Origin of the sequence: Pedobacter riviphilus, assembly GCF_014692875.1 — a bacterium.
Classification (GTDB): Bacteria; Bacteroidota; Bacteroidia; order Sphingobacteriales; family Sphingobacteriaceae; genus Pedobacter; species Pedobacter riviphilus.
Window position 1 is genome coordinate 3,746,992 of sequence record NZ_CP061171.1, and the last position, 115,343, is coordinate 3,862,334.

Sequence of the window (115,343 nt, forward strand, 5' to 3'; positions counted from 1 at the left end):
CAGTTGTTTTTGCCCTTGGCTTTACGTGCAAAAGTGATGTAATCACCAGGCTCTGCTTCTAAAACTTTGGTATCATCCCAATCTACAGCAACATCTTTAATAAACTGAAAAGCATCCATATACTTGTTATAAGTTTCTGGCAAATCGGCAGCCATTTGTAAAGGACTATACATTGTTACATAAAGTGCCAACTGGCGAGCTAAGGTACTGTGCACAAATGAAGTATTTTCGGGATTATAAACACTCACTTTAGTTTCGAAAATACCTGGGGTATAATCCATCGGCCCGCCAATTAAACGGGTAAATGGTAAAATGGTGGTATGATCTGCATTATTGCCACCAAATGCTTCATATTCAGTTCCCCTAGCCGATTCGTTTCCGATTAAATTTGGATAGGTACGTGCTAAGCCAGTAGGGCGAACAGCCTCATGTGCATTCACCATAATTTTATATTCAGCTGCTTTTTGGATGGCATATAGGTAATGATTGTTTAACCATTGTCCATAGTGATGTTCTCCCCTTGGAATCATGTTGCCTACATAACCACTTTTAACAGCATCGTAACCATTGGCTTTCATAAATTTATACGCTGTATCTAAATGACGCTCATAATTACGTACCGACGAAGAAGTTTCGTGGTGCATAATCATTTTTATGCCCTTACTTGCCGCATATCGGTGCAGTTCTTTTACATCAAAATCAGGGTAAGGCGTTACAAAGTCAAACACATAATCTTTTGTTTTACCAAACCAGTCTTCCCAACCCTCGTTCCAGCCTTCAACCAAAACCGCATCTAAACCATTTTTAGCGGCAAAATCGATGTATTCTTTTACGTGTGCGGTATTTGCAGCGTGTTTTCCGTTCGGTTTTGTTTTGGCATAATCGGTTACACCCAATTGTACACTAGTTAAATCGTTATAGGCCCAGGTACTTTTTCCGGTAATCATTTCCCACCAAACGCCAACGTATTTGGTTGGTTTTATCCACGATACATCTTTAAATTTGGTTGGTTCGTTTAAATTATAGGTTAATTTTGAGGTCAAGATATCAGCAGCTTTATCGCTTACAATAATGGTTCTCCAAGGCGATAAACATGGCGCCTGCATATAACCTTTATCACCAACTGCATCAGGCGTTAACCAAGATTCTAAAACCATGTTTTTATCATCAAGGTTTAACGACATTAAAGAGTAGTTGATGAGTGCTGCTTCATGGATATTAATGTACAAACCATCTTTACTCTTCATCATCAAAGGTGTTTGTAAGCCTGTTGGCGAAAAAGTAGTTTGCGATGCATTTGGCGTTATAGCGGCTTTCATTTTGCCACGAACTTCTGACAAATTTGAAGTCACTGTGCTGTATTCCTGTGTATCATAATCGCCTGGAAGCCAAAATGCTTTATGGTCGCCAGCTAAGGCAAACTGGGTTTTCTCTTCTTTGATTACAAAATAATCTAAGTTTTTCTGCTCCGGAAATTCATACCTAAAGCCCAAACCATCGTTAAATAAACGCAGGCGGACAACAATATAACGGTTCGTTTCTTTTTGGGTTAGGGTTACAGCCAGTTCGTTATAATGGTTTACGACTTCTTTAACCTCGCCCCAAACTGGTTTCCAGGTTTCGTTAAAGGTGCTGGTTTTGGTATCGGTGATGGAGAAACCGTCCATTAAAGATTTGCCGTCTTTAAGTTCCAAACCTAATTTACTCGTTTTAATTACATCTTTGCCCTTATACTTTAAGCTATAAGTTGGCACACCACCATCAGCCAAAGCAAAACTGGCTATCAGATTGCCATCCGGCGATTTCAAATTCTCTTCGGGAACGTTCCCGAAAGCATCCCCAAAAAATAGCAAAGCGCATATTAAAGCAAGGATTTTAGAGCGGTTAAAGGATTGGTTAGGTTTCTTATTCATGTTATCATTTATTTTTTGTTGTTACTATTAAATATATTAGAACTTGCAGGTTTTGGTTAGTTCAGATATTAATCCGGTTAAAAAAATTGTTCAGCCCCGCAGGTTTTGGAAACCTGCGGGGGCTGAACGAAAATAAATTATTCTAAAAGCAAGGTATCATCATCCTCATCGGTTAAGCTCAACTGCACACTATCGCTACCTGCAATACCCTCTATTGAACCACGGATATGCGTGGCGTTTAACAACACTTTCTCCAATTGTTTTTCACGTGCTTTCCATAAACGTTCCATCGCATCACGTTCTCGTTGTATGGATAGTTTCATACTCATAAAACCTTCTCTTATAGCTTTCCATTGCTCAGAAAACTCTGCCCCCATTAAATAATCGTATAACATGTGCATTTTTTCGCCGCGGTTTTCCTGCGATTTTACTGCACCTGCCAAACGCAAAATACCTTCGCGCAGCACGTAGGCTACAGCATTTACTTCTTCGAAAGAACAGATCCAAACCCCATCACGCTGCCCGAAACAATCCATGCCCTTTGGATAACACTGACTTACAATTACTGCTACATCAATGCCCATACTGCGCATATCTTTCTTCAGTTTTTCGATCCAGTCGCCACCAAAATCTTTGGTACGCTTACTTTCGTAAATAATTTTACCGCATTCCTGCCCAAATTGATTACGCACTACCTGTACACAATCTGCCCCACGCACACCTTTGCCAACTTCTTCAATTAAATCGAAAGGATAATTGCTACGGAGCAATTCTTCCAAGATCAACTCCTGCACCTCGCCCTGCAATTGCATACTACCCTGCTCGGCTTTGCGTTTCATCTCTTCGGCCAATTTTTTCTGGTCGTCGAGCTGTTTTTCTAATTCCTTTAAACGTAATTGATGTTCAGTATCTTTAATGCTATTCTTTTCTGCCTCTTGTTTACGGATCTGTTCTACCAGCTCATTACGCTGTTCTTGCATTTTACGTTGAAAAGCAAGTTCCATTTCTTCTTCCTTCACTTTAAGACTTTCTTCACGGCGTAAAAATTCCAGCTCTTTTTCACGGGCTAACTTTAGTTTTTCAGCATTATCTTTCGCATTACCTTCCAGTATTTGCAGTTTAGTTTCAAAATCAGCCGAAATACTTTTACGCAAGTTTTCCTCCAGATTATCTTTAAGCTTGGCTTTCTCTTCGGCAAGTTTAGCCTCAAAAGCTTTCAGCTGCTGCTGTTTTTCAGACTCAAAAACCTGCAGCTTACGTTGATATTCTTCATCTTTCTGCCTTGCATAAGCAGCCGCTTTCTCACGTAACTCTTTCTTATAATCTTCGGCCATGGCTTCTTCCATCGGAAAAACATGGGCACAGTTGGGGCATTTTATTTCGGTAGGCATTGATTATTATTTTGGCCACCAAGGCGCAAAGCACGCCAAGGTTTTTTATTGGTAAAGATATTAAAGCTTTTTATGAATGTACAAACGAGTTTTACACCATTATCATTAAAGTACTTTCGACCTAATTTCGTGACCAGCGGCCAAAATTTTGCTTACCGGGCATTTTGCCGCAATTTCTTCCAGTCTGATTTTTTGTTCTTCGGTCAGTATTCCAGTACATACAATTTCTTCAAAAAATATAGTTTCTCCATTTTCGGTATCAATGTTTACTTCTACCTCAATCTTATCAATAGGCCATGCTTTTCTATCGGCATACATTCTTAGGGTAATGGCTACACACGATGCTAAAGAAGCCATTAATAATCCTTTAGGGGCAAAACCTTTATGTGTTCCGCCTAGTTCTAAAGGTTCGTCTACTATAATATCATGAGAACCGTTGCTTACCGAACACGCATAATGCTCCTTGTTTATTGTTGCTTTTACCATGTAAATTAATTTTAGTATCCCAAATATTGTGCTTTAACTTTAAACTTAGGTAAAAGTCTGGTCTTTTTTTAAAAATGAATGAAGCTACTTTAGCAAAAAACTATTGCCGCTGTTCCCTAAAGCAAAAAACATCAAACATTATTACAGGCGAATTGTTCCATTATAAAATCACATGATCATGAAGTACAAAAAGTTAATTGGAAAATATTTAACGCACAAATCGAAAAATAATGCCCAGGTAGCGCTTGCTTTGGTGGCTGGCCTGGCGGCAGGTGCAGTGATTAGTATTTTATTTGCCCCTGATAGTGGTGCAGGTACCCGTGGAAAAATTGCAGGTGGGGCCAGGAACCTGAGATACGGATTCCAGGATAAATATAACCTTTTAAAAGAAAAGGTATTCGGTGTGGAAGCCATTGAAGAAGATATTACCGCACATGAAGTGCCACACTTTAAACATAAAGTAGCAAAGAAACGTAATTCGGATGTGCAAGAGATTTTAGAAAATGCACACGAAAACGGCCAGGTACAGGAAGGGCAAGGATAAAAAATATAAGAAGATTAATAGGTTATTGGCATGTATTAATTCCGTTAAACAATTTCTTAGTTTTACAGGATAATATCTGTATATGATTTTTATCCTCTCGAAGATTTTGATTTTCGTTATTAAACCCATAGTGTGGATTTTTGTGCTTTTGATTTTTGCAATAGCATCAAAACAAGCTAAACAAAGAAAAAGATATTTAATCTGTGCCTTAATTGTTTTCTTCCTCTTCTCTAATGGCTTTATTGTTGGAAAAATAATAAACAGTTACGAAGCCAGCTATCCAAAAGCAGCAAAATACGACATTGGAATAATTCTTGGAGGTTTTTCGGGTTTAAATAAACGAAATAATGAGATTGCTTTTAATTGGGCAGGTGATAGATTTTTCCAAGCCATAGCACTATACAAAAAAGGCCAGATTAAACAGCTATTGCTTAGCAGTGGAAATTCAAATTTAATAGACCGACAGGTAAAAGAAGCCGATTTAGCCATTAAATACTTAAAATTGATTGGTATTCCTGACTCTGCAATTCTGATTGAAAACCAAAGCAGAAATACCATCGAAAATGCCAGGTACAGTTTGGCCCTCATCGCAAAAAGGAACCCTAAAGCTAAAGTTCTGGTAATTACCAGTGCCTGGCACATCCCAAGAGCAAAATTAATTTTTGATAAACAAACTAAGCAGAAAATTGAATATTACCCAACCAATTTTTCAGGAAATACGGAATTTAAATTAGGAGATTTTATCATCCCAAATGCCAGCGCATTAGGCACATGGGAATTATTATTTAAAGAATGGATGGGCTTAATTGTAGATCGTGTTAGAGGTTAATCGGTTAACTGATTAATCGTGAACCTTGTAACCTGGCTATGGTAAACAAGCCATGGTTAACTAGACCCGACAGGAGCGGGCATCCCGATTTAAGCCCTATGAAATGTTGCCCTTTCATTTCCTAAAGAGAAAAAACATTAATAATTAGGAAATGGTTGGTTCTGCGCTTCTAGCAAATCCTGTCCCGCTTTTGGTACGAGTTCCGATGAAGGATCGGAAACTCTTCCCGACAATCGGGTTTATTTAACCTAGCTAGTGAAATCGGGAGAAATTTTTCATCGGCCAAAATTGACAATTAGCCGATTTAAACAAATTATACAATTAACCAGTATTATTATCCTTCAATCGCTTTCCAAAGCATATCCTTCAGTTCTAAAATATTTTTTTCAGCTACTGACGAAATAAATATAGATGGAATATTTGGCAGGTCCTGCTTCATTTCTTCCATCAGTTCTTCATCAAGCATATCTGATTTGGTAATGGCTAAAACATGGGGTTTTTGCATCAATTCAGGATTGTAAGATTCTAATTCACTTTTAAGAATTTCGTATTCTTCTTTGATAGAGCGACTTGTATCGGCCGGAACCATGAACAATAGCACCGAATTACGCTCGATATGACGCAGGAAACGGTAACCTAAACCTTTACCTTTTGATGCACCTTCGATAATTCCAGGGATATCGGCCATTACAAAAGATTTTCCACCTCTGTAACTTACAATACCCAGATTGGGAACAATAGTAGTAAATGGATAATCGGCAATTTCTGGCTTAGCAGCCGAAACTACTGAAAGTAAAGTAGATTTTCCTGCATTTGGGAAGCCAACCAAACCAACATCAGCTAAAACTTTTAACTCTAAAATGTTCCAAACCTCTTGTCCCTGCTCACCTGGTTGTGCAAAACGTGGTGTTTGTTGAACAGAATTTTTAAAATGTGCATTACCCAAACCACCGCGGCCGCCAGCTGTTAAAATCTTCGTTTCGCCATCTTTGGTAATTTCGAAAAGGATTTCTCCGGTTTCAGCATCTTTGGCAATGGTACCAAGCGGAACTTCTAAAATTTCATCCTTACCTTGCTTACCGAATTTATGGGAACTACCACCCGCACCACCATCTTCTGCAATAATATGCTTACGGTATTTAAGGTGTAATAATGTCCAGATATGAATACTGCCTTTAACGATAATGTGGCCACCGCGACCACCATCACCACCGTCAGGGCCACCCATTGACGTTAAAATATCACGATGCAAATGTGCCGAACCTGCCCCGCCCTTACCAGAACGGCAACAAATTTTTACATAATCTACGAAATTCGAACCCTGTGACATATTTTAATATTGAAATGTTAATACTGGAACGTTGAAACAACAATTCCTTTAAAATTAAAGAGTTATAACGTTTTAACATTATAACTCTTTGTATGTTTTTGAAATATGATCCGGATAATAAAATTAATCCAAATCCAATTTACTAGATACTTATTTGAACTTTACACTTTATATTGATCAATTACAGCGCAAAGATCGTTATATACTGTTTCTATTTCACCAATTCCATTAACTTTATTCAACTTTCCTTGCTCTTCATAATAAGGCAATACGTGGATGGTTTTATCAAAGTATTCTGAAATCCGTTTTTTCAATTTTTCAGCGTCATCATCAGGGCGACCACTGGTTTTATGACGTTCAGCAATACGTTTTGTTAATTCGTCCTGATCTACATCTAAAGCAATAACGCCTGCTATTTTACTGCCTTTACGCTCTAAAAATAAATCAAGCTCAACTGCTTGCGGAACGGTACGCGGAAACCCATCAAACACAAACCCCTTAGCATCAGGATTTTTATCCACCTCTTCTTCAAGCATGGCAATTGTAATGGCATCAGGAACCAATTCCCCATCAGCTAACAATTGACTTACTTTTTTTCCTAATTCGGTTTCTCCTTTAACGTGTGCTCTAAAAAGATCGCCTGTTGAAACGTGTACCAACTGATATTTTGCAATCAGCTTTTCAGATTGGGTGCCTTTACCCGCCCCTGGAGGGCCAAAGAGAACTAAATTAAGCATTCAAGTTGTTTAGGTTGTCTTCAAAAATTAAAAAAGCCTTATTCCTATGGCTCTGTTAAAAGTAATATTCAAATCACTGATTAATAGGATTAGACATTGCTTACTTTCGAGGCTGCAAATATATAATTATTAATTTAGATGCCATTTAAAATTGATAATTTATTTAAAAAAGGACTATTTTAATGACATTTATCTTATTCTAAGAAGAATCTTGTGCCATTTTTATATTTAACAGAATTTTCTTCAAATAATCGTAAACCTGGCCAAACAATTTCTTTTACAAATGTCTCCTCCCACTCAGCAGGCAATAAATCATTCAACCCTTTTTTGGTGACATTTGAAAAACAGCCAGAATATCCAGACCGCCAAATTCGCTAACAGCTGCATCTATAATTTATTCGTGTTAGTAAAAGATAGCTATTTGACACAACCTTTCCTTTAAAACCATTTACCAAAATAGCTTGTTATTTAGGCGACAGCCCATAATCAGGTGAGTTGGCATTTTCGGAGAGATTTACTTTTACAGGAGAACGGGAGGAAATTGTTTCAGCAACCGTTAAGGCCTGTGCAGCGATGCTGATAGATTATCTCGGTTCCATCTAAATTGAATAAGAAAAACCCGCAATTTTACAGCATTAAGATCTGCCATCAAGTAGTCCTTTTACCAACAATTTCCATTGGGGATAGGATAAACCCAGTTTTGCACTAAAACCAACAATAAGATTCCGCGCCCTGTCGATTAACTTTCCGTCATCAATGTTCGCCTGCTCGTTCCTGCCGTGTTCTTCTGCCGATACGGTAATTCTATTCCTGCGTATAATAAAGGTAGAAGTGGCATGATCTTTCAAAAAATGAGCAGTCTGTTTACCCTTGTTAAATGGTGATGAGCACGGACGGACACACATGCTGAGCATTTCGTGATCACCGCCATGCACCCTTTCGATTTCTTCAATCTTTACCCAATCAAACCCACCTCCCGATACCGGTCCAGGCCCAGGAATATCGATACGAATAAAATCTCCCTTTTGGGCTGAACGCATCACTTCCTTCCCATCAGGTGCAAAAATCTTAAAGTCTGAAAGCCCGGAGATTTTGCCCCACTCATTCACTGCAAGTAATCTTTTCGCAGCTGCTGAAAAAAATTCCTGAGCCTGACTGAGACTACTTAACTTACATTCTTCAACCACATCCATCTGGCTTCCGATAATCTGTTGAGGAACCAGATTGTTAAATAATTTTTCCATCGTCTCTTTCTTTATAGAACCATTTTCCTCTGCTTTTAGTTTAATTATTTACTAAAAACATTACGAGATCAGGATGCTTGCAAAAAAAGAGTAATTGATTAAACAACTATTAAATTATTAAGGCTCAATTAGTAAGCCAGGAACAGATAGCTTATGCCATGAATTTGGAGCGTTTTTAAATTTCCTGTATTTTTGTATTGAAAGCATAGTGCTAGGCAAGATCGATAAAAACAATTAAACCAAATGGAAATTCTAAGTTTCGTTATCGTGAAGGCCACACAAGAAAAAGGTTACATTCTTCCAGAAGATTTGGAAGTGGGAAAATCAATGGTTCAACATGACGACAGAACAGCTATCTATGATGATACTGAACTCGACTATGATGACCAGATGAACAATCTCAACGGGTTTATAAAATTGTAAAGATAAAATCGCTAAAAACCCTGCTGTTTGACAGCAGGGTTTTTTATAGTAAAGGCATAAGGGAGTACCACTTTAACTAACTATAGTAGCTACTTTGTGATAATCCTCATTTATAGGTCTATTTTAAATTATTGTTTTTTGAGATAGGTTTTATTACCATTCTTGTTAATGTAATATTTTCCGCCGCGAGGACCTGTTATTACTTGCTCTCCATTCGGACCTGATAGTGTTCTGTCTACCGTTGGTGTATAACTCTTTGTATTGGCAGAATTTTCAGCTTGTACCGCTGGGGCTACTTTTTCTTTGGCTGCACTGTAACGCTTATCTGGCGTACCATCTTTCTTAAGTTTTACACCGTCAGCATTTGGGCTTGGCGCGGCTTTGCTTGTAGCAGGAACTGCTTCTGTTTTGGGAGCATAACGTTTGTCGGGTGTGCCATCTTTTTTTAATCTCACTCCACTTGCATTTGGAGCTGCAGGAGCTGCTTCTGTTTTAGAAGCATAACGTTTATCAGGTGTGCCGTCTTTTTTTAGTCTTACTCCATTCGCATTTGGACTTGGTGAAGCTTTGCTTGTAGCCGGAGCTGCTTCTGTTTTAGAAGCATAGCGTTTATCAGGTGTGCCGTCTTTTTTTAGTCTTACTCCATTCGCATTTGGACTAGGTGCGGCTTTGCTTGTAGCAGGGGCTGCTTCTGTTTTAGAAGCATAACGTTTATCAGGCGTGCCATCTTTTTTTAGTTTAACGCCACTAGCTGATTCCGTTTCTTTTTTAGCATTAGCTTTAGTTCCCTTTTTAGCTTTTGCTGAACCTGACTGCGCAGGTATAGTAGTTTGAGCAAAACTCAGGTTTATATAAAAAACCATAATGACTACCAGTGAAAATAATTTTCTCATAACTTTTTGTTTTATATTAATGGTATGTTAATTTTCATCTCAAGCCCGTATCACGATATCAGTGATACAATTTACCAAATTTTCTTTACTATGGTAATAAAATCAAAAATATATTAATGTAGCTAATCTTTGTATGGTTGACGGCAATATGTGTCTTGTTCTGCTATAGCTTTCCAAACACAATAACATCAGTGTAAAGGAAGTCTATATCCAGTTCGGTACTCCGCCAGAGCCGAAGAACCTACCCTCAAGATCCATAAATAATACATTCGAAAAACGGGAATTTATTGATCTGGTGTTCGATTCAAACCTCTACTACGAAAATGGTATTTATCGAACACCCGGCATGGTGAATATTTCCCCTATTAAATACCTAAAAATGAGATAATTACAGGTTATGACAGTAAACAAAAAAGGGAAGATTTTTCAATCTTCCCTTTAGTGCACTCGTAGGGATTCGAACCCCAAACCTTCTCATCCGTAGTGAGATGCTCTATCCAATTGAGCTACGAATGCGTTTCCGTATCGTTAACGGACTGCAAAGGTATAACTTGATATTTTAATTTCCAATTAAATTTCAAAAAAATCTTAAAATAAATCCTTGCAGGATATGTTTTATGCGTTCAATGCATCATTAATAGCCTTGAAATCAGGCAGATCTTTTGCATTTTCCAAAACTTCAGCATAAGCAATTTTTCCTTCTTCATCGATTACAAAAGCTGCCCTTTTAGAAACACCCTTCAATCCGAAAACAAATTCTTCGTAAAAAGCACCATAAGCTGCAGATACTTCTTTGTTAAAATCAGACAATAACGGGAACTGGTAATTTTGCACTTCTTTAAATTTACCTAAGGAAAAAGGAGAATCTACAGAAATACCGATTACCTGTGCATCTATTCCTTCGTAATAACTGAAATTATCGCGCATGGTACATAACTGTTCTGTACATGTACCGGTAAAAGCCATCGGAAAAAAGTGGATAATAACTTTTTTACCCTTAAAACCAGAAAGAGAAACTTCTGTTAAATCAGAACTGTATAATTTAAAATCAGGGGCGGTATCGCCAATTTGTAATGCCATTATGTTTTTTAGTTAATGTGTATGTTAAATGGTTTAATTGCTTAATTATTTGTGACTCATGACTTAAGACTACCGACTCAAATCTATCTTTTCATCTGCTGATCTAAAATTGCCAAACCCTCTTCGAAACTATGGGATGGTAATCTAAATCTTTAATCGCTTTATCCAAAACGAAACCTGTTCTAATTGGTCGTTTAGCTGCCTGGTTTAAACCTGCAGAACTTATTTCATTAATGAATGATTGTTTAAGCCCCCAATAATCGGCAACTTTTCGCACTAAATCTGCAATACTCATGTAATCTTTACCCGATATGTGGTAAATTCCTTTTGCATTTTTTTCTACAGCTAATAAACAGGCTTCAGCTAAATCTTCGGCCAATGTGGGCATACGCCACTGATCGTTTACTACATTAATAGGTGATGCTTTTTCCAATGCACCTTTAGCCCAAAGTACAATGTTGCTACGGCTCATATCGCTGGTAATCCCATATACTAATATTGTTCTTAAGATCGCCCAGTTTGCTTTTGAATTTTGCAATAGCTCTTCTGCCAATACTTTCGATTCGCCGTAATAACTTACCGGATTAACGGCATCTTCTTCTTTATAAGGCCCGTTGGCGCCATCAAAAACAAAATCGGTACTTAAATGAATAAGCTGAATCTTTTTTTCTTCACATATTGATATTAGGGTTTGAACTGCATCTACATTTAGTTGGCGACAAAGTTCTTTATTGGCTTCGCAAGTATCAACATTGGTCATGGCTGCGGTGTGCACAATGGCATCAGGGCTGTATCTTTCAATAACTTCTCTAACCTGAACAGCATTCAAAATATCCATTTCTACATATTCATAACCATCCTTTACCGGGTAGCGGTTTACCCCTTTTGAAGTGGCCACCAATTTCAGCTTTCTTTCGGCAAGCACTTTTTCAGTTAATTTTTGCCCTAAAAGACCGTTGCTACCTGTTGTTAAAATGGTTTTCATATGCCTTATTTAGGGCACTAAATAAGGCATAAAAACCATGTTGAAAAAATTTATAATATATATTTAAAATTAAGTAAGAATAACTTAACTTTGCCAACCGAATTGGAGCCCCTGTAAACAGCTTTAATTCATTGACTGTAATAAATTTACTCACAACAGATATGCCTAACTTAGGAAAAATAGCACAAATTATCGGCCCAGTGGTTGACGTTAGCTTTGCTAATGATGCCCATCTACCTAAAATTTTTGATGCGTTAGAGATAACGAAAGAAAATGGACAGAAAATTGTTTTAGAAGTTCAACAACACTTAGGTGAAGACCGCGTACGTGCGATCTCGATGGACTCTACAGACGGTTTAGTTCGTGGAATGGACGTAGTTGATACTGGTGCTGCGATTAAAATGCCAGTTGGCGACCAAATTAAAGGTCGTTTATTTAATGTAGTTGGTGAAGCGATTGACGGTATCAACACAGTTGATAAAACAGACGGTCGCCCTATCCATGCAACTCCTCCTAAGTTCGAAGATTTATCTACTGAAACTGAGGTGCTTTTTACAGGTATCAAAGTAATCGATTTATTGGAGCCTTATGCAAAAGGTGGTAAAATTGGTTTATTCGGTGGTGCTGGTGTAGGTAAAACAGTATTAATTATGGAGTTGGTTAACAACATCGCTAAAGCTTATGCTGGTTTATCAGTATTCGCAGGTGTTGGCGAGCGTACTCGTGAGGGTAACGATTTACTTCGTGAGTTTATCGAATCAGGTGTAATCAACTATGGCGACGAATTCTTACACTCAATGGAAAAAGGTGGATGGGATTTGAAAGCTGTTGATACTGAAAAATTAAAAGAATCTAAAGCAACATTGGTTTTCGGACAAATGAACGAGCCTCCTGGTGCACGTGCACGTGTAGCATTATCAGGATTAACTGTTGCAGAATATTTCCGTGATGGTGATGGCGAAGGCGCTGGAAAAGACATCCTTTTCTTCGTTGATAACATCTTCCGTTTTACGCAGGCGGGTTCTGAGGTATCGGCTTTATTAGGTCGTATGCCATCAGCAGTAGGTTACCAACCAACCCTGGCAACTGAGATGGGTTTAATGCAAGAGCGTATTACTTCAACAAAACGCGGATCAATTACATCAGTACAAGCGGTATATGTACCGGCGGATGATTTAACTGACCCGGCTCCGGCAACAACTTTTGCCCACTTAGATGCAACTACGGTACTTTCGCGTAAAATTGCAGAGTTAGGTATTTATCCTGCAGTAGATCCATTAGATTCTACTTCACGTATCCTTTCTCCGGCTGTTTTAGGTGATGAACACTATAATACTGCACAACGTGTTAAAGAAACTTTACAACGTTATAAAGAATTACAGGATATCATCGCAATCTTAGGTATGGACGAATTATCTGAAGAAGATAAATTAGTTGTATCAAGAGCGCGTCGTGTTCAACGTTTCTTATCTCAACCTTTCCACGTAGCTGAGCAATTTACTGGCTTAAAAGGTGTATTGGTTGACATTAAAGATACCATCAAAGGATTTAATATGATCATGGATGGTGAAGTTGATGAGTACCCAGAAGCTGCATTTAACTTGGTTGGTAGCATTGAAGATGCAATCGAAAAAGGTAAAAAATTATTAGCAGAAGCGAACTAGTATCGAAATTTGAATATCAGGTATCAAGACTGAAAATGTAATCTTGATACTTGATATCAGCTACTTGATACTCAAATCTAAAAAAAATGAATTTAGAAATATTAACTCCAGACAAAAAAGTTTTCGAAGGTGAAGTAACAGCAGTTACGGTTCCTGGTACTTTAGGTTCTTTCCAGATTTTAAAAGACCACGCCCCTATCATCTCTACTTTAGAAGATGGAGAAGTTATTATAAAAGCAAATAAAGCCGATGAGCAACGCTTTTTTATTAAAGGCGGTGTGGTTGAAGCTATCCACAACAAAATTGTGGTTTTAGCCGAAGGTATCGCTTAGGTAAAACAATTAACTCATTTAGAAAGCCTTCTGATTTTGAAATCGGGAGGCTTTTTGTTTTATCTTTCTATTTAACAAACGCGCAAACAGCCACAGTAAATTCCCTATTCTTTTCATAATAGAGCATGTGGGAACCATCTATCTGCACTACCTTTTGATTCGAAAATCTGTAATTTTTATAATAATCCGGGCCAACTGCATGATCCTCCTTCCCAGTTATAATTAAAGCCGGAATGTTAATTTTACCGGTTAATAAAGCATAATCTCTAAAGTACTCAGGATAATGTTGAACCTTTGTACTATCTACCAACGGCATAAATAATGTCATTCCAAAATCCGATGTGCGCTTATAAGAACTTTCGATGCTATCCATTTTGATAATCGTATTTACATCATTGGCAATATATTTATAACCAAGGTGTGCTGTACTTAACTTTTTTCTAACCAGCGCCGCTTCATCCATTAATTTTTTAAAATCTGTTTCATTTATAGTAGTATCTTTTTTCAGCAACCGATATCCATATTCAATTTGTTCCTTAACCTGATTTGGGTTCATAAAATGGGCTATTGTATTCGCCATGATGATACCAGATAAATGTTCGGGATACTTCAGGGCGTAATTAATCGCCAGAATGCCACCAAATGAATGACTAAGTAAGTACACTTTTTCTACGCCCAATTTTATCCGCAGTTCTTCTATATCCCTCACAATCCGGTTTAAACTATAATCTTTGGCATTTTGCGAGTGGCCAGATCCTCTTTGATCCAGATAAACCATCGTTAGGCACTTCTCCAGGTTAGCGCCGCCCATTTTTTCAAATGAAAGAAAATCCTGGCCAGGGCCTCCATGCAAATAGATACAAACCGGCCCTTTTCCTGCCACCTTAACAGATAACTTCACAGTATCAGAAGTTAAAATCGTTTGATTGCCCACCTTAAGTCGGAGTGCCGAATCCGATGAAGAACAACTGCTAAATAATCCGGTTAAAAGGATCGAAAAGATATAAATGATTTTCATAGTTATTTTTCTGACAGTAAATTACGCAACTATTTCCAATAAGTAATAAATACATATAATACCAATTGTATACCTAAATTTAAGCAGCAATTTTTCTTTGCTTTTCAACATCAAAATAGCATCAAAATTTTCAATTTTCAGCGCACGCTAAGCCATTTTAGGCAGAAAAATAGAAAATTTATAATGCAAGCATAACAAACAGACCGTATACCGTTTTGATATTTGGTCTAAGGCTATCGGCATTAAATAACTAATACAACACTAATTACGAATAATATTCCGATTAAATATTAATTTAAAGAATAATATTCCGATTTAACTTTTTTATGATTTCTCTTGCATATTAATGAACCAAAAACTAAATTGGTTTTTATAAACAATAAGATAATAATGACCTTTCAGAGCAACACATTTTCTACCTACATTACTGCAAAAGCAGCTGGCAATGTAGTGCTCTTACCTGTCATTTTACTTAACCTTCTACTCCTAAACATTTTATGGGGTAATAAGCGGACGCAGTTTAAATAGATTTAAAAAAACTAAATATACCTAAAGCGTCCCGATACAAACGGGACGCTTTTTTTAAATAACAAAACACAGTATTATGAACTTTCAATGATTAAATAAATCAAAAAACAAATGAAACAATTATTTAATCATGGCAAGCGCCATCTGACTGATGAAAAAACAATAAAATAAACAGATGAAATACTATAATTCTAATACGATTATTTACCTTGATGGACAGTTTGAAAAGGCTGTAAATAGTAGCACTGATCTTTACGGGCAGTCGCTACACTACGGCTATGCTGCTTTCGAGGGTATTAGAGCCTATAAAACACATAACGGCAACCGCATTTTCAAAGCCGCTGCACATTTTGATCGCTTAGAGCGTTCTTGCCAGTTGGCAAATATTCCATTCCCCTGGGATAAACAAGAATTAATTGCTGCAACCTATAAGTTACTTCAGTTAAACAAGCTGAAAGATGCTTATATCCGCCCTTTGGTGTTTTGCCACCCAAACATGAAATTAAACGAACCAAGTGGCGTTTCGATCTTAATCTGTGCCTGGGAATGGGATGCATATTCTGGCAACAAATTGTTAAAATTAACCGTTTCTGACTACGAAAGGCCAAACCCTAAATCGATTCCAATGGAAGCGAAATTGAGTGGAAACTATGTTAATTCAATTTTAGCTACTACAGCAGCAAATATTAAAGGTTACGATGAAGCTTTGCTTTTAGATATGCATGGTTTTGTTGCCGAGGCATCGGGGGCAAATATCTTCCTCGAAAAAGACGGAAAATTATATACCCCATCTTTAGGGAACATTTTACCAGGCATTACACGCGCAACTGTAAAAGAACTTTGCACTGTTCTGGATATTGAATGTATTGAGAAAAAACTAACGATAGAAGATCTTAAGAATGCTGACAGTGCTTTCTTATGTGGAACGGCGACCGAAATAGCAGGTATTGCCTCAATCGACGATATTGTTTATCGTCCATTATGGAGAGAATCTATTGGTTATACCATACAACGTGCCTATAAAAACCTGGTGCTAGAAAAAGTAAATTACGAAGTGATTATATAGTCAGGAGTCCTGAAGTAAAAAAATAAAGAGAAAAGCAAGCAAAACAAATGACTGAAGAAATCAATCAGCACTACCCAAAAGCCTATCAACAAATTAATGGTGCAACAAAAGCATCAGGATTTGATATGGCATCTGATGTGTTGACCTGTTCTTTGCTCAGAACACTTGCTGCTACTAAACCTTCAGGTAAATTTCTGGAGCTTGGAACTGGTACAGGTTTGTCTACGTCGTGGATATTAGATGGCCTGGATGAGGCCAGTACATTAACCTCGATAGATAACGATGCTAAATTTTTGGCGATTGCGAAAGACTTTCTCGGCAGCGACGATCGTTTAACCTTGATTGATACCGATGGCGCCGAGTGGATTGAAAAAAATAAAGAAAAAAAATTCGATTACATATTTGCTGATACCTGGCATGGAAAATATTTGCTTTTGGACGAATCAATTGCCATGCTCAATAAAGGCGGCCTTTATATCATCGATGATATGTTGCCCCAGCAAAATTGGCCTGATGGTCATCAAGATAAAGCAATAAAATTGATCAAAGATTTGGAATCCCGTGATGATCTGCAAATAACCAAACAGGTTTGGGCAACGGGAATTGTAATCGGAGTAAAAAAATAAATAACATTAAAATAGTTCTTTACTTTTTTTAAATAGTTAGTATGTTTGTGATTCAAAGGCATGAATATAAACACAAACATTATTAGCAACTTAATTATTGTCATTTCTCAAAAGAGAGGTGGAAATCGTTGCGTATAATATAAAAAATATACCATATCGAACCGCCTCTTTAAAAAGAGGCGGTTTTTTTTTGCCTCAAAAAGAAATAATTGAAAAACAACAGCATACATACAATTTAAACAATGAGCGAATTAAACAAGTACAGTAAAACATTTACACAAGACCCTACACAACCGGCAGCCCAAGCTATGCTTTATGGAATCGGATTAACTGATGCTGATATGGCTAAAGCACAGGTCGGTATTGCAAGTATGGGTTACGATGGTAACACCTGCAATATGCACCTTAACGATCTTGCTAAAGATGTGAAAAAAGGGGTCTGGAATAATGATTTAGTGGGCTTGGTTTTTAACACTATTGGAGTAAGTGATGGAATGAGCAACGGTACGGATGGTATGCGTTACTCATTGGTAAGCCGCGATGTCATTGCTGATAGCATAGAAACCATTTGTGGCGGGCAATATTATGATGGCGTCATTTCCATCCCGGGCTGTGATAAAAATATGCCAGGTGCTATTATGGCCATGGCACGTCTAAATCGCCCATCAATTATGGTTTATGGCGGTACAATTGCCCCAGGCCATTACAAAGGCGAAGAATTGAATATTGTTTCTGCTTTCGAGGCATTAGGACAAAAAATCTGCGGTAATCTTTCTGATGAAGATTATCAGGGCATTATTAAACACACTTGTCCTGGTGCAGGAGCATGCGGTGGTATGTATACCGCAAATACCATGGCATCGGCAATTGAGGCCTTAGGTATGAGTTTACCATATTCCTCTTCAAATCCAGCTATAAGCCCAGAGAAAAAACAGGAATGTTTAGATGCTGGTAAATATATTAAGGTTTTACTGGAGAAAGATATTAAACCATCAGATATCATGACGCGAAAAGCATTCGAAAATGCCATCCGTTCGATTATCGTATTAGGTGGTAGCACCAATGCTGTTTTACACTTTATCGCCATGGGTAAAGCCATCGGCGTAGAAATTACGCAGGATGATTTCCAGAAAATGAGCGATGTAACTCCGGTACTTGCCGATTTTAAACCTAGCGGAAAATATTTAATGCAGGATTTACACCAATATGGTGGTATCCCTGCTGTACTAAAATATTTATTAAATGAAGGATTATTGCATGGCGATTGCTTAACCGTAACCGGAAAAACTATGGCTGAGAATTTAGCTGATGTGAAATCGATTATGGATTATGATCAGAAAATTGTTCAAAAATTAAGCGAACCCATCAAAGCAACAGGTCACTTGCAGATTCTTTACGGAAACCTTGCAGAAAAGGGTTCTGTAGCAAAAATCAGTGGTAAAGAAGGTGAAAAATTTGAAGGACCTGCTCGTGTTTTTGATGGTGAACATGATTTAATCGCTGGGATTTCGAGCGGCCGTGTTCAACCGGGTGACGTAATCGTAATTAAAAATTCTGGCCCGGTAGGTGCACCAGGTATGCCTGAAATGTTGAAACCAACTTCAGCCATTATTGGTGCTGGTTTAGGTAAATCGGTAGCTTTAATTACCGATGGTCGCTTCTCTGGAGGTACACACGGTTTCGTGGTTGGTCACATCACACCTGAATCTTACAAAGGCGGTTTAATAGGCCTGGTAGAAGACGAAGACCGGATTTTGATCGATGCTGTAAACAATATCATCAGCCTGCAAGTCAGCGAAGAAGTGATTGCTGAGCGTAGAAAAAGATATGTACAACCAGCATTAAAAGTAACAAAAGGTGTTTTATATAAATATGCTAAAACAGTATCGGATGCAGCAAGTGGTTGCGTAACCGACGAATACTAAAATCAAAAAATCATCCCCTCGATTAATTGATTACTAAAAAACAGATTATGCAAATAATTAAAAGTATTCAGAACAGGATTTATGAAATCAGGGGTGAAAGAGTAATGCTCGATTTTGATCTGGCATTGCTCTATGAAGTTGAAACTAAGGTATTAAATCAGGCAGTAAAGCGTAACATCAAGCGTTTTCCTGATGATTTTATGTTCAGGCTTACTCAGGTTGAATGGGAAAGTATCCGGTCACAAATTGTGACCGCATCGTCAGAAACGGTTGATCCATCATCACAAATTGTGATGATAAGTCAAAATAAGAGAAATGTGGGTATAACGCCTTATGCCTTTACAGAACAAGGGGTAGCCATGTTAAGCGGCGTTGTAAATAGCAACAAAGCCATTAATATGAACATTGCCATTATGAGAGCCTTTGTTGATGTTCGGAAAATTTTGCTAAAACAAAGCAACCTTAACGAACAATTGACAGAAATTAAAGAACGGATTGGCGAACATGATGTTCAGCTCAACGAGCTTTATGATGCAATGGAAAATTTAATAGACGAGAAAATTGCTCAATTAAAATGGAACGACAGACAAAGAATTGGGTTTAAAATTAAAGAATAGTAGAACCGCAAAAACATAACTATGGAAACTGCACAAGATACAATACAACAAAACGAGGCAAAAGCAGAAACCTCAAAAACCTTATTCAAAGGAACAGGCTCGCAGGTTTTGTTGAATGGATTAATTGAAGAAGGTGTAACCACCATTTTCGGTTATCCGGGAGGAGCAATCATGCCTATTTATGATGCTCTTTATGATTATGCTGATAAATTAGAACACATACTGGTTCGCCATGAGCAAGGTGGTATCCATGCTGCTCAGGGTTTTGCACGTGCAAGCGGCGAAGTTGGTGTTGTTTTTGCAACCAGCGGACCAGGCGCAACCAATCTGGTTACCGGTTTGGCAGATGCACAAATCGATAGTACGCCATTGGTTTGTATTACCGGGCAGGTTTTCGCTCATTTATTGGGAACGGATGCTTTTCAGGAAACCGATGTGATTAATATTACTACTCCAGTTACAAAATGGAACTATCAGGTTACTGATGCCAAAGAAATTCAAGAAGTATTGGCTAAAGCTTTTTACATCGCTAAAAGCGGCAGACCAGGTCCTGTATTGATCGATATTACCAAAAATGCACAATTGCAATTGGAAGAATTTCCTGAATATGTAAAATGCAATCACATCCGCAGTTATCGCCCAAAACCAAAAGTTAGGGTTGAATATATCGAGCAGGCAGCCGAATTAATCAATTCAGCAAAAAAACCCTTCATTTTATTTGGACAAGGTGTTATTTTGGGTAAAGCTGAAGAAGAATTTAAAGCATTTATTGATAAAACAGGCATTCCAGCCGCATGGACCATTATGGGCGAAGGTGCTATCCCAACTTCACACCCATTAAATGTAGGTATGTTAGGTATGCACGGTAATTACGGACCAAACGTATTAACCAACGAAGCTGATGTAATTATTGCCATCGGTATGCGTTTTGATGATCGTGTAACCGGCCGTTTAGATAAATATGCGAAACAAGCTAAGGTAGTACACTTAGATATAGACCCTGCTGAAATTGATAAAAATGTTAAAGCAGAAGTTGGTGTTTGGGGCGACTGTAAAGAAACTTTACCCCTACTAACCAATTTAGTTAACGAAAATAAACACGAAGACTGGTTAGCCAAGTTTAGAGATTATAACCAACAGGAAATAGATCAGGTCATTACTCCGGAGCTTTATCCAACTGGTGATGAAATGACCATGGGCGAAGTATTGCGCAACATCAACGAAATTTGTGGTGGCGATGCTGTAATCGTTACCGATGTTGGTCAGCACCAAATGGTGGCCTGTCGTTATGCTAAATTCAACAATACCCGCAGCAACATTACTTCTGGTGGTTTAGGTACAATGGGCTTTGGTTTACCAGCTGCCATTGGTGCTAAATATGGTGTTCCTGATAAAACAGTTATTGCCATTATTGGTGATGGTGGTTTCCAGATGACACCCCAGGAATTGGGTACCATTATGCAATTTGGCGCAGCAGTAAAAATTCTGATCCTGAACAACCGCTTTTTAGGCATGGTTCGCCAATGGCAACAACTGTTTCATGATAAACGTTATTCTTTTGTTAATATCACCAGTCCTGATTTTGTGGCTTTAGCAAAATCGTACTATATCGAAGCAAGCAAAGTTGATGAACGTGCAAACTTAAGGCAGGCATTAGAAACCATGATCAACCATGAAGGTTCTTATTTATTAGAAGTAATGGTTGGTAGAGAAAACAATGTTTTCCCAATGGTTCCGCAAGGAATGAGTGTAAGCGAAATCAGGTTGAAGTAAGGTAGAGGTTTAAGGTAAAAAAGAAATTATCATGAGTACTGAAAATACAATAGAACATAAAATAGATAAAGCTGATTTGGAAGGTAAGCAGGAATATACCATTACGGTTTATGCCGAAAACCGCATCGGTTTATTAAATAGAATTGCAATTATTTTCTCTAAAAGGAAAATCAATATCGAAAGCCTTAACACCTCTCCTTCTGAGATTGATGGTATCCACCGTTTCAACATCGTGATTCACGAAAGCTATGAAGTGGTACGGAAACTGGCCCGTCAGATTGAGAAGCAAATCGAAGTATTGAAAGTTTATTTTAATACCAACGACGAGATTATCTGGCAGGAACTGGCACTGTACAAAGTTTCTACAGATGAAATTGCAGAAAAAGTAACGGTAGAGCGTTTATTAAGACAATATGGTGCAAGTGCAGTGGTAATCCGTAAAGACTATACTGTTTTTGCAGTAACTGGTCACCGAGAAGAAACTGATGCTTTGGTAAAAGCCTTAGAACCATACGAACTGATTGAATTTGTGAGATCTGCAAGAGTAGCCATTATTAAAGACAGTGCCGGTTTCCACGAAAAGTTGAAAGAGTTCGAGGCTTTCGAACCAGGTGAAGAATTAGTAGAAAACGAGTTTTTAGATAAAGGACAGAAGATTTTTACGATGTAAGGTAAAAGCTAGAGCGTGTAAGGTTGAAGGTAAAAATATAATGCTCAGCGATCTTTGCGAAAAATCTTTGCGCTCTTTGCGGTTAAAAATCAAAGAAATATGAAATGCAATAAAGCGATACCGATTTTAAGAATGTTCGATTACGATAAGGCAGTTGAATTTTATATAAACTGGCTAGGCTTTAAAATAGACTGGGAGCATACTTTTGAAAAAAATACCCCAGTTTACATGCAGATTTCCTTACATGGTATCGAATTACACTTAAGTGAACACCATGGAGATTGTTCGCCGGGTGCACATATTCATATCGATTGTACAGGTTTAAAAGCATTTCATAAAGAAATTATAGATAAAAAGTACAAGTACAACAGACCAGGTTTGGAGAAAACTTTTTACGGAACCTGGGCGGTAACCGTAAACGATCCCTTCTTTAACAAGATTACATTTAACGAAGAATTAACCGAAGCTGAAAAACAAAACGATAATTAGATAGATACGAAGTATAACATGATAAACCCGATATTTGATTTTATAATAAACTCACGCAAGGCATTTATTAAGTTAGTGGATGGCTTAACAATCGAAGAATTGAATAAAATTCCTGATGGTTATAACAATAACATCATCTGGAACTTTGGCCATATTGTAGTGAGCACACAAACACTTTGTTATGTTCGTACAGGGGTATTACAAGACGCTGCTTCTGTAAAGTTTAACGAGTATTATAAAAAGGATACAAAACCTTCTTATATAGTAACGGAAGAAGAAGTAGCAGAATTGAAGACCATCGCATTAGAGAGCATTGAAAGAATAAAAGAAGATTATGCAAATGGAAAATTTTCGAGCACCACGCCCTTTTTAACAGCAACCTACGGTGTACAGTTGAATAGTATTGAAGAGATACTGATTACTACCATCGGACATGATAATGTGCACTTTGGCTACGCCTCTGCTTTAAAGAAACTGGTATAAGGTAAAAAGAAAGAATCGGTAAAATCACTAAATCAGTGCAATCAAACCGAAGGAAAGAAAATATAAACCCGATAATTAAATAGAAATTAACCAATAAAAAACAATGGCAAATTATTTTAACACATTACCTCTTAGAGAAAAATTAAACCAATTAGGTGTTTGCGACTTCATGGACAGTTCTGAATTTTTAGATGGCGTTAGCGCACTAAAAGGCAAAAAACTGGTAATTGTAGGTTGCGGTGCACAAGGCTTAAACCAAGGTTTAAATCTAAGAGATAGTGGTTTAGATGTAAGCTACACTTTACGTAAGGAAGCAATTGAAGGCAAACGTGATTCGTGGAAAAATGCAACTGAAAACAATTTCGCAGTTGGTACTTACGAAGAATTAATTCCGAATGCAGATGTAGTGATCAACCTTACTCCTGATAAACAACATACCGCTGTTGTAAACGCAATTATGCCTTTAATGAAAGAAGGTGCTACTTTATTATATTCTCACGGTTTCAATATCGTAGAAGAAGGTATGCAGATCCGTAAAGATTTAACCGTGATTATGGTTGCACCTAAATGCCCAGGTAGCGAGGTTAGAGCAGAATATGTGCGTGGTTTTGGTGTTCCTACCTTAATTGCAGTTCACCCTGAAAATGATCCTCAAGGTAAAGGATTGGCGCAAGCAAAAGCATATTGCGCTGGTACAGGCGGTCACAGAGCTGGGGTATTAAAATCATCTTTCGTAGCTGAAGTAAAGTCTGATTTAATGGGCGAGCAAACCATCCTTTGTGGTTTATTGCAAACAGGTTCTATCCTATCTTTCGATAAAATGGTAGAAAAAGGAATCGACGCGGGTTATGCTTCTAAATTGGTTCAATATGGTGTTGAGGTAATTACCGAAGCCCTAAAACAAGGTGGTATTACGGCCATGATGGATAGATTAAGCAATGTAGCTAAAATCAAAGCTTTCGAAATTTCGGAAGAATTGAAAGACATTATGCGTCCGTTGTTCCAAAAACACCAGGATGATATTATGAGTGGCGAATTTAGCCGTATCATGATGGAAGATTGGGCAAATGGTGATAAAAACCTATTGGCTTGGAGAGCTGAAACCGGCGAAACTGCTTTCGAAAAAACACCTGCAGGTGATGTTAAAATCGGTGAGCAAGAATATTTCGACAATTATACTTTAATGGTTGCTTTTGTTCGTGCTGGTGTTGAGCTGGCTTTCGAAACAATGGTACAGGCTGGTATTAAACCAGAATCGGCTTACTACGAATCGCTACACGAAACACCACTTATTGCCAATACCATTGCCCGTAAGAAATTGTTCGAAATGAACCGTGTAATTTCTGATACTGCAGAATATGGTTGCTATTTATTCGATCAGGCCTGTAAACCACTTTTAGGTGATTTCATGAAAAAAGTAGATACTGATTTAGTTGGTAAAAACTTCAACGAAGGTAAAGATGGCGCTGTTGACAACAGACAATTAATTGATGTTAATGAGGCGATCCGCTCTCACCAGGTAGAACAAATTGGAGCAACCTTGCGTAAAGCAATGACAGCAATGAAGGCGATTAAAACAGCATAGAAACAAAAAGAATGTCATCCTGAGCCTGTCGAAGGAATTCTTTTCGTTTTCTATAACGAGAAAGACTTCGACAAGCTCAGACTGACAAACATTAAATAATAACAAAATGTCAAAAACATTAGTAGAAAAAATTTGGGATGCTCACGTTGTAAAAAGTGAAGAAGGATTTCCTGATATTTTATACATTGATACACACTTAATACACGAGGTAACCTCTCCGCAGGCATTTGATGGTTTGCGTAAAAGAGGCTTACCTGTTTTTCGTCCTAAACAGACTGTAGCAACAGCCGATCATAACGTACCTACACTAAATCAATTATTACCAATTAAAGAGGAGCTTTCGCGCTATCAGGTAGATATGTTAACAAAAAACTGTGCAGAATTCGGTATAGAACTGTATGGCTTAGGGCATCCTTTTCAAGGCATTGTACATGTTATCGGCCCTGAGCTGGGTATCACTTTACCTGGTAAAACAATGGTTTGTGGCGATAGTCATACCTCAACCCATGGTGCCTTTGGTGCTATAGCTTTTGGTATCGGTACTTCACAGGTAGAGCAGGTTTTCGCAACCCAATGTTTATTGCAGTCGAAACCTAAAACCATGAAAATCGAGGTAAATGGCGAACTTGGAAAGGGTGTTGGCGCAAAAGATATTATCTTATATATTATTGCCAAAATTTCTGCAGCAGGTGGTACAGGTTATTTTATCGAATATGCAGGTTCGGCAATTGAGGCTTTAAGTATGGAAGCCCGTATGACCATCTGTAATATGAGTATCGAAATGGGCGCACGCGGTGGCTTAATTGCACCAGACCAAACCACTTTCGATTACATTAAAGGAAGAGAATTTGCTCCTGCTGGCGAAGAGTGGGATAAAGCTTTAGCTTATTGGAAAACATTATATAGCGATGCTGACGCGAAATTCGATAGTGTTTTAACTTTCGATGCGGCAGATATCGCACCTATGATTACCTATGGTACCAACCCTGGAATGGGCATGGGTATTCAAGAGCATATTCCGGCAACTGGTGCACAACCAGAAAAAGAAAAACTTTCGTACCAGAAAGCGTTAGATTATATGGGCTTTGATGATGATTCATCTTTGATCGGAAAACCGATTGATTATGTGTTCATTGGAAGCTGCACCAACTCACGCATTGAAGATTTACGCGAAGTTGCCGATTTTGTTAAGGGTAAGCGCAAAGCCGATAATGTTACGGTCTGGATTGTTCCAGGTTCGAAACAGGTTGAGCAACAAGCTAAAAACGAAGGTTTGGATAAAATTTTCGAAGCCGCTGGTTTCCAATTACGCGAACCGGGCTGTAGTGCCTGTTTAGGAATGAACGAAGATAAAATCCCAGCAGGTAAATATTGTGTATCTACATCAAACAGAAACTTTGAAGGTAGACAAGGACAAAATGCACGTACTTTATTAGCCAGTCCACTTACCGCCGCAGCTGCTGCAGTAACCGGAAAAATTACCGATGTAAGGGATTTGCTGGAGAAGGTAGAAGGTTAAAACTAAATGCCAAGCCTAATCGTCATTGCGAGGCACGAAGCAATCTTAATGCGATTGCAAGCTAAGTAGATTACTTCACAATGACGGATAATAAACATATGATACTAGAGGTTGCCGTATTAAATGTAAAAGCTGGATTATCGGCTGATTTTGAAAAAGCTTTTAGCGAAGCCCAAAAAATCATTTCATCGATGGAAGGTTACATTTCGCATCAGCTTCAAAAATGTGTAGAGGTAGAAAATAAATACATACTGCTGGTAAACTGGAAAACTTTGGAGGCACATACCGAAGGTTTCCGGGGATCAGCAGAATACCAGGATTGGAAAAAGTTATTGCATCACTTTTATGATCCTTTCCCAACAGTTGAACACTTTGAGATGGTAGAGGGTTGTAGGGCTTAAGGCGGAGGGTAAAAACTTAAAGCATAAAATTACCCCCATTAAGCAAAAGGCTTAAAAAAATAAGATAAAAAGTGGAATACAAGTCTCGCTACTTGGTACTCCCTACTTGATACTAATTGACATGAAAAAATTCACAAAATTAACATCGGCAGTAGTGCCTTTAAATATAGAAAACATCGATACCGACCAGATTATCCCTGCGCGGTTTCTAAAAGCGACTACGCGCGAGGGCTTTGGCGAAAATTTGTTCCGCGATTGGCGTTATGAGAACGATAACCAGCCTAAAGCCGATTTCGTGATGAATAATCCAACTTACGGTGGTCGGGTATTAGTTGCAGGAAAAAACTTTGGTTGCGGAAGTAGTCGTGAGCATGCAGCTTGGGCCATTCAAGATGCCGGTTTTGATGCAGTAATTAGCAGCTTCTTTGCCGATATTTTTAAAGGAAATGCCTTGAATAACGGTTTATTACCAATCCAGGTAAGTGACGAGTTCTTGGCGCAGATTTTCAAAGCGGTTAACAACAATCCAAAATCGGCCTTAGAAGTTGATTTAGAAAACCAAACGGTTACCATTGTAGAAACTGGTGCTCAAGAATCATTTGAAATCAATCCATACAAAAAATCGTGTCTAATAAATGGTTATGATGATATCGATTTCATCTTGAACCAAAAACAATTAATTGAAGCATTCGAACAAGCAAAATAATGTTTAAACCATTCCTTCACATACAGGATTTAAACTTAAGTTACCACAACAAAGTGGTGCTCAGGGATTTGTATTGGGAAATGAATATTGGCGAAAGCTATGTAATTGGTGGACAAAGCGGAACAGGAAAAACATCGCTGGGCAAAGCTATTGCAGGCCTGATTCCATATCAGGGAAGTATAGAAATTGATTTCGATCAATTGAGCAAGCTTCCAAAAGAGGTCCTTTACGTAGAAAGCTGGTACCAGTTTAAAAACCTAGAAGGAGTTGCCAATTTTTATTACCAACAACGTTATACCAGCCAGCAAGCAAAAGAAACTTTAACGGTTCATGCCGAATTGGTTAGTTATGGCAAAGAAAAAGGCCTTCACTTCGATCAGGTTGAACCTATTTTAGAGGCTTTAGGCTTTGCTACTTTTGCCAGTTCACAACTAATCGAATTATCAAGCGGCGAACATAAAAAGCTGCAACTGGTTAAAGCCCTATGGTTAAAACCTCAGTTGTTGATTATTGATCAGCCTTATACCGGTTTAGATGCAGCTTCGCGCAAGAACCTGAACATTTTGTTGGATCAGATTGCAGAAGAAGGCGTTCAATTGCTCTTAATCTGTAATGATACCGAACTACCAAGTTGCATTGGTTCTTTTGCTGAAATAAAAAATGGACAATTGGTTAAAGTAGATGCATTAGAAACGTCTGCTAGTTCCGAAAGCCATTTGAGAGAAATTCCGGATTTCTTAAAAGAGTCGCCCGTTTACAGTTCTCAGAACATTGTTAAAATGGTTAACGTAAATATTAACTATGGCGAAAAACAGGTGCTGAAGAATATCAACTGGGAAGTAAAGGCTGGAGAAAAATGGCTTTTACAAGGCCCCAACGGATCGGGGAAATCAACATTACTGAGTTTAGTGAATGGCGATCACCCGCAATCTTACGCCAATGAGCTTTATTTATTCGGTAACAGACGTGGAAGTGGCGAAAGCATTTGGGACATTAAACAGCATATCGGTTTAATCTCTCCTGAGTTTCATTGGTATTTCGACCCTACTGCTACCGTTTGGCAAAGCATTGCCTCGGGCTTTTATGATACAGTAGGACTTTTCCAACAGCTGCCTTATACCAAAAGTACGCAGGTAGATAAACTGGTGGAATACTTTGGCCTAACTGAAAATAAAAATGAATTATTAACCGCACTTCCACTCGGTAAACAACGATTGGTATTATTAGCGCGAACAATTATAAAAAATCCTGAACTATTAATTCTGGATGAACCTTGCCAGGGTTTAGACCAACAGCAAACAAAACATTTTAACCAATTGGTTGATGAACTGTGCAGCAATGGGATGACCCTGATTTATGTTGGCCATTTTGAATCGCAGCTGCCAACCTGCATTGAAAAAAGAATATTGTTAGAAAAAGGCGAAGTAAAAGTCGTCGAAACTATACTAGAAAACGTTTAGTACAATGAAGAAGAACATTTTAGTAATACCTGGAGATGGTATTGGACCCGAAGTTACCACTTGGGGAAAAGCAGCATTAGAAAAAATTGGCGAAATTTTCGGACATGAGTTTACATTCGAAGAAGCTTTAATGGGCCATGCAGCTATTGAAGTTACCGGAGAGCCTTTGCCTGATGAAACTTTAGAAAAAGCAAGACAAAGTGATGCTATCCTTTTTGGAGCAATCGGTCACGCCAAATATGACAACGACCCTAGTTTAAAAGTTAGACCAGAACAAGGTCTGCTGAAAATCCGTAAGGAACTGGGTTTATTTGCCAACCTCCGCCCGATATTACTATTTGACGAACTTCTTCAGGCATCGAGTATTAAACCAGAAATTTTAAGGGGAACCGATATTTTGTTCTTCCGCGAATTAACTGGCGATGTTTACTTTGGTGAAAAAACGCGCTCCGAAGACCGTAATACCGCTTCGGATTTAATGATTTATCACCGTTATGAAGTAGAACGTATTGCGCATAAAGCTTACCAGGCCGCACAGCAACGTAACAAAAGATTATGTTCGGTAGATAAAGCAAATGTTTTGGAAAGTTCTCGTTTATGGCGCGAAACCGTTCAGGAAATTGCAAAACAATATCCTGATGTAGAAACAGAGCACATGTTTATCGATAATGCAGCCATGCAGTTGATCAAAAACCCTAAAAAATTCGATGTGGTTTTAACCGCCAATTTATTTGGTGATATTTTGACAGATGAGGCTTCGCAGATTGCAGGTTCAATGGGTATGCTCGCTTCAGCATCTGTTGGCGAAAGCACAGGTTTTTTCGAGCCCATCCACGGTTCTGCACACGATATTGCTGGCAAAGATTTAGCCAATCCATTGGCTTCTATCCTATCGGCAGCATTAATGTTGGAAATTGGATTCGGACTAAAAGAAGAAGCTAAATTATTGGTTGATACTATCGACCAGGTATTGAAAGAAGGTTTTAGAACACACGATATTGCCGACCAAAATACAAACCGGTTTAAAGTTTTAGGCACAGCCGAAATGGGCAAATTGGTTCTTAAATTCTTATCACAAAAATTAATCACTTCCTAAACTTAAGATTATGATTCACGACCCAAACAAAGTTTATATTTTCGACACGACATTACGTGACGGCGAGCAGGTTCCAGGCTGCCAGTTAGATACAAACCAAAAAGTAGAAATCGCTAAATCACTTGAGCTTTTAGGTGTTGATGTGATTGAAGCAGGTTTCCCGGTATCTAGTCCCGGAGATTTTAACAGTGTAATTGAATTATCAAAAGCGGTTACCAACCCGATTATCTGCGCTTTAACCCGTGCAAATAAAAACGATATCGATGTTGCTGCAGATGCTTTACGTTATGCAAAAAGACCTCGTATTCACACAGGAATTGGCTCATCCGATTTTCACATAAAACATAAATTTAACAGTACCCGTGAAGAAATTTTAGAACGTGCTGTTGAAGCCGTAAGGTATTCGAAAAAATTTGTTGAGGATGTGGAGTTTTATGCTGAAGATGCCGGCCGTGCCGACATCGAATTTTTAGCTAAAATGGTTGAGGCGGTAATTGCTGCCGGTGCAACTGTGGTAAATATTCCAGATACCAATGGCTATTGTTTACCAGACCAATACGGTTCGAAAATTCTTTATTTAAAAGAAAACGTAAAAAATATCGATAAAGCCATTATTTCGGTGCATTGCCACAACGATTTAGGCTTGGCTACAGCGAATTCTATCGCAGGCTTACAGAATGGTGCACGCCAGGTAGAATGTACCATTAACGGCATCGGTGAGCGCGCAGGCAATACATCTATGGAAGAGGTCGTCATGATTTTAAAAACGCATAAGGTTTTAGGTTTAAATACCCAGATTGATGCGACACGTTTTTACGAAATGAGCCATATGGTGCGCAACCAGATGAACATGCCGGTACAACCAAATAAAGCAATTGTTGGTGGAAATGCATTTTCTCACAGCTCAGGTATTCATCAGGATGGTTTCTTAAAAAACCGCGAAAACTATGAAATTATTAAGCCAGAAGATGTTGGTTTCCCTGATGCTACAATTGTATTAACAGCAAGAAGTGGCCGCCACGCTTTAAAACACCATTTAGACCGCTTAGGCCATAAATTGGAAAAAGACCATTTAGATATTGTTTACAAACAGTTTTTAGTTTTGGCCGACAGCAAACAAGGCATTAACGACCATGATTTAAATCAATTGGTTGCTTTACATTTAGCTTAATGCGGTTAGGGTTTAGTAAGCGGTTAGCGTTTTAAGACAAATGCACTAACTTATTTTTCTAAACCTGATCCGATAGCTATCGGATGGAATGAGCATGAAGCGCAGCAGAATAAAACGTAAAGCAGGACAGCTGCAACCGATGGAACACCAAACCCTGCTTTACAAAAAACACAAGTGAAATATTAGTCTCGATACTCATATCTCTCTTCTTGATACTAAATTATGGATACTACAACACCAAATACACTAGATTTTCAATCTGCACATCAACGGTTAAAAGGCGTGGTAAAACGCACACCTTTAGAGTTTAACGCCGGACTTTCTGCACATTACAATGCCAATATTTATTTAAAAAGAGAAGACCTGCAGATTGTACGCTCATATAAATTGCGTGGTGCCTATAATAAAATTAGCACGTTACCGCAAGATGCATTGATTAATGGTGTAGTTTGTGCCAGCGCGGGCAACCATGCACAGGGTGTAGCCTATTCATGCAAGAAACTAGGCATTAAAGGTGTTATTTTTATGCCAGAAATTACCCCAAAGCAAAAGGTAAAACAAACCTATATGTTTGGTGGCGACAGTGTAGAGGTAGTTTTGGTTGGTGATACTTTCGACGATTGTTTGAAAGAGGCTTTGGCTTATAGTGCCGAAAAATCGGCTACTTTTATCCCTCCATTTGATGATGAAAAAGTAATTGAAGGACAAGCAACGGTTGGTGTAGAGATTTACGAAGACCTGCCGGATTTAGACATTTTGATAATGCCTGTTGGCGGTGGTGGTTTGGCCTCAGGCGTGAGTGCTTATATGAAAACCGTTAAACCTGATGTAAAACTGGTTGGTGTTGAGCCGCTGGGTGCACCATCTATGGTTACAGCAATGGAACACGGCGGCCCTTACACTTTAGAAGAAATAGACCGCTTTGTGGATGGTGCCGCTGTAAAAAGAATCGGGCATATTACTTATGAGTACTGCAAGGATCTTCTGGATCAGATGCATTTAATCCCAGAAGGAAAAATATGTACCACCATATTAAAATTGTATAACGAAGATGCCATTGTGGTTGAACCTGCAGGAGCACTCTCCGTGGCTGCATTAGATCAGCTTAGAGACCAGATTGTAGGCAAAACGGTAGTTTGTATTGTAAGCGGTGGAAACAACGATATTGAGCGTATGCAGGAGATTAAAGAAAAATCTTTGCTATTCGAAGGTCTGAAACATTATTTCATTGTGCGCTTCCCACAAAGGCCAGGCGCCTTAAAATTATTCGTAAACGAGGTTTTAGGCCCACAGGATGATATTACCCGTTTCGAGTTTATTAAAAAAACGAATAGAGAAAATGGCCCTGCATTGGTTGGTATAGAACTTTCTAATAAAAACGATTATGCAAGTTTATTGCAGCGCATGAAAGATTTTAAATTTGAAATTATTGAACTAAACCAAGACCAAACTTTGTTTGAATATCTGGTTTAAAGATTAACCGCAAAAAACGCAGAATTTAACACGATCGTCATGCTGAATTTATTTCAGCATCTTTCTAATACGGAAAGACCCTGAACGACATTCAGGGTGACGCAAAAATAAAAAAATGAATTTCAAAGACTTAAGCAACCAGGCATTAATTTCAGACGGCGATATCGACTGGGAAAATTTAGGTGCAGGTGTAAAACGCAAAATCATGGCTTACGATAACAACCTGATGTTGGTTAAAGTAGAATTTGAAAAAGACGCCATTGGCACCATTCACAACCACCCACATTTACAGATGAGTTATGTAGCCAAAGGAAGTTTTGAAGTAACGATGGGCGATGACAAAAAGGTGTTAAATGAAGGAGACGTATTTTTTGCACCATCCAATGTATTCCATGGTGTGGTTTGCTTAGAAGCAGGCCTATTAATCGATATTTTTAACCCGCATCGGGAAGATTTTTTGATTACGTCACCCTGAATTTATTTCAGGGTCTTTGTTAAATAAGATGCTGAAATAAATTCAGTATAACGACAATTTAATTACTCAAAGGTAAACTTCACATTCTTGTAGCCCAATCCTTCAATAATTGGCTTAAGCACGGTTGTAGCATTAGTTTTCGTCTGCGTTAAAATGGTCGATTTTTTAACTTCAGCAGTAATTTGCCTTTCGGCTGCTTTATACGCTTCATCTACCAGGTCAGCTTCACGAAAGAAAGCCATTTTCGTGTCGTAAACACGAGAGTTTTTATGGTCTATTTTTACGTAGCAAATTTCAGGCTGTGGCAAATTTACTACAGCAGTGTCCGCATCAATATCAATATCTTCACGCGTAATTTTTGTTAAGTCGATACAACCTACCGCTTCGGCCTTAACAATCAACAAAACACTAGCTTCGGGCAAAAAATCTGTTTTATTTTTGTGTTCTAAAACATCGCTGATCTGATACCTCACCAGCTCTAATTTACCAATAGCCTCAATTTTTTCAACCAAAAGCTGGTGTTTGCTTTCTACAGAGGTATTGATACTAAACTTTTTAGAGATAAATAAATACCCTGCAACGACTAAAATTAACCAGGGTAAGAGGCGAAAAAAGAGCTTCATATTGATAAAAACTTGGCTGTGAACATTTGTGCATTTAATCTGTTGCACAATAATTAATCCATAAATCTTTAATTATATTTTTTTGGCAGCAGATTTGTAATAGCAATATCACACACAAATAAAAACTAATCAACATGAAAAAACTTACCATCTTAATGCTTTGCATTGCCACACTAGGTCTGGCTTCCTGCAAAAAAGAAACTGTTTATCAAGAATTAAGAGCTAAAACTTACAATTTCACTATTAACTCAAATGAATGGGTGCGCAATGCCAATGGGAGTTATTCTGTAAGTAAGCCTTTAGCCGCTATTGATGGCGTAACATTAGATGACGAAGGCGTTCTAGTCTATTTTGAGCACCCAAGTGATCCAAATGGTGATATTCAATTACCTTATACATTCAATTACAATGCTTTTAGTTATAAAGTTTCTAATGGAGGTTTAAGGTTTGATGTTCAAGACACTAATAATTTAACAGCTACAGTTCCACCTAACTATAATACTTTGGTAAAGGTTGTTATTATTCCGTCTGATTATGCTGGAAATTAAATTTTAAAAATCTTTAAAACTCCAAAAAACGACTGATGTTCAATTGAACGTGGTCGTTTTTTTTATGTTCTCCCCTGTTTAGCTGCAAGGCACGGATGTTCACACCATTTCTCTCTAAAAGCAGTTCATCGTAAAAACCTTTGTAGTACACATCCTTTACTTCATAGCGCCTACTGCTCCAACTATTGCTTATTTCGGCCCATTCGGGGTAAAACACAACGAATTCCTTTTCTGTTTTTAAACCGATTTTTTCGGCATCGGCTTTCGATAAAACCACGGCATTACCCAAAATCTGCGCAGTATAAATGTTTTTAGGATGTTGGTAAATTTCGGATGGTTTTCCAGTTTGTAAAAGTTCTCCATTTTTTAGAATAAGTAACTGATCGGCCAGGAATAAACCATCGGCAGGATCGTGCGAAACTAAAATTACAGTAACCCCTGTTTCGGAGGCTACACGTTTGATATCAGCTCGTAGCTGGTTTTTAAGCAAAGCATCAACCTGGCTAAACGGTTCGTCTAAAAGTAAAACCTGCGTATCGGCAACCATTGCTTTTGCTATAGCCACACGCTGCTGCTCCCCCCCGCTCAGTTCAATAATCTTTTTATTTTGAAGCGGTAAAATCCGTAAATGATCCATAATCGCCAAAGTTTTTTCCGCTTTGGTTTTAAGGTCGGTATTCGATAGTTGTGAGGCAATATTATCATAAACCTTAGCATAAATATTTAATGAAAAATCCTGCGTAACCATTTTCATCTGCTTGTGCCCAGGGATGAGTTGTTCGTCCGGTCCTTTAACCCACTGATTTTCGAAAAAGATTTCACCTGAATCGGTTTTCAGCAATCCGTAAATGGATTTAAGTAAAGTCGATTTTCCGCTACCGCTCTCACCAATAATAGCTACCACATCGCCCCTTTTAATGTCGAAACTTACATTTTTAATTCCACCGGCCTGTTCTGCCTGATATTGCTTGGTTAAATTTTTAACGCTGATTAGGATATTGCTCACACGGTAAAGATAAGAAAAAGGTAGAGGGTTTTAAGGAGGAAGGCTTAAGTGCAAACAAAATTACACGTGCATTATATTTTATTTTTGCACGTATACAAGCATCTGTGTATCTTTACATCAATACATCTTGACGTCAGCAATTATAAGGCCATGAACACTAAACTAACCTTAACTATAGATAAGTCTGTTATTAAACAGGCAAAAGCTTATGCAGAACAGCAAGGTAGAAGCCTGTCTGCAGTGGTAGAGAATTATTTAAAAGCTGTTATCAAAAAAGAAGAGATTGTAAAAGATGATGATGAGCTTTCTCCAATCATAAAATCTTTGATGCTCCGCCCAAAAGTAGAACTACCTGATAATTATGATTATAAAAAAGAACTGGAGAAAGTCAGGGATGAGAAATATCAAAAATATTTAAATAATAATGAAAGATAACATTCTCATTGATTCTGATGTTTTACTTGATTTTTTTCTGAAACGAGAACCATTTTTTATTGATTCATCAAAAATTCTGAATTTATGTGTCAACCAAAAAATCAATGGTTTTGTTTCGGGTTTAATAATAGCCAACACGTATTATTTGTTGAGAAAACACTTTAGTCATAAAGATATTTTGGCCGACTTTAAGATATTATTTACTTTTTTAGATATTTTAATAATTGACAAAAACGTTATTTTGAATTCAATCGATTCTGAATTCATAGATTTTGAAGATGCACTCCAAAATTTTTCGGCTGAAAACCATGGATCAATTAATGCTATAATTACGCGAAATATTAAAGACTACAAAAGGAGTAAGTTAAGTGTATTAACGCCTGCAATGTTTCTAAAAACATTATAAAACAAAAAATCCTGTCTCGCCTAACCGAAACAGGATCTGTTTTATTTGTGTGTTGCTGTGTTTTAATTTAATCCGAAGGTAACCCCGAAACTCATATTTTTTAAACCAGCTTGCTGAGAAGTGGTAAACATATCATTAAAGTAATATTTGGTAAACAAGCCTATGCCTCCGTATCCAAATCTAACTGTACCTCCGTAACGAACCGATTGAAAGTGGTAGCTATCGTATTGTTTCTCTTTACCGCGTTCTTCGCTAATCTGTTTAATTTTTCCATTTAACAAAAAGCTAACTTCAGGACCTAAAACCAGGTAAAATCTTTTACCATTTTTGTTTTCATTGGTACGGAATTCAAAATTTAATGGAATATGCACATAACTGCTAGAGAAACGGTTTTTTGAAAAATGTACGGGTGCCTGATCGGTATATACAAATTCATTAGCGTTTTTAGCAATGGTAATATCTTTTCTCAAACGGATTAAAGTCCAATCGAAACCACCAGCCACATACACTTTAAAGTTAGAGTTAAAACGGTAGCCAAGCTGTAACACGTCAAAAGAGAATGTACTGGTTTTGCCACCTTTATAATCCAGAAAATCGTTGTTTGGAGATAGATTAAAGCTGCCATTGTCGATTAACCTGGAGAAACCCCAGTCAATTCTGGTGAAGGTAATTCCACCTACAAAACGGCCTTTTTTTACTGAGTCTGATTTAGTTTTAAGGATAATGCCATGTCCTTCGCTATAATCGATTTTCTTTTTGGTACTATCTTGTTGAGCAAAAGCACCAGGAGCCATAACACCGGCAAGCCCGCTTACCAAAAGTGTTGTATAAATTAGACGTTTCATATGTGTGTATTATTGAGTTATTGAATGAGTGAATTATTGAATGTTATAAAGTTGAATATGTAATATTTAAGGTTCAGATACTAGCAACTGTGAACTGCTAATTGAAAACTGTTTACTTCTTATTTCGTTTACCTATTTTAAATGGACCGATATTGATCGATGCAAGAGAAGAATCATCATCATCCGTACGGAACTGGATCAACTTATCTTTTCTCTTATCCACTTTATTTACAATGAGGTTGATCACATCGCCCATATTACGGACACCTTTATTGCTTTGTTCGTTATCGTTAACAGGTCCTTCAGTTTTAATTTCTGTTGGATTAGCAACTATTACAGTTTCCTCTTTGGGTTGCAGAATCGCCTCTTCAATTTTCGTATTGATATCTTTTTTAGGTTCCTCAACTTTTGCTATAACTATTTCCTGTTTTATCACCTCAGGTGCAGTAATTATGCTTTGTTTTCCCTTTATTGTAACAGGCCTTACGTCCTTTTTAACCTTTGTTTTGGCAATAGTGCTTACCGCTTTAGGTAGAGCTGGCAAAACCGGTGCAATATTTTCAACTACTGTAGCTGGGGTATCTTTGGCAACAGGTTCCTGTACCTCAGGTTTAGTTTTTTCAATGGTATTACTGGCCAATTGTTTATGCTCGCTGGTTGTATTTTGTTGTTGATAAAGCAAAATCCCAATGGTAGCCACCAGTAAAACCGCTGCAGCCGATAACCAATAAATTGGTAAAGCTCTTTTTTTCTTCGGCATTATTTCGCTTTCTATATTGCTCCATAAATCCCTCGATGGCGTTACTTCTGCATCAGCAAAAGCATCCTTAAACAACTGATCAAAATCTTTATCCCGTATAGGTTGCATAACCAAATCCCTCCATTTTTATAATTTCTTCTTTTAATATTGCCCTAGCCCTTGATAACTGCGATTTACTCGCCCCTTCCGAAATCCCAAGTGTTTCTCCAATTTCTTTGTGCGAGTAGCCTTCTATTACATACATGTTAAAAACCATGCGGTAACCATCTGCCAATTTCTGTATCACTTTCATTAAATCCTGCATACCCAAAGTACCAAAATCAAATCCGGTTGATGGCTGCTCGTAAGCTTCGTCTATTTCTACCACATTTAAGCTGCGTAAATTTTTACGGTAACTTTCAATCGCAGTATTCACCATTACTCTTCTAATCCAGCCTTCAAAAGAACCATCGCCTCTATACTCTTTTATTTTCTGAAAAATTTTAATATACCCCATCTGCAGCACATCTTCTGCCTCCATTCTATCTTTGGCATATCGCATACAAACGGCCAACATCTTCGATGCCGTTTGCTTGTAAAGCAGCTCTTGCATCTTCCGGTCGCCAGCTTTGCAGCCTTCCATCAAATCGTTTATTGTATAGCTTCGCGTCAATTTCATTGTGTGTTTGTATATAGAAGATGGCAGATTACAAACAATGGTTGCATGGGGTGAGAAAAAAAGTTAAATAAAGTTAAAATTAGCTCAATACCAACTGATTATCAATAAGATATAGTTTAAATAAATTTCAAGAAAGATATAGATTTTTTATTTGAAAATGAACATGCAGTATTTCATCGGGAGCAGCAGTCCCGTGCCAAAGGCACTCCTTTGGAGCCATTCGCTTTAAAGCCTCGGCTCGTTCCTCACCTTCGTATTTTCGCTGCTATCGGGTTTAGGAACATAGGCCAGTGGCTTAAAAACAATAAACCCCGCAGGTTTTTGAAACCTATGGGGTTTGAAATTTTATGAGTTTAACCAGCCTAAACCTTACATCTTTTACTGCTCACTCTTCTTCACCTTAAATAATTTAAAATCCTGTTTATAGGTCAAGAAAAACGAGTGGTTAAACTGAAGTTGTTTATCGGTATGATCGAGATCGATATGCGGTTCGAAACGTACATCAAGATAAAAGTGTGGAATCAGTTCTTTTTGGTATGCATAACGCAACGAAACAATGTTTCTAGCACTCTGCTTCAAACCTGGACTGTACAGGTTATCTGAAACCGATTCATAAAGCGGCATACCTTTAATCGAAATAAAGTTATTGCCTTTCCAGTAAGAAGCCACCAAACTGCCCCATTTACTTTCTACACCCGCATTTAACCATAAACCAAAGCCACCTTGGTAAGCTCTTCTTTTATCAGGTGAAAAATCTTTATACACCGCAATATAGTTATCGGTATATACCTGTTTAATATTGGTGTTAATTTCCTTATGAAGTTTTAAACCTGTTGCACCGTTAAACATGGTGGTAATCGGAATTTCTTTAAGCACATCAATTTGTCCACCTTGATGGAAAGCCAAAAATTGGGCAGGCAAACTAAATTTCCAGCCATTTCCTTCAGCAATAGTACTTTCAGTAGATAAACCTCCAATAATTTCTTCTTTGGTCGGATCACCCTTGTAAATCATTTTCTGCCAGGCAATCCAGGCATCCAAAGTAAATTTCTTACGTTCCACCAATAACTGCGTACCATACTCAATTGGTGTAGTTATTATTCTTTCGAAATCGTATAAAGGTTCGATATATTTATGCTGGATGTTACCTTCTAAACTACCAAAAATCAAAGTGAGATTCCGCTTATGGTATTTTACGCTGAACAATGGTTTCGCATCAGAAATCCCGTTCCTGCCAAAATCCTTTCTGATAAATGCACCAGCAGTGATGGCCAGATTTGGATGTGCGTAGTAAACGATTTGCGGCTGCAACTGTGTTCCATAATAAGTGTAACCATCATGAAAATCGTTAGTATACTCGTAATTGCGAACGTAGTTTAAATTATAAAAATTAAAGTGAACCTCATTGGTTAAGCTGCTATCTGGCCGGATCCGGTTTTCAAAAGCCAATTGATTAAACTGAGCCGAAGCGAAATAAACACTAAAAAGAAATGGTAGTAAGAGTAAGGCCTTTTTCAGACCTGTATTTGTAGACATGGGCTTGGATTTTATCGCCCAAATTTAGAATAGTTTTTTATTAAATTATCAAGGACAGGGTATCAAGTATCAAGAAGTCGGTGCAAGTTTACGCAAAGGAAACAAAGTGAATATAGGTTGAGCACCACCAAGGCACAAAGAACACAAAGTTTTCTTAAATAACATTCTTGGCCACTTTGTGGCGAAGATTATTCCCCATGTTTTTTACGATAGTTCTTATACAGCTTAACTGCAATCATAATGGCCATCGCCACGCCCATTATACCAATTAAACCGTAAATCCAGTTAATGGCACTTTTAAGGATGACCACGAATACAATGGCAATCATAAAAATGGTAGCCAGCTCTCGCCATAACCTCAACTGAAAGCTTGTTAGCTTGTATTGATTATTTTTAAGCTGTTTAACGATGTTTTGGCAGATGAAATGATAGATAAGCAAACCAATAACAAAACCCAGCTTAACCCACATCCAATCGGCTTGAAGCAAATCCGAGTTTAAAGTTAACATGGATGCACCCGCCAAAACCGAAATGATCATGGCCGGGGTAGCAATAATTTTCCATAAAGTAGCCTCCATTTTAACAAACTGTTTCTGAAGGATACTTTTTTCAGGTTCAGGTTTATCGTTTGCTTCTGTGTGGTAGATAAAAAGACTAAGGATATAAAACAATCCCGCCATCCAGCTAATTACAAATACAATGTGTACTGCAAGAAAATAGTGGTAATATGGCAATAAGGTTTCTATCATACCAGATTATATTGAACAGGGCTCAATGATATTATTTTTAATTAATACTTAACTGCAAGTTACATTTTAACGTTTCAAAATTATACTCAACGTCATGCTGAACTTGTTTCAGCATCTTTTACTCAAAAAGACCCTGAAATGAATTCAGGGTGACGCATCGTTTTAATATTAATTGAATTTAGTTTAATACCTAAATTCTTTAACAACCTCAATTGCGTACTTCACATTATCGAAAGGAATATCTGGCATAATACCATGACCTAAGTTAAAGATAAATCCTTCAGTACCACGCATACGTTCGAATAACTTATGGATCTGTGCTTTAATTACCGCTTTATCGGCATATAAAATATGTGGATCTAAATTCCCTTGCACGGCAATACCCTTTGGTAAAGCATTTTTAATGTTCAATAAATCAGCATTCCAGTCAACCGAAATTACATCTGGTTTGGCCTCTGCCATAATCGGAGCAAAAACCGAACTTCCTTTACAGAAAGAAATCACCGGAATATCTTTTCTGTTTAAGTTAGCAATGATTTCCTGAATATAACGGTGAGAAAACTCCTGGTAATCATTCCATGATAAAGCAAGTGCCCAACTATCAAAAATCTGAACAGCGTTAACACCAGCAGCAATCTGAAGATTCAGGTAGTCAGCTGTTACTTTAGCAATTTTAGCTAAAAGTTTATGCGCTAGCTCTGGTTGGTTGTGTATAAAGAGTTTGGTTAATTTAAAATCTTTAGATGAACCTCCTTCAATTAAATAACTCATTACGGTAAATGGCGCACCTGCGAAACCGATCAATGGGATTCTGCTATCCAATCGTTGTTGAATCACTTTAATCGCATCGGCAACGTATTGCAATTCATCCAAACAATCAACATTTAAGTTTTCAATGTCTTTAGCGGTACGTACCGGATTTGCAAACTTAGGTCCAACACCCTGAGTAAAACTCAAATCGCCACCCATAGCCTCTCCGGTTACCAGAATATCACAGAATAAAATCGCGGCATCAATATCCAGCAAATCAACTGGTAACATGGTCACATCTGCAGCAATTTCTGGGTTTTTACACATCTCTAAAAAAGAGTATTTGTTTTTAATTTCCCAATATTGTGGCATAAAACGACCTGCCTGACGCATCATCCATACTGGTGGGCGTTCAGTTTGTTTTGAAAATGCTGCGTCTAAAAATAAGTTATTCTTCATGATTTGTATTTGCTGTCTCACTACGCGTCATGCTGAATTTATTTCAGCATCTTTCTTTAGTTAGATCCTGATCCCGAACGTTCGGGACAGGATGACGGGCTGCCTAAATTTTTAATTGCGCAAAGGTATAAATAAAAAAAAAACGAAGTACCTTTTTATCAAAAACTGGTGCTTCGTTTGTTCAAAATGACAATATTAATATTATAACTTGCTTATTTCCTTTTCAATTTTAACGATAATGTCTTTCGAGCGTTGCGTTTCGGCAAGTTCTTTGGCCAATTTCGTATAAGCTTCTGCCCTTTCTTTATCTTTCTTACGCAAAGCCAGATTAGCCAAATGGATCAGTACGTACGATTTCTCATTTTTACCTCCCACGGGAAAGCGGCTTGCCAACTGAAAATGATACTCAGCCTTATCATAGTCCTCTTCCTTCAAAGCCATATTGCCCTGCATGAATTCGTAATAACCCCTTCGGCTTTTAGCCAAGCGCTCTGGCTTAACCACCTCAGCCAATAAGGCTTTGGTTTTACCGAATTCGTTATTTTTGAAATGCTTCGATGCCATTAAAACCGAACTGTGCTTAAAATGACTCCAAACAACAAAGGCAAACAATAATCCTGAAACAGCAGCCAACTGGTATTGATTATAAAAAATACAAACCAACGCAGCCAGCACAAAAACGGCCATTAAAGCATACCTGCCTTTATTATTGTACATTAATGACTATCGGTAAATTTATAGCCTACCCCACGGATAGAGTGGAAATAAACTGGATTTTTTTGATCTGGTTCGAAATACTTACGGAACGTTAAAATAAAGTTATCGATTGTTCTGGTTGATGGGTAAACATCATAATTCCAAACCGTTTCTAAAATCTGCTCTCTTGAAACGGCATCGTTTTTACGCTCGATCAACAGTTTTAACAACATCGTTTCTTTTTTCGTTAACGGTGTGATGGTACCATCATCATGTTTCAGTTCGAAAGAGTTAAAATAGATTGTTTTATCACCGATTTTGTAAGAATTCAATTCTTTTAAATCATCAGATTTTAAACTGCGTTTAACCAAAATACCAACACGAAGAATTAATTCTTCTAAGTTGAAAGGTTTAACCAAATAATCGTCAGCTCCTTTTTTCAAACCTAAAACACGGTCTTCTGAAGTGTTTTTAGCTGTTAAAAACATAATCGGAACTTCTGCATTCTCTAAACGGATTGTTTCGCAAACCTGGAAACCATCCATCTCAGGCAACATTACATCTAAAATAATTAGATTAAAGCGTTCTTCTTTAAAAATTTTAAGAGCGGTTTTTCCGTCTTTAACGGCGTGAACTTTATAACCCTCAAGTTCAAGGTTTAATTTGATAGCATCTAACAAGTGATCCTCGTCTTCTACCAATAGAATTCTTAATTTTTGTGACATAATTGAGATTAACTAAATGTTACTTCAAAAATACTTCCTCGAGGCAAATTGTCTTTTACTGTAATATCTGCATCATGGTATTGTAAAACCTCTTTCACAATAAACAAGCCTAAACCTGTTCCTTTCGCTTTTCTGACATTCTCGTTACCAACGCGGTAAAACTTATCAAATATCAACATTTTTTCGGCATCTGAAATACCTGGCCCCTGATCCATCACACTTAATTGAATATGCCCATCAACCTTGTTTAAATGCACATTTATCTCATCACATGGGTTCGAATACTTCACCGCATTCTCAATTAAATTCGTTACTACTGACGATAAGGCAAATTTGTCACCTACTATCTGCAAATTTGGCTGAATTTTAGCATTTATGATCTGCTCGCATCCACAAGAATGAACCTGTAGCCTATCTGTAATTTTATACACTAATTCGGAGAAGTTAAATTCTTCCTTCGGAAAAGTATACGAACGGTTTTCAATCTTGGTGGCCAACAGCATATTTTCAACCAGGTCATCCAAACGCTCAATATCTTTTAGCGAATTGTTAAGCAATGAAGTTTGGCGTGCTTTATCCAAATCACGTTTAACAATGGTTTGGATAGAAAGTTTTATCGCTGCCAAAGGCGATTTCAGCTCGTGGGTAATCGACATCAAAAAGTTCTGCTGTTGTTCCCTTAGCTTATCCTCACGTTTTAACGATTGGTGAAGGAAATACCCACCGATGCAGAGCAAAAACAAAAACACCGAACCTTCGCCCATAATCATCGTCATGCGGCTGGGCTGCAAACGCACTACCAAGGTTCCCCATGAAATGAGTTGAATAAGTGCGTAAAGCAATAATGCGTAAAATATGATTATAGATTTCTTCATTCGTCGATTTTTCCTTCGGGTTGATTACACAGGTTTTTGGATTTCACAGATTGTTTTCCCTCATCCTAGCTTAAAGAAGCCTTATTTCTTAAAAACCAAATCTAATGCTTCAAAAATAGCACGTTTCGCTTTCTCCAATTCTATCTTCGTATGTGCTGAAGATACGAAACCAACTTCATATCCTGATGGGCCTAAATAAATTCCTCTATTCAATAACTCCCTGTGCATAATTTTGAATTTCTCCATGCTATTGGCATCAATATCATCAGCAGATTGGATTTTATCTTTATCGGTAAAAGCAAACCAGAAGATAGAACCAATGGTAAATACTTTAAATTTATAATTACGCGCCGTTGCAAAACGTTGAATGCTGGCCACAAATTCTTGTGCTTTATTATTCAGATCCTTATAAAAACCAGATTTACTCAATTCGGTTAAGGTTGCAATACCTGCTGCCATGGCTACCGGATTTCCAGATAAGGTACCTGCCTGATAAACACCACCATCAGGGATATGTGCGCCATAATTTCAGCGCACGCACCATACATCCCAACAGGCAATCCGCCACCTATGATTTTGCCATAAGTAACAATATCTGGTGTAACGCCATAATGTGCCGCTGCACCTTCAAAACCAACTCTAAATCCGGTAATTACTTCATCAAAAATTAAAAGAGAACCGTTATCGGTACAAATTTTACGCAAGAAATGGATATATTCTTCATCTTGAATAATCAATCCATTATTTGCCGGAATACCTTCTATAATTACCGCAGCAATCTGATCTTTAAACTGCGCAAAAGCCTGCTCTATGGCCGTTTTATCATTTAAAGGAACAACAATGGTTTCTTCGGCAAAAGATTTTGGTACACCCGCAGAAGAAGTTTCGCCAAAAGTAACCAAACCAGAACCTGCTTTAACCAAAAGCGAATCGCTATGGCCGTGGTAACAGCCTTCGAACTTTAAAATTTTATCGCGACCCGTAAAACCTCTTGCCAAACGTATTGCCGACATTACAGCTTCAGTACCAGAACTCGTAAAACGGATTTTCTCCACAAAACGATTGTTTTTGATAATCAGTTCGGCCAATTCATTTTCCAAAGCTGTTGGCGCACCAAAGCTCATTCCATTCTGCATTACCTCGGTAACTTTTTCGCGGATTTTAGGGTTGTTATGCCCCAAAATTAGCGGTCCCCAGCTTCCGCAAAAATCGATAAACTGATTGCCATCGGCATCCCATATATAGCAGCCATCACCTTTTTCGATAAAAAGTGGTGTACCGTAAACAGATTTAAAAGCTCTTACAGGTGAGTTTACGCCACCTGGGAAATACGTTTTTGATTTCTCGTACAGTTCGGCAGATTTTACCCTCGAAATATCAGGCTTACTGCCTGTATTTACCGGAATATCGGCTTCGTTGCCTGAAAACATTTTCTTTAATGAATCTAACATTTTTATTAAGCTTAAAGCTGAAAGACTAAAGCTTAAAGCGAAAAGTAAAGCACTATAAAATGGCTTTGGTCTTTTTGCTTTCAGCTTATCTAAATCCAGTTATTATTTAAAATATCTTTTATATGGTAAGTGGTAATAATACTTGCGCCTGCGCGGGCAAAGGCATGCATGGTTTCCATTACTACTTTTTGTTCGTCTATCCAGCCGCGTTCGGCAGCTGCTTTTACCATGGAGTATTCGCCAGATACGTTGTAAACTGCAATTGGTAAATTGGTATCCTGTTTTAATCTTTGTATAATATCCAAATAGGCTAAACCTGGTTTCACCATTAAAACATCAGCACCTTCTTGCTCATCCAAAGCGGCTTCGCGTAAAGCCTCTAAAGGATTCCTGAAGTCCATCTGATAAGCTTTTCTATCGCCCTTGCTTGGTGCACAGTCTGCAGCCTCTCTAAAAGGGCCATAATAGGCAGAAGCAAATTTTGTGGCATGGCTCATAATGGCCGCATTAACGAAGCCGTTTTCATCTAAGAGATTACGTATGGCTTCAATCCTTCCGTCCATCATATCAGACGGAGCAAACATATCAGCACCAGCTTCAGCATGCGTTAAAGCCATTTTAGCAATTACTTCAACTGTTTTATCGTTTTGAACATAATCGTTCTCTAAAATACCGCAATGGCCATGGGTGGTATAAGAACAAACGCAAACATCGGTAATTACATATAAATCATCTCCGAATTGTTTTTTTAATTCACGAACTGCAGTTGGAACCAAGGAATGAACATGATAAGCAGACTTAGCATCTTCAGATTTTTCATCACCTACACCAAAAAGCATAATTTTGTTGAGCCCTTTTTTCATTCCAGCTTCAACATCTTTCACCAAGGTATCAATCGAAAAATGGTTTACTCCAGGCATGGCATCAATGGCATGGGTAACATTATGGCCTGGTACAATAAAATAAGGGTACACAAACATATCTTTCGATAACCGGGTTTCGGCTACCATCTCTCTCACCAATGGGTTTTTCCTTAATCTACGCGGACGATTTAACATATTAATTATCAAGTATTAGTATCAAGACCATAGTATCGGGTATCAAGACTATAGTATTTTCTTTTTTCTTTACGGATGATTACACAGATTAGGATTACACAGATTTTAGATTTAGTATCAAGATTATAGTATCGGGTATCAAGACTTAATTATCTTAAACCTTAAACTCTAAGCCCTCCACCCTAAACCTTTCTACCCTTATCTCATCTCAATCCCAAACACCGCCTCAGCTAGTCCAATTTCATCAGGCGAATAAGGTAATGCATACTTCACGCCCATTTCATCAAATTTCTTACCAGTAGAGTTTCCAATAGCAATTACCTGTTGGCCTGGCTCCAATAAATTATCAGCGAAATAGGCATCAACATTTGATGGACTGGTAAAAATGAGCACATCGGCATAACTCTGGTCTATATCATCTTCGATTACAGTTTCGTAAATCGGCAGATCGATTATTTTAGCATCAGCTGGTAACGATTTTTGAATCGACTGCAAAGAATCCTGTGCTCTTGGAAACAATACCTGCTGACCACCTACCAATTGTGCAAAATCTTCTGCAACTTCGGTAATATCGCCACTCTCACCAACAAAATCGGCAATATGCCCGAATTTACGCAAGGCATCTTCCGAACCTCTTCCCACTACACCAAATTTAGTTTTCTTAGGCAGTACAGGTTTTAAGTTGAAAAAATACTCGACACTATTGCGGCTACTGAAGAAAACCCAGTCTACATGTCTTAAGATAAACTGATCTAAAACAGTTACTATTGGAAACGTACGGATTAACGAACGTCCTTCTATTTCAATATTATTATTTTCTAATGCCCTTCGGAAATAACTGTGCTCACCAATTTCACGCGAGATGAAAACCTTTGCCGGTTTCTTTCTGTCTTTATTAAACTTGTCAACAATTTTTTCTGCCAAACCTTCGGTACTGTCTGCACGTAAAAACAAACGCTCAGGAAAATCTTCTGCAGTTTCTGCTTTCGAAGTCCATATTTCGAATTTCCCGTTTTCCTTCTTGCAATAACAGCCTAAAGGCATGTGGCACCCCCCTTCGAAAAGGTTTAACACCTTACGTTCTACAGTTACGGTCTCTGCAGTATCCAGATCGTGCAGTTTTTGCAATGCATCAAAAAGCTCGGTATCATTTTCCCTGATCTGAATAGCCAAAGCGCCTTGTGCAGGTGCCGGGATAAACTCAGTGGTTTCCAATTCTTCCACATGTAAATCGCTCACATCAAGATTTAAACGCTTAACACCTGCTTTTGCGATTAAGATGGCATCGTAATCTTCATCACGGAGTTTTTGGATACGGGTGGGTACATTTCCGCGTAAATCTTCAACCTCTAAATCCGGGCGTAAGCCCAGTAACTGCGCTTTACGTCGGTTAGATGAAGTGCCAACCATTGCACCTTTTTTTAGCGATAGCTTCTGCGAAACATCTACACAATCTTTTAAAATCAAAAGATATTCACTTGCTTCCTCCCGCGGTGGTAAAGCAGCGATAATTAATCCCTCGGGATGCGTAGTAGGTAAATCTTTAAGGCAATGTACAGCCAGATCAATTGTTCCACCCAAAAGCTCTTCTTCCAGTTCTTTGGTAAAAAAGCCCTTGCCTTCCAGTTTGTCCAATCTTAAATTCAGGATTTTATCGCCCTGCGTTTTAATGATTTTTATTTCTGCTTCTATTCCAATTGCAGCCAATTCATCTTTTATATGATTTGCTTGCCATAAAGCCAGGTCGCTACCGCGTGTTCCAATGGTTAATTTCTTCACTATAAAGGTTAAATGAGTTGCAAATTTAATTTAATTAGTGGTTTATACCATGAATTGTTTAAAAATGAGACAGTGAGGTTACAGAATAGGGAATTTAAAGGATTTCTGTGACATTTACGACATGAAAGTATAACGTGGTGTAGATGTGTTACCATCTTACACCTGATCCTTTTAGATATACTATAAGTCAGATGATAATACCTGACTTCACTATGATATGTTAGCTGGTGATTGAACCATATAAAGAATGTAAGTCCATTAAGTTGGTTGCATGAAAGATACTGAAACAAGTTCAGCAGGACGACAAGGGAATTGGCTTCGGGATTTATCTAGAAAAACAAAGATTCTTCACGGCGTTCAGTATAACAAGATGGCGATCTTTGCGGTAAAATTAAGATTGATTTACCAGAATTTCTTTTGCCATTACCATCGGAACGCTGATGTATTTTTTCTCCATGTAATTCATTACACGTTCTAAAACTTCGCGTGAGGCTTCATCCATCTGGCTAATTTCATCGGCAAACACGCCATTTATAGCTGTATTTTTGATTTCTTTAATCTTTCTTGGCACTTCTTGCATGGCCAGTTCGATACGGCGTTGTTTTAAAACAGAGAAAAATTCGGTAATGTTGTTGCTGATAATTTCTTCGGCATGCACCAGTTCGTTATAACGTTCCTGGATATTTTTGCGTGCTACCTCTTTTAGCGATTCTACCTCAATATAATGTACAGGATTGTTATGAATTACTGCAGGTATAACATCATTCGGAATGGCCAAATCTACAATTACCTTTTTGCCCTGATCGCCATTTAAAAGTTTAGCGTATAAAGCTTCGTTAATAATTGCCTCGGTTGAGCCAGTACAGGTAATGATTACATCAAATCCTTCATTAAAATCTTCAAGTGCTGCTAAAGGATAAGCCTTGCCACCTAGTTCTTCTGCCAAAGATTCAGCCTTAGAAAACGTACGGTTAAAAATCGAGAAATTGGAGTATTTATGTTTGTTGAGGTACTTTGCAATGTTCTGATTGGTTTCGCCAGCGCCGATAATCAAGATACGTGAATTGCCACACATATTTAACTCTTTTAGCTTGCGGTAGGCCAATGAAACAACAGAAACAGGATTTTTCGAAATATTGGTATGCGTATAAACTTCTTTTGCGGTTTTAACCACACGATCCATAATCATACGCATGTAATCGCCAGTAAAACCTGCATCGCGACAGTTTTCGTAAGCTTTACGGATCTGGGCAAGAATTTCTTTTTCGCCAACCACCAAACTCTCTAAAGAACACGATGTTCTGAGTAAATGGTTAAAAGCTTCTTCGTTTTCGTATACGGTAACATTATCCAGAAAGCGCTCCATAAATTCAGGAGGCAGGCCCATGTCTAAAACGGTAAGAAATCTGGTTACAAATTCCTTGTCGGTTTTCTCTTTAGTAAGGAAAACAAACTCCACACGGTTACAGGTTCCGATATAGAAAATTTCGCTAACGGGAAGCTCTGCTTGAACATTCTTCAACCTGCTATCTAAACTCTGATCACATATAACTAATTTCCCTAAAGATTTCAGGTCGATGTGGTGATGCGTAAAAGCTATTACTTTTAAATATTCCAAGTGCTTCCGTTATTAACTATTATCGGGATACAAAAGTAACATGGTGAATGCATGTGACTGTCATTAACCTGTAATTTACATCAATTTAGAACGGTTTTAAATAAAGGATTTAAAGATTAAATCAAACCTCATCGATTTACGTTAGCAAACCAATCAGCATAATTTTCTTTAGATTATGTTCCTATTTTACGTTCTAGCAGGGTGTAACCACTTTTTTGTCCACTGCAGTATAATACGTAATTATGCCAAAATGGTTGCCTGCACCTGGCTTTTTAATTTATTTTTTGGGGATATTGGAGATTGTTTTTTGGCTTTTTTTTATTGATTTATCCTGATGTTGATCACTTTTCAGTCGTTATTTATTGATTAAATAATATATGTGCTTTTGAAGCGCAGTAACAGTGCTATTGGGAAAGGCTCCGTCTTGCTGTACATTCCAATCCTTTTGGATAACATCCCTAAATAACAATTTAACTATTCCAAAAGGGATTTCCATTTCCATCAGGGCTATTTAATAGGGGTTGTGATTAATATTTCCCTATTCTAAACCTCAAACACCACAACAAAATTAGATTTCGTAGGTTTATATTTTAAACCAATTCCTTTAAATTATGATTACACAAAGCAATTTTAGCCTTAGTGGTGCTGACGGAAAATTAATTATCGGCGACATCACTTTCGATGAGAAAAATCCCAACACACCTATCATACTTTTTGTCCATGGCTTTAAAGGCTTTAAAGATTGGGGGGCGCACAATTTAGTAGCCAGACATTTTGCCAGCAATGGTTACCGTTACATTAAGTTCAATTTATCGCATAGTGGTGTGCCGGTTAATAACCCAATAGATGTGACCGATATGGATGCCTTTGCCAGCAATACTGTATCGAAAGAACTTTTTGATTTAAACGCTGTACTCGATTTTATTGAAAAAGCATACGGTAAAAACACGAAGGTGAACCTGATCGGCCATAGCCGCGGTGGCGGATTATCCATTATAGAAGCCGCAAACGATTTAAGGATTAACAAACTGATTACCTGGAGTGCCATTGGCGATTTTAGCAGCCTTTGGAAAAAAGAACAGGAAGCTGAATGGAAAAAAACCGGCAAAATATTCGTTACCAATGCCCGCACAAAAGAGCAAATGCCTTTAAACGTAACCTTGTTGGAAGATTTTGAAGAAAATACAGCAACATTGAATATTTTAGAAGCAGCAAAACGGGTAAATATTCCGTGGTTGATTATCCATGGCGATGATGATGTAAATGTTCCTTTCGAAACTGCACAAACCCTGGCAGAGGCCAACTCCGGTAGCAGATTGGTTAAAATTGAAGGTGCCAATCATGTTTATGGGGCAACGCAACCTTATACTAGCGAGACTTTACCACCACTTTTATTTAAGGTTTGCGAAAAGGTAATCACTTTTATAAATGAAGTATAAATTAATTATCTTGGGCTATCATAAATTATGGCTCAAGATAAAATCAGCCTCTCAAGCTTCAATCAAACTATATTTAAGAAGATCTTGATTGGATTAATATTATTTTTCTGTTTTATTATTTTTCTTGACAGCAATTTTTCGCCTGTAAAATCAAATGCTGAATTTATTAATGATTCTGAAGGCTATCGCTCCAAAAACGGAAAAGAACGTATTTTTAGTGTTCAAACCTCCAATAAAAAATACAGGATCTCGGCCCAGCTTTTTAATATTATAAACGAGAATGATTCGTTGTTAATCTATAGATCCAAAATAACCGGCATTATCTTATATTATGGCTTGCGGAAACCTCATGTAATTATTGTTGGTAAAACCCGGTTTTTTAAAGATGATTTTTTTGGATTAGTTACCAGTACTTTAGGTGTTTTTCTAGCGATAATTCTTTATTTTAACAGTAAACTAGCACAAAACGTTACCCTCCAAGGAATTTTAGTCTTTTTGATTATCATTTCTTTGGTTTTCCTAAGAAACTACTTTGGTGCACATTATTTATGGGAGTTCTAATTTTTTCAATATTAATCATCCCCTCTCCTTACAAAATTTCGCATATCGCTGCCGCTAGGGCTTTGAAAAATCTCCAGATCGAAATAGGGTACCGCAGCTAACAAATGATCAAAAATATCAGCGGCAACTTCTTCGAAACGCTTTAATCCTTTTTCTTTCGAGAATACATAAATCTCAATCGGCAATCCGTTTTCAGTGGCCTGTAACTGGCGCACCATAAAGGTGAGTTCCTTGTTAATGTGTGGATTGCTTTCGAGGTATTTTTCCGCATAAACCCTAAAAGTTCCGATGTTGGTCATGTGGCGGCCGTTAACCAAATTATTGGGATTCACCGTATTTTCGGCATTATAACGTTCTATAAATTGTTGTGTTTCTTTAAGGTAATCCTTCAAAAAATCGATACTCTGTAGTCTTCCAATCAGCTCTTCATCACAGAATTTAATACTCGAAATCTTGATATTAATATGTCGTTTAATCCTCCTGCCCTCACTTTCTTCCATAGCGCGCCAGTTTTTAAACGATTCGCTCACAATGGCATAACTTGGTACAATGGTTACGGTTTTATCCCAGTTTCGCACTTTAATGGTAGTTAAATTTATTTCAGTTACTTCACCATCGGCACCATATTTCTCTACGGTAATCCAATCTCCTACCCTAACCAGATCAATTGCACTCATTTGTACAGAAGCTACAAAACCTAAAATCGGATCTCTAAAAACCAGAATAAACACAGCAGTAACTGCACCAAAACCACCGAAGACATACAGCGGCGATTCGCCAAGAATAATCGACAGGATGAGCACAAAACCAACAATATAAAAAACAATTTTAGCTACCTGTTTGTAACTTCTAATGGGTTTATCGGCGTATTTCTTTGATGTTTCCATGATGGATACCAAAGCATTCAGAAATGCATTTACAGCAAACATTACTGCTAAAACCATGTAGATTTTAGCAAAAATTAAGGCATAAAATAACCCGTTTTTAAAATCGATAAAAAGGTAAGGAACAGCGTTGTAAATAATATAAGCCCCAAATATTAATGCAAATGCCCTGAAAACACGGAATTCGAACAGCGCTTTCTGCCAGTCGGATTTTGTCTTTGCACTTTTTACCACACCGATAAAAAGCTGTCGCGTTAAAAATATGGTGATGAACAGAAATAAAATAACACCAAGCAGCCCGATAAAAAAGTAAGCATAAACGAGCTCGCCACCAGCAAGACCTTTGCCAGCAAGCCAGTTTCTGAGTTCGTTAAACAGGGATTGAAACTCCGGGATGTTCATTAAGGCAATTTAGGATTTATTGATCAGAAAATTAAATGTCGCTAAATAAAGCAAAATGGTTTGTGAGACACAAACCATTAGCCTAACTCCTTGGTCTGTGTCATCACAGACCGAAAGTAAAAATAAGTTGATTAAAACATTTATACCGATCTGTGAGGACACAGACCAAGGATGAGAGGACACAAACCTACTGCACGCATTTTAAACCTTTTCTACCCAGTTGCCGTCGTCTTTAATGATATCGATCAGTTCGTCTAAGGCATAAGCGGTAGTTACGTTTTTCTTTACTACTTCTTTACCGCGGTATAAAGTAATTTTATCAGGCCCGGTGCCTACATAACCGTAATCGGCATCGGCCATTTCGCCTGGACCGTTAACTATACAGCCCATGATACCGATTTTTATCCCTTTTAAATGGTCGGTACGTGAACGGATTAATTGAGTGGTTTCTTGTAGATCGAAAAGTGTTCTTCCACAACTTGGGCAAGAAATATATTCTGTTTTACTAATACGTGTACGTGTAGCCTGTAAAATCCCAAAACTGGTAGCATTAATCAACGAAAGGTTTTGACCTTGTGCATCAATCCACACACCATCTCCAAAGCCATCGGTAAATAAAGCGCCAATATCGGTTGCAGCGTAAAGCATTAAATGATCGGCATCAACATCCTGGTAAGTTCTTTTTATAATAACCGGAATCTGGATGTTTTCCTCCTGTAGAGCAACAAAAAAGGCTCTTTGTTCGGCCATTCCGTGTGTTGCACTGGTTTCGAGGATTAGAACAACCGTGTTATCCAATTGTGCAATTGTTGCATTGCTAAATTGTTTTGAATTAATCTGTACGAAATTCAAAAATTCGTCTTTAATCTCCGCAGAACCATATTCTGCAAGCGTATATAAAGGGTGACAGTTGTTTTTATCGTTAAGTTTTAGCCATGTTTGGTAGTTGTAAACTTGTTTTAAATTTCCAGGGAAAGAGAACGATGGTAAATTATCACCCAAGAAGGCTAAATCGCAAGCCTGATCGGCCAAATTATATTTATCTAAACCTGCACTGTAATGGTAACCAACTGAACTTAAAAAGTAAGGATCTTTTAAATTTTCTTTAGAAACATCGATCATTACTACTGGGTGGTGATGCCCCCGATATGTTGTACAGGTGTGGTGATACGGCGGTTGTACTCGTAAGGACTATATGTTGAGCGGAGGGCATGGGTTGTGGACCGTAGATTAATCGACTCTTGACTTCCGACTTCGGACTTCGGACTTCTTAAAGCATAACGATCTGCCAGGGCTTTAGCTACAGGTGCTTCAAATTCAGGATCTTCGGTTAACGAAACACGGATGGTATCGCCTAGTCCATCTTCTAATAAAGTTCCAATACCAACGGCTGATTTAATGCGGCCATCTTCTCCATCACCGGCTTCGGTAACGCCTAAATGCAAAGGATAATTCATCCCCTCTTTAGCCATGGTTTCTACCAGCAAGCGATAGGCTTGAACCATTACCTGGGTATTACTGGCTTTCATCGAGATCACCAGATTATAGTAATTCTGGTCTTCGCACATGCGGATAAACTCCATTGCCGATTCAACCATTCCGCGGGGAGTATCGCCATAATGGCTCATAATCCGGTCGGAAAGCGATCCGTGGTTTGTACCAATGCGCATGGCCGTGCCGTACTCTTTACAGATTTTAACTAGAGGGATAAACTTTTTGTAAATCCGGCTTAACTCTGCATTGTAAGCATCCTGTGTATATTCTATATTCTCGAATTTCTTTTTATCTGCATAATTGCCAGGGTTAACCCTTACTTTTTCTACAATACGCGCAGCCATTTCTGCCGCATTAGGTGTAAAATGGATATCGGCAATTAATGGCACATGGTAACCTCGGAAACGTAGTTCTTTTTTAATATTGGCCAGATTTTCGGCTTCTTTAATGCTTGGTGCAGTGATACGAACATATTCGCAGCCAGATTCTACCATGCGGATCGTCTGCGCTACAGTACCCAAAGTATCCATGGTATCGGTGGTTGTCATCGATTGAATCCGGATCGGATTGTGCCCACCTAAAGCAATATCACCTATGTTAACTTCTCGGGTTAAATACCTTGAATAAGCGGTTAAACTGTTACAATATCCGCCAGCCAGATCATGTTTTGCCAATATATTTTCCATCTACCGGCAAAGATAAGGATTGTTGGAATTTTTGATGTTGTAATGTTGTAATTAAATCGGTTGATTATAAAGGAATAATTTGATTTTTTTTGGAAACGGAAGGGCAGCAGTACCTGGGAAATGCAGTCCCGCTTTACGCTTTACTCCGTTGCACTTCGTGTTCGCTTCAATCGGGTTTATTTTTAACGGTGGGTGGGTTTGGCGTCATTGCACCAGCCTAAGTTTCATAAACGGGATGGAAGCGGCATCCTCCGATTTAAGCATTGTTATTTATTATTTGTGGTATGCTTGCTTGTTTCACAGGTTTCATCGGAGATATAGCGAACAGCCGGGCTAACGATAAAAGGCCTGCTGTACCTGCTTTTCTAATCTAAATCAATCTGTCTTTTATCACCAAGGTATTGGCTGCAATATCGTGCCAGCATTGGTTTTTCTTATTGAGGAAACTATATAAATAACCAAAGAAAACAGGAATTACCGATAAGATTTTAGATAAATTGCGGATTAAAGAAATACCAAAAGAAACCCTGCTGCCTTCTAAATCGGTTACTTTAATGTTAAGGAGTTTTTTACCTATAGTGGCCTGACTGGCCGATGCTTCTGCAATACTACCATAAATTAGTTTAATAATAAATATGGACGGGAATGGGATTAGAAAAGCCATAATCCGCTGATCTTTTCCTTGGATAAAAATATAGCTTGTTAAAATAACAATGCTATATATCCCAAAAATAATAAAATGATCAATCACCGATGCCAGCAATCTTTGGTCGAAGGCGGCAAAATATTGTGGAGCTGTTTTTTGATAACTAAAACCCAAAAGCTCACGCAATTCGGGAATTGCGTGAGCTTCTTTGTAATCATCCATCCCAGGTTTACGGATAAATGTATTGGGTTTGATGTCTAAATCTTTAAGTTCGGTTAAGCTATAAGGCCCTTGTGGCTTACCGTTAACTACAACTACGTATTCTTTATCAGGGTTCATTTAAAATCAGGATTGTTTGGTTTTTAGGATTACAGGATCTGTGCTGTATAAAAGTTAGATCGGATAAAGCCTTCGGCCTTTCACCTTAAAACCTTCCGTCTCCTAGTATCTGCTCACCTCAAAGTTACTCAATCCGCCATCTAAATTGATAAAGATTTTTTTGGTTGAGGTTTTATAATTTGAAGTTTCGTAAACACCATCGCTCAATTTTTCAAAACCATCGAAATCTTTAGCTGATAAACCTGTTTTGGTTTTAATTCGGCAGCCTGAAGTGGTAGGCACCTTAATTTTAACATCTGCCACACCAGATTTCACAATTACATCAGTTATTGGCAATAAATCTCCCAATTTAATATCCAAAGCTGCTGCTCCACCATCAAAGCGGAAAGTACGTACTTTGTAATTGGCAAAATCAAAGTTTGCTTCACCAGCGCCGAGTTTCATTAAAATATCCCAGTTGGCTTCTTTGTTCAATTTAAAGTTAACATCGTTACCGCCATCACCAAAATTCCACTTACTCTTTTTATCGTCCATTTGGAAAGTAAGTACCGTAGCACTATCGGTAAGCAATTTCTTTAAAGAGAAGTTACCATGTCTTTTCTTTACGTCGGCATTGATCAATTCCGATGTTTCACCATCAAGATTAAATGAAATGCCACCTCCAGAAATATTTAATATTGTTTTTTTCGTATTATCTGCAGCTACAAATGGTTCAGATAACCTTAAGTGATTATATGATGTGTCGTTATCCTTATCATCTTCGTCGTTATCATCATTGTTGTGTTCGATATTAATGTCGACATCTTTTTTAAATTGACGCCCCCACCAATTGCCATGTGCGGGAACCTGCTGGCCTTTATAAAAAAGGAAACAAAGGGCAACTACTAAAACACCAATAGAAATAATACTGCCTGTTTGCGAATTGTTTTTATTAAACAGGATATTTAAACCTGCTATGATTAAGAATACTGGCCAAAAGCTCCAAACGTTGCGCCAATAAAAATTGATTACGCCAAAGTTTTCGAGTAGAAGTACACCGCCGATAAAAAGCAGGATAATACCCCAAATTAATCTATCTAATTTCATTTTATTTATACTTGAGGGTTAGCAGATGTTGAATTATCGTCTTTATTAACAGGTGCTGTAGGTTCATTTTCTACAATAGCTTCAGAAAAATCAGCTGTTTTTTGTTGTTCAGCCTCCTGTTGATTCTGAAATGCGGCCCAGTCATTTTTTCTTTTTGATTTGGCTATAATGCTTATACCTAAAGCAATAAATATTAACGGCCACATGTACCTGAATAAATTGCGGATACTAAACCAATCAGGTATAAAATCCATTTCTCGCATCAGGAAAAAACATCCTATTACCAGCAATACCAATCCGCCTATGGTGCGGCCGGTATCATTAGATTTATTGAATTTACTGAAATCAGGCTGTGTTTCGAAAGGTGTTTTCTGTGTGCCGTCTACAGGTTGTGTCCAATTCTGATTTCCCTGATTAGCAGGTCCTGCAAAAGGATCGGCAGTTCCAAACGGTTGTGCATTTGGATTTTTATTACCAAAGTAATCGTTAAATTTAGAAAATCTTGCTGTCGGATCGTTGTTCACCGGAACAATAATCCACATTACAATATAGGCAACTAAGCCACCTCCAGCCATAAATATAGCCGATAATGCAAACAATAATCTGATTATGGTAACCTCAACTTGCATATAATCTGCAAGTCCCGAAGCTACACCGGCAATCATCTTATCGTGTTCGTTTCTAAAAAGCTTCTTTTCCATAACGTTGTTCATTTTGTGTTTAAAAATCAAGCGGAGTAATTAAAACCTCATCTACATTTACCCCTTTACTTAAGTTTAAGATGGTAAACAAAGTTTCTGCAATATCTTCAGGCTGCACAAATTTTTCATCTGGAATTGTTGTGCCTTCCCAAGATGAAGTTTTAGTAGAACCTGGCAAAAATGCAGTTACTTTAACATTGTGAGGTGCTAACTCTTGCCGCAATACATGATTTAGACTTAACATCGCTGCTTTTGTTACACTATAACTACCACCATCTTTTACAGGTGCTTTACTGGCCACTGAACAGATATTGAATATATGGCCTCGCTTGGCTGAGCGCATTTTTTTCCCAATAAACTTACTGATATAATAACCGGCATTCGTATTTAAATGCTGTTGTTTTTCGAAAGTTTCGTCATCCTCATCGAGCATACTGCCAGGCAAAAAGATCCCCACATTATTTACCAAAACATCTATTTGATCAAGATTTATAGCTGTCGAATTTAAAAAAGCGTACACCTCTTCTTTAACCGAACAATCTGCTGCCTGGATAAAAACAGCATTCCCATAGGGGGTTAATTCTTGTCGGAGCCTTTCGAGTTCGTCTAAACCTCTTGCTATCAAAACTAAATCGTACCCATTTTGGGCAAATTTAAAGGCAATAGCTCTACCAATTCCTTTAGTTGCACCGGTTATTACAGCTTTCATTATTTATGGTTTAATTTTTGTTAACAAAAAACCATATTTATATTCAAAACCACGAATATTTTTGCAATTAGCTAAGCGCTCCAACTTTTTTATCGTTTCTTTGTAGTATTATAAATGATCATTTAAATTAAGCAAATATATACGGAATGAATTTTACCAATTTCGGCAGATACATCCTGCTACTCAAGTCTGTATTCAGAAGGCCGGAAAAACTGAAAATATACCTGAAAGAAATAGCCAAACAAATGGATTATGTTGGTGTAGGCTCTTTAGGTTTAATTGCTATTATCTCTACTTTTATCGGTGCAGTAATGACTTTACAAATTGCTTTCCAGCTGGTTAGTGATTTTATTCCAAAAACAATTATCGGTTCTGTAAACCGCGATTCGAGTATATTAGAGTTAAGTCCAACTATTAGTGCAATTGTTTTGGCAGGAAAAATCGGGTCGGCCATTTCATCAGAAATTGGTTCGATGCGTGTTACCGAACAGATTGACGCTTTAGAAATTATGGGTATAAATGCCCCAGGCTACCTTATCCTCCCTAAAATTATTTCAGGCATAACCATGGTACCTATGCTGGTTATCATTTCTATGTTTTTAAGTATTACCGGTGGATATATTGGCGGTTCTATTTCAGGTGCTGTTACACCTGCCGAATATATTCAGGGCATCACAACCGATTTTAACCCTTACACCATAACAGTAGCTTTAGTAAAAGCATTTGTGTTTGGTTTTATTATTACTTCAGTTCCGGCTTACGAAGGTTTTTATGTGCGTGGTGGTGCTTTAGAAGTTTCGCAGGCCAGTACAAGGGCTGTTGTTATTAGCTGTATTTCTATTTTAGCTTGCGATTATATCGTGACCCAATTGTTATTGTAATGATCGAAATTAAAGATATTTATAAATCGTTCTCCGGCAATGATGTATTACAAGGCATTTCTGGAAAGTTTGAAGAAGGTGTAACCAATTTAATTATCGGCGGCTCGGGATCAGGAAAGACAACTTTGTTAAAATGTATGGTGGGTTTGCACCAGCCAGATTCAGGTTCAGTGTTGTACGATGGTCGTGATTTTACACCAATGACCTACGAACAACGGATTGAAGTGCGTAAAGAAATCGGTATGTTATTTCAAGGCTCTGCCTTGTTTGATAGTATGACCGTTGAAGAAAACATCATGTTCCCCTTAAACATGTTTACTGATCAAAGCAGAAAAGAAAAACTAGAAAGGGTTGATTTTTGTTTAGAGCGGGTAAACCTTGCAGGTAAGAACAAATTGTTCCCGGCAGAACTATCGGGCGGAATGAAAAAACGTGTAGGTATTGCACGTGCTATTTCCATGAACCCGAAGTATCTGTTCTGTGATGAGCCGAACTCCGGTTTAGATCCGAAAACTTCGATCGTAATTGATGAATTGATTCAGGAAATTACCGAAGAATACAAAACCACCACCATTGTGGTAACGCACGATATGAACTCGGTAATGGGAATTGGTGATTATATTTTATTCTTACACGAAGGAAAAAAATTCTGGGAAGGCAGCAACAAAGAAATCGCACATACCGACATTAAAGAGCTGAACGACTTTGTGTTTGCCAGCCGCTTCATGAAAGCTGCAAAAGATAAGTTTTAAGAAAATTCTTATATTTGTAATATGACTACGGCTACAAAAAATATCATTCACAAGTTGGAAACCTTACCAGAAAGCATGGTAAACGAGGTAGAAGATTTTATTGATTTTTTAAAAGCTAAACATTCAAAGACTTTTCCAAAGTCAAAAAGCGAAGAAAAAAATATTGTTGAAGAACCAAAAGGCCTTTATGGCGCTGCCAAAGGAACAATTCTTTATATTTCTGATGATTTTAACGAGCCATTAGACGAGCTAAAGGATTATATGTAATGCGTTTTTTATTAGACACACACATATTTCTATTTTTTATTAATGGAGATAATGCCATTTCAAAAAAGATTATAGCGGTCATAAACAATCCTGATACCGAAAAACATATAAGTATTGTTAGCATTTGGGAAATTACAATAAAGCTAAATATTGGAAAGCTGAAGTTAAAAGATGATATAAACTCAATTTATCAATTGCTCGATAAGTATCAGGTAAAAATTCTTCAACCTTCTAAATACGATTTTATCACTTATTCTAAATTACCATTAATACATAAAGACCCTTTTGATAGGCTCATTATTTCACAAGCAATAGCTAATGATTTAATGCTGATAACAGATGATCAATATATCAAAAGCTATCCAAATTTAAAGTTATTTTAACACATGATACAATTACTTGCCCCCACCCACTGGAAAGATTATGAACTGATCGATTGCGGGGATTTTGAAAAATTAGAACGTTTTGGAAATGTCATACTGATCCGTCCTGAGCCGCAGGCGGTATGGAAAAAAACATACTCAGAACAGGATTGGAAAAAAACAGCCAACATCACTTTTAGGGGGCGTTCAGCTACTTCTGGCGAATGGGTAAAGAAAAATCTATCCATTCCAGACCGTTGGCATGTAGCATATGAAAATAATGAAGTAGCCATTAAACTCCGTTTAGGTTTAACTTCTTTTAAACATGTTGGCGTATTCCCAGAACAGGCCGTAAATTGGGATTTTATCTCGTCATCGATTAAAAAATTTAAAACACCGCAACCTAAGGTTTTAAATCTTTTCGCTTACACTGGTGCGGCATCGCTAATTGCAAATGCGGCAGGCGCAGAAACTACCCACGTAGATTCGATTAAGCAGGTAGTAACCTGGGCAAATGAAAATCAGGAGCTTTCGGGATTGAAAGACACCCGTTGGATGGTTGAGGATGCGCTAAAGTTTGTAAAGAAAGAATTAAAAAGAGGCAAAAAATACAACGGTATTATTCTAGATCCACCAGCTTATGGCCATGGCCCTAATGGCGAAAAATGGAAACTGGAAGACCATATCCAGGAAATGATGCAGGATGTTGTACAGCTGCTGGATGAAAAAGAACATTTTCTTATCCTAAACACCTACTCACTTGGTTTTTCTTCGGTAATTGTTGAAAATTTAATCCGCACATCATTCCCATCAGTACAAAACCTTGAGACTGGAGAACTGTTTCTACAGGCTACATCAGGCGTCAAATTACCATTGGGTGTATTTGGCAAATTCTGCAATGTGTAAATGTTGATTACTTTATTTTAAACTACCAGATTTCCACCCTACTTTCATCAAAACAGATTCGGAAAACTGTTTAACTTTAATTATCTATAATATATTTATGAAATTCCCTCAATTAGCAGGCACACTAATACTTGGTTTTGCCGCAATCAGCTTATTTGCCAACTGTAACTCAGATGGCAAGAGTAGTGGCGGTATCGGTAAAATCTTTTCTTCTGATTCGACTAAAAAGAAAACGGACTCAACAGTAAACGTAATGAAACCGGTTGATCCAAAGCTTTATGATTCTTTGGTAAAAAAATTGGCAAACGGAGATACTACCGGGAAATGGCCAGTAAAAAAGCAACCATATCCTTTGGCTGGAGCTATTTTACCTTTTAAACGTATAGTTGTTTATTATGGAAACCTGCATTCGAAAAAAATGGGTGCACTTGGTGAATATGCGCCTAAAGAAATGTGGCAACGCTTAAATGCTGAAGTTAAACATTGGGAAAAGGCCGATCCTTCTACCCCGGTACAACCAGGATTACATTATATTGCCGCAGTAGCAAGTGGAACACCTGGGAAAGATGGAAAATACATCAACAGGATGGGCAATAAACAGATCGACTCTGTTCTGAAAATTGCCAAAATGCAACCTAACACGATAGTATTTTTAGATCTTCAGGTAGCTTTAAGTACTATAAAAGCAGAATTACCTCATATCGCAAAATACCTGGAATTGCCATACGTTCATTTAGGTATTGATCCAGAATTTTCAATGAAAGACGGAACATTACCAGGCAAAAAAATTGGCACCTACGATGCTGCAGATGTTAATTATGTAACCGGATATTTAGCAGACATTGTTAAAAAATACAATTTACCTCCAAAAGTATTTGTATTACACCGTTTTACAAAGAAGATGGTAACTAATTCAGCTAACATTAAATTACGTCCTGAGGTGCAGGTAGTGGTGCATATGGATGGATGGGGCGAACCTGAATTGAAAAAAGGAACCTATCGCCATTTCATTCAGGCAGAGCCTGTACAGTTTACAGGCTTCAAGCTGTTTTACAAAAATGACCTAAAGAAAGATCCTAAACGGTTAATGACTCCTGAAGAGCTGTTAAAGCTTACACCAAAACCGATATATGTTCAATACCAATAATTTAAAGAGGATGTATCATGAGTTAAACAAACAGGTTAATGTAGCTACATCTCTATAAAGAATTAAAAGCAATAAAGCGGCAATTTTCGATTTGAAAATTGCCGCTTTTTATTTAAGCAAAAGATAGTCTTCAAGTTTAATTTGGCATCCTAAGGCTAAAAATGACTTATGATGCAACCTCTTTTTTTGTTCCTGGGCCAACAGAATATCTATTTTTCAATACATTTAACCCTAAATTACTGTCTAAAAAGCGCCTACTTAAAACTTATAGGAATAATCGCTATCCGATCAATGTTTAATATCAAAAAAATGTCTTTTTTTGATTTATTTAAAAATTGGAATAAATATATAATGTAGGATATGCAAACAGCAACATTTGGCGGAGGCTGCTTTTGGTGCACTGAAGCCGTTTTTCAGACGTTAAATGGAGTAAGCCAGGTTACAGCGGGCTATATGGGAGGAGATTTAAAGCACCCTACCTATATGGAAATTTGTAATGGCGATACCGGACATGCAGAAGTAATTCAAATCACATTCGATGAAAGCATTATCTCGTTCAGTGACCTTCTATTGGTATTCTTTAAAACCCATAATCCAACAACCTTAAACAGGCAGGGGAATGATGTTGGTACACAATACCGCTCAGTGGTTTTTTACGAAAATGAAGAGCAAAAAAAACTAACAGAGGAAATAATTGAAGATTTAACCCAACAACATATTTTCAACAAGCCAATTGCGACAGAAGTTTCTCCTATAGCCGAATTTTATGAGGCTGAAGACTATCATCAGAACTATTTTAATAACAATCAGGGAAAACCCTATTGCGCTTTTGTGATACAACCAAAGTTGAATAAGTTTGCTACTGATTTTAAAGATAAAATTAAACCAGAGCTTTTGGAATAATTAAATTTCGAAGGTAAGCAGGGCATGCTGACTAGCCGTATGAATATCTCTCCAAACCCTATTAATTTCTGATTCTTTTTTCGCGGCTTCTAAACCACAGTATGGAAATAAAGTAGCTGCCGATTTCCAACAGGTATGAGCCAATTTACGACTGATTAAACTCACCTCGCTTAATTTCTCATCAGCAATTTCCCCATTATCTATTAGCTGATCCCAAGACTCGTCAAACGCATCATAGAATTTTGTACGAAGGCCCAGTACTTCTTCTTCACAACGGTTAAGTTCGCTATTAAAAAACAAAATTTGCGCCTCGCTATACCTGCCCAATCCGGAACGCGAATAAAAAGATTGTTCTACCAGTTTAATGAAATGATTGGTCATTCCTAAACTATTTACGGTTAACGTGGTTTCTGCGAGCTGTAAAAAAGGGTAATCAAAGCCAGCATCTGCTACTTCAATTTGTTGATTAATTTTAAAGGTCCTATTTTCGTCAACGCTTAAATCGCAAACTTCAAAAGCATGGCTCCCTGTAGCTATTAAACCAAAGTAAGACCAACCGGGCAAAATATTTACTTCTTCTTTTTTAAGGATGAACGATTTAATTTCAGGCGCTCCATTTTCATCCAAAATATCATCGCCATTTTCGTTTTTAAGTGTGCAGTTAGCTGTAAATATAGTAGCATGTAATGCACCACTGGCATAACTCCATTTTCCATTGAGCAGATAGCCTCCCTTGGTTTTAATGGCTACGCCACCAACAGCACCACTCCCTGCAAAACAAACCTCACGGTCGGCAAAAATCTCTGCTGCCAATCCAGGATTTAAAAACCCGGCAAACCATCCTGCGCCGGCGCAAAGGGTTATGGTCCAACCTAAACTTCCGTCGGCTTCTGCCAGTTCTTCTTCCAATCTTAAAATTTCAGGAAGTTTTTTGTTTGGCCCACCATAAATTTCGGGTACAAAAAGCTTAAACCAGTTCTCCTGATAGGCCAGTTCTAAAATTTCTGGATGAAGTTTACCCATTTTTTCAGAAAGTGCTGCATAAGCTTTTACTTTCTCCTGCCAGGTGACGGTTAATGTTTCTTGCATAATTATTTTTTGCTTTGCGTACGAAAGTAGTTAAGCCAGTTTGAGCCTGCTTTTGTTAATGATCTTCTTCCAATCGAAAAATCCAAATATGGCAACTGTAAACAAAAATGTAGTTAAACAGGCCATAAGTGGAAGCTTTTTATGAAACAGCAATGGAATGGCAACAATATTCGAAATGTTCAGGAATATCCAGTTTTCTATTTTGCGTCTGGCTAACAGCCACATGCCTGCCCAGGCGGTAGAAGAAACAAATGCATCGAATAAGGGCACATCCGAATCAGTATAATGCCTCAATACAAGATAAAGCGCTCCAAATCCGATCACAGCAATTAAAACAGCAATGATTAATTCTTTATTGCTCGACCATGAAACCTGGTTTTCTCCATCCAACTTTCTTTTTTTCCAGATTATCCATCCGTAAACGCTCATCACCAGATAATAAATATTTAAAAGCACCTCAGCATATAATTTAACACCTAGCAATAAAAACATCCACAATAGAACAGAAATTATTCCTGTTGGATAAAGCCAGATACTATTCTTCTTCGCCAATAAAACTTCAGATACGCCGAAACCAACAGCCAGCCATTCGATTAATGAGGTGTGTATAATCTGCTCCTGAAAAAGCTTAAACCAATCTTGAAAATTCATTTACAATAATTTGCCTGCGACCAGTAAAAATAATTAGACACCGTTTTCGGGGCGAAACAGTTTTGTAAGTTTTAACCTCTTCCTACGGCGGCATTACCCGCATCAGGTTCATTTAAGGTTGAGGGCTGGAGGGTTGTAAGGTCGAGGGGGAAACCCTCTGCCTTCTACCTATCTACCTTTCACCTTAAAATGGGTATAATCTCAGCAAATTGATGGCAACAGAAATTGCAGCATCAACAAGCACCCCTTTGAGCAAGGCAAATATAGGTTTAAAAATGAAATGTTTTGATTGAAATGTGGAGAGTTGTCAACTTTCTTGCCACCAGGCCATTTTAAAGTTGACAACTCTCAGGTCTATTTAAAACAAGCCCAGCTGCCCCTTATCATCAATATCGATATCATCTGGATTGGTGATTTCAAAATCTATCTTTTTGGCAGGTTTTTCTTCTGCTTGGGGTTTATCTTCGGCTTTAACTTCTTCTTTTTTAACCGGCTCGGCTTCTGGCTTTGCTTTTTCTACCACAGGCTTTTCTACCACAGCAGGTTTTTCTTTTACCTCGGGTTCATCAGCCTTAACCACAGGAATTTCTGCCCGTTCGAATTTTGGTTTTGGCTGCGTTACAACAGGTTTGTCTACTGCCTCTTCCGGCACTTCTGCTTCTGTTACTGTTTCCTCATTCGCAATCATCTCTTCGTTTGTAACCGCTTCATCTAGTGTTTCTTCACCATCTTCTCCCTCGTCAATTGCTGCTATCTCCACCTCTTCAATTTCTATTTCAGGCTCTTCTAATACTACTTTTTGAACATCGTGCGGCGACAGTCTATTGCCATTTGCTTTTAGTCCTTTAACATCAATCAGTTCTGCCAAGGTTAAATCCAGTGTTTCCGGAATTTGGGTTTTACCCTTTAAAACATCAACAATAACTTTTGCTGCCGGATTTGAAGTAAGGTGCAACAATCTCGATTTCTGCTCTTCGCTAATGAAAATAGTTTTCCTTCCGTTGGCTTGCAGTTCGAATGCAAAACGTTTGATAAAATAGTTTTGTGCTTTGCCTTCAAAATGGACTGCAGCAAAAATCAGCTCCGGATCAAACTTCTGAATCAAGATTAATCCATCATCAAAGTGATTGCTGAGTTCGAAAGAACTTAATTCGTAATATCCATCTTTGTGTACCTGTAAAATACGATCGTCGCCATCAAATTCACCCAGGTATTTTCCACGGCCATCAACATTTAAGCGCTTTAATAAATCATCGTACCAGATTTTAAGCCCCGATAAGGTAGAAACGCCCTTGCTCTTCAAAATAATTTTCTTAATTGGATATTTTGAAATGATATTTCCCTGCGATCCGCGCCCTTTAATAGCCACTTCTGCAAAATCCTGATCGAACTGAAGCTTGCGCAATTTAGAATGGGGTTTCAGGGCAACATTTACGACCTCAGCCTCACCGTTAGGGTTCGCCGTAAAATATAAAACTTTCGATCCTTTCGATCCCTTGGTTAAATCGTATTCCTTATCGCGTGTTACCCCAACTACGGCAAACCTTTTAATATATGAAGTACCACTTGCACCATCTTTATAAATCATGTTGTAAATGGTACGCTCGTCGTTTTTCTTAAATACCTGGGCGTGAATAATGCCTTTGCCTACAAAGGTTTTATCGGCCACCTTGGTAATGATACATTTACCATCTTCACGGAAAACAATTACCTCATCAATATCCGAACAGTCTGCTACGAATTCATCTTTACGTAAACCCGATCCGATAAATCCATCTTCACGGTTCATATACAGTTTCACGTTCGCCAATGCTACTTTCGACGCCTCTACCCGATCAAACAAACGGATTTCGGTTTTACGTTCTCTTCCTTTTCCGTATTTATCTTTTAGTTTCTGGTACCAGGCAATGGCGTAATCGGTAAGGTGTTTTAAGTGGTTTTTAACTACTTTAATCTCATCTTCCAGGTTTTTCATCTGCTCATCAGCCTTTTTCACATCAAAACGGGTGATGCTACTCATTGGCTTATCAATCAGCTTCTTAAAATCTTCAGGTAATATTTCGCGGTAAAGCGATGGTTTAAACGGATCGAATAAAATGTGTAATACCTCAACTACGGTTTCAAAATTGGATGAGTTTTCATATTCAGGATTTTTGTACATCCCCTCCTGAATAAATATTTTAAGTAACGAACTAAAGAAAATCTTCTCCTGCAACTCGTGCAGGCGGATTTCGAGCTCTTTTTTGAGTAAACCCTTGGTGTGTTTTGTATTTTCGATCAGGATATCGTTCACACTTAAAAAGTGTGGTTTATCTCCCTGGATGATACAGGTGTTTGGTGAGATCGATACTTCGCAGGCCGTAAAGGCATAAAGCGCATCAATGGTAACATCGGGCGAAATCCCTGGTGCTAGGTGCACTACAATTTCTACATTGGCCGCGGTATTATCCTCAATCTTTTTAATCTTGATTTTACCTTTATCATTGGCCGATAAAATGCTATCGATAACAGAACCTGTTGTGGTACTGAACGGGACTTCGCTAATCACCAAAGTTTTTTTATCCTTCTCGGTAATTTTCGCCCGCACACGGATTTTACCTCCACGCTGTCCTTCATTATAATTCGAGAAATCGGCCATACCGCCCGTAAAAAAATCAGGCAATATATTGGGGCGTACGCCTTTCAATGCTTCTATCGATGCATCTAATAATTCGATAAAATTGTGCGGCATTACCTTGGTAGCTAAACCTACAGCAATACCCTCAGCCCCCTGCGCCAATAACAAAGGGAATTTTACAGGTAAAGTTATCGGTTCGTTGTTACGTCCATCATAACTTAACTGCCATTCGGTAGTATCAGGATTAAATACCACCTCGTTGGCAAATTTGGATAAACGTGCCTCAATATAACGGGGTGCCGCAGCGCTATCGCCAGTAACCGGATCGCCCCAGTTACCCTGCATATCAATCAATAAATCTTTTTGTCCAATCTGCACCATCGCATCACCAATAGAGGCGTCACCATGCGGGTGGTACTTCATGGTGTTACCGATTACGTTGGCTGCCTTATTAAAACGCCCATCATCCATCTCCTTAAGCGAGTGCATAATGCGCCGTTGAACAGGCTTTAATCCATCGTTAATGTGCGGAACTGCCCTATCGAGAATTACATAAGACGCATAATCGAGAAACCAGTTTTCGTATAAACCGTTGATTGGGGTTATGGTATGTTTGTGCTCTTCGTTTACGTTTTGATCTAATTCTTCACTCATTTATCTACAAAAATTGGCAGCTGTAAATATAATAAAAATGATTGCATAGAATAAAGAGAGGTTATTCACATTTCGAGATAGGAAATTTATTAAAAAACAAGGGCAAGGTGCGTTTTGCTTAGCTCTTGCCGTCATTCCTGCGAAGGCGGGAATCTTAATGCTTGCATATTATAAAATGATTTCTCATTCTATCGGCTGGTGTTTCACCTGCCCAAATCTAAATTTGTTTGTGTTGATTTGGAAAGCAGGGTTCCGTAGGTTTGATTAATGTTTCCTCCGGCTTTCCGGTACGATCTTTTTTACACTCAACCCTACGCTCAGGCGGCAAAAAAGATCTCCCCTTCAATCCGGTTTAGAAAAATAGTTTTGTGCTGCTATTTAGGGTTGCAGGAGGATACTCATCCCCGAAAAAATATTGCACTATTCTACCCCCAACAACACGCCCGAAACATTCCATGCACTAGAGCTGGAGCCTTCTGGTTTACCCATTGGGATGGTTACTTTTATAGTGTGCGTACCTGCCTTTAAATCTCCTAAGCTGATCCATTCCGGATTGGTAACGGTACCTGGGCACCAGTTAGAACGGCTTAAATCAGATGAAGAAAGACCAGTTTCGAAATTTCCAGAGGCAGGGTTCGATAATCGGTACGAACCGCAATCCTGTCGCCATGGTGTAAAAGCGAATGCTTCTTTTTCGTCCAGCCAGATGGTATTTTTCCGTGGCACAAACTCATCGCCATTTCCCCAGCCGCCGTGACCTGTTGTAATGTAACGCAGTTTCGCATCTTTTAGGTCTTTTGCTAAGGTAAAAGAAACTTCCAAACCTTTATCACTGCTAAACATGGTTGCATATTCTTGTCCAGCCATTTCCATTACATTAGTCGAATTAAATAAGGGCAAAATCACTTCTTTGGCTTCCTTTTGTCTTCCACCGTTGTGCAGTGTAATATTTAAAGAAACTTTATGTCCGCCCTTATCATAGTTTCCAACAAAAACAGCTATCCAAGCCTCTTTGCCATTTACCAGCGGAAACAATTCCGAAATATCCTGTCTATAGTAAACTTTTTCTGCCCAATTTTTATCCTTCAATTTTAAAGTATTGTATTTACCAACGCCGAAAGGGGTAAAAAAACGCATCAACTCTATAACGGGGTTATAATTTGCTGTGGCTACAACACCCTGGTATTGCTTTCCATTGCCATTATCGTAAACAGGTAGGTTTTTAACAGAGTTTTTAAGTGCATCCATTAAACTGATCTGTTTATCAGTCGGAATAATAAATACCGATCCTGTTCTATCGTATGCATCGCCGTTGGATTGCTCGGTTAAATCGACAAAAACATTGGGGTTAGACTGAAACTCGGGAAATTTTACTTTCCTGGCAATCACTGTCCCTCCCGCAAAACGGAATACAGAATCGTTCGATTGTGGTTTATCAATAAAATTAATCGTTTCGTTATTAAAAACACTTAGTGTGGTAAACCTGCTTTTCCAGAGTAAATCTTTATAAGTTAATCCATCAGTTAGTTTAGCACTTATTTTTTGCAGATCGATTGGTTTCGATTTTTTAACTTCTTCAATTTTTGTAGCAGTTACAAAGCTACTGCCATTACGCACCTGTTCTAAAACCAGTCCAAGATTCTGGCCTAAACTGGTTGGCGCGGCTTTTATACCGGCATCGTTAGTATACCATAGGTCTATTCTATTGGAATTAACAACTGTTGTGGCTTTTTTACAGGTATAACCCAAAATCACTTTGGTTTCGTTGCTCAACTCAAAAGTTTGCTTACCAACTGCAACACTATCAGCAGTTGCAATCTGCTTATTTGCACCTAAATCGGCAACCTGAAATAAAATTTGTGCAGGCTTAGCAACAATGCTTTGTTCGTAAGGATATTTCGCCTTATTATCGAGGATGCCAGCATTGCTGATTAAATTTTGACTTGCCGAAGCCAATACCACTATAGCATTCTGGTCTTCTTTCGGTTTTCCATCTGAAGATCGGAAATAAATTATTTTATAAACCGCATTACTTTTAAGTACGGCTTGAGCTTGCAGTTTAAAAGAAAGAAAAATCGAAAAAATAAGGATGCAGAGATGCTTCATATGGTTAAAAAACCAAATATAAGTATAAAAGTCAGAGGTCGGGAGTTGGAAGGAATAATTACATTCTAATAGAAAAGTCGTCTTTGCGAGGAGGAACAACGAAGCAATCTTACAACTATGGGTTATAGCGACCGCATTAAGATTGCTTCGTCAGCTGAAAAAGCCTTCTCGCAATGACGACCCGTCGAGAGGTGCTATTTCGTTACCGCTCCAATCGATCCTCAACAAAAGCAAAAGGCAGTAAACTTTTCACACTTGGCACTTTTAACACTTCTCCGTTTAGGCAATAAAAAATCACTTCAATTGGTGTATTTTGTTTACGTTCAAACTCTGCCATTACCTGTAAACAGCCTCCACAGGAGGTAATAGGTTTTAAAATCTCAAAATTGTCAGTTTGGGCAGTTATGGCCATACTTTCTATAACTGCATTTGGGTAGGTAGCACCAATGGTAAAAAGTGCAACACGCTCTGCACAAAGTCCTGATGGATAGGCTAAATTTTCTTGGTTACTGCCCAATATGGTTTCGCCAGAGGCCAAACGGATTGCCGTACCTACTCTAAACTTGGAATATGGGGAATAAGACGTATTTAAAGCCTGCTTTGCAAGTTCACAAAGCGTTCTATCTGCTGATGTTAATTCTATAATACTTTCGTATTGTTCAAAAGTTATATTTAGATTTATTGAATTCATTTGTAACCGATTATTAAACCGCCAATGTTAAATTTTTATAGCGGGCGAACAATTTAAGTTATTTTTTGTATTATTTAGTAAAAATCGCCGTAAAATTAATTTTAATGGCATGCATTTATCAAACACCAAACACACTTAGCTTTGAATAAATACGTACGCAAAAGTCTAAAAATTTTATTGTGGGTAATTGCTTCCATCATTATTCTGGTTGTTGGTTTAGCCCTATCTTTAAATATCCCGGCGGTTCAGAATTTTGTTAAAGAAAAAGCTATAAACTACCTTAAAAGCAAAACCAAAACTGAAGTAAGTTTAGAAAGCATTAAAATCGCCTTGCCAAAAGATGTGGTTTTAAACAAATTTTACATCGAAGACCGTAAAGGTGATACCTTATTGTATGCGGAAAAACTGGCCGTTGATATCAGTTTATTTAAACTGTTAAAAAACACCATAGAGGTTAACAATATTGAGCTGAAAAACATACGTGCAAATGTTAAGCGTATTAGTCCTGATACAACTTTCAACTTTTCGTTTCTGGTTGATGCTTTTATGAGCGATCAGAAAAAGACTGAAGAAAAAGTAGATAAAGACACTACCTCTACCCTTAAATTCTCTGTTGATAAAGTTTCTTTCGAAGATATAGGCATCAACTATCGTGATGATGTGGCGGGTAATGATGTAAAATTATATCTGGGTGCATTTAAAACCAAAATCAAAGATTTTGATCTGGCCAATCAGCATTATGTAATTAAAGAATTAAGTTTAGTGAACACTTCTTTACGTTATCTACAGCAAAAACCACTGGTACACCTGGTGCAGCATATTACCAATAGTGTTGATAGCAGTGAGAAAAAACAGGGAAAGTTACCATTAATAGAAGTGCAGAACTTCATTTTCAGTAAGGTAAAAGTAAATTACGACGATCAGCTATCCACTACCAAAGCTGTTGCCGACGTAAACGACCTGGGGTTGGTAAACCTGAAAGTAGATTTAACCAACAGTAAATATGCTGTTGATGATGCACATTTAAACAAATCAAATATTCTTTTTGCTTTTAAACCAGCACCAAGTAACGATTTAAAGAAAGTTAAAGATACGGTAGTGCCCGAAAAATCGCCTTTGGGTTTAATTATTAAGAATATCAGCTTAGCGGATAACCATGTACAATTCGATAATCTTGGCGCTAAACCTACCCCAAAAGGCATGGACTTTAACCACCTAAAAATTAACCAGCTCAATTTAGGCGCCAGTGATGTAAGTTACAGCGCTGCAGGTATAAAGGCCAATGTTAAAAATGGATCTTTAAAGGAAAAAAGTGGTTTCGTCTTGGATCAATTAAGAGGTGATGCAGTTTATAATGACAAACAGATCAAACTGAGCAATTTCATTTTAAAAACGCCTAACACTTCGATCGAAAATGCGACTGAATTAAATTTTACTTCGATGGAGGATTTAACCAAACATCCTGAACGCGTAAAATTGAATTTGGCTTTTAAGAACACCACCATCGGATTAAAAGATGCTGGCTTTTTCAGCGATGCCGTTCCAGCAAATTACCGTAACGAAAAAATAAAACTAACAGCAAATGTTAATGGTTATCTGAATAACCTGAATATCCCAAAACTGCAGATCAGTGGTTTGAAAAATACCCAGATTGATATTAGTGGAAGGGCAAAGGGACTGCCAGATATCAAGAAAACTTATCTCGATTTAAACATTAAAAAACTTCATGTTACCAAAGGAGATATCCTGGTGGCTGTACCTAAAAAATCTTTACCCCCAACAATCGAATTGCCAAACGTAATTGATGCTAAAGGTAATTTTAAGGGCTCAATGACCGATTTTAATGCCAACATGAACATTAATACCGATATGGGTGGTGCAGTTGTGGTAGCAGGAATGAAAGGTCCTAAAGGTAAAGAAAGTTATAAGGCAGACATTAGTTTAAATAACTTCAATGTAGGTAGACTCTTAAAAATGCAGCCAAAATTGGGTAGGATTTCGGTTAAAGCAAATGTTGCAGGTACAGGGCTCGATCCTAAAAAAATTAATGCAAAATTTAATGCAAAGGTTATTAGTGCTTACTATAATAAATATACCTATCGCAATTTAAGCCTTGCCGGCAATTACAGCAACCAGAACATCAGCATTAAAAGTAGCATGCCCGATAGCAATGCCAACTTTAATTTAGCTGCTAAAGTGAACATGACAGGTAAATATCCAGCGGTAAAAGCCGATTTAAATTTAAAACAGGTAAACCTACAGGCATTAAACTTTAGTCCAACGGTATTAAGTGCTGCAGGCATAGTTAAAGTAGACCTCGCCACTGCCGATGCCGATTATTTAAACGGATCGGTTGATATTACCAGCTTACAATTGGTAAAAGACAAACAAAAAATCAATGTAGATACGATTTCCATCCGGGCAAAATCGACCGCTACAGAAAATGAGCTGACCTTAAAATCTGAAATACTATCGGCTAAAATTGATGGCAAATACCAGCTCACCAAAGTAGGCGATGCCATTATCAACGAAATTAATAAATACTACGCCTTTGGTACCGTTGCTAAAGTTCCCGATCAGAGGTTAAGGTTTTTCGTACAAGTATATGATTCTAAATTATTAAAAGAATTTGTACCCGAGTTAACAGTATTCAAGCCGTCACAGTTTTATGGATTAATCGATACACAAAAAGATAGCTTACAGATTAAGGGAAATTTCCCGCAGGTGGTATATGGTGATTTTAAGGTAGATACCACCGTGTTAAACATCAATAACGACAACAGCAAATTAGGTTATAGTTTAACCGTTAAGCGTCTTCAAAGCCCATCTATTGCACTCTTCAATACCGAAGTAAGTGGCGAAGCAGCGAACAATAATTTGGGCGTAAATGTTTTCTTACGAGACAGGCAGCGTAAAAACAAATATGTAATTGGTGGTAATTTCCAATCTATTAACAAAGATTTTAAATTCACCCTCGATCCACAGAAACTTCTGCTCGACTACCAGAAATGGGTGGTTTCGCAAGATAATTATATCCAGTTCGGTGCCTCAGGTGTATTGGTTAATCAATTTCAGATCAGCAATAGCGGCCAATCACTTTCCATCAATAGTAATCCTACCGAAGCAAATGCGCCCTTGGCAGTAGAATTTAAAGATTTCCAACTAGAAACCTTAACCAAATTTGCAGAAACCGATACTACTTTGGTTGGTGGCCGTTTAAATGGAACAGCGAATGTTAAAGACCTGGCCAGCACACCAAAATTTGAAGCTAACTTAACCATCGATCAGTTACGTTACCAAAAAGATCAACTGGGTACCTTGCGCCTCGCTGTAAACAATAATACCGAAAATGCCTTCGAGGTAAATGTGGCGCTAACCGGCGTGCATGAGTTAAGGGTTAACGGCTTCTATTATACTGCACCAGAAAGCGCTTTGGATCTTACGGTAAACGTCGATAAGATTGAAATGAAAAACATCGAAAGTTTATCTGCAGGCCAGCTTAAAAACGGCACAGGTACCTTAACCGGGGCACTTACTGTTAAAGGCGCGCTAACAGCTCCGAAAATTCTAGGCGACTTAACCTTCAACAATGCAGGAATCAAAGTGGCTTATGTAAACTCATATTTCCGTATGCCGAATGAAAAAATATCGTTTACAAATGAAGGCATCAGTTTTAATAACTTTACACTAATTGATTCCCTAAATCAAAAAGCAACAGTAAACGGAAAGGTTTACACCACCGATTTTAAAAACTACCGCTTCGGTTTAGATATCCGAACAAACAATTTCAGGGCAATCAATTCTACCGCAGCCGATAACGATATGATTTATGGTACGGTGTTTTTAACCAGCAATGTTAAGGTGCGTGGAGATTTGAACCAACCAGATGTAAACATGAACATCAAGGTAAATAAGGGTACAAAATTTTTCTTTGCTTTACCTTCAAGTGATCCGGCAATTATTGATCAGGAAGGTATAGTGCAATTTATTGATGCCGATGCTCCTCCCTTTAACGGACAAAAAGCTTTAAAGGTTGACAGTATTAGCAAATCACCCATCAAAGGCTTAAACCTTGTGGCGGCAGTAACGGTCGACCCAGAAGCAGAACTAAACGTTGTGGTAGATCCATCTACTGGTGATAATTTAAAAGTTAGAGGTGATGCAGATTTAAATGTAACAATGGATCCTAGTGGTAAAATCAGTATGACCGGTAGGTACGAGATTGTTGATGGTTCATACAATTTAACACTGGCCGTTGTAAAAAAAGAATTTAAACTGGTTAAAGGGAGTACCATTGTGTGGACAGGCGAACCTACTTCTGCTACTGCAAATATTACGGCACTATACGAAGTTAACGCGGCACCTATCGATCTGTTAAATCAACCAGATCTTTACGAAGCCAGAACCAAATTGCCTTTCCAGGTTTATTTGATGATAAAAGGGGAATTGTTGAAACCTACGATTTCCTTTAAGCTCGATCTGCCAGAAAATGAGCGTGGGGCTTTAAGTGGTCAGGTTTATACCAAATTGATTAATGTAAACCGCGATGAGAGCGAATTGAACAAACAGGTTCTTTCTTTACTTGCCTTAAACCGGTTTATTGCAAACAACCCCTTCCAAAGTTTGGCGGGCGGCGGCGGCGGTGTTTCTACGCTTGCCCGTTCGAGTGTAAGTAAACTGTTAACCGAGCAATTGAATAATTTAACCTCCGATCTAATTCAGGGTGTTGATCTAAACTTCGGTGTAAATTCATCTGAAGATTATTCAACCGGCTCAATGCAGCAAAAAACGGATCTGGAAGTTGGCTTATCGAAAAAACTTTTAAACGACAGGCTAACCGTTAGTGTAGGAAGCTCTTTTGCATTAGAAGGGCCACAGGCTCCAGGAGAAAAATCGACCAATATTGCGGGGAATGTAAACGTAGAATATGCGCTTTCTGCTGATGGACGCTACCGTTTAAGGGCCTATCGCCGAAACCAGAACGATATGATTGTACAAGGGCAGATTGTTGAAACAGGCCTGGGCTTTACACTAGTAGTAGATTACAATAAATTTAGAGAGATTTTCCAAAAGAAAAGGATCAGAAGAATAAGAAACATTGAACAGAAAGCACAAGATGAGAAAACTAATTAGACCGCTTTTATTTTTATTGGCCTGTTTAGTTTGGGCAGCTTGCAGCAGTACCAAATCTTTAAAACCAGGCCAGATTTTGTATACCGGTGCTGAGGTAAAAATCAATCCTGATTCATCCGGAAAAATTGATAATGAAAAACAGGTTAAAACCGATCTGGAAGCTAAAACAAGGCCACGTCCCAATAAATCTATTTTGGGTATAAAATTTAAACTGGGCATTTACAATCTTGCTGGCGAACCCAAAAAGCCAAAAGGTTTTAGAAACTGGTTGCGCAGACAAGGAGAAGCCCCAGTGTTATTGAACGATGTAAAACTGAAATACAACAACGATGTATTATCCAGTTACCTCATTAGCGAAGGATATTTACAGGCAAATGTTACCGGCGATACCGTTATTAAAGAAAAAAAGGGTAAGGCCATTTATACTGCGGTTACTGGGCAAAGGTATAAAATCAACAAAATTAATTTCCCGCCAGATACAGGAGTACTCACAAAAATCATTAATGCAAACAAAGACAAAACCTTGCTAAAAGTTGGCGATTATTATGATATCGATACCTATAAAAATGAGCGGATCAGGATTGATAACGATTTAAAAGAAAATGGCTATTTCTATTTCAGTCCAGATTATTTAATTATGCAGGTAGATAGTACCATTGGTAAAAACCTGGTTAATGTTTCGGTTAAGGTAAAAGATATCGCTCCTGATGCGGCATTAAAGCCTTATACCATTAAAAATATTAACATATATCCTAACTATTCTTTAAGGAGAGATAATACATTAAGAAAGTTAAAACCACTTCAGTATAATGATTTCAATATATTCGATGACCGAAACACCTTTAAACCAAGGCTTTTCGACCGCTTGGTGTTCTTCCAAAAAGGCGAACCTTATAACCGTAAAGATCATAACCAATCGTTAAACCGAATGGTAAATGTAGGTGCATTTCAAGATGTGAGGGCCGAATTTTTACCAGTTGATAGTTTCAAAAACAATCAGCTTGATCTGAACATTTATTTAACACCTTTAAAGAAAAATTCACTTACCTTTTCTGTTACCGGAACAAGTAAATCAAACAATTTTGTCGGCTCAGAGGTAAAAGTTACACAAACCACCAGAAACCTATTTAGAAATGCCGAACAGTTAGACATCAGTTTAAGTGGTGGTTTCGAAACACAAACCAAAGGAACTTCATTAGGCAAAAACTCTTTGTCGTTAACCGCCGAAGGAAAACTGACCTTTCCCAGGTTTATTGTGCCATTTTACAAACCGAATAGTACCAATGCCTTTATCCCGAAAACCATTGCCTCGCTTTCTTACCAAATGCTTAACCGTGGTTCTGAATATACCTTACATGCATTTAAGGGGCAATATGGTTACAACTTTAAAGAGAATCAGTACAAAGAGCATAATTTCAACCCAATATCAGTAAGTTATGTTTCTACTTCTTTTCCATCTGACACGACTGAGGAGAGAATATACGAACAAAATCCACTCTTAAGAACTACGTTAGAAAGTCAGTTTATTATTGGTAGCAATTATAATTTCACCTATACCAACCAGATGGAAGATAGCCGGAGAAATAACACCTATTTCTTTGGAGGATTAGAAACCGGAGGTAATGTTTGGGGGTTATTTACCCCAAAGGATGAAAATGGTCAACGATCTATCTTTAACAAACCGTTAACGCAGTTTATCAGAGTAGAAGCCGATTTAAGAGACTATTATAAAATTACCAGAAACTTAATCTGGGCAAACAGGTTAAACTTAGGTTATGGTTATGCTTATGGAAACTCCAGCTCAATGCCATTTGTTAAACAGTTTTTTGCAGGCGGCAGTAACGATATCAGGGCTTTTCCGGCCAGAACACTAGGGCCGGGTACTTATAAAGTTCGAGATGATGCTATTTTTGCCGATCAGGGTGGTGATATTAAGTTAATGCTCAACTCAGAACTGCGTTTTAAGATAGTGAGCGTACTTTATGGAGCACTGTTTGTAGATGCCGGAAATATCTGGCTAAGGAAAGAAGATCTTGGAGAACCTGGCAAACCAGAGACGGCAAGACTTGGATCTGGTTTTAAGCTGAAAAATGCTTTTAATGAACTGGCTGTTGGTACGGGTGCAGGCTTACGGGTAGATGTGAGCATTTTTGTAGTCCGTTTAGATGTGGCTTTTCCTGTACGTAAACCATACTTACCAGAAGGACAAAGATGGGTATTTAATGATATCGCATTCGGGAATAAGGATTGGCGTAAACAGAATTTAATTTTTAACATTGGGATAGGATATCCTTTTTAATTTTTCGATGAAAAGAGTAAGAGTATTACATAAAATCAAATATTTTTTTGTTGCCATTTATCACCTTTTTATAGCCGCAGGAAAAGGTTTTATGGAAGATAGGGTAACTAAATTAAGTGCTTCACTTGCTTATTACACCATTTTTTCGCTTACACCGCTTATTATAATCCTCCTCTCTGCCGCCACTCTATTTTTGGGTGATAAAAAAAATGAGGAAACACGGGGGAAATTTTTTGGTCAGGTTACCGAATTAGTGGGTAAAGATGCGGCGGGCCAGATCCAGGGTTTTGTAGAACATGCCAACAAAACAGGTCAATCAACATTTAGTTTAGTAGTGGGAATTGTTGCACTTATTATCGGATCGACCGCTATTTTTATTGAAATACAGGATAGCATCAATATGATCTGGAAAGTAAAAGCTGTGCCCAAAAAAGGTTGGCTAAAAATGCTTTCTAACAGGTTATTGTCTTTTTCTTTAATCGTGTCGATGGGCTTCCTGTTACTGGTATCATTGGTTGTAAACAGTGTAGTGGTGGGTTTGGGTTCTAAATTGGCCAATCTGCTTTCGCAAAGCAATATAAACGAAGTGATTCCGGTTGCAAATGATACCATGGCATTGTTGATTTATATTTTAAACAATGTAATTACATTAGCTGCCGTAACGGCTGTATTTGCAGTGATATTTAAAGTATTACCAGACGTTATCATCCGATGGAAATCGGCAATAATTGGCGCTTTATTCACGGCTGTTCTGTTCAGTTTAGGTAAATATCTGATCGGGATTTATATTGAAAAAGGTAATCCAGGTTCGGCCTTTGGTGCAGCCAGTTCAATCATCGTTATTTTATTGTGGATTTATTATACTTCTATTATACTCTACTTCGGCGCAGAATTTACACAGGCTTATGCCGAAAAGTACGATAATGGCATTTCACCCAGTAAGTATGCCGTATTTACCAAAATTACTATTGTAGAAAAAAAGGTAGATGTATTGCCCCCACAACACCCGGAAGATACCGTAAAAGTACCTAAAGAATAAGTCGGTCGTCATCCTGAACTTGTTTCAGGATCTTTTCTACGCAACGCATTAATTAAGAAGTCAAGTTTTAAAAACTTGAATCTTTTTTTATGCTACTTCTTCCGTAATCACTTTAGGCTCTTCAGTTACTTCATCCTTCTCTATTCTTAGGTTACGGATAATGTGCTGTTGCCTGTCTGGCGTGTTTTTACCCATGTAATATTCCAGCAAACTTTTAATCGTTTGATCCTTCAAAATAACAGGGTCTAACCTGATATCTTTCCCGATAAATAACCCAAATTCATCAGGAGAAATTTCTCCTAAACCCTTAAATCGGGTAATTTCTGGTTTATTACCCAGTTTTTCGATTGCATTTTTACGTTCTTCGTCACTGTAGCAATAAATGGTTTCCTTTTTATTGCGCACCCTAAAAAGCGGTGTCTGCAAAATATAAACATGGCCTGCTTTTACCAGATCAGGGAAAAATTGAAGAAAGAAAGTCATCATCAGCAAACGGATGTGCATACCATCCACGTCGGCATCTGTAGCAATAACGATATTATTATAGTGTAAGCCATCTAAACCATCTTCGATATTTAAAGCGTGTTGCAGTAGGTTAAACTCTTCATTTTCATACACCACTTTTTTTGTCAGCTCGTAACAATTTAGCGGCTTCCCCTTTAAACTGAACACCGCCTGGGTATCTACATCACGCGATTTTGTGATTGAGCCTGAAGCTGAATCGCCCTCAGTAATAAATAAGGTGGTTTCGTAACGTTTCTCGTGCGTAGTATTAAAATGCACCTTACAATCTCGCAGTTTTTTATTGTGTAACGAAGCTTTTTTGGCCCTGTCATTAGCCAGTTTTTTAATTCCTGCAATATCTTTACGCTCCCGTTCCGATTGAATAATGCGTTTTAAAAGTGCATCAGCAACGTCAGGATGTTTGTGCAGGTAATCATCAAGCTCTTTTTTAACAAAATCGTTAATAAAAGTAGCAACCGATGGACCTTCAGGCCCCATGTTCTGTGAGCCTAGTTTTGTTTTAGTCTGCGATTCGAAAACAGGCTCCTGTACGCGCACAGAAATTGCCGCTATAATAGATGAACGCACATCGGCTGCATCAAACTCTTTTTTGAAAAACTCCCGAACGGTTTTCACTACCGCAGCTCTAAATGCCGCCTGGTGGGTTCCACCCTGTGTAGTGTGTTGTCCATTCACAAAAGAGTGGTAATCTTCGCCATACTGTTGACCATGGGTCATGGCAATTTCGATATCTGGCCCAATCATATGGATAATCGGGTAACGAATTTCTTCCGGCTTATTAAATTTAGAAAGCAAATCGTATAGACCTCTTTCCGAAAAATATTTCTGGTTATTGAAATTTATAGTTAAACCAGTATTTAAGAACACGTAGTTCCAAACCATACTCTCTACAAAATCAGGAATGTAGTGGTAGTTTCTGAAAATGGTTTCATCCGGATAAAAAGTAATGGCTGTACCGTTACGCTGAGTAGTATCAATAACGGGTTGTTCGTTTACAATTTCTCCTTTAGAGAATTCTACCTTTTTTGTTTTTCCATCACGGTACGATTGTACGGTAAAACTGGTGGAAAGCGCGTTAACTGCCTTGGTACCCACACCATTTAAACCTACCGATTTTTGGAAGGCATTACTATCATATTTACCGCCGGTATTTATTTTGCTTACACAATCGATTACCTTACCCAATGGTATACCACGGCCGTAATCGCGTACATTCACTTTTTGCTCCGAAAGCGTAATTTCGATGGTTTTTCCGGTACCCATTACAAACTCATCGATAGAGTTATCTACAATTTCTTTTAGCAAAACATAAATACCATCGTCTTGAGCAGAACCATCGCCAAGTTTACCAATGTACATCCCCGGACGAAGCCTGATGTGCTCTTTCCAATCTAATGAACGAATACTGTCGTCGTTATAAACTACTTCTGCCATACTGTTTTTATCTGTTCTTCAATGAAAACCCCTGCATTTTTGGTTTGCAAAGCGATGAAGAATTTGTAGAAATAACCCTGATGATTGAAATAAAAATATTTTTAAATACGTTCTTCAGAATTATTATACAATAATAGATTTATTCTTTGAGGCTCGCAAAAGAAAATTTCCACATGTAAACAATGGATGGCGAGGTTTCATTTGTTTATCGGTTTAATTACCTTTGAAAACTGCCAATCGGCAATTGTCAACTGATTATGTTCATAGTCTCTTTTCCATCTTACATCATTCTCTCACTCAATCATTCAAATTTCCCTATCTTCAACCCAATATTCATAATTCTATTTAATGCAACAAAAGAAGCAACTTTCGCTATTCGATTTATCCATGATTGTGGTGAGTTTGGTTATTGGAATGGGGGTATTCCGTACGCCTGTAAATGTAGCGGCGAAAGCACAGATTCCGGAGTTATTTTACCTGGCCTGGTTTATTGGTGGCTTTGTGGCTTTTTGCGGTGCATTAACCTATGCCGAAATTGGTTCGCGTTTTCCGGTAACAGGCGGGTATTACAAAATATTTTCAGCGGCTTATCACCCTTCTATTGCTTTCGCCATTAACTGTATCGTTATTATTTCGAGCGCCGCATCTGTAGCGGCAATTTCAATTATTGGTGCAGAATACCTGAGCAAAATTATTTTACCTATCGATAAACAGAATGAAACCTACCGCGTTACCATTGCCATTACCACCATTTTGGTATTTTATTTCATTAATCTGTTAGGCTTAAAAGCGAGTGCTAAAACACAAAATGTGTTAACGGTAATTAAAATTGGAATGATTTTAACACTCATCTGCGCTGTATTTTTCGGCGGAAAAACACAAACCATTACGCCAATTTTTAAAACAGCAAACAGCACTTTACCAACCTGGTCTGATTACGGAAAAGCATTAGGTTTATGTTTAATTGCCGTTTCTTTCTCTTATGCGGGTTATGCGCAGACCATTAATTTTGGTGGCGAGGTTAAAGAAGCCAAGAAAGTAATCCCGCGTTCCATCATTATCGGCTTAACTATTATTGTGATCCTTTATTTGGCTATTAACTACGTATACGTAAAGGTTATCGGCTTCGAAGAATTAAAATCAGCAGAAAGTATAGCGGCGATATTAGCCTCGAAAATATTTGGTCCGGCAGGATTCAACGCCCTTTCTGTAATTATTTTTTTCTCGGTAATGGGTTATGTAAATGTAAACCTATTGAGCAACCCTAGGGCAATGTTTGCCATGGGCGAAGAAGGTGCCCTGCCAAAAATATTCAGCAGAATAAATAAAAAACAGCGGTAATTACCATTAGCTTAACAGTTTTTACATTAATTGCCGTGGTAATTATTTTCTATGCCAAAACCTTCGACAAGATTCTAAACTATACCATTTTCCTGGAAAGCATTAGCATGGCCAGTTCTGCAGCCACGATTTTCATCCTCAGAAAAAGAACAGCACATCTTGATAAAAAAACCATCTATACTGTTCCTTTATATCCTATATTGCCTATCATATTTATTGCCGCTTATACCTTTGTTGCCTTCAGTATTTATGCTGATGATCAAAATGCGGCATTAAATGGTTTATATATTTTTATTGGCTTTCTGGCGGTTTATTTTGTGAGCAAATGGTTTAAGAAAAAATAATTGTTCGCGGATCGTCATTCCCAACTTGATTGGGAATCCTAATGCAATAAGCTTTAAGATTCCCGCCTGCGCGGGAATGACGCCAGATCTTTACAATTTGCTAAAGGCAGACCTAAGTAAAATAAATCTGATTGGAATGAACATGAAGCGCAGCGGAATAAAATGGAAAGCAGGACTGATTTAACCAATTAACACAGAAACCTGCTTTACAAAAAACATAAAAGAACTTAAAATAATTAATGAACAAAACACTCTCCTTAAAACAAGAAATTGCTTACGCTGCAGGTATGATTGGTTGGAGCACGATGACAAATATTATCATCGTAATGCTTCCTTATTTCTATTTGCCGCCAAGCAATGCTGGCCTGCCACCTTTGGTACCACAACTCGTTTTATTGGGTGCATTTAATATTCTTTCTATTATTGCTGCCTCAGGTAGATTGGTAGATGCCATTTACGACCCCTTTATTGCATCTAAAAGCGATGCAAGCACCAATAAAAATGGCCGTAGAATGCCTTTTATGAAATGGGCTATTATCCCAGCAATGCTTTTCTGCGGACTGGTTTTCTATCCGGTCCAAAAAACCGAAAGCCTGCACAATGCCTGGTGGTTAACCATTACGCTTTGTTTGTTTTTTGTATCGGTTACCACTTATATTATCCCCTATAACGCTTTACTGGCAGAAGTAACCAATACGCCAAGACAGAAAGTTAAGCTGTCCAGCTATCAGCAGGTGGGCTTTGTCATCGGCATTATTTTATCGGCTTGCACCAACAATTTTGCTGATCTCGTTGAAGACAATTTCCATGTAGCCAACCGTAGCGAGGCTATCCAGATTGCCATATGGGGTTTATGCATTTTATCGGGCCTGGTGATGTTATTACCGATTTTTTTCATCAACGAAAAAGAATTTTCGACGGCCAAACCTACCCATATACCTTTATGGCCTGCAATAAGGAGTACCTTTAAAAACAGCAATTTTAAATATTACCTGATCTCTGATTTTGCTTTTTATACCGCATTGAGTATTATATCAAGCGGTTTATTGTTTTTCTGCACCGTTTTATTGGGACTGCCAGAATCAGAAGGTGGAAAATTTATGGGTGCCATGGTTTTGGCTTCCTTGCTATTTTACCCGCTGGTTAATTTTGGCTCTGCTAAAATTGGTAAAAAACCTTTTGTATTACTGGCCTTCGGTGTACTTTGCTTAATCTTTGTAACCATTTTCTTTTTGGGCAAATTACCATTAGGTCCGCATACACAGATTTACATCCTGGTACTATCCGCTTCTTTTCCTTTAGCGGCGCTCGGTATTTTACCCACGGCGATCTTAGCCGATATTGCCCAAAGAGATACTTTAGAAACGGGTGAAAACCAAGAAGGTATGTTTTTCGCCGTGAAATACCTTTTTGTAAAACTCGGCCAAACCTTAGGCATAGCTATTTTCGCCATGCTTACCATTTACGGCAAAGATCCAGGAAACGATTTCGGGTTACGATTGAATGGAATTGTAGGTTTCGGACTTTGCTTAATTGCCCTATTGTTTTTTAGTAGGTTTAAGGAGGAGAAATAGTTACGTAGTTGCTCTATTACGCCCAATTTTGATTTTTTATAGGAAAGCAATTTCTGTGCTGCTTCGGTTACAGTCGCCCCGCCCTCTGCTTAATCCCGATAAAAGAACCTATAAATTAAACCATTCCTAAATCGGGATAACGCTGTTGGTCGGGTTTATTTTACTCCCGATAGTAGCAGTATTTCAGCCGCCCTGTCCCGTACCAAAGCCTATCGTGTGGATACATCTCTTGTTAGTTCTATTATTTGTTTTTAATACACATTCCTAAGGCGATCGTCATGCTCCAAACTTTGTATATTCATAGTATAAAATACATTCGCGAAGCAATGTTCATGATCACCGCTCCGCTCATGTACTCGTTTATAACCTAATAACCCGGGCTTTGTTTTAGGGTACCATTACTTCTATCAATCTGATCTTGAGGTAAAGGAAAATAATCATCCCTGGTTTCGATGGTAATGCCTTTTAAGTAGTTAAAGTAGCCACCTTCAAAAGAAAAATAACTCTCGAGGGTTTGTTTGGCTATACCCCAACGCACAAGGTCGAAAAACCGATGGCCTTCCATTGCCAATTCCAATCTGCGTTCGAAACGCACCGCATTTCTGGCGTAGGTATCATTTGGAAATGAGATGTACTGGCTAACTTTGTAGGCCGCCGCCGGCGTTCCATTTATATCACGAGGGGTTATTTTAGCTGCCCTGGCCCTTACTGCGTTTACCAAAGTTAAGGCCCTGGGCAAATCGCCTTTTTCTACCGCACATTCTGCCGCCATCAGATAAACATCAGCTAAGCGGATCAGGTTTACGTTTAATCCGGTTACATTAGAACTCCCCGGGGCTGTTCCGCTCGAAATCTGCGAAGCATCAATGGTATTCTTAACAGCCAGAAAAGGGCCGCCATTGCTGGCATCGCGAATCCAGGTATCGCCAGGCATTAAACCCCAATCGCGATATGGAACGCCACGTCTTCCTATTGTCGATTCGATTCGTGGATCTAAAGCTAAAGTCTTATCTACTGCATAATTTGTTTTATCCGTTCCGGTTAATCCATAATCAGATTTATATGGATTAGTCCGATAGCTGCCATCCAGTAGCGGTAAGCCAAGGGCATCTACCTTAAAGGAGTTGGCCAGATCTATGGTTGGCTGGAAGAAACCACAACAGTTAATCGGCGCATTGCCGTACGGGAAGTTAAGCATATCGCCTACATTCCCATTATCTCCGCCAGTACCATCGGTTCCAACTGAATGTTGAACAGACATAATCGTTTCAGGTCCGTCTTCTTTGGTAATATCAAAATTATCAGTATAAGGCATATCAACCAAGCTCGGCTTTGCCAAAATTACGGCATTCAACAAGTCATAAGCTTCAGTATATTTCTTTTGGTATAAAAATACCTTGCCAAGATAAGCCTGAGCAGCATATTTATCTACCCTACCTTTTTGATTTTTTGGTTTGGTTATACTTAAATTGGCTACGGCAAACTGAAGATCATCTACAATATTAGGATAAATGTCTTTATCATTAGGAACAAAAGTACCGCTATTGGCCTCGGTAACATAAGGTACCATTTTAAATATACGAACCAAAAAGAAATAATAATGTCCGCGTAACAATCTGGCTTCGCCTTGAATTTCTTTTGCACGGGCATCATCAAATTTGGTCGATCCCGAACCTGCCTGTAAGCTAGCAAGGACTTTTAAAGTACGGTTACAGCGTTGAATTCCTTCAAAACATCTGTTCCAGATATTCGATAAATTATCATTTGTGCTGGTTGGCGAATGCTGTTCAATGGCATTCATAGGCGGCTGATCTCCTGTGCTACTCCCTTTATGCGCATTATCAGATGCAACCTCGCCAAATAACCATTGGCTTGGTGCGGCACCATAATTACCCCATGTTCCGTCTAAATTACCATTAAGTAAACTATAGGAGCCTATTAAAAGTCCTTCAACCCCCTCCTGGCTCATTAACTGTTCCTCGGTGAGTTCGCCCTGCGGTTGCAATGCTAAAAAATCCTTCTTGCAGGAAAAAGTACTGCAAATTAATAAGGAAAGAAGAATATATTTTATATGTTTCATTTTGATAACTTTTAATTAAAATCCAATATTAATACCGATTAAAAACTGACGTGGTGAAGGGTAAACACCCTGATCTACTCCTGGAGCAGAAAAGCCATCTACAATTTGACTTATTTCCGGATCCAATCCGGTGTATTTAGTGATGGTAAATACATTGGTTGCACTAACATACACCCTAATTTTACTGATGCCAGAATTTGGCCCAAAAGCTTTAGCGGTTGGGATGGAGTAGCCAATTTGCAAATTTTTCAACCTTAAAAAACTTCCGTTCTGAATGTAATAACTCGAAGAAGCAAACTCCAGATCAGAGGCTCCGGCATAAGCAGAAGGAATCAGACTTGATGTATTGGTAGGACTCCAGGCATCAAGTAATCTAACACTTTTTGCTCCATCAAAAGAAGGAAAATCTGTAAAATAGCGTGTAGCTTCAAATATATCATTTCCTTTTACACCATATAAGAAAGCCGAAATATCAAAATTCTTGTAAGATGCGTTCAAATTTATACCATAAGTGAAATCAGGATGTGGACTCCCAATAATAGTCCGATCTTTTGGATCAATAATACCATCACCATTAATATCCTGATAACGTAATCCACCAACCCTGGCACCTGAATAAGAAGGGTTATTCTGGATATCGGCGGTACTCTGATAAATTCCTGCAGTTTTATATCCAAAAAACGAACCCAGTGGCGCACCTTCCTGTAAAACACTGGTTTGTAAGCTCCTATAATTGCCATAAACCTGATTGAGAATACCTGGTGCCAACCTTACGATTTTATTGTTATTTTTTGAGAAATTTGCACCAATATCAAATTTAAAAGGGCTATCAGCGCTTCTTCCATAATGATAAGCGACATTAAATTCGACCCCTTTATTACTCATATCACCAATATTTACAAAAGGTGAACTTCCCATTCCTACAATGCTTGCTGGTAGCGGTACCGGGTAAAGCATATCAGTCGTTTTCTTGTTATACCAATCTACTGATCCATCAACAGCTCCACCTAACAAAGTAAAATCAAGACCAATATTTAGGGAGTTTACAGCTTCCCATTTTATATCAGGGTTTTGATAGGCATTTTGTCGCACACCAGTTGTAAGACCATTACCGCCACCAAGAGCATAAGCTGAATTAACAATAGAACTTTGAAATCTATTGATATATTGATACCCTGGTATCCGTTGGTTTCCGGTTTGGCCATATCCAACACGAAGTTTCAAATCGCTAATCCATTTGATACTTTTCATAAACTCCTCTTCAGATAACCTCCATGCAGCACTTGCTGCCGGGAAATTACCATACTTATTAGCAGAACCGAAGTTAGATGAACCATCCCTACGGATAGTAAAACTGGCGAGATAACGATCATTAAAGGAATAATCGAGCTTTGCAAACACGGAGAATAGTGACCCTATTGCTCCGCTACTGGCATTGCTGATGTTTGAAGAACCTGTATTCAAATAATAATAATCCGGATTGCCCAAAAGAAAGAAATCATTTCTTCCTCCAGTTAATTGTCTGGTTCTGGATCTGATTGCCTCCGTACCAATTAATGCATTTAAACTGTGTTTTTCAGCAAATTTTTTGTTATAATTTAAAGTATTAGTCCAGGTCCATTCCGTATTATATCCTTGGATTTCGCTTAAATTATTTGAATTATTGCCTTCAGAGAATTCCAAATTTGGATAACGCATAGATAAGCTATTGTAATTCTCGTAACGTATCCCAAAATTGGTTTTTAATACTAAACCCGGAATAATATCACCCTCACCGAAGATATTCCCAAAAAAGAAGTTGTTTTTATTAACATTATCCTTTGCTCTGAATAGAAATGCGAGTGGATTCTCTGCATTTCCCAACTGACTACCGCGGCTACCGGCAAAATTTCCGGCAATGTCGTAAACCGGGATAATTGTTGGAATACGGTATGCCCATCCTAAAGCACTTCCCTGATCCTGATAACCACCAGGAGTATTCGGGTTAACGCCAAACCCAACACCTTCAGAGTAACTATATTGTGCATTTTCTCCGAAACGTACCCTTTTATTAAAAGCAGATATCGCAGTATTCGATCTAAAACTATAACGTTTAAAACCTGTGTATTTTATTGTTCCTTTTTGGTTCAGGTATCCGGCACTAATAGAATAGGTTGCATTGTCTGAACCACCCAGCGCGCTAATATTATAATTCTGAACTGGTGCAGATTCAGTTATCTCATCAAACCAATTGGTACCTTGCTTATTTGCTTTTGTAATCTGATAAAACAGATTTGGATCACGGCTATAGTTGTACTTGGAAGGATCTGCATCTGCGGCAGTAACATTCTGACCGAGTTTTAAACCTGCCACCAAATATTCAGGCAATACCGGTACCGTACCCGAACCATAGTTATCTCCAGCAGCAACAGGCTTTCCGGCATTAGTATACCCATTAAATACATATTGAGCATATTGTTGAGGATTCATCATTTTTGGGAAGCTATTTTTTCTTGGCAACTGTGTGCCATAGTAAGAATCAAGCGTAATTTTTGGTACTCCGGCCAAGCCTTTTTTAGTGGTAATAATTACCACACCATTATTTGCTCTTGAACCATATATAGAAGCCGAAGAAGCATCTTTCAATACCTGCATGCTTTCGATATCATTCTGGTTAAGCCATGATAGTTTTCCCTCAAACGGAACCCCATCAATTACGTAGAGTGGGTCATTATTATTAATGGTACTAAAGCCCCGGATTCTGATTTGTGGCGTTGAACCAGGAGCCCCGTCATTTACAATTTGTACCCCTGTTGCTTTTCCTTGCAATGCTTCTACAGCGCTGGCAGCAGGCTGGGCCTTTAACAGTTCCATGCTTACCACAGCCACAGAACCAGTTAAGTCTTTCTTCCGCTGAGAAGAATAGCCAGTCACTACAACCTCTGTTAGGTTATTATTGTCGGCTTGTAAAGTAACGGAGATATTGGTTTGATTTCCTACAGCAATTTCTTTACTGCCGTAACCTACAAAGGAGATAACCAACACATCGGTAGGTTTTACGCTCAGCGAGAAGGCGCCATTTTCATCAGTAGAGGTACCACCGCTGCCATTTTTAATTTTGATTGTGGCACCAACCACAGGTAATTTGTCATCACTGGCAATAACTTTACCAGTGATTTTTGATTGGGCCATGGCGCCAAGGGCAAATAACATCCCCAAACACAAGAGAAGAAAACTCCTCTTGATACAAGATAGATTTTGTTTCATAGGTTTATATTGATTAGGTGAAATAATGCGTACTCGTACAGCCGATGCGCTTTTAGATTAATAAGCTAACAGCATCAGTTTATCGCCATCAATTACGACGACATATTTAAGTGGCTTAGTTTGCCGGATTGCGGCATACAAGAAGAATGGATTTCTCCTGTCAATAGGTAGATTTTTTCTCATAAGTAGGTGGTTAGATAGGCTTGTAGGTATTATTTTATTTATGATTACATAGTGATATTTTTTAGTAAACAATGCATTAGTGTATAATGTACACTTCAATAAAAATAAATATACATATAAAAAGTAATTATAATACAAAAAATACATTTATAAATAGACTATAAAATACTAACTAAAAGGATTAATGCGTTAGATCAATAACAGCAATAAATAACGATTTGAGGTTACATTTACCAAATAACATATTGTCATACATTTTTTGTATCTTTGCCGCCGAAGCAGGAATAAGGGCTTGCCATTCTGAATGGCATATTCTCTCCGCAAGTTAGTCCTTCAATAAATGATTGTTCTAGCTTCTTCGATAAATATTACACAGAAACATACATGTTATTCAAAGAATTAAACCTCATTGAGCCTATTCTAAAGGCCCTTGAGACAGAAGGTTATACACAACCAACACCAATACAGGAGCAGTCTATTCCAACGATATTAAAAGGTAAAGACTTATTAGGTTGCGCACAAACCGGCACCGGAAAAACAGCAGCCTTTGCCATCCCGATGTTGCAGTTACTGCACGAAAAACACATCAACACCAAAGCAACCAAAAATATAAAGGCACTAGTTTTAACACCCACACGCGAGCTGGCCATCCAGATTGAAGAAAGTTTTAAAGCTTATGGCCGTCATTTAAATCTACGCCATCTGGTAATTTTTGGTGGCGTAAATCAACACTCGCAGGTAGAAGCCTTAAGAAAAGGTGTTGATATTTTAGTGGCAACACCTGGCCGTTTATTAGATTTAATGAACCAGGGTTTCATTAGCTTAAACACCATCGAATTATTCGTATTGGATGAGGCCGATCGTATGCTCGATATGGGCTTTATTCACGACGTAAAAAGAGTGGTGGCTAAATTACCAGCTAAACGCCAGACTTTATTTTTCTCGGCAACCATGCCAGATGAAATCCAGAAGTTGGCCAATACGATTTTATCTAGCCCGACAAAAGTAGAAGTTACCCCTATTTCTTCTACGGCCGAAACGATTGTTCAATCGGTTTATTTTGTAGACAAACCTGATAAAAAGAAATTATTGATCCACCTTCTTGAGGATAAAAAGATCGAAACTGCTTTGGTTTTTACCCGTACCAAACATGGTGCAGATCGTATTGTTAAGGATTTGGCCCATGCAGGCATTAAAGCCGCCGCCATTCACGGTAATAAATCGCAAAATGCCAGACAAAGGGCATTAACTGATTTTAAAGACAGAAAAATCCGCGTTTTGGTCGCTACCGATATTGCTGCTCGTGGTATTGATATTGATCAGTTATCACATGTTTTCAATTTCGAATTGCCGAATATCCCTGAATCTTATGTACACAGAATTGGCCGTACAGGCCGTGCTGGTGCAAATGGTATTGCCATTTCTTTCTGCGATGCGGAAGAAAACGAATACTTATTGGATATCCAGAAGCTAATCAAAATTACACTTCCGGTTGTAGATGATCATCCTTATCCACTAAGCTGGGAAAGTATGCTGGCTAAAAACCAGGTTAAACGTAAACCACAAGCCCAATCTAAAGGTGGTGGCGGTGCTAAAAAAGGTGGTGATGGCAATATGAGCGGCAAACCACGCAACGCCAGCAACAACAGAAGATTTGGTGGCAATAGAAGAAAAAGAGACTAGATCATATCAACCGTCATTCTGAACTTGTTTCAGAATCGTACTTGAAGATAGATGCTGACCACGTAGTAGCTACAAGGCAATTGAAAATACTATGTCTACTTGTAAAATAAATTCAGCATGACGTATTGTAAGCATGATCACAATTTTATTAGACAAAAACCCGGATTACGAAACGTAGTCCGGGTTTTGTTTTTTATCGCTTTAGTCTAACCTGATAATCAATGAATTAAAACGCCGCGTCATTCCCAACTTAACTTGATTGGGAATCGCAATCCGATAGCTTTAAGATTAGCTTCGCTGAGCACTTCGTGGTTCCCGCCTGCGCGGGAACGACGGAACTTTTTATATTTCTAGCTTAGGCAAGCGCAAGGAAACCTTTCCGCTTTAGTCTTTTAGCTTTAGACTCCTTAAACAACTACATTAATAATCTTTCCTTTAACAAAAATGATCTTTTTGGTTGGTTTTCCGTCTAAGAATTTCTGGAATTGCTCATCGGCCAATAAAATGCTTTCAACTTCAGGCTGAGCCAATGTTAAACTCAAATTCAGGTTCATTTTCATTTTGCCATTAATTGAAACCGGATAGGCAAACTCATCTTCAACCAGATATTCAGGTTTAAATGTTGGGAAAGCAGTATAAGATAAAGTTCCGGCTTCATTACCTAACAACAGCCAAAGTTCTTCGCAAATATGTGGCGCATAAGGCGAAAGGATAATCACCATATCTTCCAAAATCTGACGGTTTTTACATTTCAGATCCGTTAATTCATTTACCGCAATCATAAAGCTCGATACAGAGGTATTGAATGAAAAACGCTCAATATCATCCTGCACCTTTTTAATGATTTTATGCAGCGATTTTAACTCCGCTTTTGTAGGTACCGCATCGTTTACGTGGAAAGTCCAGTCTTCATTGTGGAACAAACGCCAGAATTTACGCAAGAATTTAAATACACCTTCAATACCATTGGTGTTCCAAGGTTTGCTTTGCTCTAACGGGCCCAAAAACATTTCATACATCCGTAAAGTATCTGCCCCGTAACGCTCAATCAAATCATCGGGATTAACCACATTGAATTTTGATTTCGACATTTTTTCTACTTCAACACCGCAAATGTATTTTCCACCTTCCAGAATAAATTCTACATTGGCATATTCTTCTCTCCAGGCTTTAAATTTAGCAATATCTAAAGTATCGTTTTCAACAATGTTCACGTCAACGTGCAATGCCGAGGTTTTATATTCTTTTCTTAATCCAGCTGATACGTAGGTATTGGTAGGTTTTCCGTTCTCATCGTTAATGCGGTAAACAAAATTACTTCTACCCTGGATCATGCCCTGGTTAATCAGTTTTTTGAAAGGCTCTTCTTCTTTGGTATAACCTAAATCTTTCAAAAATTTATTCCAGAAACGGCTGTACAGTAAGTGACCCGTTGCGTGTTCAGAACCACCAATATACAAATCGACATCTTTCCAGTACTCAACCGCTTCTTTTGAAGCAAAATCGTTATTGTTATTGGCATCCATATAACGGTACCAGTACCAGCTGCTTCCTGCCCAACCCGGCATGGTGCTTAATTCATAATGTCCGCCATCTTTAGGAACCCAGTCTTCGGCTCTGGCCAAAGGTGGTTCACCTGTTTCGGTTGGTAAATATTTATCTATTTCGGGTAATAACAATGGCAATTCCTCTTCCTGTACCAGATAAGGCAATCCATCTTTAAAATAAACCGGAATTGGCTCTCCCCAATAGCGCTGGCGACCAAAAATCGCATCACGCTGACGGAAATTTACTTTTGCCTTGCCTGCGCCACGTTCTTCTAACCAGTTATTTAAAAAGGCAACAGCCTCTTTATAGTCCATTCCGTTAATGAAACCAGAATTGATATATTTTCCTTCCTTGGTTGGATCTGCCTGCACATCAATATCTTTCTGTGCGTCTAAAATCTGTACAATCGGCAAATTAAAATGTTTAGCAAATAACCAGTCGCGTTGGTCGCCACTCGGAACGCCCATCACCGCACCAGTTCCGTAACCTGCCAATACATAATCGGCAATCCATAACTGAACGCGTTCACCGCTTACCGGATTGATAACATATGTACCTGTAAAAGCGCCAGATACCGTTTTGGTATCGGCCATACGGTCTAACTCTGATTTCTTTTTGGTTAAAGAAATATAATCTTCGATAGCCTGTTTTTGTTCTGGAGTGGTTAATTCTGCCACCCACTCATGCTCTGGGGCCAAAACCAGGTAAGAAACCCCAAAAATGGTATCTACACGGGTGGTAAAAACTTCAATCTGTTTATCGTTTCCTTCTACCTGAAACTTCACTGATGCACCTACGCTTTTACCAATCCAGTTGCGTTGCATTTCTTTAATCGGTTCCGGCCAATCAATGGTATCTAAACCTTGCAAAAGCCTGTCAGAATAAGCGGTAATCCGCATGCTCCATTGCATCATTTTCTTTTGCTCAACAGGGAAACCGCCACGTTCAGAGAAACCATCTTTAACTTCATCGTTCGCCAAAACGGTTCCTAAAGCCGGGCACCAGTTTACAGTACTCTCGCGAAGATAAGTTAAGCGGTATTTTAACAATTCAATCTGTTTCTCTTCATCGGTAAAGGTTGCCCAATCGCTAGGCATAAATTCTTTAGTATCCTCATCACAAACGGCTTTAACATCAGCTGTACCAGAAGCATTGAACTTTTCTATTAAAGTGGTAATATCTTCTGCCCTATCGTTTTCTAGGTTGTACCACGAGTTGAACAACTGCATAAAAATCCATTGCGTCCACTTATAATAAGAAGGCTCGCTGGTACGCACTTCTCTACTCCAATCGAAAGAAAAACCAATCTGATCCAGCTGCCTGCGGTAGGTTGCAATGTTTGCTTCGGTGGTAATGGCTGGATGCTGTCCGGTTTGTATGGCGTATTGCTCTGCTGGTAGTCCGAACGAATCATATCCCATTGGATGCAATACGTTGAAACCTTTAAGGCGTTTATATCTTGAAAAAATATCTGATGCAATGTAACCCAGTGGGTGACCAACGTGCAGGCCTGCTCCTGATGGATAAGGAAACATATCTAACACATAATATTTTGGTTTTTCAGAATTGTTTTCGGCCTTAAACGTTTGATGATCTGCCCAAAATTTCTGCCACTTTTGTTCTATTTCTTTGAATTGGTAATCCATTGCAAGTTTTAAATTTTTAAAGGGGCGAAAATACGGAAATTAAGGGGCTTAAAAAAGCAGATTAATGATAATATTTTGCCAGCAGAAATGCAGAATTAGAAGAGGTTAAGGGTAAAACCTCGGCGCCTTTTGTGTAGTCAGATGTTACCATCTGACTACAGGTTATTTAAAATAAGGAAATACCTAGAATATGTGCTTTTAGTCAGTTGGCAACAACAGACACCACAATTAGGAGCTGACACCACCACTAGCCACCTGTATCACCACAAAAAAATGCGCCATTGATTTTAAAACCAATGGCGCAGCAAATAATCGAGGGATTAAGATCTTATCTTGATAAAGAATATACTTTAGTAACGTTTGTTTTATCAATTTTAGCAGTAAACTCTAATTTGTTTGCAGTAATACTGTTTACTTTACAATAATTCAATCCATCGTTAATGTCCATACTAAATTGATCTGAGTAAATAATTACATACGTTCCAATTGTTCTGTTACCCGATAAACTTAGCTCTACCTGGTCATCGTTATTTGATTTGTAGTCAATATAATCACTTGTTGTACCGTAGGTAACAGTCCCATTAACCTTTTTTGGATCTTTCAATGTTTCTTCAGCAGTATAACCGGAAGTTACAATTTTATTTAAGGTCCAACGCCCCATCATTTGGGCTTTTAAAGAAGTATCATCTTTTTTGCAAGAAACAATTGTAGAGGCGATAAGTAAGAATAGGCTTAGAATAGTAATTTGTCTTTTCATAGTTAAATTTAGTTTTAAGATATCTATAATTAACGCCGTATCAACAAATTTCGTACCGCCTTTCAAAAAAAAGCAAATTTTGTTTAAGAATTTAATTCTCAAACTAAAAGCGAATCGCATACGTTAGTATTCATTTAGCAATCATTAATTGGTGTTTATCAGGTATAATTTATATTTTCGCAGAAACAAAAATGAAATACATGGAAGAATTCGAAGTAAGTGATGCATCCAAGAAAACCAAAACCGTTTATATTTCTACTATAATCAGTATTGCCTTGGTTTTACTAATGCTGGGGCTGCTTGGTTTGGTACTTGTACATGCCAAAAACCTGTCTAACTACGTTAAAGAAAACATCGTTTTAAACATTATTGTTGATGAAGGTGCAAAAGAAGCCGATGTTTTAGCCTTTCAGAAAGAGTTAAATGCAAATCCTGCAGTAAAACAAACTCAATATGTAAACAAAGAGCTTGCCGCAAGAAATTTAACCCAGGATTTAGGTGAAGATTTTGTTAACTTTTTAGGATACAACCCACTAACTTCTACCTTTGATGTGTATTTAAAAGCGGAATATGCGAATAACAAAAGTATTGATGCCTTAAAAGCAAATATTTCTAAAAACCCTGTGGTTAAAGAAGTGGTTTACCAAAGTTCTTTAATTGATATGGTAAATAAAAATATTAATACTATCGGTTTAATTATTTTAGCCTTTGCAGCATTACTACTGATTATCTCTATAGCACTGATTAACAACACAATAAGATTAGCAATCTACTCGCAGCGCTTTTTAATTAAAAGTATGCAGCTGGTTGGTGCAACGAAAAACTTTATTAGACGTCCTTTCTTATTGTATGCTGCTTTGCACGGCCTAATTGCCGCATTTATTGCCATTATTATTTTACTGGCAACTTTAATTTATGCCCGCAAAGAGGTACCAGAGATTATTATTTTAAATAACTACCAGGAATTTGGCTTCGTATTTATAGGCCTTTTAATTGTGGGTATTTTTATAACAGGTATTAGTACATGGTTTGCAGTAAGCAGATATTTACGTTTAAAATCTTATCATCTTTATAGATAATGGCAGAAAAAAAAACAGGTCCGGTTGTAAAGGACGTTAAAAGCGAATTGGTTTTTACCAAGAAAAACTACCAGTTATTGTTAATCAGCATTGCAATTGTTGCAGTTGGCTTTATATTAATGATGGGTACCACTGGCAATATTTATGATTTCAGAAGAACTTTACTGGCACCGATAGTGGTGTTAGCGGGTTTTGCTTTTGGTATTTATGCTATCCTAAAAAAATAATTTTATCCTAAAGGATTATACTTGAAAACGCTTAATTTACTGGTTAAGCGTTTTCTTTATTTCTTATCTTTTCTAAAAATATGAACTCTTTTGAAGCCATTGTCCTTGCCATTGTTGAAGGATTAACTGAATTTTTGCCTGTATCGAGCACCGGACACATGATTATTGCCTCGTCTTTAATGGGCATTGCATCAGAACCATTTGTAAAACTTTTCACCATTGCGATACAATTGGGTGCAATACTTTCGGTTGTTGTACTCTATTTCAAAAGATTTTTCAAATCAATAAATTTCTACATTAAATTAATAGTCGCATTTATTCCGGCGGCAGTATTTGGCCTGCTATTAAGCAAAAAAATCGACGAGTTACTGGAAAGCCCAATGGCTGTTGGTATTTCGCTATTAGTTGGCGGTGTTATCTTATTATTTGTTGATAAATGGTTCAACAAACCAACCATTAATGAAGAGGAGAACGTAACCTATTTAACGGCATTGAAAATCGGTTTCTTCCAATGTATTGCCATGATACCGGGCGTATCGCGCTCGGGAGCCACTATTGTTGGTGGTATGAGTCAGAAATTAAGCAGAAAAGTTGCCGCAGAATTTTCATTCTTCTTAGCAGTACCTACCATGTTTGCTGCAACAGCGAAAAAACTTTACGATTTTTATAAAGAAGGGCACACCATTACCCATGAGCAAACGAACCTCTTAATTATTGGTAATGTAGTTGCTTTTGTAGTGGCACTTTTGGCGATAAAAAGTTTTATCGGGTACTTAAACAAAAATGGTTTCAAGGTTTTTGGATGGTATAGAATTGCTGCTGGTTTAATTATTATCATCTTATTGCTCAGCGGACACAAATTACAGATTATATAATCCCGGAATATTAACTACAGGTCTACACAGATGATTGTTATCTGTGCGCATCCTTTTCATCTGTGGTAAAAAACGACATTGAATCCGTATCTTTGCGCAAAAAAGATTTGTGAGTACCGAAAATTCAAAATTCAAAGACTTCAATTTTGCTGAAGGCGAATTGCTTTTAATTAACAAACCATACAAATGGACTTCATTTGATGTGGTGGGCAAAATCCGTAATTCTTTAAAACCGCTAAAACTAAAGGTTGGTCATGCCGGCACTTTAGATCCACTTGCTACAGGCTTGCTAATTATCTGTACAGGGAAATTAACTAAGCAGATAGATACTTTCCAGGCTGAAGAGAAAGAATATACCGGTACTATGATTTTGGGTGCTACTACCCCATCATTCGATATGGAGACTGAGGTAGATCAAAGTTTTGACATCAGTAATATTACAAAAGACGAAATTTACGCTGCATGTAAACCATTTATTGGCGATATAGAACAATATCCACCCGCACACTCTGCTGTAAAGGTAAATGGCGAACGGTTATATGTAAAAGCAAGATTAGGCGAAGAAGTAGAGCTACGCAAACGTTTTGTAAGTGTTCCTGAATTTGAAATTACCCGGATCGAACTGCCAGAAATCGATTTTAGAATTGTATGTAGTAAAGGCACTTACATCCGTTCATTAATATCCGATTTTGGTAAAACTTTAAATAGCGGGGCTTATCTTTCCAAACTTACCCGTACCCGAAGCGGAAACTTTTTGTTAAAAGATGCGTTTGAGGTATTAGAACTTGTTAATTATATTCGTACGAAGAAAGAAGAAGCTAAAACTGAAGCAGAGGCATGAACCACGTCAAAAACAGGAATACCAGGTTTATAAAAGAAATTCTTTTAATTATTGCAGGTGTAACTTCGGCATGTTTCGGCTTAAAAAGCTTTTTAATGCCCAGCCATTTTATTGATGGCGGTGTTACGGGTATTTCTCTTTTGCTAAGCACCTTAACTGGCTGGAACTTATCGTACCTTATTGCCATAATCAATATTCCATTTGTTATTTTAGGTTACAGGCAGATTGGTAAAGGCTTTGCTCTTAAAACTGCTATTGCCATTGCTGCACTCTCATTGGCGCTAATTATCCTACCCTTTCAGCCCATTACACACGATAAATTGCTTATTGCATTTTTTGGCGGTTTATTTTTAGGTGGGGGGATTGGATTGGCCATGCGTGGTGGCTGCGTAATTGATGGTACAGAGGTTTTAGCACTCTACATTAGTAAAAACAGCATTTTAACTGTTGGAAATATCATCCTGATTTTAAATATCATTATTTTTGCTTTCGCTGCTTATTTCTTAAATATCGAAACGGCGCTGTATGCCATTCTAACGTATTTATCAGCGTCGAGCACTATCGATTTCATCGTAAACGGTATAGAACAATACACGGGTGTGACCATTATTTCAGAACATCAGGAAGCCATAAAGGGGTTCATTATTAACGAAATGAAACGTGGTGTAACCATTTATAAAGGCGAAGGTGGTTACGGAGAAAAGAAAGATATCGACATTATTTTCACCGTTGTTACCAAGTTAGAGATGAGCAAGTTACAAACCGCTATCCGGCAGATTGATTCGGATGCCTTTGTAATACAACAACAGATTGCCGATTTAAAAGGCGGGGTGGTTAAACGCCATGCCTTACATTAATTTCTTATCCCATTGAAGATATACAATAACCTTTCGGATTTTAAAAAATTAGATAATGCCATTGTAACCATTGGCACTTTTGACGGTGTGCACTTCGGACACCAAAAAATCATTAAACAACTGGTACAAAAGGCGAAGGCCGATAATGGAGAAAGTGTAATATTAACTTTTTTCCCCCACCCGAGAATGATTATCGATCCAGAAAACCAGGATCTGAAGATGATCAATACCATTAATGAAAAAGCCGAGATTTTAAAAGGTCTGGGTGTAGATCATTTAATCATCACGCCATTTACAAGAGACTTCTCTAATCAGTTGCCTGAAGATTATATAAAAAACACATTGGTGAATAACATTGGCACCAAGCATATTATTATTGGTTACGACCACCGTTTTGGTAAAGACCGTTCTGGAAATTTAAGCGATTTAAAAGCCGCTGGTTTACATTATGGTTTTAGTGTTGAAGAAATTATGGAGCAGGATATTCATGATGTTGCGGTAAGCTCTACCAAAATCCGTCAGGCATTACTCGCTGGAGATGTAAGTTTAGCCAATGATTATCTGGGTTATCCGTTTTCTATTTTTGGAAGGGTAATTAAAGGTGATAAAATTGGCAGAACAATTGGTTTCCCAACAGCTAATATCTTTGTCGAAGAAACTTATAAACTGATTCCAGGCGATGGCATCTATGCGGTTACTGTTGATATGAGTGCCGAATTTAAAGAAGAAGGTCCAGAATCGACAAACAGATTTCAGACTTCAGACTCTGGACTTCGAACTTATAAAGGAATGGCCTACATTGGGCAGCGACCAACCATTAACGGGATGACCAGAAATATTGAAGTAAATATTTTCGATTTTAACCAGGAAATTTATGGCCAGGATATTAAAATGAACTTTTTGAAATTCCTTCGTCACGACGTAAAATTTACCGGATTAGAAGCCCTAACCATTCAATTACAAAAAGACAAGGAGGCTACTTTAGCTTATTTTGAATCTGTAAGTTAACAGATTTAAATCCAATTTTCCTTTCAAAAAAGCCTCATTTTCGTTATATTAGCGGCAATGAGGCTTTTTTACATCATCTTTTTTCTATCTATCTCCATTAATTTTGCGGCCTTCGCATCGCAGGAAAAAAGAAATGATGTACCATTAAAAAACACCAAAATAAGTTTCATTTCAAGCAAAAAAAATATTAAATCCAATTCCGATTTCAATCAGGACAGTGAAAGTCTGCAAAAAGATTTTATTAACAACCCAATTATAAAAATATCTTCCAGTGCGTTTGTACTAATTACTTTTTTGCTGTTCCTTTTTTTCAAGAACAAAACCATCAATACCAAAGTTATAATCAAGAGATTAAAATATAATTATTGGTGTTTGTTTAAAATGCTCTATCCAAAACATGTTTTTTGGTAAGTAATTTCATTTTTAACCACAATGTGGAGTTTTCAATAAAATGCCAAGTAATAATACTTGGAAATAAATTATTTAATCATCAATACCCATTTTTTATAGATGCATTTACCCGATTTAATTGCCGATTTAGGATTAATCCTTGCTGCTGCAGGGATAACCACCCTCATATTTAAACGAATTAAACAACCCCTGGTTTTAGGTTATATACTGGCTGGCCTGTTGGTTGGCTCACATTTAGATTTTTTTCCTTCAGTTACCGATACAAAAAGCATCAATATTTGGGGTGAAATAGGCGTAATTTTCCTTTTATTCAGTTTAGGTTTAGAATTCAGTTTTAAAAAACTGGTTAAAGTTGGCGGTTCAGCCTCTATTACGGCGATTGTAAAAGTCCTTTTTATCATTCTAGCGGGCTACTTAGTCGGTAAAGCAATGGGTTGGAAAGACATGGATAGTTTATTCTTAGGGGGGATTTTGTCCATCTCATCAACAATGATTACCATTAAGGCCTTTGAAGAACTTGGTTTAAAACATAAAAAGTTTGCTGGCCTGGTTTTCGGGGTTTTAATTGTTGAAGATCTGGTGGCCATCTTGTTACTGGTATTATTCTCTACCCTGGCGGTTAGTCAGCAATCGGCAGGTACAGAAATGCTTTATTCCATCTTAAAACTGGCTTTTTTCCTGGTACTTTGGTTCCTGGGCGGAATATTCCTGGTTCCATCATTTCTCAAAGCAACCAAGAAATTAATGAATGACGAAACCATGTTGGTGGTATCGTTAGCCTTATGTTTGGTAATGGTATTACTGGCCGATAAGGTGGGCTTCTCTCCTGCCCTGGGTGCATTTATTATGGGTTCCATTTTAGCAGAAACCACACAGGCAGAAAGAATCGAACATTTAACTAAATCGGTAAAGGATTTATTCGCAGCAGTGTTTTTTGTTTCAGTTGGTATGCTGATTGATCCTTCCATGCTGGTTAAGTATTGGGTTCCAATTTTAGTAGCTACCGTGGTTATTATCTTCGGGAAAATCATATTTACCATATTAGGTGCATTATTATCTGGCCAGCCGCTAAAAACTTCGGTACAATCAGGTATGAGTTTGGCACAGATTGGCGAGTTTTCATTCATCATTGCCTCATTAGGTTTAACACTTAAAGTAACCAGCAATTTCCTCTATCCTATCGCGGTAGCAGCAGCGGCGATCACGACCTTTACTACACCATATTTAATTAAACTATCTGAGCCTTTTTACCAGTATTTGAACCGTGTTTTACCAAAAAAATGGCTTAATGGTATCGAAAGATATAGCTCCAGTACCGAAGGGATTACCACCTTAAGCGATTGGAAGGTTTTATTGAGGTCTTATATCTTTAATACGATTATCCACTCGGTAATCATCATAGCAATCATATTTCTGGCTTACCGATATGTTCAGCCTTTTATTGTAAGCAATATTTCCGATAGTTTAACTTCTATTATTATCAGTGTAGTGGTTTCGTTTATTTTAATGTCGCCATTTTTATGGGCGTTATCTATCCGAAGGATCCAGCGAACAGCCTATTCCCACCTTTGGCTGAACAAAAAATATACCCGGGGCCCGTTAATTGCCATTGAGTTTTTCAGAATTGCCTTAGGGATTTTCTTTGTAGGTTTTTTAATGTATGAGTTTTTTGATACCTGGATTGCCGCTGTAATTGCATTGGGTTTAATTGTCATCGGTATGATCATTTTCTCGCGAAAATTACAGTCATTTTATGATAAACTGGAAAGGCGTTTCATGTTGAACCTGAACGCCCGTGAAAGCCAAAAACCAAATATTTTACCTTGGGATACCCACTTAACTGAACTCATTGTTTCTCCCGAATCGGAAGTGGTTGGAAAAACACTCGCCGAATTAATGATCAGGGAAAAATATGGCGTTAACATTGCTTTAATAGAACGTGGAAGAAATAACATTCCAACGCCTGGAAGAGACGAGCGGCTTTATCCAAACGATAAACTGCTATTAATTGGTGCTGATGATCAATTGGCTGCTGTTAAAGCACTTTTAGAAGTTGATGCTCCAGAAACAGCTGAAGAAAGTAATTTCCCAAATAAAGAAATGACCTTGCAAAAGGTAGTTGTTCATGCCGAATCGCCGGTTTATGGATTAAGCATTAGAAATGCAGGTATCCGCGAAAAAGCGCAGGCATTAATTGTTGGCATAGAAAGGGGTACTGATCGGATATTGAATCCTTCATCAGACTTTGTATTCGACAATGGCGATGTAATTTGGATTGTAGGCAATAACAAGAAGATCAAGGAGGTTATATAGATAGTACGGAGTCCTTAGTCCGAAGCCGGAAGTCTATTGACTGAGGACTTTTGACTAAGGACTAAAAAACATATCTTCGTACATAACCTAACCTATGAAAGTCGATAGAGAAAAGAGTGAGTTTCTTGATGATATGATTGAGCAATGGCAAAGTGACGGCTTAATTAATAATGAAACAGGCGATAAACTCCGTAAAAGTTATGAAGCAAAAAACTTCGATTGGTTACGCCTGGCACAGTATGCTTTTTGGGTAGCCCTGGCTTGCGGTTTTATTGCACTTGGATCGCTCCTCATTGATAATTCGATCTTAAACTATTTAAAACGGGTTTACAATACACCAAACATCGTAATTGCTATTGTTTCCGGCGGATTGGCAGCATGGCTTTACATTCTAGGTTTTAAGCGAAAAAAGAAATTGGCCCATTTAAAGTTTAGTAATGAGGCCATCGTTTTTTCTGCCATTTTACTTACTGCGAATGCCATTGCCTATTTCGGGAAAGCGCTGGACAATGGATCTGGCAATTTCTCCATCCTGATTTTAATATCTGTCTTCATTTATGGTGCTTTAGGTTATATCTTCAATTCGCGTTTAATCTGGGTTTTTGCTTTGATATCTTTAGGTGCCTGGTTTGGTACTGAAACAGGTTATTTAAGCCGTTGGAATTATTACTTCCTTGGCATGAATTATCCCTTGCGCTTTGTGGTTTTTGGCGCTGCATTAACCGCAGCATCCTTCATTATGAAAATTTTCCCCAAAACACAAAACTTCTTTCAGGTCACCTATATCGCAGGGATGGTGTACTTGTTTGTATCACTTTGGACCTTATCGGTGTTCGGCAATTTTGCCAGTTTAGAAGAATGGTACAAAGTTAGGCAGCTGAGTTTGTTTTATTGGGCGTTAATTTCAGGAGCCATTTGTGTGGCAAGTACTTTATTTGGTTTAAAATACCGTGATGATATCGCCCGCGAATTCGGGATCACTTTTCTCTTTATTAATCTTTACACACGCTATTTCGAATACTTTTGGGACAGCTGGCATAAAGCTTTATTCTTTTCAGTCCTGGCAGCCTCTTTTTGGTTGATTGGAAGAAAAGCAGAGAAAATATGGAATGTGGAGTTTTTGAAGTAATCGTTAATACCAGTTTGAAGTGAAAAAACTATTCTTCAATTTATAAGATTAATACATTTTATTGTGATAAGCATGCAAGTTGAAAGGCAAAATTTATATACTAAGATTATTGAACTGCTTAACCAAGCGAGGCAAAATGTAGCACAAACCATTAATAATACAATGGCTACCACTTACTTCGAAATTGGCAGAATGATTGTTGAAGAAGAGCAGCAAGGAAAAGAAAAAGCAGAATATGGTAAACGAGTTTTAAAAGAACTCTCGGGAAAACTGGTTGTAAAGTTTGGCAAAGGCTTTTCTGAAACAAATTTGAGGCAAATACGCAATTTTTATTTACTCTATTCAATTCAGCAGACAGTGTCTGCTGAATTGGGAAAAGATCAGACAGCCCCCGACGAATTCAAAAATGAAGAAATTGCCGATACAGTATCTCGTAAATCTATAAATCAGCAGACACTGTCTGCGCAATTCAAACTTACATGGTCTCATTACCTTAAGTTAATGAGAATAACCGATGTAAACGAACGTAATTTCTACGAAGTAGAGGCAATCAAAAACAATTGGAGTCTACGGGAGCTACAACGTCAATATGATTCAGCACTATATGCACGTTTAGCGCTAAGTAAAAATAAAGAAGAGGTAATATCACTTGGGCAAAAGGGACAGGTTATCGAAAAAAGTAAGGACTTAATAAAAGACCCTTATGTATTAGAGTTTTTAGGCTTGCCCGAAAAAAGTTTTTATTCAGAAAATGACTTAGAGCAAAGGTTAATAGATAAACTTGAACATTTTTTATTAGAATTAGGCCATGGCTTTACCTTTGTAGCACGTCAAAAAAGAATAACTTTCGAAGAAAAACATTTCAAAATAGATTTAGTTTTCTATAACCGTATCTTAAAGTGTTTCGTACTTATCGATTTAAAAATCGGAGAATTAAAACATCAAGATATAGGCCAGATGCAGATGTATGTGAACTATTTCGATAGAGAAGTAAAACTTGAGGATGAAAACAAAACCATCGGTATTATCCTTTGTCAAGATAAAAGTGAATCCGTAGTAAGATATACACTTCCAGAAAACAACGAACAAATTTTCGCAAGTAAGTATTTAACGGTTTTACCTAGTGAAAAGGATTTCATTAAAATCATTGAGAATTAATTCAAATGAAAATATACCAGCAAGCTTTAGCTCTTAGAGAACGAAGAAGAGGTTTTCATATCATTACCGACGAAATTGAAGATGCCTTACCGCAGCTTGATGAGATTAACATTGGCATTTGCCAGGTTTTTATACAGCATACTTCCGCTTCTCTTACCATCAACGAAAATGCAGATCCTACGGTTCGGGCTGATTTTGAAATGTTCTTTAATAAAACCGTAAAAGAAAACGATCCCGATTATGAGCATGACTATGAAGGATCGGATGATATGCCTGCGCACTTAAAATCGGCACTTTTGGGCAGTTCTGTAACCATTCCAATCAGAAATGGCCGATTGGCGCTTGGTACCTGGCAGGGCATTTATCTTTGCGAACATCGCAACCATGGCGGGCAAAGAAGATTAATTATTACAGCTTGGGGCGAATAAAATTAGCTCTTCTTAAATTTCAAACAAAAAAAGCTCCGAATTTTAGTCGGAGCTGTATTCTTTGTCGATAGGCGAGATTTATGTTATTTGGCCTTAATCCACGATGCAATATCGTTCACTAAAATGTCGGATACACTTACGGCAGCCTGATATTGGGCCATCGTACCCTTTTCTGTTTGAGAACTTAACAGGTGGTTTAAATCTGGGTAAAATTTAAGAACCACATTTTTCTTTTTACTCAAGGCAGTATTCCATAAATCAAAATCTACTTTACCCACCTGAAAATCATTACCGCCCTGCAATACATATATTTTAGGTTTCGAAAGGCTTTTTGCTACAGCAACCTGATTGTAGGTATTTAAATCTGCCCAATATTTTGCAGGCAGTCCTAAAATTAAAGAATCAGGCTTTATGGTAGTTCCCAACTGCGAAATTCTACTTTTATCAATTTCCAAATTAGCATCTGCCAATTGTTTTTTAAAGGCAGCTGTTGTATCGTTAGCCTGATCGAACATATACTTATTCTGATCAACAATAATATCTGTTAGTTTTCGTGCAGGTGCTGCTGCCAAAATAATCCCTTCTAAATCAGGTGTAAGCGTTGCTATTTTAGGCGCTAACATCCCGCCTAAACTATGACCGAATACATAAACGGCTTTAGGATTAGCGCCAGCAACCGTTTTTGCAAGTGCAATAGCTGCAGTTGCATCATCCAGTACCTCTTCTTTTACGGTAAACGCTTTATTAAATTCGTTTGGATAGATTAAGGTTCGTTTTACATAACGAACAGAAGCAATTCCTTTAGAGGCTAAACCACCGGCCAAATCTTTAAAAGGTTTATTCGCACCAACTGTTTCATCCATATCGGCAGGGCCAGAGCCGTGAACAAATACCACTACAGGGAAATTTTTGACATTTTTGGGGTGGTGATAATAGCTGCCAATTGTTTTCCTGCGGGGCCAATATATACTGACTTTTCCTGGTATAAACTGGTATCAACATAAGTGGGTTTTAAATAACTGGCCGCCTTTCGGGAAGGTGCAAGGAAGATTCCAACTATTTTCTGCTGTTTATTAAAACCTAAAATAAAGTTCTGATCACCGTTGGCAAATTTACCTTCTACCGTTACCGCGAAAAACTCACCCTGGGCTTTACTTTGGATGGCATCTAACGATTCTGCCTTTCCGTACTTTGTTCCAATATCGCCCCAAAGTTTCTTTAAACTTTCTTCTGTTAATTTCGTTTTTAAAGTATCGTCAAAGAAGGCATGGGCATCTTTAAATTTCTCTTCCTGCAACAGTTTAAAAAAGTCGTTTGCACCGTTGAAGAGCTGGATTACATTTTGAGAAAATGCAGTGGTTGTAAATAATAAAGCAATTATGAATAAAAGGCTCTTTTTCATCCGTATGTTTTTGTTTTAATGGTAATGAGCGGTCATGATTTATCCATTTATGGATCTAAAAATCATGATGCTTTCATGTACTGTGTTTGGTTGTTTACAATACCCAAAGTTAACAATATTTGGTTCTGAAAAGCCTTTAACTAAACTAGCCGTTTAGTTTTAACTAATTTTAACATTTGATGCCAGTTTCTTCCATAAAGTATACGGGATAAACATAATTACCAGGGCAATAAGCGGTGGAATTAAAAGCGACATACCATCGCCAACAAATGCCCTGGAGGCAAAGGCACCAATAAAATTAATGGCAAAACCTGCATAAGCCCATTCTTTAAGAGTAATAAATTTATTTTGTAAGACAGATGCCGCCCCAAGCAATTTTGCTATACCAACAATGGTAAGCAGATACATCGGGTAGCCAAGGTGCTTAAGTACTTCTTTTCCTGCTTCCTGCTGAGTAATTCCTCCAATGCCATCCATAATCATCATTAACGCGAAAATAATGGTGGCAATCCAATACCATGTTTTTAACCTCTTCATATTATCTGTTTTTATCGTAATTAATTAACCAATTATTCCCAAAGCGATCTGTTAAATCGCCAAAAAGTGCTCCCCAAAATGTTTTCTGTAGCGGGTGCGATACCTTCCCTCCTGCTGAAAGTTTATGGTAAAAAGACTGGGCCTCTTCTTCCGAGCTGCAATTCAACATCATAGAAATTGAATTGCCTTTAATTAATCCACGTTCTTCTACCATATCTGTTGCCATAATCACCAAATCATCTTTAGCCAAAACAGCATGCATAATGCTCCGTTTCATAATATTGGGCATTTTATCAACAATAACCGATTCGCCGATGGTTTCGAGGGTCAATTCTCCCCCAAACATTCCTGATAAAATGTCATTGCTTCACGGCAGTTTCCGTTAAAAGTGAGATATGAATTTATACTTGCCAATTGAATTTATTTTTTGATGCCTACCATTAAGCGCACATCTGTTTCGTTCATATACATTTCAAGGCAATAGCCTTTTGGATCAATGTTGGATTGATCGAGCAATTTTTCGAAGGTCTTCCCAATTTGGCTAACATCTTTCATAAAATCGGGAACCAGTTCACTAATAAATGTTCCTTTCTTTATGGTAAAAGTTTCGACACTAAATTTCTCAGCTTCGCCACCTGTTATTTCTTCAACGGCAGCCTTATAAATAATCTCTCGCTTTTCATTAGGTCTGCTTATTCCAAAATACCTGCGTTGCTGATCAGGGGGAAACAGTGCATGAAGTTTTTGGTGCGCCGCTAATACTCCTTTTGGGAAAGATTCTGCAGTAATGCACATTACCTTAATATCCTCATTTAAAATATACTCTTCCATTGTCATTATCGGCATTACCGCTTTAAAGATTAACTGTAAACGATTAACAACACAAACATACGGGCAGAAATCAACATGCTAAATATGCAGAAACGACAATTGCGGGGGTTGTTTACGACAAATAGCCTCGTTATATTTGAATTATGAAACATGTATCTATCTTAATTCCAGAGACTGCCGTGATTGAAGCCATTGCAGATCCCCGCTATCTATTTACCGCTGTTAACGAATTTTTACAGGCATCGGGCAAACTCCCGCTTTTTAAAGTTGAGCTTATAGGAATGACGAAAGAGGTGAGGTTGAACAACAGCCTTTTTTCTGTGCACGCTGATAAATTGTTACATGAGGTTGAACATACCGACCTTATATTTGTACCAGCCATTAGCGGCAACATAGGTTATGCGATGGAAGCCAACCAGGATCTACTACCATGGATTATAAAACAGCATGCTAAAGGTGCAGAAGTAGCCTCGCTCTGTATGGGTGCTTTTTTACTGGCTGCAACTGGTTTGTTAAATGGGAGGAAATGTTCTACGCATTGGTTGTTTGCCAACCAATTCAGAGAAATGTTTCCTGAAGTAGAGCTGGTAGATGGTAGTATTATTACCGATGCTCAGGGTTTATACTCTAGCGGTGGTGCAAACTCTTACTGGAACTTACTTTTATACCTGGTTGAAAAGCATACGGATAGGGATACCGCCATTTTAGCCGCTAAATACTTCGCTATTGATATCGATCGCGAGAGTCAGCTGGCTTTTATGATGTTTCAAGGGCAAAAGGGGCACGAAGATGCAAAAATTAAAAAAGCACAGGAATTTATTGATGGCAATTACCAAGACCGGATTACGGTAGATCAACTGGCTGATATGTTGGCATTGGGAAGAAGAAGTTTTGAACGGAGATTTAAAAGTGCGACCAAAAATACAGTAATCGAGTACATTCAAAGGGTTAAAATTGAGGCTGCCAAGCGAAGTTTCGAGTCGAGCCGAAAAAACATAACTGAGGTAATGTTTGATGTAGGTTATACAGATACAAAATCGTTCAGGGATGTTTTCAAAAAAATAACGGGTTTAACACCCATTGAATACCGGAACAAATACCATAAAGCCGTACCTGTTTTGCAGGTTTAAATAGATTTCCAGAAAAAAATAAAAAAAATTTAAGCTGTACACAATATATTCTATTTACAGCGTTTATGTATGTGAGAGCGTTAATTTAGATGACGGGGATACTGCCTAAGGGTGGAATCCCCGTTTCTTTTTTGTCTGTTATCCTGAGGGATAATTTATTGTATAAAAGTCAATACAGATGACAGGAGAGATTTTTTTCCAGTAATAGGATGCGAGGAATCGTCATTGCGAGAAGGCTTTTTCAGCCGACGAAGCAATCTTACAACGATCGCTACTAGCGTGCGCTTTAAGATTCCCGCCTACTCGGGAATGACGATGCTTTTTATTGAAAGTCTATCAATGGTAGTAGTCGAAGGATCTTTTGAACAGATCTCTCCGTTCCGCTCCACTTTAATCGAAAAGACGGCAAAGTAGCTAAATAATCTATCATGCATTTCTAGGCACATTTATTTCAAATAAAAAAGGGACATTGTTAAAAAACGTCCCTTTTTAGATATATGATAGAGTTAAGAATTTTAGCTTTCTTTATCAGTAAAATCAACTGGTTTCTTTTCAAAATACTGATCGAAATTTTGTACTTTTTTAGGTTTTAAGATTACATATAAGCCTAAGCCGATCAATACCATTGGAATACTAATCCTAAACAGATCGAAATCAAATATATTTATCGCTTTAAAAGTGAATAAGCCTCCAATAATGGTTAATGCCAACCAGCCACTTCCCTGAAAGTTTTTACGGTAACCCATCCACAAACCGATACCTAACATAATGGTGTGCCATTTCAATATCCAATGTGGAACATCTATCCCTGAGTTTCTTAACAAGAACACCGAACCGATTACTATAATTAAAACACCTAAACCAAATTGTTTATCTGCGTGATTTTTTTTGATTAAATTTTCCATGACCGTTTGTTTTTATGATTCAAATGTATCACGAATATCAATGCTGGCGAATGGTTTTTCCCCTAATTGTAATGTTTTATCGGTGAGTGAAATAAAACTGTCGGTAAAAAAATTAAGAGGATCTAAGAAAGGGAGGATTTATCGGTGAAACTGTTATTAGTCCGAAGTCAGTAGTCCTAAGTCGATGAATCGATGTAAACAATAAACCAATGGTTAATGAACCAGTAAACCAACTATCATTCGAAAATGATAATATCTGCCCCTTCGCTCATGATTACTTTCGAAGTGATGTTAATGAATAAACCATGGGCCAATAATCCGTTAATCTGATTGAGATCAGAAGATAGTTTTGCAGGATCATCAATGAGGCCAAAATCGGCGTCGATAATCAGGTTACCATTGTCGGTAATAAATGTTTTGTCACCTATAGACCTCAATATGCCTTTTCCACCGAGTTTATTAATCTGATCGAATACATATTGATAGGCCAATGGTATTACTTCGACAGGAACAGTAAAAGCACCCAGCTTTTTAACTTTTTTAGAAGCATCGGTAATGATGATGGCATTTTGACTAAGTGAAGCAATTATCTTCTCTCTAAACAGTGCCCCGCCCCCGCCTTTAATCAGATCGAGTGATTCAGTAAATTCGTCGGCTCCATCGATACTGATATCTATTTTGCTTAACCGTCCAAGATCAAGCATTTCGATGCCCAGAGATTTTGCGAGTTCTTCTGTTCGGATGGAACTTGCAGCAGCCTTTATCTTAAGCCCTTCTTTTACACGTTTACCTAATTCTTTAATGGCAAAGGTTGTGGTAGATCCCGTACCCAAGCCTACCACATCGCCATCTTTAACAAATTTTACTGCAGCCAAGGCAGCTGCCAATTTCTCTGCATCTTGTTGTGTTTTATCTGTAGTAGCCATAAAGTAAAAATAGGTTTAAATGATAAACATCCCAAAAATGAAAAAAATTTCATAGCTGATGCAATAAATCGTTTTTATAGCGTTTATGTATATGAGAGCGTTAATTTAGATGATGGGGATTCTGCGATAGTGGAATCCCCATTTCTTTTGAATGATATTCGAATAGAATGATCACAAACGTCGTTAATGGCGATTCCGTTGTGATGCGACAAGGAGAAAATTTCTTAAAAAAACAAAGGTTTTTGTTTACCTATCCTGTACCTGTTCTTTACCCTTTCTTGCTACCAAGTTAACCCCAGGTTAACCCCTGGGTTACCTTTTCTTTACCTTTTGGTTACCTAAAAGGTAAAGCCAGGCACTGCTTTTGGACTTTCTTCGGTGAGTCAGGGCCGATGCTCCCCGCCAGCAGGTACCTAGGATAAGTATTATTGGCAGTAGGTTAATAACTCGTATTTTATTGGGTAACGACAGATCTTGCTACATCCTGTTGGGCCATATCTGTAGTGGCATAATTAAGAACAGGCTTATGAAAACATCCCGAAACGAAAAAAAATTACTGCTGATGCAATAAATCGTTTTTATAGCGTTTATGTATATGAGAGCGTTAATTTAGATGATGGGGATTCTGCGATAGTGGAATCCCCATTTCTTTTTCCCATGAATTATGCCATCCTGAGCGTAGTCGAAGGACCATTTCATTTAATAGACCCTGAAATAAATTCAGGGTGACGGGCTAACTTGTAGATTTCTCCATTTCGCTGTGCTTCATCCGATAGATCGGATCGAAATGACGATGCCCCACAACGACTCAACTACCCCACACTAATCAAGGCGAAAAAATTTTACGTACAATACAATAAATCATATTTACAGCGTTTATATATCTGAGAGCGTTAATTTAGATGATGGGGATTCTGCAATAGTGGAATCCCCATTTCTTTTATAACAAAAAACGGCTGGCATTTCTACCAACCGTTTCCTAACAATTAAACTAACTTATTTATTTAAGGAATTTATCCAGCCTGCAATTTTTAAAGCCTCTGCTTTGGTTACCTGCGGCATTGGAGGCATTTCTGTTGAATAACCCGGCCAGTTTTGTGGTTGTGGGTTGTGGATCAATTGAAATATTTTCTCAGGCGAATACTTACGTTTCGCAATTTCTGCGAATGGCGGACCAATTTGTCTTTTGGTTTGATTATGACACGCCAGGCAAGTGTTTTTAGTTAACAATCCCTCAACTTCTTTAAAGGAAGGTGCTTTAGCCGTAGCAGCAGGCTTAGCTGGAGTAGCCGTTCCTTTTGCTTCAGGCGCTTTTCCGGTTGTTGCCTTTGGAGCAACTGTTTTCTTAGCAGGAGCATTTACTGGTGCCGCTGAGTTTTTGGTACTCACTTCACTGGCAGAAAGTTTATTTCCATCAGGAATTTGGTTCAAGGTATAATAAGCTACCGGATGAACTAAAGAATAAAAGCCATCTTGAGATCTTAAACCATCTAATGTTAAGGTATGGATATAATATTGACGAAGGTTTTGTACAATAATCCTGGCTTTTAATCCATCTGCCGAAACTTTAACCCCAGAGATTTTTAATTTCTCGGTGTTTACAGGAGGTGAACCATACACCGGGTGATATTTGTAAATAAAACTTTCTGCATCATATGAAGCTAAATCTTCAGCCGATTTACGATCAACAGGCATGGTAAATTCTACTTCAAAACCATCAGGCATTGCCCTAACGGCTTTCATTTCGAAAGGGGTTTTATTGTTGTATACCAATCTTTCCAAACCTTCATTGGCATCACCTGCCGATCCCCAACCGCGGTTGGTTTCACCAACAAATAGCGAACCATCAGTACCCCACTCTAACCTTAATACCCCCGAACGGAAACCTTTACGGAAAAGGAAGGCAGCGCCTTGTTCCTCACCTTTCACTGTCTCCATAAAAATCCTGGAAATGATACTCATTCCCTGATCGCCAACCAGAATCTGACCAGCAAATGGCCCAAATGTATTGGCAGGAATTTTAACAGGTTCTGCAGAAGAAATACCTAAGATACCATAAGGCAACCAAACTGATGGCAAACGTAGTTCAGGGAATACTTTCTTCATTTCAAATAAGGTTTTAAACGTTTCGTTTACCCTATTTTCTGGTTTAATGTACCTTCCTTGTTCGTTTTTGGTTCTGCGCTCGTCTATTTGCGAGTAAAAGAAATCTGATTGCAGCTTAACTGGAGAGTTTGGCAGGTTAGTCCAACGTAAACTGGCTGGATGCCCCATAAAATCACCTTTATTTACTTTCCATAAACCACCTGAGCCTACCCAGTCGCCTTGGTTTTCGGTATAATAAAACTGACCATCGATACTACCAATACCTGCTGGCGAACGGAAGCCCGCAGCATAAGGGCTCATTTTACCATCTTCGGTAATGTTCATGGCCCAACCACGCATCGGTACACGACTTTCTGCGCGCCACCATTCTTCGTCACCAAAAGCCACATTTGCGGTAACCATAAAAGTACCATCAGGCATTAACTTCGGACCAAAACTATATTCGTGGTAGTGACCGCTTAAAGGC

General features: G+C 38.0%; 100 protein-coding genes, 1 tRNA gene and 2 pseudogenes (2 of these 103 only partly in view). 52 read left to right on the forward strand and 51 right to left on the reverse strand.

Annotated features, from left to right (window positions below; translation table 11 throughout):
* The 3 genes from H9N25_RS15265 to H9N25_RS15275 all read right to left on the reverse strand — a co-directional run.
* Positions 1–1,913, reverse strand: the 5' portion of a protein-coding gene (locus H9N25_RS15265) for a glycoside hydrolase family 97 protein (RefSeq protein WP_223833399.1). Its footprint begins 232 nt before the window's first position; only the first 1,913 of its 2,145 coding nucleotides appear in the window; it begins with the start codon at positions 1,911–1,913; its stop codon lies beyond the left edge, outside the window.
* Between the two features lie 137 nt (positions 1,914–2,050).
* The gene (locus H9N25_RS15270; protein WP_190326454.1) at positions 2,051–3,304 is read right to left on the reverse strand and encodes a DUF2130 domain-containing protein; all 1,254 of its coding nucleotides are present in this window, start codon (positions 3,302–3,304) and stop codon (positions 2,051–2,053) included.
* A 105-nt stretch (positions 3,305–3,409) separates the two neighbouring features.
* Positions 3,410–3,790, reverse strand: a complete 381-nt coding sequence (locus H9N25_RS15275) for an OsmC family protein (protein WP_167296816.1) — start codon at positions 3,788–3,790, stop codon at positions 3,410–3,412.
* Positions 3,791–3,968: 178 nt separating this feature from the next.
* Between H9N25_RS15275 and H9N25_RS15280 the strand changes: the two genes are divergently transcribed.
* Both H9N25_RS15280 and H9N25_RS15285 read left to right on the forward strand, forming a co-directional pair.
* Positions 3,969–4,334, forward strand: coding sequence for a YtxH domain-containing protein (locus H9N25_RS15280; protein ID WP_167296817.1), 366 nt, complete (start codon positions 3,969–3,971; stop codon positions 4,332–4,334).
* 82 nt (positions 4,335–4,416) lie between these two features.
* Positions 4,417–5,163, forward strand: a complete 747-nt coding sequence (locus H9N25_RS15285) for a YdcF family protein (protein ID WP_190326455.1) — start codon at positions 4,417–4,419, stop codon at positions 5,161–5,163.
* A 334-nt stretch (positions 5,164–5,497) separates the two neighbouring features.
* Here H9N25_RS15285 and obgE read toward each other — a convergent pair whose 3' ends face one another.
* The 3 genes from obgE to H9N25_RS15300 form a co-directional block, all read right to left on the reverse strand.
* On the reverse strand, positions 5,498–6,493 hold the full coding sequence (gene obgE / locus H9N25_RS15290; protein WP_029277724.1) for a GTPase ObgE: 996 nt from the start codon (positions 6,491–6,493) through the stop codon (positions 5,498–5,500).
* Between the two features lie 161 nt (positions 6,494–6,654).
* Positions 6,655–7,230, reverse strand: coding sequence for an adenylate kinase (locus H9N25_RS15295; RefSeq protein ID WP_167296820.1), 576 nt, complete (start codon positions 7,228–7,230; stop codon positions 6,655–6,657).
* A gap of 635 nt (positions 7,231–7,865) precedes the next feature.
* On the reverse strand, positions 7,866–8,474 hold the full coding sequence (locus H9N25_RS15300) for a hypothetical protein (RefSeq protein ID WP_190326456.1): 609 nt from the start codon (positions 8,472–8,474) through the stop codon (positions 7,866–7,868).
* Positions 8,475–8,717: 243 nt separating this feature from the next.
* Here H9N25_RS15300 and H9N25_RS15305 point away from each other — a divergent pair, with 243 nt between their 5' ends.
* On the forward strand, positions 8,718–8,897 hold the full coding sequence (locus tag H9N25_RS15305; RefSeq protein ID WP_167296822.1) for a hypothetical protein: 180 nt from the start codon (positions 8,718–8,720) through the stop codon (positions 8,895–8,897).
* Between the two features lie 128 nt (positions 8,898–9,025).
* Here H9N25_RS15305 and H9N25_RS15310 read toward each other — a convergent pair whose 3' ends face one another.
* The 4 genes from H9N25_RS15310 to H9N25_RS15325 all read right to left on the reverse strand — a co-directional run bounded on the left by H9N25_RS15310 (position 9,026) and on the right by H9N25_RS15325 (position 11,855).
* Complete coding sequence (locus H9N25_RS15310) at positions 9,026–9,790, reverse strand: hypothetical protein (RefSeq protein WP_190329224.1); 765 nt, start codon at positions 9,788–9,790, stop codon at positions 9,026–9,028.
* A gap of 442 nt (positions 9,791–10,232) precedes the next feature.
* A tRNA-Arg gene (locus tag H9N25_RS15315) sits at positions 10,233–10,306 on the reverse strand.
* A 99-nt stretch (positions 10,307–10,405) separates the two neighbouring features.
* The gene (locus H9N25_RS15320; RefSeq protein ID WP_167296823.1) at positions 10,406–10,870 is read right to left on the reverse strand and encodes a redoxin domain-containing protein; all 465 of its coding nucleotides are present in this window, start codon (positions 10,868–10,870) and stop codon (positions 10,406–10,408) included.
* 103 nt (positions 10,871–10,973) lie between these two features.
* A complete protein-coding gene (locus H9N25_RS15325; protein WP_330221045.1) occupies positions 10,974–11,855 on the reverse strand; it encodes an SDR family oxidoreductase in 882 nt (293 codons plus the stop codon).
* Positions 11,856–12,016: 161 nt separating this feature from the next.
* Between H9N25_RS15325 and atpD the strand changes: the two genes are divergently transcribed.
* The gene (atpD, locus tag H9N25_RS15330; RefSeq protein ID WP_029276465.1) at positions 12,017–13,519 is read left to right on the forward strand and encodes a F0F1 ATP synthase subunit beta; all 1,503 of its coding nucleotides are present in this window, start codon (positions 12,017–12,019) and stop codon (positions 13,517–13,519) included.
* 86 nt (positions 13,520–13,605) lie between these two features.
* On the forward strand, positions 13,606–13,851 hold the full coding sequence (atpC, locus tag H9N25_RS15335) for an ATP synthase F1 subunit epsilon (RefSeq protein ID WP_055912620.1): 246 nt from the start codon (positions 13,606–13,608) through the stop codon (positions 13,849–13,851).
* Between the two features lie 67 nt (positions 13,852–13,918).
* On the opposite strand, the gene H9N25_RS15340 is transcribed toward atpC, so the two are convergent.
* The gene (locus tag H9N25_RS15340) at positions 13,919–14,869 is read right to left on the reverse strand and encodes an alpha/beta hydrolase (RefSeq protein ID WP_190326457.1); all 951 of its coding nucleotides are present in this window, start codon (positions 14,867–14,869) and stop codon (positions 13,919–13,921) included.
* A 703-nt stretch (positions 14,870–15,572) separates the two neighbouring features.
* On the opposite strand from H9N25_RS15340, the gene ilvE reads away from it, so the two are divergent.
* From ilvE to H9N25_RS15425, 17 genes are all read left to right on the forward strand, one after another.
* A complete protein-coding gene (gene ilvE / locus H9N25_RS15345; protein WP_190326458.1) occupies positions 15,573–16,463 on the forward strand; it encodes a branched-chain-amino-acid transaminase in 891 nt (296 codons plus the stop codon).
* A gap of 47 nt (positions 16,464–16,510) precedes the next feature.
* On the forward strand, positions 16,511–17,089 hold the full coding sequence (locus H9N25_RS15350) for an O-methyltransferase (RefSeq protein ID WP_190326459.1): 579 nt from the start codon (positions 16,511–16,513) through the stop codon (positions 17,087–17,089).
* 242 nt (positions 17,090–17,331) lie between these two features.
* The gene (gene ilvD / locus H9N25_RS15355) at positions 17,332–19,014 is read left to right on the forward strand and encodes a dihydroxy-acid dehydratase (RefSeq protein ID WP_167296828.1); all 1,683 of its coding nucleotides are present in this window, start codon (positions 17,332–17,334) and stop codon (positions 19,012–19,014) included.
* Positions 19,015–19,061: 47 nt separating this feature from the next.
* On the forward strand, positions 19,062–19,631 hold the full coding sequence (locus H9N25_RS15360) for an ORF6N domain-containing protein (protein ID WP_167296829.1): 570 nt from the start codon (positions 19,062–19,064) through the stop codon (positions 19,629–19,631).
* Between the two features lie 21 nt (positions 19,632–19,652).
* Complete coding sequence (ilvB, locus tag H9N25_RS15365) at positions 19,653–21,404, forward strand: biosynthetic-type acetolactate synthase large subunit (protein ID WP_190326460.1); 1,752 nt, start codon at positions 19,653–19,655, stop codon at positions 21,402–21,404.
* A gap of 31 nt (positions 21,405–21,435) precedes the next feature.
* The gene (gene ilvN, locus H9N25_RS15370; RefSeq protein ID WP_190326461.1) at positions 21,436–22,074 is read left to right on the forward strand and encodes an acetolactate synthase small subunit; all 639 of its coding nucleotides are present in this window, start codon (positions 21,436–21,438) and stop codon (positions 22,072–22,074) included.
* A 99-nt stretch (positions 22,075–22,173) separates the two neighbouring features.
* Entirely contained in the window at positions 22,174–22,563 is a 390-nt protein-coding gene (locus tag H9N25_RS15375) for a glyoxalase superfamily protein (protein ID WP_167296832.1), read from the forward strand.
* A gap of 18 nt (positions 22,564–22,581) precedes the next feature.
* Positions 22,582–23,046, forward strand: coding sequence for a DinB family protein (locus H9N25_RS15380; RefSeq protein WP_190326462.1), 465 nt, complete (start codon positions 22,582–22,584; stop codon positions 23,044–23,046).
* Positions 23,047–23,149: 103 nt separating this feature from the next.
* Positions 23,150–24,631, forward strand: a complete 1,482-nt coding sequence (ilvC, locus tag H9N25_RS15385; protein ID WP_167296834.1) for a ketol-acid reductoisomerase — start codon at positions 23,150–23,152, stop codon at positions 24,629–24,631.
* A gap of 106 nt (positions 24,632–24,737) precedes the next feature.
* Entirely contained in the window at positions 24,738–26,150 is a 1,413-nt protein-coding gene (gene leuC, locus H9N25_RS15390; protein ID WP_190326463.1) for a 3-isopropylmalate dehydratase large subunit, read from the forward strand.
* 98 nt (positions 26,151–26,248) lie between these two features.
* A complete protein-coding gene (locus H9N25_RS15395) occupies positions 26,249–26,551 on the forward strand; it encodes an antibiotic biosynthesis monooxygenase family protein (RefSeq protein WP_190326464.1) in 303 nt (100 codons plus the stop codon).
* Positions 26,552–26,672: 121 nt separating this feature from the next.
* On the forward strand, positions 26,673–27,257 hold the full coding sequence (gene leuD, locus H9N25_RS15400; RefSeq protein ID WP_167296837.1) for a 3-isopropylmalate dehydratase small subunit: 585 nt from the start codon (positions 26,673–26,675) through the stop codon (positions 27,255–27,257).
* Positions 27,257–28,717, forward strand: coding sequence for an ATP-binding cassette domain-containing protein (locus H9N25_RS15405; protein ID WP_190326465.1), 1,461 nt, complete (start codon positions 27,257–27,259; stop codon positions 28,715–28,717). The genes leuD and H9N25_RS15405 overlap by 1 nt, the downstream gene beginning before the upstream one ends.
* A 4-nt stretch (positions 28,718–28,721) precedes the next feature.
* Positions 28,722–29,813, forward strand: a complete 1,092-nt coding sequence (leuB, locus tag H9N25_RS15410; RefSeq protein WP_167296839.1) for a 3-isopropylmalate dehydrogenase — start codon at positions 28,722–28,724, stop codon at positions 29,811–29,813.
* A 10-nt stretch (positions 29,814–29,823) separates the two neighbouring features.
* Positions 29,824–30,984, forward strand: coding sequence for a 2-isopropylmalate synthase (locus H9N25_RS15415; protein ID WP_147224933.1), 1,161 nt, complete (start codon positions 29,824–29,826; stop codon positions 30,982–30,984).
* A gap of 222 nt (positions 30,985–31,206) precedes the next feature.
* Positions 31,207–32,457, forward strand: a complete 1,251-nt coding sequence (ilvA, locus tag H9N25_RS15420) for a threonine ammonia-lyase IlvA (RefSeq protein ID WP_190326466.1) — start codon at positions 31,207–31,209, stop codon at positions 32,455–32,457.
* Between the two features lie 115 nt (positions 32,458–32,572).
* Positions 32,573–32,932 (forward strand): cupin domain-containing protein, encoded by a 360-nt coding sequence (locus H9N25_RS15425; protein ID WP_190326467.1) that lies wholly within the window; start codon positions 32,573–32,575, stop codon positions 32,930–32,932.
* Positions 32,933–32,994: 62 nt separating this feature from the next.
* Here H9N25_RS15425 and H9N25_RS15430 read toward each other — a convergent pair whose 3' ends face one another.
* A complete protein-coding gene (locus tag H9N25_RS15430; RefSeq protein ID WP_190326468.1) occupies positions 32,995–33,555 on the reverse strand; it encodes a DUF4230 domain-containing protein in 561 nt (186 codons plus the stop codon).
* A 134-nt stretch (positions 33,556–33,689) separates the two neighbouring features.
* Here H9N25_RS15430 and H9N25_RS15435 point away from each other — a divergent pair, with 134 nt between their 5' ends.
* Positions 33,690–34,103, forward strand: coding sequence for a hypothetical protein (locus H9N25_RS15435; protein ID WP_167296843.1), 414 nt, complete (start codon positions 33,690–33,692; stop codon positions 34,101–34,103).
* A gap of 13 nt (positions 34,104–34,116) precedes the next feature.
* Here the strand turns inward: H9N25_RS15435 and H9N25_RS15440 are convergent, their stop codons facing one another.
* A complete protein-coding gene (locus H9N25_RS15440) occupies positions 34,117–35,109 on the reverse strand; it encodes an ABC transporter ATP-binding protein (protein WP_190326469.1) in 993 nt (330 codons plus the stop codon).
* A gap of 150 nt (positions 35,110–35,259) precedes the next feature.
* Between H9N25_RS15440 and H9N25_RS15445 the strand changes: the two genes are divergently transcribed.
* Both H9N25_RS15445 and H9N25_RS15450 read left to right on the forward strand, forming a co-directional pair.
* The gene (locus tag H9N25_RS15445; protein ID WP_167296845.1) at positions 35,260–35,544 is read left to right on the forward strand and encodes a DUF6364 family protein; all 285 of its coding nucleotides are present in this window, start codon (positions 35,260–35,262) and stop codon (positions 35,542–35,544) included.
* Positions 35,534–35,950 carry a PIN domain-containing protein gene (locus H9N25_RS15450; RefSeq protein WP_167296846.1) on the forward strand — a complete coding sequence of 139 codons (417 nt, stop codon included), beginning with the start codon at positions 35,534–35,536 and terminating at the stop codon, positions 35,948–35,950. Before H9N25_RS15445 ends, H9N25_RS15450 begins: the two co-directional genes overlap by 11 nt.
* A 62-nt stretch (positions 35,951–36,012) precedes the next feature.
* Here the strand turns inward: H9N25_RS15450 and H9N25_RS15455 are convergent, their stop codons facing one another.
* From H9N25_RS15455 to hemA, 13 genes and pseudogenes are all read right to left on the reverse strand, one after another.
* Positions 36,013–36,795, reverse strand: a complete 783-nt coding sequence (locus H9N25_RS15455; protein ID WP_167296847.1) for an outer membrane beta-barrel protein — start codon at positions 36,793–36,795, stop codon at positions 36,013–36,015.
* Between the two features lie 112 nt (positions 36,796–36,907).
* Positions 36,908–37,663 carry a hypothetical protein gene (locus H9N25_RS15460; protein ID WP_190326470.1) on the reverse strand — a complete coding sequence of 252 codons (756 nt, stop codon included), beginning with the start codon at positions 37,661–37,663 and terminating at the stop codon, positions 36,908–36,910.
* Positions 37,644–38,177: an RNA polymerase sigma factor gene (locus H9N25_RS15465; protein WP_223833400.1), complete on the reverse strand. Its 534-nt coding sequence runs from the start codon at positions 38,175–38,177 to the stop codon at positions 37,644–37,646. The genes H9N25_RS15460 and H9N25_RS15465 overlap by 20 nt, the downstream gene beginning before the upstream one ends.
* A gap of 414 nt (positions 38,178–38,591) precedes the next feature.
* The gene (locus tag H9N25_RS15470) at positions 38,592–39,749 is read right to left on the reverse strand and encodes a hypothetical protein (RefSeq protein WP_190326471.1); all 1,158 of its coding nucleotides are present in this window, start codon (positions 39,747–39,749) and stop codon (positions 38,592–38,594) included.
* 188 nt (positions 39,750–39,937) lie between these two features.
* Positions 39,938–40,498, reverse strand: coding sequence for a CopD family protein (locus H9N25_RS15475; protein ID WP_167296850.1), 561 nt, complete (start codon positions 40,496–40,498; stop codon positions 39,938–39,940).
* Positions 40,499–40,681: 183 nt separating this feature from the next.
* Positions 40,682–41,707: a uroporphyrinogen decarboxylase gene (gene hemE / locus H9N25_RS15480; RefSeq protein ID WP_190326472.1), complete on the reverse strand. Its 1,026-nt coding sequence runs from the start codon at positions 41,705–41,707 to the stop codon at positions 40,682–40,684.
* Positions 41,708–41,908: 201 nt separating this feature from the next.
* Positions 41,909–42,424, reverse strand: coding sequence for a hypothetical protein (locus tag H9N25_RS15485; protein WP_167296852.1), 516 nt, complete (start codon positions 42,422–42,424; stop codon positions 41,909–41,911).
* Complete coding sequence (locus H9N25_RS15490; RefSeq protein ID WP_025146905.1) at positions 42,424–43,128, reverse strand: response regulator transcription factor; 705 nt, start codon at positions 43,126–43,128, stop codon at positions 42,424–42,426. Before H9N25_RS15490 ends, H9N25_RS15485 begins: the two co-directional genes overlap by 1 nt.
* 8 nt (positions 43,129–43,136) lie before the next feature.
* Positions 43,137–44,003 (reverse strand): sensor histidine kinase, encoded by an 867-nt coding sequence (locus H9N25_RS15495; protein ID WP_190326473.1) that lies wholly within the window; start codon positions 44,001–44,003, stop codon positions 43,137–43,139.
* Positions 44,004–44,084: 81 nt separating this feature from the next.
* Positions 44,085–45,454 (reverse strand): annotated as a pseudogene (gene hemL, locus H9N25_RS15500) (glutamate-1-semialdehyde 2,1-aminomutase).
* An 89-nt stretch (positions 45,455–45,543) separates the two neighbouring features.
* Complete coding sequence (gene hemB, locus H9N25_RS15505; RefSeq protein WP_190326474.1) at positions 45,544–46,512, reverse strand: porphobilinogen synthase; 969 nt, start codon at positions 46,510–46,512, stop codon at positions 45,544–45,546.
* Between the two features lie 198 nt (positions 46,513–46,710).
* On the reverse strand, positions 46,711–48,291 hold the full coding sequence (gene hemC, locus H9N25_RS15510) for a hydroxymethylbilane synthase (protein ID WP_190326475.1): 1,581 nt from the start codon (positions 48,289–48,291) through the stop codon (positions 46,711–46,713).
* A gap of 391 nt (positions 48,292–48,682) precedes the next feature.
* A complete protein-coding gene (gene hemA / locus H9N25_RS15515; RefSeq protein WP_167296855.1) occupies positions 48,683–49,909 on the reverse strand; it encodes a glutamyl-tRNA reductase in 1,227 nt (408 codons plus the stop codon).
* 611 nt (positions 49,910–50,520) lie between these two features.
* Here hemA and H9N25_RS15520 point away from each other — a divergent pair.
* Both H9N25_RS15520 and H9N25_RS15525 read left to right on the forward strand, forming a co-directional pair.
* Entirely contained in the window at positions 50,521–51,348 is an 828-nt protein-coding gene (locus H9N25_RS15520) for an alpha/beta hydrolase family protein (RefSeq protein WP_167296856.1), read from the forward strand.
* Between the two features lie 27 nt (positions 51,349–51,375).
* Positions 51,376–51,909 carry a hypothetical protein gene (locus H9N25_RS15525; RefSeq protein WP_190326476.1) on the forward strand — a complete coding sequence of 178 codons (534 nt, stop codon included), beginning with the start codon at positions 51,376–51,378 and terminating at the stop codon, positions 51,907–51,909.
* An 11-nt stretch (positions 51,910–51,920) separates the two neighbouring features.
* On the opposite strand, the gene H9N25_RS15530 is transcribed toward H9N25_RS15525, so the two are convergent.
* The 6 genes and pseudogenes from H9N25_RS15530 to H9N25_RS15555 form a co-directional block, all read right to left on the reverse strand.
* Positions 51,921–53,195 carry a mechanosensitive ion channel family protein gene (locus tag H9N25_RS15530; protein WP_190326477.1) on the reverse strand — a complete coding sequence of 425 codons (1,275 nt, stop codon included), beginning with the start codon at positions 53,193–53,195 and terminating at the stop codon, positions 51,921–51,923.
* A gap of 201 nt (positions 53,196–53,396) precedes the next feature.
* A pseudogene (gene ispG, locus H9N25_RS15535) lies at positions 53,397–55,375 on the reverse strand ((E)-4-hydroxy-3-methylbut-2-enyl-diphosphate synthase).
* A 370-nt stretch (positions 55,376–55,745) separates the two neighbouring features.
* Positions 55,746–56,360 (reverse strand): RDD family protein, encoded by a 615-nt coding sequence (locus H9N25_RS15540; RefSeq protein WP_190326478.1) that lies wholly within the window; start codon positions 56,358–56,360, stop codon positions 55,746–55,748.
* Between the two features lie 102 nt (positions 56,361–56,462).
* Complete coding sequence (locus H9N25_RS15545; protein ID WP_190326479.1) at positions 56,463–57,446, reverse strand: LiaF transmembrane domain-containing protein; 984 nt, start codon at positions 57,444–57,446, stop codon at positions 56,463–56,465.
* Positions 57,447–57,451: 5 nt separating this feature from the next.
* Positions 57,452–58,147, reverse strand: coding sequence for a PspC domain-containing protein (locus H9N25_RS15550; protein WP_190326480.1), 696 nt, complete (start codon positions 58,145–58,147; stop codon positions 57,452–57,454).
* Between the two features lie 19 nt (positions 58,148–58,166).
* Positions 58,167–58,856, reverse strand: coding sequence for an SDR family oxidoreductase (locus tag H9N25_RS15555; RefSeq protein ID WP_190326481.1), 690 nt, complete (start codon positions 58,854–58,856; stop codon positions 58,167–58,169).
* Positions 58,857–59,002: 146 nt separating this feature from the next.
* Here H9N25_RS15555 and H9N25_RS15560 point away from each other — a divergent pair, with 146 nt between their 5' ends.
* The 7 genes from H9N25_RS15560 (at position 59,003) to msrA (ending at position 64,074) form a co-directional block, all read left to right on the forward strand.
* Positions 59,003–59,737, forward strand: a complete 735-nt coding sequence (locus tag H9N25_RS15560) for an MlaE family ABC transporter permease (RefSeq protein ID WP_167296864.1) — start codon at positions 59,003–59,005, stop codon at positions 59,735–59,737.
* Entirely contained in the window at positions 59,737–60,489 is a 753-nt protein-coding gene (locus tag H9N25_RS15565; protein WP_086547603.1) for an ABC transporter ATP-binding protein, read from the forward strand. The genes H9N25_RS15560 and H9N25_RS15565 overlap by 1 nt, the downstream gene beginning before the upstream one ends.
* A gap of 21 nt (positions 60,490–60,510) precedes the next feature.
* Positions 60,511–60,756: a type II toxin-antitoxin system VapB family antitoxin gene (vapB, locus tag H9N25_RS15570; RefSeq protein ID WP_167296865.1), complete on the forward strand. Its 246-nt coding sequence runs from the start codon at positions 60,511–60,513 to the stop codon at positions 60,754–60,756.
* A complete protein-coding gene (locus H9N25_RS15575) occupies positions 60,756–61,139 on the forward strand; it encodes a type II toxin-antitoxin system VapC family toxin (protein ID WP_190326482.1) in 384 nt (127 codons plus the stop codon). Before vapB ends, H9N25_RS15575 begins: the two co-directional genes overlap by 1 nt.
* A 3-nt stretch (positions 61,140–61,142) precedes the next feature.
* Entirely contained in the window at positions 61,143–62,024 is an 882-nt protein-coding gene (locus H9N25_RS15580) for a class I SAM-dependent methyltransferase (RefSeq protein WP_190326483.1), read from the forward strand.
* Between the two features lie 97 nt (positions 62,025–62,121).
* Complete coding sequence (locus H9N25_RS15585; protein WP_167296868.1) at positions 62,122–63,171, forward strand: hypothetical protein; 1,050 nt, start codon at positions 62,122–62,124, stop codon at positions 63,169–63,171.
* 360 nt (positions 63,172–63,531) lie between these two features.
* Entirely contained in the window at positions 63,532–64,074 is a 543-nt protein-coding gene (gene msrA / locus H9N25_RS15590; protein WP_190326484.1) for a peptide-methionine (S)-S-oxide reductase MsrA, read from the forward strand.
* On the opposite strand, the gene H9N25_RS15595 is transcribed toward msrA, so the two are convergent.
* From H9N25_RS15595 to H9N25_RS15615, 5 genes are all read right to left on the reverse strand, one after another.
* Entirely contained in the window at positions 64,075–65,163 is a 1,089-nt protein-coding gene (locus tag H9N25_RS15595; protein ID WP_190326485.1) for an acyl-CoA dehydrogenase family protein, read from the reverse strand. It lies immediately after the preceding gene.
* 30 nt (positions 65,164–65,193) lie between these two features.
* Entirely contained in the window at positions 65,194–65,814 is a 621-nt protein-coding gene (gene pnuC / locus H9N25_RS15600) for a nicotinamide riboside transporter PnuC (protein WP_190326486.1), read from the reverse strand.
* A gap of 358 nt (positions 65,815–66,172) precedes the next feature.
* Complete coding sequence (locus H9N25_RS15605; RefSeq protein ID WP_190326487.1) at positions 66,173–69,085, reverse strand: DNA gyrase/topoisomerase IV subunit A; 2,913 nt, start codon at positions 69,083–69,085, stop codon at positions 66,173–66,175.
* 420 nt (positions 69,086–69,505) lie between these two features.
* On the reverse strand, positions 69,506–71,191 hold the full coding sequence (locus H9N25_RS15610; RefSeq protein ID WP_190326488.1) for a PNGase F N-terminal domain-containing protein: 1,686 nt from the start codon (positions 71,189–71,191) through the stop codon (positions 69,506–69,508).
* A 202-nt stretch (positions 71,192–71,393) separates the two neighbouring features.
* Positions 71,394–71,882, reverse strand: a complete 489-nt coding sequence (locus tag H9N25_RS15615) for a cytidine deaminase (RefSeq protein WP_167296873.1) — start codon at positions 71,880–71,882, stop codon at positions 71,394–71,396.
* A gap of 141 nt (positions 71,883–72,023) precedes the next feature.
* On the opposite strand from H9N25_RS15615, the gene H9N25_RS15620 reads away from it, so the two are divergent.
* From H9N25_RS15620 to H9N25_RS15630, 3 genes are read left to right on the forward strand one after another with little or no spacing between them, the layout of a single operon-like run.
* Positions 72,024–77,015, forward strand: coding sequence for a translocation/assembly module TamB domain-containing protein (locus tag H9N25_RS15620; protein ID WP_190326489.1), 4,992 nt, complete (start codon positions 72,024–72,026; stop codon positions 77,013–77,015).
* Complete coding sequence (tamL, locus tag H9N25_RS15625) at positions 76,999–79,314, forward strand: translocation and assembly module lipoprotein TamL (protein WP_169502839.1); 2,316 nt, start codon at positions 76,999–77,001, stop codon at positions 79,312–79,314. The genes H9N25_RS15620 and tamL overlap by 17 nt, the downstream gene beginning before the upstream one ends.
* A 7-nt stretch (positions 79,315–79,321) precedes the next feature.
* Entirely contained in the window at positions 79,322–80,353 is a 1,032-nt protein-coding gene (locus tag H9N25_RS15630) for a YihY/virulence factor BrkB family protein (RefSeq protein WP_167296876.1), read from the forward strand.
* An 87-nt stretch (positions 80,354–80,440) separates the two neighbouring features.
* On the opposite strand, the gene H9N25_RS15635 is transcribed toward H9N25_RS15630, so the two are convergent.
* On the reverse strand, positions 80,441–82,312 hold the full coding sequence (locus H9N25_RS15635; protein WP_167296877.1) for a DNA topoisomerase IV subunit B: 1,872 nt from the start codon (positions 82,310–82,312) through the stop codon (positions 80,441–80,443).
* A 348-nt stretch (positions 82,313–82,660) separates the two neighbouring features.
* Here H9N25_RS15635 and H9N25_RS15640 point away from each other — a divergent pair, with 348 nt between their 5' ends.
* The 3 genes from H9N25_RS15640 to H9N25_RS15650 all read left to right on the forward strand — a co-directional run bounded on the left by H9N25_RS15640 (position 82,661) and on the right by H9N25_RS15650 (position 85,571).
* A complete protein-coding gene (locus tag H9N25_RS15640; RefSeq protein ID WP_190326490.1) occupies positions 82,661–83,653 on the forward strand; it encodes an APC family permease in 993 nt (330 codons plus the stop codon).
* A gap of 35 nt (positions 83,654–83,688) precedes the next feature.
* Positions 83,689–83,997 carry a hypothetical protein gene (locus tag H9N25_RS15645; RefSeq protein WP_190326491.1) on the forward strand — a complete coding sequence of 103 codons (309 nt, stop codon included), beginning with the start codon at positions 83,689–83,691 and terminating at the stop codon, positions 83,995–83,997.
* Between the two features lie 239 nt (positions 83,998–84,236).
* Complete coding sequence (locus H9N25_RS15650) at positions 84,237–85,571, forward strand: MFS transporter (protein ID WP_190326492.1); 1,335 nt, start codon at positions 84,237–84,239, stop codon at positions 85,569–85,571.
* 367 nt (positions 85,572–85,938) lie between these two features.
* On the opposite strand, the gene H9N25_RS15655 is transcribed toward H9N25_RS15650, so the two are convergent.
* Genes H9N25_RS15655 through H9N25_RS25125 form a run of 3 tightly spaced genes read right to left on the reverse strand, consistent with a single transcriptional unit; the run spans position 85,939 to position 91,080 of the window.
* Positions 85,939–87,651 (reverse strand): RagB/SusD family nutrient uptake outer membrane protein, encoded by a 1,713-nt coding sequence (locus tag H9N25_RS15655; protein ID WP_190326493.1) that lies wholly within the window; start codon positions 87,649–87,651, stop codon positions 85,939–85,941.
* A gap of 15 nt (positions 87,652–87,666) precedes the next feature.
* On the reverse strand, positions 87,667–90,897 hold the full coding sequence (locus H9N25_RS15660; protein WP_190326494.1) for a SusC/RagA family TonB-linked outer membrane protein: 3,231 nt from the start codon (positions 90,895–90,897) through the stop codon (positions 87,667–87,669).
* Positions 90,898–90,954: 57 nt separating this feature from the next.
* A complete protein-coding gene (locus tag H9N25_RS25125) occupies positions 90,955–91,080 on the reverse strand; it encodes a hypothetical protein (RefSeq protein WP_255524469.1) in 126 nt (41 codons plus the stop codon).
* A 384-nt stretch (positions 91,081–91,464) separates the two neighbouring features.
* Here H9N25_RS25125 and H9N25_RS15665 point away from each other — a divergent pair, with 384 nt between their 5' ends.
* Positions 91,465–92,763, forward strand: a complete 1,299-nt coding sequence (locus H9N25_RS15665) for a DEAD/DEAH box helicase (RefSeq protein WP_167296882.1) — start codon at positions 91,465–91,467, stop codon at positions 92,761–92,763.
* 407 nt (positions 92,764–93,170) lie between these two features.
* Here the strand turns inward: H9N25_RS15665 and leuS are convergent, their stop codons facing one another.
* Both leuS and H9N25_RS15675 read right to left on the reverse strand, forming a co-directional pair.
* Positions 93,171–95,957 carry a leucine--tRNA ligase gene (leuS, locus tag H9N25_RS15670; RefSeq protein ID WP_190326495.1) on the reverse strand — a complete coding sequence of 929 codons (2,787 nt, stop codon included), beginning with the start codon at positions 95,955–95,957 and terminating at the stop codon, positions 93,171–93,173.
* A gap of 328 nt (positions 95,958–96,285) precedes the next feature.
* Positions 96,286–96,714, reverse strand: a complete 429-nt coding sequence (locus H9N25_RS15675; protein ID WP_167296884.1) for a hypothetical protein — start codon at positions 96,712–96,714, stop codon at positions 96,286–96,288.
* A 200-nt stretch (positions 96,715–96,914) separates the two neighbouring features.
* Here H9N25_RS15675 and H9N25_RS15680 point away from each other — a divergent pair, with 200 nt between their 5' ends.
* From H9N25_RS15680 to H9N25_RS15725, 10 genes are all read left to right on the forward strand, one after another.
* On the forward strand, positions 96,915–97,793 hold the full coding sequence (locus tag H9N25_RS15680) for a cell division protein FtsX (RefSeq protein ID WP_167296885.1): 879 nt from the start codon (positions 96,915–96,917) through the stop codon (positions 97,791–97,793).
* Positions 97,793–98,020: a DUF3098 domain-containing protein gene (locus H9N25_RS15685; protein WP_167296886.1), complete on the forward strand. Its 228-nt coding sequence runs from the start codon at positions 97,793–97,795 to the stop codon at positions 98,018–98,020. Before H9N25_RS15680 ends, H9N25_RS15685 begins: the two co-directional genes overlap by 1 nt.
* An 80-nt stretch (positions 98,021–98,100) precedes the next feature.
* On the forward strand, positions 98,101–98,895 hold the full coding sequence (locus H9N25_RS15690) for an undecaprenyl-diphosphate phosphatase (protein ID WP_190326496.1): 795 nt from the start codon (positions 98,101–98,103) through the stop codon (positions 98,893–98,895).
* Positions 98,896–99,004: 109 nt separating this feature from the next.
* A complete protein-coding gene (gene truB / locus H9N25_RS15695) occupies positions 99,005–99,736 on the forward strand; it encodes a tRNA pseudouridine(55) synthase TruB (protein ID WP_190326497.1) in 732 nt (243 codons plus the stop codon).
* A complete protein-coding gene (locus H9N25_RS15700) occupies positions 99,733–100,593 on the forward strand; it encodes a YitT family protein (protein WP_167296889.1) in 861 nt (286 codons plus the stop codon). Before truB ends, H9N25_RS15700 begins: the two co-directional genes overlap by 4 nt.
* 12 nt (positions 100,594–100,605) lie before the next feature.
* Entirely contained in the window at positions 100,606–101,601 is a 996-nt protein-coding gene (locus H9N25_RS15705) for a bifunctional riboflavin kinase/FAD synthetase (protein ID WP_190326498.1), read from the forward strand.
* A 510-nt stretch (positions 101,602–102,111) separates the two neighbouring features.
* Positions 102,112–104,325, forward strand: a complete 2,214-nt coding sequence (locus H9N25_RS15710; RefSeq protein WP_190326499.1) for a cation:proton antiporter domain-containing protein — start codon at positions 102,112–102,114, stop codon at positions 104,323–104,325.
* Between the two features lie 94 nt (positions 104,326–104,419).
* On the forward strand, positions 104,420–105,454 hold the full coding sequence (locus tag H9N25_RS15715; protein ID WP_190326500.1) for a DUF2157 domain-containing protein: 1,035 nt from the start codon (positions 104,420–104,422) through the stop codon (positions 105,452–105,454).
* A 72-nt stretch (positions 105,455–105,526) separates the two neighbouring features.
* On the forward strand, positions 105,527–106,612 hold the full coding sequence (locus tag H9N25_RS15720) for a PDDEXK nuclease domain-containing protein (protein ID WP_190326501.1): 1,086 nt from the start codon (positions 105,527–105,529) through the stop codon (positions 106,610–106,612).
* A 5-nt stretch (positions 106,613–106,617) separates the two neighbouring features.
* Positions 106,618–107,040 (forward strand): secondary thiamine-phosphate synthase enzyme YjbQ, encoded by a 423-nt coding sequence (locus tag H9N25_RS15725; RefSeq protein WP_167296896.1) that lies wholly within the window; start codon positions 106,618–106,620, stop codon positions 107,038–107,040.
* Positions 107,041–107,123: 83 nt separating this feature from the next.
* On the opposite strand, the gene H9N25_RS15730 is transcribed toward H9N25_RS15725, so the two are convergent.
* The 5 genes from H9N25_RS15730 to H9N25_RS15745 all read right to left on the reverse strand — a co-directional run bounded on the left by H9N25_RS15730 (position 107,124) and on the right by H9N25_RS15745 (position 109,810).
* Complete coding sequence (locus tag H9N25_RS15730; RefSeq protein ID WP_255524471.1) at positions 107,124–107,936, reverse strand: alpha/beta hydrolase family protein; 813 nt, start codon at positions 107,934–107,936, stop codon at positions 107,124–107,126.
* Positions 107,936–108,442, reverse strand: coding sequence for a DUF3887 domain-containing protein (locus H9N25_RS24665; RefSeq protein ID WP_223833401.1), 507 nt, complete (start codon positions 108,440–108,442; stop codon positions 107,936–107,938). The genes H9N25_RS15730 and H9N25_RS24665 overlap by 1 nt, the downstream gene beginning before the upstream one ends.
* Before the next feature lie 159 nt (positions 108,443–108,601).
* The gene (locus tag H9N25_RS15735; protein WP_190326502.1) at positions 108,602–108,979 is read right to left on the reverse strand and encodes a DoxX family protein; all 378 of its coding nucleotides are present in this window, start codon (positions 108,977–108,979) and stop codon (positions 108,602–108,604) included.
* A gap of 1 nt (position 108,980) precedes the next feature.
* The gene (locus tag H9N25_RS15740) at positions 108,981–109,325 is read right to left on the reverse strand and encodes a VOC family protein (RefSeq protein ID WP_223833402.1); all 345 of its coding nucleotides are present in this window, start codon (positions 109,323–109,325) and stop codon (positions 108,981–108,983) included.
* Positions 109,326–109,399: 74 nt separating this feature from the next.
* Positions 109,400–109,810 carry a transcriptional regulator gene (locus H9N25_RS15745; protein ID WP_190326503.1) on the reverse strand — a complete coding sequence of 137 codons (411 nt, stop codon included), beginning with the start codon at positions 109,808–109,810 and terminating at the stop codon, positions 109,400–109,402.
* A 143-nt stretch (positions 109,811–109,953) separates the two neighbouring features.
* On the opposite strand from H9N25_RS15745, the gene H9N25_RS15750 reads away from it, so the two are divergent.
* The gene (locus H9N25_RS15750) at positions 109,954–110,940 is read left to right on the forward strand and encodes a GlxA family transcriptional regulator (RefSeq protein WP_167296901.1); all 987 of its coding nucleotides are present in this window, start codon (positions 109,954–109,956) and stop codon (positions 110,938–110,940) included.
* Positions 110,941–111,455: 515 nt separating this feature from the next.
* Here the strand turns inward: H9N25_RS15750 and H9N25_RS15755 are convergent.
* From H9N25_RS15755 to H9N25_RS15765, 3 genes are all read right to left on the reverse strand, one after another.
* Positions 111,456–111,845: a LiaF transmembrane domain-containing protein gene (locus H9N25_RS15755; protein WP_169502830.1), complete on the reverse strand. Its 390-nt coding sequence runs from the start codon at positions 111,843–111,845 to the stop codon at positions 111,456–111,458.
* A gap of 236 nt (positions 111,846–112,081) precedes the next feature.
* Positions 112,082–112,771 carry a ribose-5-phosphate isomerase RpiA gene (rpiA, locus tag H9N25_RS15760; protein WP_190326504.1) on the reverse strand — a complete coding sequence of 230 codons (690 nt, stop codon included), beginning with the start codon at positions 112,769–112,771 and terminating at the stop codon, positions 112,082–112,084.
* Positions 112,772–113,767: 996 nt separating this feature from the next.
* Positions 113,768–115,343, reverse strand: partial view of a hypothetical protein gene (locus H9N25_RS15765; protein ID WP_190326505.1) — the 3' portion only. It continues 386 nt past the right edge of the window; 1,576 of the gene's 1,962 nt are visible here — the last part of the coding sequence; the start codon falls outside the window, past its right edge; it ends in the stop codon at positions 113,768–113,770.

What these genes read in the sequence shown, in the direction of transcription:
- H9N25_RS15270 (WP_190326454.1), bottom strand. Translation starts at nt 3,304, where the DNA reads ATGCCTACCGAAATAAAATGCCCCAACTGTGCCCATGTTTTTCCGATG.
- H9N25_RS15275 (WP_167296816.1), bottom strand. Translation starts at nt 3,790, where the DNA reads ATGGTAAAAGCAACAATAAACAAGGAGCATTATGCGTGTTCGGTAAGC.
- H9N25_RS15280 (WP_167296817.1), top strand. Translation starts at nt 3,969, where the DNA reads ATGAAGTACAAAAAGTTAATTGGAAAATATTTAACGCACAAATCGAAA.
- H9N25_RS15285 (WP_190326455.1), top strand. Translation starts at nt 4,417, where the DNA reads ATGATTTTTATCCTCTCGAAGATTTTGATTTTCGTTATTAAACCCATA.
- obgE (WP_029277724.1), bottom strand. Translation starts at nt 6,493, where the DNA reads ATGTCACAGGGTTCGAATTTCGTAGATTATGTAAAAATTTGTTGCCGT.
- H9N25_RS15295 (WP_167296820.1), bottom strand. Translation starts at nt 7,230, where the DNA reads ATGCTTAATTTAGTTCTCTTTGGCCCTCCAGGGGCGGGTAAAGGCACC.
- H9N25_RS15300 (WP_190326456.1), bottom strand. Translation starts at nt 8,474, where the DNA reads ATGGAAAAATTATTTAACAATCTGGTTCCTCAACAGATTATCGGAAGC.
- H9N25_RS15305 (WP_167296822.1), top strand. Translation starts at nt 8,718, where the DNA reads ATGGAAATTCTAAGTTTCGTTATCGTGAAGGCCACACAAGAAAAAGGT.
- H9N25_RS15310 (WP_190329224.1), bottom strand. Translation starts at nt 9,790, where the DNA reads ATGAGAAAATTATTTTCACTGGTAGTCATTATGGTTTTTTATATAAAC.
- H9N25_RS15320 (WP_167296823.1), bottom strand. Translation starts at nt 10,870, where the DNA reads ATGGCATTACAAATTGGCGATACCGCCCCTGATTTTAAATTATACAGT.
- H9N25_RS15325 (WP_330221045.1), bottom strand. Translation starts at nt 11,855, where the DNA reads ATGAAAACCATTTTAACAACAGGTAGCAACGGTCTTTTAGGGCAAAAA.
- atpD (WP_029276465.1), top strand. Translation starts at nt 12,017, where the DNA reads ATGCCTAACTTAGGAAAAATAGCACAAATTATCGGCCCAGTGGTTGAC.
- atpC (WP_055912620.1), top strand. Translation starts at nt 13,606, where the DNA reads ATGAATTTAGAAATATTAACTCCAGACAAAAAAGTTTTCGAAGGTGAA.
- H9N25_RS15340 (WP_190326457.1), bottom strand. Translation starts at nt 14,869, where the DNA reads ATGAAAATCATTTATATCTTTTCGATCCTTTTAACCGGATTATTTAGC.
- ilvE (WP_190326458.1), top strand. Translation starts at nt 15,573, where the DNA reads ATGAAATACTATAATTCTAATACGATTATTTACCTTGATGGACAGTTT.
- H9N25_RS15350 (WP_190326459.1), top strand. Translation starts at nt 16,511, where the DNA reads ATGACTGAAGAAATCAATCAGCACTACCCAAAAGCCTATCAACAAATT.
- ilvD (WP_167296828.1), top strand. Translation starts at nt 17,332, where the DNA reads ATGAGCGAATTAAACAAGTACAGTAAAACATTTACACAAGACCCTACA.
- H9N25_RS15360 (WP_167296829.1), top strand. Translation starts at nt 19,062, where the DNA reads ATGCAAATAATTAAAAGTATTCAGAACAGGATTTATGAAATCAGGGGT.
- ilvB (WP_190326460.1), top strand. Translation starts at nt 19,653, where the DNA reads ATGGAAACTGCACAAGATACAATACAACAAAACGAGGCAAAAGCAGAA.
- ilvN (WP_190326461.1), top strand. Translation starts at nt 21,436, where the DNA reads ATGAGTACTGAAAATACAATAGAACATAAAATAGATAAAGCTGATTTG.
- H9N25_RS15375 (WP_167296832.1), top strand. Translation starts at nt 22,174, where the DNA reads ATGAAATGCAATAAAGCGATACCGATTTTAAGAATGTTCGATTACGAT.
- H9N25_RS15380 (WP_190326462.1), top strand. Translation starts at nt 22,582, where the DNA reads ATGATAAACCCGATATTTGATTTTATAATAAACTCACGCAAGGCATTT.
- ilvC (WP_167296834.1), top strand. Translation starts at nt 23,150, where the DNA reads ATGGCAAATTATTTTAACACATTACCTCTTAGAGAAAAATTAAACCAA.
- leuC (WP_190326463.1), top strand. Translation starts at nt 24,738, where the DNA reads ATGTCAAAAACATTAGTAGAAAAAATTTGGGATGCTCACGTTGTAAAA.
- H9N25_RS15395 (WP_190326464.1), top strand. Translation starts at nt 26,249, where the DNA reads ATGATACTAGAGGTTGCCGTATTAAATGTAAAAGCTGGATTATCGGCT.
- leuD (WP_167296837.1), top strand. Translation starts at nt 26,673, where the DNA reads ATGAAAAAATTCACAAAATTAACATCGGCAGTAGTGCCTTTAAATATA.
- H9N25_RS15405 (WP_190326465.1), top strand. Translation starts at nt 27,257, where the DNA reads ATGTTTAAACCATTCCTTCACATACAGGATTTAAACTTAAGTTACCAC.
- leuB (WP_167296839.1), top strand. Translation starts at nt 28,722, where the DNA reads ATGAAGAAGAACATTTTAGTAATACCTGGAGATGGTATTGGACCCGAA.
- H9N25_RS15415 (WP_147224933.1), top strand. Translation starts at nt 29,824, where the DNA reads ATGATTCACGACCCAAACAAAGTTTATATTTTCGACACGACATTACGT.
- ilvA (WP_190326466.1), top strand. Translation starts at nt 31,207, where the DNA reads ATGGATACTACAACACCAAATACACTAGATTTTCAATCTGCACATCAA.
- H9N25_RS15425 (WP_190326467.1), top strand. Translation starts at nt 32,573, where the DNA reads ATGAATTTCAAAGACTTAAGCAACCAGGCATTAATTTCAGACGGCGAT.
- H9N25_RS15430 (WP_190326468.1), bottom strand. Translation starts at nt 33,555, where the DNA reads ATGAAGCTCTTTTTTCGCCTCTTACCCTGGTTAATTTTAGTCGTTGCA.
- H9N25_RS15435 (WP_167296843.1), top strand. Translation starts at nt 33,690, where the DNA reads ATGAAAAAACTTACCATCTTAATGCTTTGCATTGCCACACTAGGTCTG.
- H9N25_RS15445 (WP_167296845.1), top strand. Translation starts at nt 35,260, where the DNA reads ATGAACACTAAACTAACCTTAACTATAGATAAGTCTGTTATTAAACAG.
- H9N25_RS15450 (WP_167296846.1), top strand. Translation starts at nt 35,534, where the DNA reads ATGAAAGATAACATTCTCATTGATTCTGATGTTTTACTTGATTTTTTT.
- H9N25_RS15455 (WP_167296847.1), bottom strand. Translation starts at nt 36,795, where the DNA reads ATGAAACGTCTAATTTATACAACACTTTTGGTAAGCGGGCTTGCCGGT.
- H9N25_RS15460 (WP_190326470.1), bottom strand. Translation starts at nt 37,663, where the DNA reads ATGCAACCTATACGGGATAAAGATTTTGATCAGTTGTTTAAGGATGCT.
- H9N25_RS15465 (WP_223833400.1), bottom strand. Translation starts at nt 38,177, where the DNA reads ATGGAAGGCTGCAAAGCTGGCGACCGGAAGATGCAAGAGCTGCTTTAC.
- H9N25_RS15470 (WP_190326471.1), bottom strand. Translation starts at nt 39,749, where the DNA reads ATGTCTACAAATACAGGTCTGAAAAAGGCCTTACTCTTACTACCATTT.
- H9N25_RS15475 (WP_167296850.1), bottom strand. Translation starts at nt 40,498, where the DNA reads ATGATAGAAACCTTATTGCCATATTACCACTATTTTCTTGCAGTACAC.
- hemE (WP_190326472.1), bottom strand. Translation starts at nt 41,707, where the DNA reads ATGAAGAATAACTTATTTTTAGACGCAGCATTTTCAAAACAAACTGAA.
- H9N25_RS15485 (WP_167296852.1), bottom strand. Translation starts at nt 42,424, where the DNA reads ATGTACAATAATAAAGGCAGGTATGCTTTAATGGCCGTTTTTGTGCTG.
- H9N25_RS15490 (WP_025146905.1), bottom strand. Translation starts at nt 43,128, where the DNA reads ATGTCACAAAAATTAAGAATTCTATTGGTAGAAGACGAGGATCACTTG.
- H9N25_RS15495 (WP_190326473.1), bottom strand. Translation starts at nt 44,003, where the DNA reads ATGAAGAAATCTATAATCATATTTTACGCATTATTGCTTTACGCACTT.
- hemB (WP_190326474.1), bottom strand. Translation starts at nt 46,512, where the DNA reads ATGTTAAATCGTCCGCGTAGATTAAGGAAAAACCCATTGGTGAGAGAG.
- H9N25_RS15520 (WP_167296856.1), top strand. Translation starts at nt 50,521, where the DNA reads ATGATTACACAAAGCAATTTTAGCCTTAGTGGTGCTGACGGAAAATTA.
- H9N25_RS15525 (WP_190326476.1), top strand. Translation starts at nt 51,376, where the DNA reads ATGGCTCAAGATAAAATCAGCCTCTCAAGCTTCAATCAAACTATATTT.
- H9N25_RS15530 (WP_190326477.1), bottom strand. Translation starts at nt 53,195, where the DNA reads ATGAACATCCCGGAGTTTCAATCCCTGTTTAACGAACTCAGAAACTGG.
- H9N25_RS15540 (WP_190326478.1), bottom strand. Translation starts at nt 56,360, where the DNA reads ATGAACCCTGATAAAGAATACGTAGTTGTAGTTAACGGTAAGCCACAA.
- H9N25_RS15545 (WP_190326479.1), bottom strand. Translation starts at nt 57,446, where the DNA reads ATGAAATTAGATAGATTAATTTGGGGTATTATCCTGCTTTTTATCGGC.
- H9N25_RS15550 (WP_190326480.1), bottom strand. Translation starts at nt 58,147, where the DNA reads ATGGAAAAGAAGCTTTTTAGAAACGAACACGATAAGATGATTGCCGGT.
- H9N25_RS15555 (WP_190326481.1), bottom strand. Translation starts at nt 58,856, where the DNA reads ATGAAAGCTGTAATAACCGGTGCAACTAAAGGAATTGGTAGAGCTATT.
- H9N25_RS15560 (WP_167296864.1), top strand. Translation starts at nt 59,003, where the DNA reads ATGAATTTTACCAATTTCGGCAGATACATCCTGCTACTCAAGTCTGTA.
- H9N25_RS15565 (WP_086547603.1), top strand. Translation starts at nt 59,737, where the DNA reads ATGATCGAAATTAAAGATATTTATAAATCGTTCTCCGGCAATGATGTA.
- vapB (WP_167296865.1), top strand. Translation starts at nt 60,511, where the DNA reads ATGACTACGGCTACAAAAAATATCATTCACAAGTTGGAAACCTTACCA.
- H9N25_RS15575 (WP_190326482.1), top strand. Translation starts at nt 60,756, where the DNA reads ATGCGTTTTTTATTAGACACACACATATTTCTATTTTTTATTAATGGA.
- H9N25_RS15580 (WP_190326483.1), top strand. Translation starts at nt 61,143, where the DNA reads ATGATACAATTACTTGCCCCCACCCACTGGAAAGATTATGAACTGATC.
- H9N25_RS15585 (WP_167296868.1), top strand. Translation starts at nt 62,122, where the DNA reads ATGAAATTCCCTCAATTAGCAGGCACACTAATACTTGGTTTTGCCGCA.
- msrA (WP_190326484.1), top strand. Translation starts at nt 63,532, where the DNA reads ATGCAAACAGCAACATTTGGCGGAGGCTGCTTTTGGTGCACTGAAGCC.
- H9N25_RS15595 (WP_190326485.1), bottom strand. Translation starts at nt 65,163, where the DNA reads ATGCAAGAAACATTAACCGTCACCTGGCAGGAGAAAGTAAAAGCTTAT.
- pnuC (WP_190326486.1), bottom strand. Translation starts at nt 65,814, where the DNA reads ATGAATTTTCAAGATTGGTTTAAGCTTTTTCAGGAGCAGATTATACAC.
- H9N25_RS15605 (WP_190326487.1), bottom strand. Translation starts at nt 69,085, where the DNA reads ATGAGTGAAGAATTAGATCAAAACGTAAACGAAGAGCACAAACATACC.
- H9N25_RS15610 (WP_190326488.1), bottom strand. Translation starts at nt 71,191, where the DNA reads ATGAAGCATCTCTGCATCCTTATTTTTTCGATTTTTCTTTCTTTTAAA.
- H9N25_RS15615 (WP_167296873.1), bottom strand. Translation starts at nt 71,882, where the DNA reads ATGAATTCAATAAATCTAAATATAACTTTTGAACAATACGAAAGTATT.
- tamL (WP_169502839.1), top strand. Translation starts at nt 76,999, where the DNA reads ATGAGAAAACTAATTAGACCGCTTTTATTTTTATTGGCCTGTTTAGTT.
- H9N25_RS15630 (WP_167296876.1), top strand. Translation starts at nt 79,322, where the DNA reads ATGAAAAGAGTAAGAGTATTACATAAAATCAAATATTTTTTTGTTGCC.
- H9N25_RS15635 (WP_167296877.1), bottom strand. Translation starts at nt 82,312, where the DNA reads ATGGCAGAAGTAGTTTATAACGACGACAGTATTCGTTCATTAGATTGG.
- H9N25_RS15640 (WP_190326490.1), top strand. Translation starts at nt 82,661, where the DNA reads ATGCAACAAAAGAAGCAACTTTCGCTATTCGATTTATCCATGATTGTG.
- H9N25_RS15650 (WP_190326492.1), top strand. Translation starts at nt 84,237, where the DNA reads ATGAACAAAACACTCTCCTTAAAACAAGAAATTGCTTACGCTGCAGGT.
- H9N25_RS15655 (WP_190326493.1), bottom strand. Translation starts at nt 87,651, where the DNA reads ATGAAACATATAAAATATATTCTTCTTTCCTTATTAATTTGCAGTACT.
- H9N25_RS15660 (WP_190326494.1), bottom strand. Translation starts at nt 90,897, where the DNA reads ATGAAACAAAATCTATCTTGTATCAAGAGGAGTTTTCTTCTCTTGTGT.
- H9N25_RS25125 (WP_255524469.1), bottom strand. Translation starts at nt 91,080, where the DNA reads ATGAGAAAAAATCTACCTATTGACAGGAGAAATCCATTCTTCTTGTAT.
- H9N25_RS15665 (WP_167296882.1), top strand. Translation starts at nt 91,465, where the DNA reads ATGTTATTCAAAGAATTAAACCTCATTGAGCCTATTCTAAAGGCCCTT.
- leuS (WP_190326495.1), bottom strand. Translation starts at nt 95,957, where the DNA reads ATGGATTACCAATTCAAAGAAATAGAACAAAAGTGGCAGAAATTTTGG.
- H9N25_RS15675 (WP_167296884.1), bottom strand. Translation starts at nt 96,714, where the DNA reads ATGAAAAGACAAATTACTATTCTAAGCCTATTCTTACTTATCGCCTCT.
- H9N25_RS15680 (WP_167296885.1), top strand. Translation starts at nt 96,915, where the DNA reads ATGGAAGAATTCGAAGTAAGTGATGCATCCAAGAAAACCAAAACCGTT.
- H9N25_RS15685 (WP_167296886.1), top strand. Translation starts at nt 97,793, where the DNA reads ATGGCAGAAAAAAAAACAGGTCCGGTTGTAAAGGACGTTAAAAGCGAA.
- H9N25_RS15690 (WP_190326496.1), top strand. Translation starts at nt 98,101, where the DNA reads ATGAACTCTTTTGAAGCCATTGTCCTTGCCATTGTTGAAGGATTAACT.
- H9N25_RS15700 (WP_167296889.1), top strand. Translation starts at nt 99,733, where the DNA reads ATGAACCACGTCAAAAACAGGAATACCAGGTTTATAAAAGAAATTCTT.
- H9N25_RS15710 (WP_190326499.1), top strand. Translation starts at nt 102,112, where the DNA reads ATGCATTTACCCGATTTAATTGCCGATTTAGGATTAATCCTTGCTGCT.
- H9N25_RS15715 (WP_190326500.1), top strand. Translation starts at nt 104,420, where the DNA reads ATGAAAGTCGATAGAGAAAAGAGTGAGTTTCTTGATGATATGATTGAG.
- H9N25_RS15720 (WP_190326501.1), top strand. Translation starts at nt 105,527, where the DNA reads ATGCAAGTTGAAAGGCAAAATTTATATACTAAGATTATTGAACTGCTT.
- H9N25_RS15725 (WP_167296896.1), top strand. Translation starts at nt 106,618, where the DNA reads ATGAAAATATACCAGCAAGCTTTAGCTCTTAGAGAACGAAGAAGAGGT.
- H9N25_RS24665 (WP_223833401.1), bottom strand. Translation starts at nt 108,442, where the DNA reads ATGAAAAAGAGCCTTTTATTCATAATTGCTTTATTATTTACAACCACT.
- H9N25_RS15735 (WP_190326502.1), bottom strand. Translation starts at nt 108,979, where the DNA reads ATGAAGAGGTTAAAAACATGGTATTGGATTGCCACCATTATTTTCGCG.
- H9N25_RS15740 (WP_223833402.1), bottom strand. Translation starts at nt 109,325, where the DNA reads ATGTTTGGGGGAGAATTGACCCTCGAAACCATCGGCGAATCGGTTATT.
- H9N25_RS15745 (WP_190326503.1), bottom strand. Translation starts at nt 109,810, where the DNA reads ATGGAAGAGTATATTTTAAATGAGGATATTAAGGTAATGTGCATTACT.
- H9N25_RS15750 (WP_167296901.1), top strand. Translation starts at nt 109,954, where the DNA reads ATGAAACATGTATCTATCTTAATTCCAGAGACTGCCGTGATTGAAGCC.
- H9N25_RS15755 (WP_169502830.1), bottom strand. Translation starts at nt 111,845, where the DNA reads ATGGAAAATTTAATCAAAAAAAATCACGCAGATAAACAATTTGGTTTA.
- rpiA (WP_190326504.1), bottom strand. Translation starts at nt 112,771, where the DNA reads ATGGCTACTACAGATAAAACACAACAAGATGCAGAGAAATTGGCAGCT.